103 protein-coding genes and 2 tRNA genes (2 of these 105 cut by a window edge) are annotated in these 115,343 nt (G+C 58.4%); 60 read left to right on the top strand and 45 right to left on the bottom strand.

Translation table 11 applies throughout. The features are described 5' to 3' along the window. A protein-coding gene (locus tag AAFX04_07090) for a fatty acid--CoA ligase (GenBank protein MEO1045186.1) crosses the window boundary here: on the top strand, window positions 1–1,570 show its 3' portion. 8 nt of this gene lie to the left of the window's left edge; the window shows 1,570 of its 1,578 coding nt (coding positions 9–1,578); its start codon lies off the left edge, out of view; the stop codon is at window positions 1,568–1,570. Here AAFX04_07090 and AAFX04_07085 read toward each other — a convergent pair. Then, window positions 1,567–2,526 (bottom strand): DMT family transporter, encoded by a 960-nt coding sequence (locus tag AAFX04_07085; GenBank protein MEO1045185.1) that lies wholly within the window; start codon window positions 2,524–2,526, stop codon window positions 1,567–1,569. The two genes, AAFX04_07090 and AAFX04_07085, sit on opposite strands and share 4 nt — an antisense overlap. A gap of 168 nt (window positions 2,527–2,694) precedes the next feature. On the opposite strand from AAFX04_07085, the gene AAFX04_07080 reads away from it, so the two are divergent. The 13 genes from AAFX04_07080 to AAFX04_07020 all read left to right on the top strand — a co-directional run bounded on the left by AAFX04_07080 (window position 2,695) and on the right by AAFX04_07020 (window position 15,027). Further along, complete coding sequence (locus tag AAFX04_07080; GenBank protein ID MEO1045184.1) at window positions 2,695–4,194, top strand: CoA-acylating methylmalonate-semialdehyde dehydrogenase; 1,500 nt, start codon at window positions 2,695–2,697, stop codon at window positions 4,192–4,194. Continuing rightward, a complete protein-coding gene (locus AAFX04_07075) occupies window positions 4,195–4,737 on the top strand; it encodes a hypothetical protein (GenBank protein ID MEO1045183.1) in 543 nt (180 codons plus the stop codon). Beyond that, window positions 4,734–5,153 (top strand): RidA family protein, encoded by a 420-nt coding sequence (locus AAFX04_07070; GenBank protein ID MEO1045182.1) that lies wholly within the window; start codon window positions 4,734–4,736, stop codon window positions 5,151–5,153. Before AAFX04_07075 ends, AAFX04_07070 begins: the two co-directional genes overlap by 4 nt. Further along, window positions 5,150–6,295 carry an acyl-CoA dehydrogenase family protein gene (locus tag AAFX04_07065; GenBank protein MEO1045181.1) on the top strand — a complete coding sequence of 382 codons (1,146 nt, stop codon included), beginning with the start codon at window positions 5,150–5,152 and terminating at the stop codon, window positions 6,293–6,295. The genes AAFX04_07070 and AAFX04_07065 overlap by 4 nt, the downstream gene beginning before the upstream one ends. A gap of 2 nt (window positions 6,296–6,297) precedes the next feature. After that, window positions 6,298–6,678, top strand: coding sequence for a VOC family protein (locus AAFX04_07060; GenBank protein ID MEO1045180.1), 381 nt, complete (start codon window positions 6,298–6,300; stop codon window positions 6,676–6,678). Beyond that, on the top strand, window positions 6,675–7,724 hold the full coding sequence (locus AAFX04_07055; protein MEO1045179.1) for an enoyl-CoA hydratase/isomerase family protein: 1,050 nt from the start codon (window positions 6,675–6,677) through the stop codon (window positions 7,722–7,724). Before AAFX04_07060 ends, AAFX04_07055 begins: the two co-directional genes overlap by 4 nt. Before the next feature lie 106 nt (window positions 7,725–7,830). Next, window positions 7,831–8,616 carry an enoyl-CoA hydratase-related protein gene (locus AAFX04_07050; protein MEO1045178.1) on the top strand — a complete coding sequence of 262 codons (786 nt, stop codon included), beginning with the start codon at window positions 7,831–7,833 and terminating at the stop codon, window positions 8,614–8,616. Between the two features lie 142 nt (window positions 8,617–8,758). Continuing rightward, complete coding sequence (locus AAFX04_07045; GenBank protein ID MEO1045177.1) at window positions 8,759–10,249, top strand: wax ester/triacylglycerol synthase family O-acyltransferase; 1,491 nt, start codon at window positions 8,759–8,761, stop codon at window positions 10,247–10,249. 57 nt (window positions 10,250–10,306) lie between these two features. Beyond that, the gene (locus AAFX04_07040) at window positions 10,307–11,074 is read left to right on the top strand and encodes an alpha/beta hydrolase (GenBank protein MEO1045176.1); all 768 of its coding nucleotides are present in this window, start codon (window positions 10,307–10,309) and stop codon (window positions 11,072–11,074) included. 125 nt (window positions 11,075–11,199) lie between these two features. After that, window positions 11,200–12,090 (top strand): 3-hydroxyisobutyrate dehydrogenase, encoded by an 891-nt coding sequence (gene mmsB / locus AAFX04_07035; protein ID MEO1045175.1) that lies wholly within the window; start codon window positions 11,200–11,202, stop codon window positions 12,088–12,090. 10 nt (window positions 12,091–12,100) lie between these two features. Continuing rightward, complete coding sequence (locus AAFX04_07030) at window positions 12,101–12,301, top strand: hypothetical protein (protein MEO1045174.1); 201 nt, start codon at window positions 12,101–12,103, stop codon at window positions 12,299–12,301. Between the two features lie 96 nt (window positions 12,302–12,397). Beyond that, entirely contained in the window at window positions 12,398–13,855 is a 1,458-nt protein-coding gene (locus tag AAFX04_07025; protein ID MEO1045173.1) for a DUF1800 domain-containing protein, read from the top strand. A gap of 2 nt (window positions 13,856–13,857) precedes the next feature. Next, window positions 13,858–15,027, top strand: coding sequence for a DUF1501 domain-containing protein (locus tag AAFX04_07020; protein MEO1045172.1), 1,170 nt, complete (start codon window positions 13,858–13,860; stop codon window positions 15,025–15,027). A gap of 12 nt (window positions 15,028–15,039) precedes the next feature. Here the strand turns inward: AAFX04_07020 and AAFX04_07015 are convergent, their stop codons facing one another. Next, complete coding sequence (locus AAFX04_07015) at window positions 15,040–16,545, bottom strand: CpaF family protein (protein ID MEO1045171.1); 1,506 nt, start codon at window positions 16,543–16,545, stop codon at window positions 15,040–15,042. Window positions 16,546–16,682: 137 nt separating this feature from the next. Between AAFX04_07015 and AAFX04_07010 the strand changes: the two genes are divergently transcribed. Together AAFX04_07010 and AAFX04_07005 are read left to right on the top strand one after the other, a co-directional pair. Further along, window positions 16,683–17,705, top strand: a complete 1,023-nt coding sequence (locus AAFX04_07010; GenBank protein ID MEO1045170.1) for a DMT family transporter — start codon at window positions 16,683–16,685, stop codon at window positions 17,703–17,705. Window positions 17,706–17,911: 206 nt separating this feature from the next. Further along, window positions 17,912–19,570: a hypothetical protein gene (locus AAFX04_07005; GenBank protein ID MEO1045169.1), complete on the top strand. Its 1,659-nt coding sequence runs from the start codon at window positions 17,912–17,914 to the stop codon at window positions 19,568–19,570. Here the strand turns inward: AAFX04_07005 and AAFX04_07000 are convergent. From AAFX04_07000 to AAFX04_06975, 6 genes are all read right to left on the bottom strand, one after another. Then, window positions 19,560–19,817, bottom strand: coding sequence for an ATP synthase F1 subunit epsilon (locus tag AAFX04_07000; protein MEO1045168.1), 258 nt, complete (start codon window positions 19,815–19,817; stop codon window positions 19,560–19,562). The genes AAFX04_07005 and AAFX04_07000 overlap by 11 nt on opposite strands. Window positions 19,818–19,820: 3 nt before the next feature. Further along, window positions 19,821–20,300, bottom strand: coding sequence for a hypothetical protein (locus AAFX04_06995; protein ID MEO1045167.1), 480 nt, complete (start codon window positions 20,298–20,300; stop codon window positions 19,821–19,823). 14 nt (window positions 20,301–20,314) lie between these two features. Beyond that, window positions 20,315–21,760 carry a F0F1 ATP synthase subunit beta gene (gene atpD, locus AAFX04_06990; protein MEO1045166.1) on the bottom strand — a complete coding sequence of 482 codons (1,446 nt, stop codon included), beginning with the start codon at window positions 21,758–21,760 and terminating at the stop codon, window positions 20,315–20,317. A 22-nt stretch (window positions 21,761–21,782) separates the two neighbouring features. After that, complete coding sequence (locus tag AAFX04_06985) at window positions 21,783–22,652, bottom strand: F0F1 ATP synthase subunit gamma (protein MEO1045165.1); 870 nt, start codon at window positions 22,650–22,652, stop codon at window positions 21,783–21,785. Window positions 22,653–22,762: 110 nt separating this feature from the next. Further along, window positions 22,763–24,292 (bottom strand): F0F1 ATP synthase subunit alpha, encoded by a 1,530-nt coding sequence (gene atpA, locus AAFX04_06980; GenBank protein ID MEO1045164.1) that lies wholly within the window; start codon window positions 24,290–24,292, stop codon window positions 22,763–22,765. A gap of 6 nt (window positions 24,293–24,298) precedes the next feature. Continuing rightward, entirely contained in the window at window positions 24,299–24,868 is a 570-nt protein-coding gene (locus tag AAFX04_06975; protein MEO1045163.1) for a F0F1 ATP synthase subunit delta, read from the bottom strand. A gap of 296 nt (window positions 24,869–25,164) precedes the next feature. Here AAFX04_06975 and AAFX04_06970 point away from each other — a divergent pair, with 296 nt between their 5' ends. Together AAFX04_06970 and ada are read left to right on the top strand one after the other, a co-directional pair. Then, window positions 25,165–26,907, top strand: coding sequence for a methyl-accepting chemotaxis protein (locus AAFX04_06970; protein ID MEO1045162.1), 1,743 nt, complete (start codon window positions 25,165–25,167; stop codon window positions 26,905–26,907). A gap of 90 nt (window positions 26,908–26,997) precedes the next feature. Beyond that, window positions 26,998–28,050, top strand: coding sequence for a bifunctional DNA-binding transcriptional regulator/O6-methylguanine-DNA methyltransferase Ada (gene ada, locus AAFX04_06965; protein MEO1045161.1), 1,053 nt, complete (start codon window positions 26,998–27,000; stop codon window positions 28,048–28,050). On the opposite strand, the gene AAFX04_06960 is transcribed toward ada, so the two are convergent. Further along, window positions 28,047–29,639, bottom strand: coding sequence for a trypsin-like peptidase domain-containing protein (locus AAFX04_06960; GenBank protein ID MEO1045160.1), 1,593 nt, complete (start codon window positions 29,637–29,639; stop codon window positions 28,047–28,049). The genes ada and AAFX04_06960 overlap by 4 nt on opposite strands. 36 nt (window positions 29,640–29,675) lie before the next feature. Beyond that, on the bottom strand, window positions 29,676–31,892 hold the full coding sequence (locus tag AAFX04_06955; GenBank protein MEO1045159.1) for a primosomal protein N': 2,217 nt from the start codon (window positions 31,890–31,892) through the stop codon (window positions 29,676–29,678). 85 nt (window positions 31,893–31,977) lie between these two features. Here AAFX04_06955 and fsa point away from each other — a divergent pair, with 85 nt between their 5' ends. Beyond that, complete coding sequence (gene fsa / locus AAFX04_06950; protein MEO1045158.1) at window positions 31,978–32,631, top strand: fructose-6-phosphate aldolase; 654 nt, start codon at window positions 31,978–31,980, stop codon at window positions 32,629–32,631. A gap of 22 nt (window positions 32,632–32,653) precedes the next feature. Here fsa and AAFX04_06945 read toward each other — a convergent pair whose 3' ends face one another. After that, window positions 32,654–33,847, bottom strand: coding sequence for a penicillin-binding protein activator (locus AAFX04_06945; GenBank protein MEO1045157.1), 1,194 nt, complete (start codon window positions 33,845–33,847; stop codon window positions 32,654–32,656). A 40-nt stretch (window positions 33,848–33,887) separates the two neighbouring features. Here AAFX04_06945 and rsmI point away from each other — a divergent pair, with 40 nt between their 5' ends. The 4 genes from rsmI (at window position 33,888) to AAFX04_06925 (ending at window position 37,124) form a co-directional block, all read left to right on the top strand. After that, a complete protein-coding gene (gene rsmI, locus AAFX04_06940) occupies window positions 33,888–34,730 on the top strand; it encodes a 16S rRNA (cytidine(1402)-2'-O)-methyltransferase (GenBank protein ID MEO1045156.1) in 843 nt (280 codons plus the stop codon). Then, window positions 34,723–35,097, top strand: a complete 375-nt coding sequence (locus AAFX04_06935; GenBank protein ID MEO1045155.1) for a YraN family protein — start codon at window positions 34,723–34,725, stop codon at window positions 35,095–35,097. The genes rsmI and AAFX04_06935 overlap by 8 nt, the downstream gene beginning before the upstream one ends. Window positions 35,098–35,128: 31 nt before the next feature. Further along, a complete protein-coding gene (gshB, locus tag AAFX04_06930) occupies window positions 35,129–36,097 on the top strand; it encodes a glutathione synthase (protein MEO1045154.1) in 969 nt (322 codons plus the stop codon). Between the two features lie 406 nt (window positions 36,098–36,503). Continuing rightward, window positions 36,504–37,124, top strand: coding sequence for a DUF4760 domain-containing protein (locus AAFX04_06925; protein MEO1045153.1), 621 nt, complete (start codon window positions 36,504–36,506; stop codon window positions 37,122–37,124). Between the two features lie 18 nt (window positions 37,125–37,142). On the opposite strand, the gene AAFX04_06920 is transcribed toward AAFX04_06925, so the two are convergent. Beyond that, complete coding sequence (locus tag AAFX04_06920) at window positions 37,143–38,033, bottom strand: tyrosine recombinase XerC (protein ID MEO1045152.1); 891 nt, start codon at window positions 38,031–38,033, stop codon at window positions 37,143–37,145. Between the two features lie 134 nt (window positions 38,034–38,167). Then, complete coding sequence (gene hemW, locus AAFX04_06915) at window positions 38,168–39,364, bottom strand: radical SAM family heme chaperone HemW (protein ID MEO1045151.1); 1,197 nt, start codon at window positions 39,362–39,364, stop codon at window positions 38,168–38,170. On the opposite strand from hemW, the gene AAFX04_06910 reads away from it, so the two are divergent. Next, entirely contained in the window at window positions 39,365–39,946 is a 582-nt protein-coding gene (locus AAFX04_06910) for a CAP domain-containing protein (GenBank protein ID MEO1045150.1), read from the top strand. It begins immediately after the preceding gene. Here AAFX04_06910 and rdgB read toward each other — a convergent pair. Together rdgB and rph are read right to left on the bottom strand one after the other, a co-directional pair. After that, window positions 39,943–40,581 carry an RdgB/HAM1 family non-canonical purine NTP pyrophosphatase gene (gene rdgB, locus AAFX04_06905; GenBank protein ID MEO1045149.1) on the bottom strand — a complete coding sequence of 213 codons (639 nt, stop codon included), beginning with the start codon at window positions 40,579–40,581 and terminating at the stop codon, window positions 39,943–39,945. The genes AAFX04_06910 and rdgB overlap by 4 nt on opposite strands. Window positions 40,582–40,678: 97 nt before the next feature. After that, the gene (gene rph / locus AAFX04_06900) at window positions 40,679–41,398 is read right to left on the bottom strand and encodes a ribonuclease PH (GenBank protein ID MEO1045148.1); all 720 of its coding nucleotides are present in this window, start codon (window positions 41,396–41,398) and stop codon (window positions 40,679–40,681) included. Between the two features lie 100 nt (window positions 41,399–41,498). Between rph and AAFX04_06895 the strand changes: the two genes are divergently transcribed. The 3 genes from AAFX04_06895 to grpE are packed head-to-tail and all read left to right on the top strand — an operon-like array spanning window position 41,499 to window position 44,002. Beyond that, window positions 41,499–42,320: an alpha/beta hydrolase gene (locus AAFX04_06895; protein MEO1045147.1), complete on the top strand. Its 822-nt coding sequence runs from the start codon at window positions 41,499–41,501 to the stop codon at window positions 42,318–42,320. A gap of 9 nt (window positions 42,321–42,329) precedes the next feature. Continuing rightward, on the top strand, window positions 42,330–43,373 hold the full coding sequence (gene hrcA, locus AAFX04_06890; protein ID MEO1045146.1) for a heat-inducible transcriptional repressor HrcA: 1,044 nt from the start codon (window positions 42,330–42,332) through the stop codon (window positions 43,371–43,373). 44 nt (window positions 43,374–43,417) lie between these two features. Continuing rightward, a complete protein-coding gene (gene grpE / locus AAFX04_06885; protein MEO1045145.1) occupies window positions 43,418–44,002 on the top strand; it encodes a nucleotide exchange factor GrpE in 585 nt (194 codons plus the stop codon). A 112-nt stretch (window positions 44,003–44,114) separates the two neighbouring features. On the opposite strand, the gene AAFX04_06880 is transcribed toward grpE, so the two are convergent. Continuing rightward, the gene (locus AAFX04_06880) at window positions 44,115–45,521 is read right to left on the bottom strand and encodes an MATE family efflux transporter (protein MEO1045144.1); all 1,407 of its coding nucleotides are present in this window, start codon (window positions 45,519–45,521) and stop codon (window positions 44,115–44,117) included. 191 nt (window positions 45,522–45,712) lie between these two features. Between AAFX04_06880 and AAFX04_06875 the strand changes: the two genes are divergently transcribed. Then, complete coding sequence (locus AAFX04_06875) at window positions 45,713–46,003, top strand: hypothetical protein (protein ID MEO1045143.1); 291 nt, start codon at window positions 45,713–45,715, stop codon at window positions 46,001–46,003. 26 nt (window positions 46,004–46,029) lie between these two features. Here the strand turns inward: AAFX04_06875 and AAFX04_06870 are convergent, their stop codons facing one another. From AAFX04_06870 to AAFX04_06860, 3 genes are read right to left on the bottom strand one after another with little or no spacing between them, the layout of a single operon-like run. Then, window positions 46,030–47,385 carry a GntP family permease gene (locus AAFX04_06870; GenBank protein MEO1045142.1) on the bottom strand — a complete coding sequence of 452 codons (1,356 nt, stop codon included), beginning with the start codon at window positions 47,383–47,385 and terminating at the stop codon, window positions 46,030–46,032. 17 nt (window positions 47,386–47,402) lie between these two features. Beyond that, window positions 47,403–47,882 (bottom strand): vgr related protein, encoded by a 480-nt coding sequence (locus AAFX04_06865; GenBank protein ID MEO1045141.1) that lies wholly within the window; start codon window positions 47,880–47,882, stop codon window positions 47,403–47,405. Window positions 47,883–47,890: 8 nt separating this feature from the next. Then, complete coding sequence (locus AAFX04_06860) at window positions 47,891–48,310, bottom strand: copper chaperone PCu(A)C (GenBank protein ID MEO1045140.1); 420 nt, start codon at window positions 48,308–48,310, stop codon at window positions 47,891–47,893. 214 nt (window positions 48,311–48,524) lie between these two features. Here AAFX04_06860 and dnaK point away from each other — a divergent pair, with 214 nt between their 5' ends. Next, a complete protein-coding gene (gene dnaK, locus AAFX04_06855) occupies window positions 48,525–50,465 on the top strand; it encodes a molecular chaperone DnaK (protein MEO1045139.1) in 1,941 nt (646 codons plus the stop codon). 102 nt (window positions 50,466–50,567) lie between these two features. Next, on the top strand, window positions 50,568–51,686 hold the full coding sequence (gene dnaJ / locus AAFX04_06850) for a molecular chaperone DnaJ (GenBank protein MEO1045138.1): 1,119 nt from the start codon (window positions 50,568–50,570) through the stop codon (window positions 51,684–51,686). Here dnaJ and AAFX04_06845 read toward each other — a convergent pair whose 3' ends face one another. Next, window positions 51,687–54,050, bottom strand: coding sequence for a patatin-like protein (locus AAFX04_06845; protein MEO1045137.1), 2,364 nt, complete (start codon window positions 54,048–54,050; stop codon window positions 51,687–51,689). It abuts the gene before it with no gap. A gap of 127 nt (window positions 54,051–54,177) precedes the next feature. Here AAFX04_06845 and radA point away from each other — a divergent pair, with 127 nt between their 5' ends. The 4 genes from radA to AAFX04_06825 are packed head-to-tail and all read left to right on the top strand — an operon-like array spanning window position 54,178 to window position 58,339. Beyond that, complete coding sequence (gene radA, locus AAFX04_06840) at window positions 54,178–55,542, top strand: DNA repair protein RadA (GenBank protein ID MEO1045136.1); 1,365 nt, start codon at window positions 54,178–54,180, stop codon at window positions 55,540–55,542. A gap of 10 nt (window positions 55,543–55,552) precedes the next feature. Beyond that, on the top strand, window positions 55,553–56,053 hold the full coding sequence (locus AAFX04_06835) for a CvpA family protein (protein ID MEO1045135.1): 501 nt from the start codon (window positions 55,553–55,555) through the stop codon (window positions 56,051–56,053). 2 nt (window positions 56,054–56,055) lie between these two features. Next, on the top strand, window positions 56,056–56,505 hold the full coding sequence (locus AAFX04_06830; protein MEO1045134.1) for an iron-sulfur cluster assembly scaffold protein: 450 nt from the start codon (window positions 56,056–56,058) through the stop codon (window positions 56,503–56,505). Next, on the top strand, window positions 56,471–58,339 hold the full coding sequence (locus tag AAFX04_06825) for a cation:proton antiporter (GenBank protein MEO1045133.1): 1,869 nt from the start codon (window positions 56,471–56,473) through the stop codon (window positions 58,337–58,339). The genes AAFX04_06830 and AAFX04_06825 overlap by 35 nt, the downstream gene beginning before the upstream one ends. Window positions 58,340–58,362: 23 nt before the next feature. Here the strand turns inward: AAFX04_06825 and AAFX04_06820 are convergent, their stop codons facing one another. From AAFX04_06820 to AAFX04_06810, 3 genes are read right to left on the bottom strand one after another with little or no spacing between them, the layout of a single operon-like run. Next, window positions 58,363–58,506: a DUF2256 domain-containing protein gene (locus AAFX04_06820; GenBank protein ID MEO1045132.1), complete on the bottom strand. Its 144-nt coding sequence runs from the start codon at window positions 58,504–58,506 to the stop codon at window positions 58,363–58,365. Further along, window positions 58,499–59,623 carry a 3-dehydroquinate synthase gene (gene aroB, locus AAFX04_06815; protein MEO1045131.1) on the bottom strand — a complete coding sequence of 375 codons (1,125 nt, stop codon included), beginning with the start codon at window positions 59,621–59,623 and terminating at the stop codon, window positions 58,499–58,501. Before aroB ends, AAFX04_06820 begins: the two co-directional genes overlap by 8 nt. Then, complete coding sequence (locus AAFX04_06810; protein MEO1045130.1) at window positions 59,611–60,096, bottom strand: shikimate kinase; 486 nt, start codon at window positions 60,094–60,096, stop codon at window positions 59,611–59,613. Before AAFX04_06810 ends, aroB begins: the two co-directional genes overlap by 13 nt. A gap of 236 nt (window positions 60,097–60,332) precedes the next feature. On the opposite strand from AAFX04_06810, the gene AAFX04_06805 reads away from it, so the two are divergent. From AAFX04_06805 to AAFX04_06790, 4 genes are read left to right on the top strand one after another with little or no spacing between them, the layout of a single operon-like run. Then, window positions 60,333–60,491 carry a hypothetical protein gene (locus AAFX04_06805; GenBank protein MEO1045129.1) on the top strand — a complete coding sequence of 53 codons (159 nt, stop codon included), beginning with the start codon at window positions 60,333–60,335 and terminating at the stop codon, window positions 60,489–60,491. Next, entirely contained in the window at window positions 60,491–62,398 is a 1,908-nt protein-coding gene (locus tag AAFX04_06800) for a hypothetical protein (GenBank protein ID MEO1045128.1), read from the top strand. The genes AAFX04_06805 and AAFX04_06800 overlap by 1 nt, the downstream gene beginning before the upstream one ends. Before the next feature lie 9 nt (window positions 62,399–62,407). After that, window positions 62,408–63,349, top strand: coding sequence for a tyrosine recombinase (locus AAFX04_06795; protein ID MEO1045127.1), 942 nt, complete (start codon window positions 62,408–62,410; stop codon window positions 63,347–63,349). Window positions 63,350–63,376: 27 nt separating this feature from the next. Beyond that, on the top strand, window positions 63,377–64,327 hold the full coding sequence (locus AAFX04_06790) for an acetyl-CoA carboxylase carboxyltransferase subunit alpha (protein ID MEO1045126.1): 951 nt from the start codon (window positions 63,377–63,379) through the stop codon (window positions 64,325–64,327). Window positions 64,328–64,524: 197 nt separating this feature from the next. Here the strand turns inward: AAFX04_06790 and AAFX04_06785 are convergent, their stop codons facing one another. Together AAFX04_06785 and AAFX04_06780 are read right to left on the bottom strand one after the other, a co-directional pair. Next, the gene (locus AAFX04_06785; protein ID MEO1045125.1) at window positions 64,525–64,698 is read right to left on the bottom strand and encodes a Flp family type IVb pilin; all 174 of its coding nucleotides are present in this window, start codon (window positions 64,696–64,698) and stop codon (window positions 64,525–64,527) included. Window positions 64,699–64,827: 129 nt separating this feature from the next. Next, window positions 64,828–65,007 (bottom strand): Flp family type IVb pilin, encoded by a 180-nt coding sequence (locus AAFX04_06780; GenBank protein MEO1045124.1) that lies wholly within the window; start codon window positions 65,005–65,007, stop codon window positions 64,828–64,830. Window positions 65,008–65,107: 100 nt separating this feature from the next. Between AAFX04_06780 and AAFX04_06775 the strand changes: the two genes are divergently transcribed. Next, a complete protein-coding gene (locus AAFX04_06775; GenBank protein MEO1045123.1) occupies window positions 65,108–65,521 on the top strand; it encodes a (deoxy)nucleoside triphosphate pyrophosphohydrolase in 414 nt (137 codons plus the stop codon). Between the two features lie 47 nt (window positions 65,522–65,568). Next, window positions 65,569–65,645: transfer RNA gene (locus AAFX04_06770), tRNA-Arg, on the top strand. 77 nt (window positions 65,646–65,722) lie between these two features. On the opposite strand, the gene AAFX04_06765 is transcribed toward AAFX04_06770, so the two are convergent. The 3 genes from AAFX04_06765 to AAFX04_06755 form a co-directional block, all read right to left on the bottom strand. After that, entirely contained in the window at window positions 65,723–66,127 is a 405-nt protein-coding gene (locus AAFX04_06765) for a host attachment family protein (protein ID MEO1045122.1), read from the bottom strand. Window positions 66,128–66,231: 104 nt separating this feature from the next. Further along, window positions 66,232–67,575, bottom strand: coding sequence for a dicarboxylate/amino acid:cation symporter (locus AAFX04_06760; GenBank protein ID MEO1045121.1), 1,344 nt, complete (start codon window positions 67,573–67,575; stop codon window positions 66,232–66,234). A 95-nt stretch (window positions 67,576–67,670) separates the two neighbouring features. Beyond that, window positions 67,671–68,894, bottom strand: coding sequence for a bifunctional alpha/beta hydrolase/OsmC family protein (locus AAFX04_06755; protein MEO1045120.1), 1,224 nt, complete (start codon window positions 68,892–68,894; stop codon window positions 67,671–67,673). A 222-nt stretch (window positions 68,895–69,116) separates the two neighbouring features. Here AAFX04_06755 and folE point away from each other — a divergent pair, with 222 nt between their 5' ends. Continuing rightward, on the top strand, window positions 69,117–69,737 hold the full coding sequence (gene folE / locus AAFX04_06750) for a GTP cyclohydrolase I FolE (GenBank protein MEO1045119.1): 621 nt from the start codon (window positions 69,117–69,119) through the stop codon (window positions 69,735–69,737). 77 nt (window positions 69,738–69,814) lie between these two features. Here folE and AAFX04_06745 read toward each other — a convergent pair whose 3' ends face one another. Beyond that, window positions 69,815–70,291, bottom strand: coding sequence for a peroxiredoxin (locus tag AAFX04_06745; GenBank protein ID MEO1045118.1), 477 nt, complete (start codon window positions 70,289–70,291; stop codon window positions 69,815–69,817). A 238-nt stretch (window positions 70,292–70,529) separates the two neighbouring features. Between AAFX04_06745 and ahcY the strand changes: the two genes are divergently transcribed. The 8 genes from ahcY to trxA all read left to right on the top strand — a co-directional run bounded on the left by ahcY (window position 70,530) and on the right by trxA (window position 83,551). Next, window positions 70,530–71,933, top strand: coding sequence for an adenosylhomocysteinase (gene ahcY / locus AAFX04_06740; GenBank protein ID MEO1045117.1), 1,404 nt, complete (start codon window positions 70,530–70,532; stop codon window positions 71,931–71,933). A 220-nt stretch (window positions 71,934–72,153) separates the two neighbouring features. Then, window positions 72,154–74,514, top strand: coding sequence for a PAS-domain containing protein (locus AAFX04_06735; GenBank protein MEO1045116.1), 2,361 nt, complete (start codon window positions 72,154–72,156; stop codon window positions 74,512–74,514). Then, a complete protein-coding gene (gene tsaE, locus AAFX04_06730; protein MEO1045115.1) occupies window positions 74,511–74,951 on the top strand; it encodes a tRNA (adenosine(37)-N6)-threonylcarbamoyltransferase complex ATPase subunit type 1 TsaE in 441 nt (146 codons plus the stop codon). Before AAFX04_06735 ends, tsaE begins: the two co-directional genes overlap by 4 nt. Beyond that, the gene (locus AAFX04_06725) at window positions 74,948–75,979 is read left to right on the top strand and encodes a phosphotransferase (protein ID MEO1045114.1); all 1,032 of its coding nucleotides are present in this window, start codon (window positions 74,948–74,950) and stop codon (window positions 75,977–75,979) included. The genes tsaE and AAFX04_06725 overlap by 4 nt, the downstream gene beginning before the upstream one ends. After that, a complete protein-coding gene (locus tag AAFX04_06720) occupies window positions 75,966–76,682 on the top strand; it encodes a nucleotidyltransferase family protein (GenBank protein ID MEO1045113.1) in 717 nt (238 codons plus the stop codon). The genes AAFX04_06725 and AAFX04_06720 overlap by 14 nt, the downstream gene beginning before the upstream one ends. Next, window positions 76,675–79,713 (top strand): double-strand break repair protein AddB, encoded by a 3,039-nt coding sequence (gene addB / locus AAFX04_06715; protein ID MEO1045112.1) that lies wholly within the window; start codon window positions 76,675–76,677, stop codon window positions 79,711–79,713. Before AAFX04_06720 ends, addB begins: the two co-directional genes overlap by 8 nt. Next, complete coding sequence (gene addA, locus AAFX04_06710) at window positions 79,710–83,141, top strand: double-strand break repair helicase AddA (GenBank protein MEO1045111.1); 3,432 nt, start codon at window positions 79,710–79,712, stop codon at window positions 83,139–83,141. Before addB ends, addA begins: the two co-directional genes overlap by 4 nt. Window positions 83,142–83,224: 83 nt before the next feature. Then, on the top strand, window positions 83,225–83,551 hold the full coding sequence (trxA, locus tag AAFX04_06705; GenBank protein ID MEO1045110.1) for a thioredoxin: 327 nt from the start codon (window positions 83,225–83,227) through the stop codon (window positions 83,549–83,551). A gap of 19 nt (window positions 83,552–83,570) precedes the next feature. Here trxA and AAFX04_06700 read toward each other — a convergent pair whose 3' ends face one another. Then, on the bottom strand, window positions 83,571–84,371 hold the full coding sequence (locus AAFX04_06700; protein ID MEO1045109.1) for an inositol monophosphatase family protein: 801 nt from the start codon (window positions 84,369–84,371) through the stop codon (window positions 83,571–83,573). A gap of 26 nt (window positions 84,372–84,397) precedes the next feature. Then, window positions 84,398–85,621, bottom strand: a complete 1,224-nt coding sequence (gene argJ, locus AAFX04_06695) for a bifunctional glutamate N-acetyltransferase/amino-acid acetyltransferase ArgJ (protein MEO1045108.1) — start codon at window positions 85,619–85,621, stop codon at window positions 84,398–84,400. Window positions 85,622–85,719: 98 nt separating this feature from the next. Between argJ and AAFX04_06690 the strand changes: the two genes are divergently transcribed. From AAFX04_06690 to AAFX04_06680, 3 genes are all read left to right on the top strand, one after another. Next, window positions 85,720–86,010 (top strand): hypothetical protein, encoded by a 291-nt coding sequence (locus AAFX04_06690; protein ID MEO1045107.1) that lies wholly within the window; start codon window positions 85,720–85,722, stop codon window positions 86,008–86,010. Window positions 86,011–86,104: 94 nt separating this feature from the next. Further along, window positions 86,105–88,876 carry a preprotein translocase subunit SecA gene (secA, locus tag AAFX04_06685; protein ID MEO1045106.1) on the top strand — a complete coding sequence of 924 codons (2,772 nt, stop codon included), beginning with the start codon at window positions 86,105–86,107 and terminating at the stop codon, window positions 88,874–88,876. A gap of 284 nt (window positions 88,877–89,160) precedes the next feature. Then, a complete protein-coding gene (locus tag AAFX04_06680; protein MEO1045105.1) occupies window positions 89,161–90,342 on the top strand; it encodes an amidohydrolase family protein in 1,182 nt (393 codons plus the stop codon). 47 nt (window positions 90,343–90,389) lie between these two features. Here AAFX04_06680 and AAFX04_06675 read toward each other — a convergent pair. Next, a tRNA-Asn gene (locus AAFX04_06675) sits at window positions 90,390–90,464 on the bottom strand. A gap of 65 nt (window positions 90,465–90,529) precedes the next feature. Further along, complete coding sequence (locus AAFX04_06670) at window positions 90,530–91,330, bottom strand: NAD kinase (GenBank protein ID MEO1045104.1); 801 nt, start codon at window positions 91,328–91,330, stop codon at window positions 90,530–90,532. Window positions 91,331–91,430: 100 nt separating this feature from the next. Here AAFX04_06670 and AAFX04_06665 point away from each other — a divergent pair, with 100 nt between their 5' ends. Then, a complete protein-coding gene (locus AAFX04_06665) occupies window positions 91,431–93,080 on the top strand; it encodes an EAL domain-containing protein (GenBank protein ID MEO1045103.1) in 1,650 nt (549 codons plus the stop codon). On the opposite strand, the gene mfd is transcribed toward AAFX04_06665, so the two are convergent. Both mfd and AAFX04_06655 read right to left on the bottom strand, forming a co-directional pair. Further along, window positions 93,077–96,553, bottom strand: coding sequence for a transcription-repair coupling factor (gene mfd, locus AAFX04_06660; protein MEO1045102.1), 3,477 nt, complete (start codon window positions 96,551–96,553; stop codon window positions 93,077–93,079). The two genes, AAFX04_06665 and mfd, sit on opposite strands and share 4 nt — an antisense overlap. A 4-nt stretch (window positions 96,554–96,557) precedes the next feature. Beyond that, on the bottom strand, window positions 96,558–96,833 hold the full coding sequence (locus tag AAFX04_06655; protein MEO1045101.1) for a succinate dehydrogenase assembly factor 2: 276 nt from the start codon (window positions 96,831–96,833) through the stop codon (window positions 96,558–96,560). 112 nt (window positions 96,834–96,945) lie between these two features. Here AAFX04_06655 and recG point away from each other — a divergent pair, with 112 nt between their 5' ends. Then, complete coding sequence (gene recG / locus AAFX04_06650) at window positions 96,946–98,997, top strand: ATP-dependent DNA helicase RecG (protein ID MEO1045100.1); 2,052 nt, start codon at window positions 96,946–96,948, stop codon at window positions 98,995–98,997. Here the strand turns inward: recG and AAFX04_06645 are convergent. Together AAFX04_06645 and tyrS are read right to left on the bottom strand one after the other, a co-directional pair. Beyond that, the gene (locus AAFX04_06645; protein ID MEO1045099.1) at window positions 98,994–99,332 is read right to left on the bottom strand and encodes a PilZ domain-containing protein; all 339 of its coding nucleotides are present in this window, start codon (window positions 99,330–99,332) and stop codon (window positions 98,994–98,996) included. The two genes, recG and AAFX04_06645, sit on opposite strands and share 4 nt — an antisense overlap. An 88-nt stretch (window positions 99,333–99,420) precedes the next feature. Continuing rightward, window positions 99,421–100,647 carry a tyrosine--tRNA ligase gene (gene tyrS / locus AAFX04_06640; GenBank protein MEO1045098.1) on the bottom strand — a complete coding sequence of 409 codons (1,227 nt, stop codon included), beginning with the start codon at window positions 100,645–100,647 and terminating at the stop codon, window positions 99,421–99,423. A gap of 29 nt (window positions 100,648–100,676) precedes the next feature. Between tyrS and AAFX04_06635 the strand changes: the two genes are divergently transcribed. From AAFX04_06635 to AAFX04_06625, 3 genes are all read left to right on the top strand, one after another. Continuing rightward, window positions 100,677–101,231 (top strand): DOMON-like domain-containing protein, encoded by a 555-nt coding sequence (locus AAFX04_06635; GenBank protein MEO1045097.1) that lies wholly within the window; start codon window positions 100,677–100,679, stop codon window positions 101,229–101,231. Further along, the gene (locus AAFX04_06630; GenBank protein ID MEO1045096.1) at window positions 101,228–102,436 is read left to right on the top strand and encodes a DUF1343 domain-containing protein; all 1,209 of its coding nucleotides are present in this window, start codon (window positions 101,228–101,230) and stop codon (window positions 102,434–102,436) included. Before AAFX04_06635 ends, AAFX04_06630 begins: the two co-directional genes overlap by 4 nt. A 79-nt stretch (window positions 102,437–102,515) precedes the next feature. Then, on the top strand, window positions 102,516–103,766 hold the full coding sequence (locus AAFX04_06625) for a Xaa-Pro peptidase family protein (protein ID MEO1045095.1): 1,251 nt from the start codon (window positions 102,516–102,518) through the stop codon (window positions 103,764–103,766). Window positions 103,767–103,777: 11 nt separating this feature from the next. Here AAFX04_06625 and AAFX04_06620 read toward each other — a convergent pair whose 3' ends face one another. After that, a complete protein-coding gene (locus AAFX04_06620; protein MEO1045094.1) occupies window positions 103,778–104,959 on the bottom strand; it encodes a VWA domain-containing protein in 1,182 nt (393 codons plus the stop codon). A 136-nt stretch (window positions 104,960–105,095) separates the two neighbouring features. Between AAFX04_06620 and AAFX04_06615 the strand changes: the two genes are divergently transcribed. Then, entirely contained in the window at window positions 105,096–106,496 is a 1,401-nt protein-coding gene (locus tag AAFX04_06615; protein ID MEO1045093.1) for a methyl-accepting chemotaxis protein, read from the top strand. Between the two features lie 15 nt (window positions 106,497–106,511). Here AAFX04_06615 and AAFX04_06610 read toward each other — a convergent pair whose 3' ends face one another. From AAFX04_06610 to AAFX04_06585, 6 genes are all read right to left on the bottom strand, one after another. After that, window positions 106,512–107,357: a MoxR family ATPase gene (locus AAFX04_06610; GenBank protein ID MEO1045092.1), complete on the bottom strand. Its 846-nt coding sequence runs from the start codon at window positions 107,355–107,357 to the stop codon at window positions 106,512–106,514. Window positions 107,358–107,454: 97 nt separating this feature from the next. Next, window positions 107,455–108,183 carry a hypothetical protein gene (locus tag AAFX04_06605; GenBank protein ID MEO1045091.1) on the bottom strand — a complete coding sequence of 243 codons (729 nt, stop codon included), beginning with the start codon at window positions 108,181–108,183 and terminating at the stop codon, window positions 107,455–107,457. A 96-nt stretch (window positions 108,184–108,279) separates the two neighbouring features. Beyond that, complete coding sequence (gene rpoD, locus AAFX04_06600; GenBank protein ID MEO1045090.1) at window positions 108,280–110,286, bottom strand: RNA polymerase sigma factor RpoD; 2,007 nt, start codon at window positions 110,284–110,286, stop codon at window positions 108,280–108,282. Between the two features lie 62 nt (window positions 110,287–110,348). Then, complete coding sequence (dnaG, locus tag AAFX04_06595) at window positions 110,349–112,196, bottom strand: DNA primase (protein ID MEO1045089.1); 1,848 nt, start codon at window positions 112,194–112,196, stop codon at window positions 110,349–110,351. Continuing rightward, window positions 112,193–112,618, bottom strand: a complete 426-nt coding sequence (locus tag AAFX04_06590; protein MEO1045088.1) for a DUF559 domain-containing protein — start codon at window positions 112,616–112,618, stop codon at window positions 112,193–112,195. The genes dnaG and AAFX04_06590 overlap by 4 nt, the downstream gene beginning before the upstream one ends. Window positions 112,619–112,659: 41 nt before the next feature. Then, entirely contained in the window at window positions 112,660–113,124 is a 465-nt protein-coding gene (locus AAFX04_06585) for a GatB/YqeY domain-containing protein (protein ID MEO1045087.1), read from the bottom strand. A 176-nt stretch (window positions 113,125–113,300) separates the two neighbouring features. On the opposite strand from AAFX04_06585, the gene carA reads away from it, so the two are divergent. Continuing rightward, on the top strand, window positions 113,301–114,551 hold the full coding sequence (gene carA / locus AAFX04_06580; protein MEO1045086.1) for a glutamine-hydrolyzing carbamoyl-phosphate synthase small subunit: 1,251 nt from the start codon (window positions 113,301–113,303) through the stop codon (window positions 114,549–114,551). A 187-nt stretch (window positions 114,552–114,738) separates the two neighbouring features. On the opposite strand, the gene AAFX04_06575 is transcribed toward carA, so the two are convergent. Beyond that, window positions 114,739–115,092 (bottom strand): DUF559 domain-containing protein, encoded by a 354-nt coding sequence (locus AAFX04_06575; GenBank protein ID MEO1045085.1) that lies wholly within the window; start codon window positions 115,090–115,092, stop codon window positions 114,739–114,741. 154 nt (window positions 115,093–115,246) lie between these two features. Here AAFX04_06575 and carB point away from each other — a divergent pair, with 154 nt between their 5' ends. Further along, window positions 115,247–115,343, top strand: partial view of a carbamoyl-phosphate synthase large subunit gene (carB, locus tag AAFX04_06570; protein ID MEO1045084.1) — the start only. It continues 3,245 nt past the right edge of the window; 97 of the gene's 3,342 nt are visible here — the first part of the coding sequence; it begins with the start codon at window positions 115,247–115,249; the stop codon falls past the right edge of the window.

The following is a 115,343-nucleotide window of genomic DNA, read 5'->3' as shown; positions in this document are numbered from 1 at the left end:
GGCAACAGACCCGCGCAGGTCGTTTCATGACAGTATCGATTATTGGGCCGAGAAGCGGCCCGATCATATCGCGTTGATTGATCCGGATGGCGCGCAAAGCTATGCGGCCCTTGCGGAGAATAGTAATGTGCTTGCAAAAGCGCTGCTGGGCTCTGGCCTGGAACCGGGAGACCGCATCGCTTGGCTGGGCAAGAACCGCGCCGTTTATGCGGTGCTGATGATTGCGGCGAGCCGAGCCGGACTGACCGTTGCGCCTATAGGATGGCGTCTGGCCCTTCCCGAAATCTGTTATATCCTGCAAGACACAGGTGCCAAATGGTTGCTGTGCGAGCCGGATTTTGCCGACATCGCCAATCAGGCGAAGGAACAATGCGCCGCGCTGGAAGCCATTGTCTGTACCCATGGCTGTCAGCATGCCGGCAGCCTCTCTGAATGGATTGCAGCACAACCACAAGCCGATAGCCTGCCAGAGACGGACCCGGAAACGGCAGTTTTGCAGCTCTATACTTCCGGCACCACGGGCAAGCCCAAGGGCGCGATCCTGTGCAACCGCAACATGTTTGGCTTGCGAGAGGGTATCGAAGACCATGGCTTTGACTGGGCCAGGCTGGATGCCAGCGACAAGGGGCTGGTCGTCATGCCCGTAGCGCATATTGCTGGGTCGGGCTATATTGCCAACTGCGTTCATGGCGGCATGACCGCTTACTTCCTCGCGGAATTTGAACCGGCAGCCGTGCTGGACAGCATCCAGGACGGTGTAACCAATCTGTTTTTGGTGCCGACTGCTATCCAGATGCTGATCAATCACCCCAAGGCAGCGGAAACCGATTTCTCGCGTCTGCGTTACGCCCATTATGGTGCATCGCCAATGCCATTGGCGCTGCTGCGTCAGGCAATGCAGGTCATGGGATGTGGCTTTGTCCAGCATTATGGCATGACCGAAACCGCAGGCACCTTTACCTGCCTGCAGCCGGATGACCATGACCCGGAAGGCAATGCGCGCATGCGTTCCGCCGGTACGCCGGTGCCCGGCGTGGAAGTGCGCATAGTGGATATGGATAATCAGCCGGTGGCCACTGGCGAGGTCGGCGAGATTGTTACCCGCAGCGATGCCAATATGGTTGGCTATTGGCAGCAACCGGAAAAGACCGCCGAGACGATCGATAGCGAAGGCTGGCTGCACACTGGAGACGCCGGCTATATGGACGAGGATGGCTATGTCTATATGCATGACCGGGTGAAAGATATGATCATATCCGGTGGTGAAAATGTGTATCCTGCCGAGGTGGAGAATGTTCTCTACAGCCACCCCGCGGTTCTCGAAGCGTCGGTGATCGGCGTGCCCGATGAGAAATGGGGAGAAGCGGTAAAGGCGGTGATTGTCCCCCGGCCTGGCGAGGAAGTGGATACCGACGCGATTATTGCTTTTGCCCGCAATGAACTGGCCGGTTTCAAGGTGCCCAAATCGATCGATATCATCGCCGAGATGCCGCGCAATGCTACGGGCAAGATCCTGCGCCGTGCGCTGCGCGAGCCTTATTGGGAAGGCATGGAGCGACAGGTCAACTAGGCTGCGGCCCGATTTCCGCTGGTTTTCCGGATTTCAGCCTGTGCCACACGGTGTTCGCGCCAGGCGATATAGAGCCCTGAACCGATAATGAGGGGCGCCCCGATCCAGGTCCAGGGAGAAGGCCAGTTCTGCCAGATCAGCCAGCCAAAAATAGTCGCCCAGATCAGGCTGGTATAGTCGGCCGAGAGCACGATCGACACTGGCGCCATGCGCAGCGAGCTGGTCAGTGCCAGCTGTCCGATACCGCCGCAAAAGCCGATCCCGGCGATGATCGCCCAGGTCAGTGCATCATGCCACGCGCCGAACCAGAGCATGGCCAGTCCCAGCGGTGGAAGCGACAGCAGGGTAAACCAGAACACCACCGTCACTGGCTTCTCGGTGCGGCCCAATGTGCGGATGATGATGCTGACCAATGCTGTCAGCAACGCTCCGGTCAGCGCCACCACCGCGCCCTGCCAGGCAATGCTGCCACCGCCGGGCTGAACGATGATCAACACTCCGGCAAAGCCCGCCAGCATCGCGCCCCAGCGATGCCAGCCAACGCTTTCCGACAATAACAGGATCGCCAGCAATGTCGCAAAGATTGGCACGGTAAAGCTTATCGATGTCGCCTCGGCCAGCGGCAGCAGCGATACTGCCCAGAAATTGAAGATCATGCCCGACAGACCGACGATCAGTCGCTGACCATGCACGACCATGCGCTGGGTCTTGACCGTGACGAAACCGCCCCGGCTGAGGATGATCGGGATCAGGAACAGCAGGGCAAAGGCCTGACGATAAAACACGCTCTCGATGATATGCACACCGCGATCCGCCGCAAGCTTCACCAGCGCCATCATGGTGGCCAGCGCCAATATGGCGAGCAGCCGCATGGCCAGGCCCTGGACCGGGCGGTTTTGCGCCAGGCTATCTGATGCGGCAACGGTCATGGCCGTGGCCTTGGCCGAATTGGCCATTTTTCACAAGGCCGTGAAGGCCTTATCCGTGTCGGCGTAACAGAATTACCAGCTGTGCGTTAAGCGCGGTATTTTGTTATAATCACGACGCCAATAACCGTCTTGAGAATCCACTCGGTCAAGCCCATAAGCCAGCCGATAAAGACAAATCATCCCCAGGAGAACATTATGCGGTTAGTCGATCATGTGCTTGCCGGTGGCCATAACAGCAGCGGACGGACCTCTCCGATCTATGACCCCAATAGCGGCGATGTGCAGGCCGAAGTGGCGCTCGGAGATGCAGCAGTGCTCGACAAGGCGGTTGAGGCGGCGCTGGCGGTACAGCCGGGCTGGGCCGCGACCAACCCGCAAAAGCGGGCACGCATACTCTATCGTTTCAAGCAACTGGTCGAAGCGCATATCGACGAGCTGGCGGCGCTGCTGTCTTCGGAACATGGCAAGGTGCTCGCCGATGCCCGGGGCGATGTGCAGCGCGGTCTGGATGTGATCGAATTTTGCTGCGGCATTCCGCATGCGGTCAAGGGCGAATATACCCATGGCGCTGGGCCGGGCATTGACGTGTATTCGATGCGTCTGCCACTGGGCATTGGCGCAGGGATAACCCCGTTCAATTTCCCTGCCATGATCCCGATGTGGATGTTCGGCCCCGCCATCGCGACGGGTAATGCGTTCATTCTCAAACCCTCCGAGCGTGATCCCAGCGTGCCGGTGCGCTTGACCGAGCTGATGATTGAAGCCGGCGCGCCCGAAGGTATTCTCCAATGTGTCCATGGCGATAAGGAAATGGTCGATGCGATCATCGACCATCCGGCAATTGGCGGAATCAGCTTTGTCGGTTCTTCCGATGTTGCGCATTATATCTATTCGCGTGGCACCGCGAATAACAAGCGGGTGCAGGCGATGGGCGGTGCCAAGAACCATGGCATTGTTATGCCCGATGCCGATCTCGACCAGGTGGTCAATGATCTGTCGGGCGCCGCTTTCGGCTCGGCGGGCGAGCGTTGCATGGCATTGCCGGTGGTAGTGCCGGTGGGTGAGGACACTGCCGACCGCCTGCGCGAGAAGCTGTTACCCGCGATCGATGCGCTACGCATCGGCATCTCGACCGACCCTGACGCGCATTATGGCCCCGTCGTCACCCAGGCGCACAAGGATAAGGTGGAAGGCTGGATCCAGAAGGGTGTAGATGAAGGTGCCGAACTGGTCGTCGATGGCCGTGGCTTCACGCTGCAGGGGCATGAAAAGGGCTTCTTTATCGGACCCAGCCTGTTCGACCATGTTACCCCCGATATGGAGAGCTACAAGGAAGAGATTTTCGGCCCCGTTTTGCAGATGGTACGCGCCGCGAACTTCGAAGAAGCGCTCGCGCTGCCCAGCCAGCACCAATATGGCAATGGCGTCGCGATCTTCACCCGCAACGGCCACGCCGCGCGCGAATTTGCCGCGCGGGTCAATGTCGGCATGGTCGGCATCAATGTGCCGATCCCCGTGCCAGTGGCCTATCACACCTTTGGTGGCTGGAAGCGCTCCGCCTTTGGCGACACCAACCAGCACGGCATGGAAGGCGTCAAATTCTGGACCAAGATCAAGACGGTCACCCAGCGCTGGCCCGACGGCACCGCCGATGGCAGCAATGAGAATGCCTTTGTCATTCCAACCATGGGGTAATTGCTGATGCCTTTCGTCATAAAGGCAGGATATTGCGGGCTGTTGCCTCTGTTATTCGCGGTGGGTGCTTGCAGCGCTTCCGGTGGTCGTGCAGCAGGGTCGAATGCAGTAGAAGCCTCTAGCGAAGCTGAAGAAGAGACGAAAAGACCATATCCGCGCGTAACCAAGATACCGGAAGTCTTTCATGGTTGCTGGGAACTGGATGACAGTTTTTTCGATGACGAGCTTGCACAACGCTCTGGCGCAACAAAAGCGAATACGCGTTCGCGCCTCACGATAACGGCAAAGCAGTTGCGGCAGGACGCCAGTTGGATGGATACTGTTTGGGTTGCTGATCTGGACTATGGCGAAATGTATGCGGAAAACAGGATACAGCTCTTTTTCAAATATGGCGGGATGATACAGGGCGCAGGAGATATTGTAGCTCTGATTCTGGGCCCTGACGATCTGTATGACATAAAAGCAGGCATGCTCGATGCGGGCGGAGATGCTGCAGAGACAGCTGGCCCTTACCGGCGCTGCGCTGAGGCTGGCGATTCATGATTGAAACACAGAGAATCAGCTCAGGGTCACCTTTTGAGGACCAGTTTGGCTTCTGTCGCGCCATAAGGGTCGGGCCGCATATTCATGTTGCTGGCACCGGGCCGATCGAAGACGATGGCCAATCGACACAGGGTGATATATCGGCGCAGGCGCGTCGGTGCTTTACCCTGATTGAACATTCTCTTGGCGAACTCGGTGGTGGATTGAAGGATGTTGTGCGCACCCGTATGTATCTGACCGACATATCAGAGCAGGAACTTGCAGGCGCGGTACATGCCGAGTTTTTCGGCGATATTCGACCGGTGGCAACCATGGTCGGTGTCGCCAGCCTGTGCCGCCCCGAATGGCGCATCGAAGTAGAGGCCGAAGCCATTTTGACCAATGATTTGGCCAATAATATGGAAAGTAATTCATGACTGGACAATTCTGCCTAACCGAAGACCAGCTCGCCATTCAGGATATGGCGCAGAAGTTTACTGCCGACGAGATCACGCCGCATGCCGCGAAATGGGATGAGGACCATATCTTTCCGCGTGACACCATCAAGAAAGCCGCCGATCTCGGCTTTGGCGCGATCTATGTCTCTGAGGAAAGCGGCGGTATTGGTCTCGGGCGGCTCGAGGCGGCGCTCATCATGGAGGCCATGGCCTATGGCTGCCCCTCGACCAGCGCGTTTATCTCGATCCACAATATGGCGAGCTGGATGATAGACCGTTTCGGCGACCAGCAGCTCAAGGACCGCTATCTCCCCGACCTGGTGTGCATGGACAAGATTGCCAGCTATTGCCTGACAGAGCCGGGCTCCGGTTCCGATGCGGCGGCGATGAAGACTACCGCGCGGCTTGAGGACGATCATTATATTCTCAACGGCGCCAAGCAGTTTATTTCAGGTGCCGGTGAGAATGAGGTCTATGTCCTGATGGCGCGCACCGGCGATGCCGGGCCGAAGGGCATTAGCTGTTTCGTGCTGGAGAAGGGCATGGAGGGTCTGAACTTTGGCGCCAATGAGAAGAAGCTGGGCTGGCATTCGCAGCCGACGCGGCAAGTGATCCTCGATGATGTCCGGGTGCCGGCAACCAATCGTGTCGGTGCCGAGGGCGATGGCTTTCGCTTTGCGATGATGGGTCTCGATGGCGGCCGACTCAATATCGGCGCCTGTTCGCTCGGCGGCGCGCAGCGCTGTCTCGACGAGGCGCTGGCCTATACCGGCGACCGCGAGCAGTTCGGCCAGCGGATCATCGACTTTCAGAACACCCAGTTCACTTTGGCCGATATGGCCACCGATCTCGAGGCGGCGCGTGCGCTGCTCTATCTCGCTGCAGCTAAAGTTACCGACGGTGAGCCCGATAAGACCAAATTCGCCGCCATGGCCAAGCGCCTTGCCACCGACAATGGTTCGCAGATTGTCGACAAGGCGCTGCAACTCTTTGGCGGTTATGGCTATTTGCAGGATTATCCGATCGAACGCTTCTGGCGCGATCTCAGGGTGCATTCTATTCTTGAGGGCACCAATCAGGTGATGCGGATGATCATTTCGCGCGAAATGATGCGGCAATAGTCATGCGGCTCGGCCTCGTTACGCTTGTCGTCCGGGATTATGATGAGGCGATCGGCTTCTACGTCGACAGCCTGGGGTTTTCGCTGCGCGAAGACGATGATCTCGGCAATGGCAAGCGCTGGGTGGTGGTTTCGCCGGACGGCGGCGCCGGCCTTTTGCTGGCCAAGGCCAAAAATGATGCCGAAGCCGATACAATCGGCAATCAGTGCGGAGGCCGTGTCGGCTTCTTTCTGACAACCGAAGACTTTGATGTGACCGCGGAGCGTTTTCACCGGAACGGGGTAGTCTTCTGCGAGAAAGCCCGACAAGAGTCCTATGGAAAAGTTGCCGTATTTGTTGATCTTTATGGAAATCGCTGGGATTTGATAGAGCCGAAAGCATGACCCAAGACCTGATTATCACCACCGAGAACCGTATCGGCCGCATCAGCCTCAATCGTCCAAAGGCTATCCATGCGCTCAATCTTCCCATGTGCGAGGGCATGATCGAGGCGCTGCAGGGCTGGGCCGGAGACGATGCCATCGAGGCGGTTATTATCGATCATAGCGAGGGCAGGGGCTTTTGCGCCGGTGGCGATATCCGCATGCTCGCCGAGAGTGGCGCCAGGGACGGAGCTGAGGCACGGCAGTTTTTTCACACTGAATATCGCCTCAATCATCTGTTGTTCACCTATGCCAAGCCGGTGGTCGCTTTCATGGATGGTATCACCATGGGCGGTGGCGTCGGCATATCGCAGCCAGCCAAATACCGGATAGCGACCGAGAACACCCGCTTTGCCATGCCCGAGACTGGCATTGGCCTGTTCCCCGATGTCGGCGGTGGCTGGTATTTGCCGCGGCTCGAAGGCCGGGTCGGGCAGTTTCTGGCGCTGACCGGTGCACGACTCGATGGCGCGGAATGCCTCGCTATGGGGTTGGCTACACATTATCTGCCGTCCGAAGCGCTGGATGAGGCCAAGGCACGCATCTCGGAGAACCCGGATCGCATCAGCGGGATTTTGGGTGATCTTTCCGTCACTGCACCCGAAGCGCGCATCATGGGCAATATCGACAAGATCAATCGCTTCTTTGCATCCGATATCTATGAAGACATATTGGCCGCACTCGATGCCAGTGACGATCTCTGGGCGATGAAAGAGCGCGATACGCTGGGCACCAAGTCACCCCAGACCTGCAAGGTGGCGCTGCGCCAGCTCAAAGAGGGTGCTGCCATGCCCGATTTCGCCTCCGAGATGAAACAGGAATATGCCATCGGCGCGCGGGTTGTGCAGCGGCACGACTTTATCGAGGGTGTGCGGGCGCTGATCATCGACAAGGACAATAGACCGAAATGGGATCCGGCCACGCCCGAAGGGGTGACAGAGGAATTGCTCGACAGCATTTTCGCACCGCTGCCGGAAAATGAGGAATGGACGCCATTGGTTTCTTAGGGTCGTCACCCTGAACTTGTCTCAGGGTCTCCTTAGGCGAGGTGATGAGCGTTAAACAAAGAGATGCTGAAACAAGTTCAGCATGACGAGATTTAGGAAAAGAATGATGCCTGAGTTTGAAACCATCCTGACCGAACAGCGCGATGCGGTGACTTTGATCACGCTCAACCGGCCCAAGGCGTTAAATGCATTGAGCAGCGTGGTGCTCGAAGAGCTGATTGCCGCTTTTGCCGCCTTCGAAGCCGACAACAGCCAGCGTTGCGCGGTGTTGACGGGAGCAGGGGACAAGGCCTTTGCCGCCGGCGCTGATATCAAGGAAATGTATGAGAAAGCGGCTGCTGACTTTTATCTCGAAGACTTTTTCGCCCGCTGGACCAGCCATCTGGTAAAAGCCGTACGCAAGCCGTGGATTGCCGCGGTCAACGGCTTTGCCTTGGGTGGCGGCTGTGAGCTGGCGATGATGGCTGATTTCATCATCGCATCGGATAACGCCAAATTCGGCCAGCCTGAAATCAAATTGGGCGTTGCTCCCGGCATGGGTGGCTCGCAGCGCCTGACTCGCGCCATCGGTAAATCCAAGGCGATGGAAATGTGCCTGACCGGGCGGATGATGGACGCTGAGGAAGCCGAGCGTTCCGGACTGGTGGCGAGGATCGTCGCGCATGACGATCTGGTGGCAGAAACATTGAAGACCGCCAGCCAGATCGCCGCCATGCCGCCCATGGCCGCCAAGGTGAACAAGGAAATGGTCAACGCGGCCTATGAGATGACTCTCGACCAGGGTCTGTTGCATGAACGTCGGCTGTTTCAGATCCTGACTGCCAGTGAGGACAAGGCCGAGGGCATGGCAGCGTTTATCGAGAAGCGTGAAGGCCAGTGGAAGGGACGATAACAGTCCAGGGTCTTGCGCGGACTGATCGGTAATAGCCCTTATCTTGCGCATTCACGCCATTCTGATAGTCTCTGCTTAAGAGACCCGGAAGATAATCGGGCCTGGAGAGCAGGAAAGGGCCGTTTTGCGCCAATTACAGGGTATGGATGCGTCTTTTGTGGCGCTGGAGCAACCAAATGCCCCGATGCATATCGGGTCCATCCTTATCTATGATCCTGGCACCGCCCCCGGTGGTTTTGTCCGCTTCAAGGACATTTTGGAGTTTTTCCGCTCGCGCATGGCACTGTCCAAAACCATGCGCCAGCGTCTGGTCAAGGTCCCGCTCAACTTCGATTATCCCTATTGGATGAACGATCCGGACTTCGATCTGGAGTATCATGTGCGGCATGTCGCGCTGCCCAAACCCGGCGACTGGCGGCAATTGTGCATCCAGGCATCACGCTTTTTCGCTCGCCCGCTCGATCTCACCCGACCGCCATGGGAGTTCTGCGTGGTTGAGGGTCTCGATAATATCGAGGGCATACCCAAGGGCAGCTATGCGATGATCACCAAGGTGCATCACAGCGCCATTGACGGGATGTCGGGCATCGACCTGATGGATGCGATGCACACGCTGACGCCGGATACCGCTCCGCCTGATGTTCCCGATAAATGGAAAGCCGACAGGCAACCCGATCCTTTTGGCCTGATGCTCAAGGGCTATGTTCGGGCCTGGACCAATCCGTTACGGCAGACCGGGCTGCTGGCCAAGGCCGCGCCGGGACTTTATCGCGCAGTCAAAGGCCTTGTGAAGGATGAGTTTGCGCTGGAACCGGCATTGTCCGCACCGCGAACCCGCTTCAACGTGCCGGTGTCACCACATCGTGTCGTCGAGGGGCAAAGCTTCAGCCTTGCCGAGATAAAGGCGCTGCGCGATCTGGCGCCGGGTTGCAAGATCAACGATGTGTTTCTCGCAATTATCGGCGGCGCGCTGCGCGCCTATCTCGAAGCCAAAGGTGATCTGGCCGACAAGAGCCTGACCGCTATGGCACCGATTTCGGTCCGCACGGCCGATGAGAAAGGCGATATGGGCAATCAGGTTTCGGCGATGATTGTCCCGCTGGGCACGCATATTGCCGATCCATCCGAGCGAATTGACTATGTCTTTGGCGAGACCCAGCGTTCCAAGGCGATGACCGACGCCATTGGTGCCCGCCAGATGACCGAGATGAGCAAGGTTTCGCCAGCGCTGTTCATGGCGCTCGGCGCACAGGCCTATTCGCAACTTGGCCTCGCAAACTATGTCAAGCCGCCCTACACCACGGTGGTAACCAATGTTCCCGGTCCGCCGGTACCGATTTATTCGGCAGGGGCTCAGCTGGTGAGTATGCACGGCCTGTTGTGCCTGACCGATGGTCTGGCGCTAGGCCATGTTGTCCAAAGCTATTGCGATCAGGCGACCATTGCCTTCACCGCCTGTCGCAAGGTGGTTCCCGATCCTGAATTCTATTCGCAATGCCTGCGGGATTCCTTTGACGAAATGCAGTCGGCGCTGACCAAAGCGGCGAAGCCGAAAAAACCTGTAACCAAAAATACACCTGCACGAAAGTCTGCAGGACAACGCAAAAAGCGCAAGAAACCGGCATCGACATGATGTTTCTGCCGAGCCACTCAACCGGAAAGACTGAATAATATGGCAACATCACCATTGATGAGCGAACCTGGTGCGAAGCCGCCAAGCCTGTTCTGGACACTGGCCGAGGGTCGGGCCGTGGTGGAACTGGGCTGGTTCTATGCGCTGCGCATGGCGATGACCCAATTGCCGCGTGGTGATGGCCATTCGGTTATCGTGTTTCCCGGCTTTATGGCGAGTGACCGTTCGACCCGGCCGATGCGTGGCCTGCTCGAGGAACTGGGCTATGACAGTCATGGGTGGGATCTCGGTCGCAATGTCCGTATCGACAGTATCCGCGAGCGCCAGATGAATGACCTGCTTGACAGGGTGCACCAGCTTGATGGCCGCAAGGTGTCGCTGATTGGCTGGAGTCTGGGTGGCGTTTTCGCCCGCGAAATTGCCAAGGCGGCGCCGGAGAAAGTGCGTCAGGTGATTACCCTTGGCAGTCCGATTTCCAATGATCGGGGGCACAGCAATGCGCGCCACCTGTTCGAGGCGCTTAACGGGGAGGAGCCGGAACCGTTGCGCGAAGGCCGTTATCGCCAGCTCGATGAAGCGCCGCCGGTGCCGACAACATCGATCCTCACCAAGACCGATGGCGTTGTAAGCTGGCGTGGATCGGTGCAAAAGCCGGCGCCGCAAACCGACAATGTCGTGGTCCATGCCAGCCATTGTGGTCTCGGCGTCAATCCGATGGTGATGTATGTCATTGCCGACAGGCTGGCACAGGCTGAAAGCGCCTGGGAGCCATTTGACCGCTCGGGTTTTCGCAGAATGGCTTTCGGTTCGATCGATGATGCCTGACAGGCAATCGCCGATAAGTTGAAATCGGCGATTGAAGCAGCGAACGGCAATCGTCTAAATCCTTCATCAATCACAGTATGACATGCGCGTCCGCAGGCGGACAGCGCCACCGGGAGTGCATGACAATGAGCAAAATCGGATTTATCGGTCTCGGCAATATGGGCGGAGGCATGGCTGCCAATCTGGTCAAGGCCGGGCATGAAGTGACAGCTTTCGATCTGTCGGGCGAGGCACTGGCCAAGGCAGGGGCCGCCGGATGTGAGCCGGTATCCGAAGCCGACCAGGCGGTGCTCGGCATGGACGCGGTGATCACCATGCTGCCAGCGGGCAAACATGTGCGCAGCGTTTATGCCAACACCGTTATCATGTCGGGATCGCCCGGAGCCATCGTGCTCGACTGCTCGACCATCGACGTCGATACCGCGCGAGATATCTCCGATATGGCGCATGCCAAGAAGATGTTTCCTGTCGATGCTCCGGTCTCAGGCGGTATTGCCGCAGCCAATGGCGGCACGCTGACCTTCATGGTGGGCGGCAGTGCGGAAGCCTTTGCCAAGGCGGAACCGATTCTTGCCGATATGGGCAAGGCGGTGATCCATGCCGGGAGCAATGGCGCCGGGCAGGCTGCCAAAATCTGCAATAATATGCTCCTCGGATCGACCATGGCGGCGACCTGTGAGACTTTCAAGCTGGCAGAAAATCTGGGTCTCGATTTGCAAACCTTCTATGATATTTCCAGCCAGGCATCGGGCCAGAGCTGGTCGATGACAAGCTATTGCCCGGTGCCAGGCGTCGGTCCGCAAAGCCCGGCCGATAATGGCTATGAGGGTGGTTTTGCTGCGGCGCTGATGCTCAAGGACATGCGTCTGGCGCTGGAAGCGGCACGCTCGGCAAAAGCGTCAGTTCCTATGGGTGAGCGTGCAGAGGCGCTTTACGCTGCTTTTGTCGAAGCAGACAGCCAGGGCCTGGACTTTTCCGGGATCATCACCGCGTTGGACAGCATCAGCCAGGCATAAGCCACACGCAATGGACGAATGGGCCAATCATCCCTGGGCCATTGCCGCTGTTGCGGCCGTGTCTATCGCCATTATCTGCGCGATCATGGAAAAGCGGCGCAATGATCGTGATGATCTTGATCGTGTCGGCTTCATGCCATGGAACCTGATCATGGTTCTGGCGCTGATCTTTGCCGCTTTCGCTGCCGGTTTGGGTCTGCGAGGCCTCTAACAGGCGCGGCAGACTGAGACAATTTGCGACACAATGCCTCATTGGCAGTTCATCTGCCGCAATATAGCATGCACTCATGACTGCAGGAGTTTTCTCATGCTGATGTCGGAACATGCCGAACGTCGCTTTGGCCTTGGACCCAGAGCCGGGCAGCCACCTGCTGGTGCTCCCGCCGATGATCCTGCCGTCTCTCTGCTGCGCCAGCTCGACCGGTTCAACCCGCGCCCGGCCATGATCGCCGCTGCGCCGTCGCGCCAGACCATTGCCAGGGCCACTGCCGATTATCTCGACACGCTGCGTGCCAATGGGGTGATCGGTAATGACGGCAATGTGAGCCGTCCCAATAGCATGAGTCAGCAGAATGGCGCTGCTCTAAACCGTGAGATCCGCAAGTTTATCGGTCGCTCCGCGCTCGATTTCTATGCTGGATCGGTAAACGCACGTATCGATAGTGCAACGCAGAGCGATACCGGTTTTGCCGAAAGACTGGTGCATTTCTGGGCCAACCATTTTGCGGTATCGGTTGAAAAGCCGTTGGTGCTAGGCTTTGCCGGGCTACATGAGTTCGAGGCTATCCGCCCCAATATCATGGGCCGTTTTGCCGATCTGCTGAAGGCGGCATCGCTGCACCCGGCGATGCTGATCTATCTCGATCAGATACAATCGATCGGCCCTGACAGCGTTGCGGCGCGCTTTGTCAACCGGCGGCGCAATAATCGGCAACGTGGACTCAACGAGAATCTGGCACGTGAGATCCTCGAGCTACACAGCCTTGGTGTGCGTGGTGGTTATGACCAAAATGACGTGGTGCAGCTGGCACATGCTCTGACCGGATGGACGGTGAGTGGCCTGTCACGCGGGCGATTGGCACAGCGGCTCAATCTCGACGGGAATTACGGCGCGGCCGCGTTCGCCGAACCGTTGCACCAGCCGGGTACGGCGCAGGTAATGGGTCGGCGTTACAGCCAGTCGGGCGCAGGTCAGTCGCTGGCCATCCTTGACGATCTGGCAGTGCATCCGTCGACGGCGCGGCATATTGCCACCAAGCTGGCACGGCATTTTGCCGCCGATGATCCGCCGTCATCGCTGGTGAACCAGCTTGAAGAGGACTTCCTGAAAACCGGCGGCGACCTTGCCAGCCTCTACCGTAGGCTGGTGAATGCACCCGAAGTGTGGCAGGCCAAAGGCAAATACACCACGCCCTGGGAATGGGCGGTTGCCGCCAGCCGGATTCATCGTGGCACTGCATTACCGGCGAAGCATCTGCTCAACATGATGCGGCGCATGGGGCAGCAACCCTGGCGGCCCGGATCGCCTGCAGGCTTTGGTGACCAGCAGAGTGACTGGCTCGGCCCCGATACGCTGTTCAAGCGGGTCGAAGTCAGTCGTCTGATTGCGGGCCGCACGCCCGCCGATCTCGATGTCCCGACATTGGCGCGTCAGATTTTCCCGCAAAGTCTCAGTGCTTCCACCGCGCTTGAGCTTAGTCGTGCAGAAAGTTCCAGACAGGCCTACGCGATGCTGCTGATGAGTCCGGAGTTTCTGAGGAGATGAGCATGTTGCACCGCCGGACAATATTGGCCGCAGGCATCGCCTTTACCGCGTTGGCCGGCAGCCGGACCATTGCTCCGGCGCTGGCGCAGCAGGTTAGGGGACGCAAATTGCTTTTCGTCATCCAGCGTGGTGCCGCGGATGGCCTTGCCGAACTGGCGCCGGTGGGCGACCGTCACTTTGCCGATTTGCGCCGTGCTTATGTAAAGGAAGCCGAAAGCGGCCACGCGCTCGATGACCTGTTCCGGTTGCACCCTTCGCTGCCAAATATGGCGAAACTCTATGATGGCGGACAGGCCGCATTCGTTCATGCCACCGCCTCGGTCTATCGTGATCGGTCGCATTTTGACGGGCAAAATGTTTTGGAATCGGGCGGCGATGCCCCTTACAAGGTCAAGACAGGCTGGCTCAACCGTTTGATAACATTGCTGGAAACCGACAGCGCTGACAAGGCGCCATCGGCAATTGCCCTTTCGAGCGACATTCCGCTGGCGCTGCGCGGCCCGGGCCGGGCGTCCAGCTATACGCCGAGTTCGCTGCCCAGCCCGGATGGCGATTTCCTCGATCGTCTCAATCGGCTTTATGGTGACAGCCCCGATCTTGCTGCCGCGCTGCAAAGCGCTAATGAGACGCGTGACATGGCAGGTAATTCAGGACCTGTGGGGCGACGTGATGGACGCGCTGCCGGGGCATTGATGGCACGGCTGATGGGTGGCAGGAGCGGTGCCAGTGTCGCGATGGTGGAAACCGAAGGCTGGGACCTGCACGCCAATGGCCAGTTCCGCATGCGCGTAAACCTGAAATATCTTGATGACATGCTCGACGGCTTTCGATCGGGCATGGCCGGCGAATGGGACAACACGCTGGTGGTCATTGCGACGGAGTTCGGTCGTTCTGCCGCTATCAACGGAACCAATGGCACCGATCACGGGACAGGCGGGGTAATGATGTTGCTCGGCGGCACGGTCAATGGTGGCAAAGTGCATGCCGACTGGCCGGGGCTCGGTAAATCGCAACTGCTTGATGGCCGTGACCTGCGCCCGACCATTTCACAGGAAAGCGCGATCAGCGGCGCGGTGGCAGCGCATTTTGCTCTTGATCCTGCAAGGGTACAGCAGATGCTCTTTACCCATATGCGTGGCCAGCCAGTCTATCCGGGGCTGGTCAGGGGCTGAACTGATCTGCAATCAGAGACAGGCTTCGAGGAACGGCTGATCGAAGCCGAACTGGCGCGCTTTTTCCAGCGTATAGGGGCGCAGGCCCGTCGAGCGATATTCGCCCATGATCTTGCCGTCGGCGCTTTCGTCGAGATATTCGAATTTGAACAACTCCTGAGTGACGATGACATCGCCTTCCATGCCGATCACTTCGGTAATGTTGGTGGTGCGACGCGAACCGTCGCGCAGTCGCTTGACCTGAACAATCAGGTCCACCGATTCGGCAATCTGGCGGCTGATGGCCTCTTTCGGGATCTTGATGTCGCCCATCATGATCATATTCTCCATACGGCCCAGACACTCTCGCGGGTTGTTGGCGTGGAGTGTACACATGGAGCCGTCATGGCCGGTGTTCATCGCGGCCAGCAGGTCGAAACACTCGGCACCACGAATCTCACCCAGGATGATGCGGTCGGGGCGCATACGCAGGGCGTTTTTCACAAGGTCTCCGATGGTAATCGCGCCTTTGCCTTCAAGGTTGGGCGGACGCGTTTCCAGAGGCAGCCAGTGCGGTTGCTGCAGACGAAGCTCGGCAGCATCCTCGATGGTCAGGACACGCTCACCCGGATCGATCATTTTCGACAGCGCGTTGAGCATGGTGGTTTTACCCGAACCCGTACCGCCCGAGATTACCACATTCATCCGACATGCCCCGGCAATCTTCAGCGCGGTGCACATCTTGTCCGACATCGAACCGAATTCCTTCATCATGTCGAGGGTAATCGGCTTGTCGGAGAATTTACGAATCGAGATGGCGGTACCGCGCAGCGAGAGCGGCGGGATGATGACGTTGACACGGCTGCCATCCTTGAGACGGGCATCGGCAAGCGGTGTGGTCTGGTCGACACGGCGGCCGACCTGGTTGACGATACGCTGGGCGATCTGCAGCAGATGCTCCTCATCGCGGAACTGGATCGGCGCGATGGCCAGCTTGCCCTTTTTTTCGATATAGGTCTGTTCGGGACCATTGACCATGATGTCTGATACATCCGGGTCAGAGAGCAGCTCTTCCAACGGACCGAAGCCGAGCAACTCGTCGATCAACACCTTCTCAAGCGCAAACTGTTCGCGCCGGTTGAGCGTCAGCTTGAGTTCGGCCAGCACTTCGAGAATGATCGGGCGGAATTCCTCGGACAGCTCTTCCTTGGTCAGCGTCGCCGCCGCCTCGGGGTCGACGCGCTCAAGCAGACGCGGCAGCACCTGTTCCTTGATCTTGTGTACCGAGGCTTCGAAACCTTCAGGTTTCGGCGCTTCCTCGGCGAGCGCGTTGGCGCGGTCGGTGAGCCGCGACATGGCATCATTTTCTTCCGGAGATTCCGCTGACGATGCTCCGGGAAGCTTGGCTTCATCAATAGGCGGGAACTGTTCAGACTTGTCATCCGCTGCCGGTTCAGCAGGTCCGCCACCCTTCATCGGACGGGCAACGCCAAATTGTGGGCGATTGCCCATGCCGTTTTTCCGTCCAAATGCACTCATATTCGACGTCCCATGATGTTTCTGATGGACTGATCAGGCCCAATTATTGGTGGTTGGATAAGGTAAATAGGCCGGAAACTTTTACATTTTCCTAACGCAGGTGCGGTGATTCCGAACTGGCCATTGCTCTGGTTTGGATGACCGTTCACAACGGGTTGGCGCTATCGGTTTTTTCTGTCATGGGCAGCGACATGAACCGGCCTTCTTCCAACTTGCCACCAATGACCGAGAGCCGTCCGGGTGCGGCCCAGGCGGCGCATTCTGGTACCAGCAATGCCCATGGCCATGACAGTGTCGGTGCGGCAATGCTGCTCACCCTGGCCGGCTTTGCCAGCCTTTCGCTCGGGGATGCGATCATCAAGTCTGCCGCCGGCATGTGGCCGAGCACGGCAGTGGCGGCGCTGCGTTTCACCCTGGGCGCGCTGTTGCTCGGTGGTCTGCTGCTTGCACGGTCGGGAATCTCCGGCTTTGCCGTGCCGATGGCCGGCTATCAGCTGGCGCGCGGCTTCATGCTGTCTCTGGCGACACTGGCTTTTTTCACCAGCATCTTCCTGATGCCGTTAGCCGATGCCACCGCCATATTATTCATTAACCCGGCGCTGACTGCACTGTTGTCGGCATGGCTGCTCAAGGAGCGGGTGGCACCCTATATCTGGGTGGCCAGCATCATCGCTTTTGCTGGCGTCATCATGATTTTGCGCCCCAATGTTGCCAGCCTTGGCTGGACTGCGGCTCTGCCTCTTGTGGCCGCGCTGGCCATGTCCGGCGTGATGATGCTCAACCGCAAGGTTGCGGGCAGCGGCAGTGTGCTGCTGATGCAATTCCTGCTGGCTGCCTTTTGTGCACCGTTTCTGATATTGGCATCGCTGGTTGCGCATTATGCCGAACTAGAAGGTTTTACCCTGTCATTACCGCCGACATGGGTGTTGATCGTCTGTACGGTTGTCGCCTGTACCGCTTCGTTCAGCCATATGCTGATCTATCTTGGTACCATGCGTGCCAGCGCCGCTGTCGTGGCGCCGATGGTCTATGTCCAGCTGCTGGTGGCGCTTGCCCTGGGCATCAGCGTTTATGGCAATTATCCCGATCTCCAGGCGATGGTCGGGGCAGCGCTGATCATTGTTAGCGGACTGTATCTGTGGTGGCGCAGCAAAAATTGATGCTTCCGGTGCAGCAGGCGAGACCATGGGCAGGGGGTGACTATACCCTAAATTAACCATGATGGCCTAGACCTGCGCGATCTGTAACCAAGAGCAGTGGCACCGTGCTTCCAGGCTTTTCATCTGCACAAATCGGTAAAAGACAGCGTAGCGACGGTGTTGCGGAAAACACATCTGCCCGCGCAACGCCCGATCTGTGGAGCCAGATGCTCATCACCAGTGCCTATATTCTGGTTGCGTTGCTGCTGCTCGGCTCATTTTCCTATAGCGAGATCATGGTGCGCCAGTTCCTGCAAGGACAGGATCTGTTCATTGCCTGCGCCCTGATCCTGCTATGGTTTGCCATGGCCCGCCGTCCGGCGACTGGCGTCGATTTTTCTTCCCTCCGCTTGAGCAACACCGGTTTCTGGCTGTCATGCAGTGCCTTGTTGCTGTTGGGATGGGTAGGGCACTGGCTGGTGCTGCATGGCTATCATTTCTCGCGCGACGAACAGATGGCGGTGATGGACGCACGGATCTTTTCAAATGGTGACCTGATTGCGCGGTTACCTGATTTTTGGCGCGAAACCCATGACAGCCTGAATGTCATCTTCACCGTGGAATCGTTGCGCGGCTATGCCTGGTTATCCAGTTACCGACCGGTCAATGCACTCTTCCAGATGCTGTTCGGGAGTTGGAGCAGCCCGTTCTTTTCCGCTCTCGGGCTGTGGGCGACATGGCGCATTGCTATCCGGCTATGGCCCGAAAATCGCGAGGCGCATTGGGTTGCTGTCCTTCTCTATGCGATGAGCGCGCAGATATTTTTGCTGTCGATGACCAGCTATGCCATGGCCGGGCATCTTGGGCTCAACATGCTTTGGCTGTGGTTGTTCCTGCATGACCGCTGGTACAGCCATGTCGCGGCGATCACGGTTGGCCTTGCCGCTACCGGTCTGCATCAACTGGTCTATCATCCGCTATTCGCCGGTCCGATACTGGCACTGATCCTGTGGCAACGCCGCTGGTGGCTCGCGGCCTTCTATGCCGGTGCCTATGCGCTGATCATCATGCTCTGGGCGCTCTGGCTGAAATTGCCGCTGGCCATGGTCGACGAACCACTGGCCATTGTGACGCGTGATACGGACAGTTTCTTCCTGACCCGCTTAAGCTGGGCGCTGGAAGAGCTGAGTTGGGAGAATATCGCGGTTCAGAGCGCCAACATGGTACGGTTCTTCACATGGCAACATGCTCTCATGCTACCATTGCTGCTGGTCGGGGTAAGGGCAGCGCTGACCTCACGCAAACCGTTATATTGGGCCTTTATCGGCGTCCTGATCACCACCATCATGGTGAAATTGCTGCTGCGACCCTATCAGGGGCATGGCTGGGGCTATCGCTATATGCATGGGCTCATGGGCGTAGCGGTTCTGCTCGCGACACTGGGCTGGGTTGAGTTGCGCGCGCGCAACCTGTTGTCACAGACCCAGTGGCGTATCGCTACGGCCTTTACTGCGCTGGCCATTATCCCCTGGTATCTCTGGCAGGCCTCTTCGCTATCCGGTGTGTTTGCCGATCTCAGTGAACGGCTCGATCGTCAGAATGTCGATCTGTTGATTATCGATGATGATGCCGGTCCATTCGCCGTGGATCTGGTCACCAACGACCCATATCTGGCAAACCGTCCGCTGCGGCTGCGTGGTTCAACGCTGGAGCCTGACGATATTGACCGGCTTTGTCAGCGCTATACCGTCAGCTTCATGACGGTGGCCGAATATGGCGCACTGATGCGCAAATTCAACTGGGGCAACCGGGAAGCGAGCAGCTATATGGCGCCGCTTATCGCCCGTGCAGATGCGCTGAGCTGTACGGTGTCGCTCAGGCAGTAACGCGCTCGGCCAAGATGGTCAGGCCCTTGTCATTGACCTCGGCAAAGCCGCCTTCAATGGCAATCATTTCCGGCTCGCCATTCTCGCTGCGGAAGATGGCGACTTCGCCATTGCGGATTGTCGACATGAACGGGGCATGGCCTTCGAGGACACCGAAATCGCCTTCACTGCCCGGCACCTGCACCATGTGCACATCTTCAGAGCGGATCAGCTTTTCCGGGGTTACGAGTTCAAAATGCAGTGCCATGACTTATTCCTGTGTCTCTCTGTTGGCCGGAGCCATAAGCGCTTGCGAAGCGCTATCCAAGCGAAAAAATACGATTGCGAAAATCATGCCGCCAATGCCATAGCCCAGCAGAGTAAGGGTATCTGGCCAGACGCTGCGGTAGATAGCGGTCTGCCATCCGACAAAGGGCATTACCGCCATCACAATCGCCGAAATAGCATACGGCCAGTGCAGATTGCGCCGTCCCATGAGCATCAGCACCATGCAGGCGAAATTGGTCGCAACAAAGGGAAACGCCACTGCATAGAGCCACCAGCCGTCAAAACTCTGTCCGAACTGGCTGGCGGCGAGTGTCTCGAAATCAGCGCGGAAATTCTGCCAATGCTCGACACGATAATGGTGAATATCAAAGGCTGAGATCACCAGAAAAACCACAATGCCGCATTGCAAAAGGCGCCGCAACAGGGTGTCGATACGTCCCTGTTGCAGCGCCTTTGCGTTCATGAAATGCGCGGCGATCAGGCAGCTTCGGCAGCGAGCTGCTTGCCTTTCTCGACCGCCTCGTCAATGCCGCCGACCATGTAGAAAGCGGCTTCGGGCAGATGGTCATATTCGCCTTCGACCACCGCTTTGAACGACTTGATCGTGTCTTCCAGATCGACAAACTTGCCCGGCAGGCCGGTAAAGACTTCGGCGACATGGAAAGGCTGTGACAGGAAGCGCTGGATCTTGCGGGCGCGGGCGACGGTGAGCTTGTCCTCTTCGGAAAGCTCATCCATGCCAAGAATGGCGATAATGTCCTGCAGCGACTTGTACTTTTGCAGCGTCGACTGCACCGCGCGCGCGGTTTCATAATGCTCTTCGCCGACAACACGCGGTTCGAGAACTCGCGAGGTCGAGTCGAGCGGGTCAACCGCCGGGTAGATACCGAGCTCGGAGATCGCACGGTTAAGCACGGTGGTCGCATCGAGGTGAGCAAAGGAGGTGGCGGGTGCAGGGTCGGTCAAGTCATCGGCAGGGACGTAAATCGCCTGTACCGAGGTGATCGAGCCCTTGTTGGTCGAGGTAATCCGCTCCTGCAGCGCGCCCATATCGGTCGACAGGGTCGGCTGATAACCCACAGCCGAAGGAATACGGCCGAGCAGCGCCGACACTTCCGAACCCGCCTGGGTGAAGCGGAAGATATTGTCGACGAAGAACAGCACGTCCTGGCCTTCCTGGTCGCGGAAATATTCGGCGATGGTCAGACCCGACAGGGCCACACGCGCACGTGCGCCCGGAGGCTCGTTCATCTGGCCGTAAACCAGCGCCACCTTGGATCCTTCGGAGATGGCGTTGCCATCCTCATCCTTGGCGATAACGCCGGCATCGAGGAATTCGTGATAGAGGTCGTTGCCCTCACGGGTACGCTCACCCACACCGGCGAAGACCGAGGTGCCGCCATGACCCTTGGCGATGTTGTTGATCAGTTCCTGAATCAGAACGGTCTTGCCCACACCGGCACCGCCGAACAGGCCGATCTTGCCGCCCTTGGCATAGGGTGCCAGCAGGTCGATGACCTTGATGCCGGTGACAAGAATTTCGGCATCGGTCGACTGGTCGACAAATTCGGGTGCATCGGCATGGATCGGTGCGGTTTCGCTGGCGCCGATATCGCCGCGTTCGTCGATCGGTTCGCCGACAACATTCATGATGCGGCCCAGCGTCTTGGGACCGACCGGCATAGCAATCTGGCTGCCGGTGTCCTTGACTTCCTGGCCGCGAACCAGACCATCTGTGCCGTCCATGGCGATGGTGCGCACGGTGTTCTCGCCCAGATGCTGCGCCACTTCGAGCACCAGGCGCTTACCGTTATTGTCGGTTTCCAGCGCGTTGAGAATTGCCGGCAGCTCGCCGTCAAAGGTCACGTCGACAACGGCGCCGATAACCTGGCTGATGCGGCCTACTGTGTTGGTGTTTGCCATGGTGTTGGTCCTTAGTGGTTATTTAAAGCGCTTCCGCGCCCGAAATGATTTCGACAAGTTCAGTGGTAATCGCGGCCTGGCGGCTGCGGTTATATTCGATGGTGAGGCGGTTGATCAGGTCGCCGGCATTGCGTGTCGCATTGTCCATCGCGGTCATCGACGCCCCCTGTTCCGAGGCTTCGCGCTCGAGCAGCGCGCCGAACAGCTGGGTCTTGACATAGCGCGGCAGCAATTCCTCGAGAATTTCCTCTTCACCCGGCTCATATTCGACCACGGCGCCGCTCTGCTCGTCGTTATCGGGGGCAGGGACGGGAATAAGCTGCTGTGCCGTCGGGTCCTGCACCAGCGCCGATTTGAACACCGGATAGATCAGATGGGCAATGTCATATTTGCCTTCGCCAAACATCGTGACCAGCTCGTCGGCAATCTCGGTCGCCTCGTCAAAGCCCGGGTTGCGGACTTTGGACGTATCATAATGGGTGCTGATCTTGCTGTCATAGACGCGCTTGATCGGTGCGCGGCCCTTTTTGCCGACGAGGTAGAAGCTGACGTCTTTACCGTCTTGCTCAAGCTCGCGGGCCTTGGCGATGGCGGCGCGGACAATATTGGAATTAAGGCCACCGCACAGACCCTTATCGGTGTTGACCACCACCAGCAGGTGACGCTGGTCGGCGCCAGTGCCGGCAAGCAGCTTCGGTGCGCTGTCGCCCGAAACTTTGCCGGCGAGCGACGCCATGACGTCAGCCAGACGCTCGGAATAGGGGCGTGCAGCCTCGGCTGCCGCCTGGGCACGGCGCAGCTTGGCTGCGGCGACCATCTGCTTGGCCTTGGTGATCTTCTGGGTCGATTTAACTGACCCGATCCGGTTTTTCAGTTCTTTAAGACTGGCCATTATTCTCTCAAATTTCCGTTCGGGCTGAGCCTGTCGAAGCCCCGTTCTTTACTTCTGCAGAAGAAGTGCGGCCCTTCGACAAGCTCAGGGCGAACGGGGAATAAATAGTCCTATGCAAACTGTTTGCCGAACTTGTCGAGTGCAGCCACCAGCTTCTCCTTGACGTCATCCTCGAACTTCTGAGTCGAACGGATGGCATCGAGAATATCCTCATGCTCGGAGCGGATGAAGTGCAGCATCTCGGTCTCATATTCGGTAACCCGATCGGTCTCGACATCATCGAGATAGCCATTGGTGCCGGCGAAGATGGACACGGTCTGCTCTTCAAATGGAAGCGGGCTGAATTGCGGCTGTTTGAGCAGCTCGGTGAGGCGTGCACCACGGTTGAGTAGCTTCTGGGTCGACGCGTCCAGATCAGAACCGAATTGCGCAAAGGCCGCCATTTCGCGATATTGCGCCAGCTCGAGCTTGATTGAGCCGGAGACCTTTTTCATCGCTTTGGTCTGTGCGGCAGAACCCACACGGCTGACCGAAAGGCCGACGTTAATCGCCGGGCGGATACCCTGATAGAACAGGTCGGTTTCGAGGAAGATCTGACCGTCGGTGATCGAGATCACATTGGTCGGGATATAAGCCGACACGTCACCCGCTTGGGTTTCGATGATCGGCAGTGCGGTCATCGAACCGGCGCCATTATCTTCGTTCATCTTCGCCGCACGCTCGAGCAGGCGAGAGTGCAGGAAGAAAACATCACCCGGATAGGCTTCGCGGCCCGGAGGACGGCGCAGCAGCAGCGACATCTGACGATAGGACACCGCCTGTTTCGACAGATCGTCATACACGATCAGCGAATGCATGCCGTTGTCGCGGAAATATTCGCCCATGGTGCAGCCGGTATACGGCGCAAGGAACTGCAGCGGAGCAGGCTCGGAAGCGGTTGCGGCGATGACGATGGAATATTCCATCGCGCCATTTTCTTCGAGCTGTTTGACGATCTGCGCTACGGTCGAGCGCTTCTGGCCGACGGCGACATAGATGCAGTAGAGCTTCTTGCTCTCATCATCGCTGCTGTTGACATTCTTCTGGTTGATGAAGGTGTCGATAGCGACAGCGGTCTTGCCAGTTTGACGGTCACCAATGATCAGCTCACGCTGGCCACGGCCAACCGGAACCAGTGCATCAATCGCTTTAAGCCCGGTCTGAACCGGTTCATGCACCGATTTACGCGGGATAATGCCCGGCGCTTTTACCTCAACGCGCTTGCGCTCGGTGGCTTCAATCGGGCCCTTGCCATCGATCGGGTTACCCAGACCATCGACAACGCGGCCCAACAGACCTTTGCCGACCGGAACGTCCACAATGGTGCCGGTCCGTTTCACCGTGTCGCCCTCGGCGATGTCGGCGTCGGAACCGAAGATCACGATGCCGACATTATCGGCTTCGAGGTTCAGCGCCATGCCCTTCACGCCATTTTCGAACTCGACCATTTCACCGGCCTGGACATTGGCGAGGCCATGGGCACGGGCAATACCGTCACCCACCGAGAGCACGGTACCGACCTCGGAGACCGTTGCTTCGGTGCCGAAATTGGCGATCTGGTCCTTGATGACTTTTGAGATTTCTGCGGCACGAATGTCCATGGGGTATTAGCCTTTCATCGCCTGGGACAGCGTATTGAGACGCGTTTTGATGCTACCGTCGATCATCTGGCTTCCCATACGGACAATCAGTCCGCCGAGGATATCGGGATCGACATGTTCGGAAATAATGACTTCTCGGCCAGCGCGGCTTTTGAGATTTTTGGCAATCGCATCGCGCTGCGTCTGGGTCAGCGGATAGGCGCTGGTAACTTCGGCCGTGACTTCACCGCGATGATCTGCGGCGAGGCCGTGAAAAGCGCGAATCATTGCTGACAGTTCGGCCAACCTGCCATTTTCAGCAAGAACGCCGAGGAAATTGGCGGTCAGGGCATTGAGTTTCATCGATTCGGCAAGTCCGGCCATCGCCGCCTTGGCGGCGCTGCGGCCAATCACCTGTGAGGTCAGCAGACTGTCCAGCGTTTCACTATAATTATCAGAATTTTCTGAGACGAGACTGGCAAGTGCTGAGAGGTCTTTCTCGACCACCGGAATCTTTTTTTCCTCGTGTGCCAGCGCGAACAGCGCGCTTGCATAGCGTCCTGAAAGACTGGCCTGAATGCCGCTGGAATGCTCCACGGTGTTGCTTTCCCTGAAAACTGGCCGATAACGACCGTAAATACATGCTGCGCACTTTCGCAAAAGCGCCGCATCTGCGTGATCTGGCGCGGCTGCTAGCATCCCTCTTTGCCCTTTGCAAGACAGGTGACCGGCATGTTGGCGATTCTGCTCTTTTCCGCCCAATGATCCATATTCGTCGATGACTGTTTTTGCAGCTTTTCTAATATGTATTAACCATATTTTTGCGATCCTGATTTAGCCACAACCAAGCGAAGGGGATAGTTCCGTTCGCTCTGTCCAAAGGCTGTTTTGCGGTGCTCAAGAAACGCGTTTTCGATCTGGCGGAACGGCTTGCCCAGTCGCCAATCAGAACCAAGGTGCAATTTGGCCTGTCGGTGATGATCGGCTTGATTGGGCTGTTGGCATTCTTGGCCGCGATGACGGTCGCGATATCGCAATATTATAACCAGATACTGGCTGCTGAACGACTGGTTCTTGCCCATGTGATGCAGGATCTTGTCGAGGACTATCGTGAAATCCTGACGGTAGAAAGCAAGGTGGAGAGCAATGTGATGCCACCATCCAGCGGTGTCAGCGCACTGAACATGTTGCAGCGGCGCGCCGATAATCACTGGGCTCTGCTGGAACAGATAGAGGTGCCATACTCGGCCGGGCGCCATTACAACGAGTTGCAGACTGCGCGCATCAAGGCAGATGCGCTGCGCAACAAGCTGCGCGCCACGCTGCAGCAAAACGATGTCGAAAGCATAGAGTTTCTCAAGACCAGTGGATTGCACCAGGATTTTGAACCTCTCTGGTCTGCGGTGAACCGGTTCAATGCTGCGATGCGGCAGGCGACTGCTGCTGACATGCGGATTTTGTCATTTGCCTATATCTTCATTTACAGCCTGACCGGTATCGTCATCGTCGCTGCCATCGCATTTGCCTGGTGGTGCATCTGGGTCAGCAAACATCATCTGACCCTGCCATTGCAGCAAATGGCCAAATTTGCGCTTTCCGAAGAAGCCGGGGTGGATGGTGTTTCCATGCTGGGGCTGCGCAGAAAGGACGAGATCGGCACCATCTCGCGTTCCATCCTGAAGTCACACCGGCAGGCTCGCAAGGCCTTGCAGGCGGAAAAGGAACGCAACCGCCTGGACCGCAAGCTGGTCGAGGAGCAGCAGGAACGTCAGGTCGAGCGCGCGCAAAGGGCGGAGAGAATGCACGCCATCATGGCCGCCTATGAGGTTGAGCTGGTGGAGATGACCGAGAAAATGGCGGCAACTGCCAATACCATGCGCGCTGTTGTCACAGACATGACTGGCTCGGCTGAAACGGTGCGGGATGAATGCGCCTTTGTCGCCAGTCATGCGGTGCAGACCAGCGAATCTATCCAGCGCATCGACCAGCGCGGCATGACCTTGCAGTCTGGCATGTCAGTTGTCCGGTCCAATGCAGAAAACAGCTATCGCACTATTGAGACCGTGCGCAAAGAAAGCCGCGAGTGCATGATATTCTCGCAGGAGCTTTCCGAAGCGGCGAAGGAGATATCACAGATCCTGGCACTGATTGGCGATATTGCCAAAAAGACCAACTTGCTGGCGCTCAATGCCACCATAGAAGCGGCACGCGCCGGAGAAGCCGGGCGCGGCTTTGCGGTGGTGGCGCAGGAAGTGAAGTCGCTGGCGACACAGACTCAACAGTCTGCGGCTTCAGTCGAAGGCCAGCTATCCGATATCGATCAGCTTGCAGCCAGGCTGAGCGCCATGGTCTCCGGGGTTGATGCACAGATAGAAACAGTCCAGTCCAATGCGAAAAATATCGAGTATTCGGTGGCTGAACAGGCGGAGGCATCAAATGACATATTTCATGCCGTCAACGACGTGCTGGTCAGCTCACGCCAGGTTGTGACCAATATGGAGGCACTGAAATCGGGTTCGGACCAGAGCTTTGCAAATGCAGAATTGCTGGCCAGGACCTCCGACGCGCTGGCGGTCCAATCGGCTGGTCTGCGCGAGCAGATGGCGGCGCTTACCCAACAGCTGCAAGCGCTGTAGTCCCGGCATAATCATAGCGGCGATTGCCCGATTTGCTTTGAACGCAAGAAACGGGATGCGTCCTGCAGCGCCGGGGGGTAGATATAGGGCATGACATATGCGCCATCCGACAAAACCATATCCGATAATGACGCATGGGCTGCGGTGCTGCGGCGTGACAGAGCTTATGACGGGCGCTTCGTTACCGGTGTATTGAGCACCGGGATATATTGCCGCCCATCCTGTGCCGCGCGTCACCCATTGCGTGAGAATGTACGCTTCTTTGCTACGGGGGAAGAGGCGGAGGCAGCCGGACTGCGTGCCTGTAAACGCTGCCGTCCCAATGATGTCTCGCGCGACGAAGCGGCGGTGAAAACGGTTATCGACGCTATCCGTCAAAGCGAGTCGGTGCCGACGCTGAAGGCATTATCTGTGATGACCGGCTATTCCCCGACGCATCTGCAAAAGCTGTTCAAGCGCGAGACTGGCCTGTCGCCGGCAGGCTATGCCCGGGCGTTGCGCGCCGAGCGCGCACAAGAGGCTCTGGGCGATGCAACAAAGGTCAGCGATGCCATTTATGATGCGGGCTATTCGGGACCATCACGATTTTATGCAGAACAGGACAAGAGGCTGGGTATGACCGCAAGTGCATGGAAAAATGGCGGAGCCGGGGTGACTATCCACTGGACCATAGTCGACAGCTATCTGGGGCCGATGCTGGTCGCGGCAACCGAAAAGGGTGTATGCCGCCTGTCGTTCAATGAAGGTGAGGAAGAATTGAGGCAACGCTTCCCCAATGCCGAACTTGATCGTGGCGGCGTGGATTTTGCGGCACTGGTGCGCAATGTCGTAGCGGCCGTTGAACGTCCGGCGGAGCGCCAGAATATTCCGCTCGATGTTCAGGGCACCGCCTTTCAGGAAGCGGTGTGGCGCGAATTGCAGCGTATTCCGCCAGGCGAAACTCGCAGCTATGCCGAGCTCGCTGCAGCTGTCGGCAAGCCCAAAGCCTATCGCGCCGCCGGTTCTGCCAATGGCGCCAATAATGTTGCGGTGCTGATTCCGTGCCACCGGGTAATTGCCAGTGATGGTTCACTAGGCGGTTATGCCTATGGACTGGAAATCAAGCAAAAGCTGCTCGAGGCTGAAGCGAAATCCGGCGGCTAATTTGCAACAGCCTCGATGCGATCCGGCTGATTGCCGACGCGGGAAGCGCATTGATAGACCAGCCGCTCATTCGGCCTTTGCGGGATAATCGCCAGTAGCGCGTCCTGCATGCCTTCCAGCGCGTCGCGCATTGCTTTGTCATTGCTGCACTGCTCGCCGCCAAAGCGCGATCTTATGTTGCGCGCCTGCTGCATTGCTTCGAGGCCCAGCAGATAGCGTGACAGCGCCAGTTCGCCGCTATCCGGGTTGAAGCGATAGACAGAGACGGTCTGTTCTTCATTTGGCACCAATATGCGCACCCATTCATCGCCGTCCCGGCCATATTGTGTACGGCCGTTGACGCAGCCGCTATCCGACCAGGAAAAGCCGATATCGTTCGCCTGACTGATGGTGATGCGGCTGCGTTCGCTCTGGATGGTACAGATATTGTCACCGACATAGCTTTGCGCCATGATCTGCTGTGGCTGGTCATCTTCTGGCTGTGTTCTCTGCTCTATGGCTATCGCCAGTCTGTCGGTGAATTCGTCATAGGAGGGGCGCAGCAGGAACAGGGCAACAGCCCCAACACCCATTATCGCCGCGACACCACCGGCTATGCGCGTTTTTCCGGCATCGGGCCGGCCAGCAAATGTCAGTGCCGCAGTGCCGGAAAATCCGGCCAGCACCACCAGCAGCAGTGCCGCCGCCATATAGTTTTCGCGCTCGCTGCGAATTTCCTGATCGACGCTGCGCTCAAGCGCGGCCTGACGGCGCTGTTCCTCGCGCGCGCGCGCCATGGCTTCGTCACCCTGCTGTGCAATCTCCGCCAGGGCACGACGGGTTTCGGCCTGGCTGATCTGTGCCGAAGAGCGGCAGGGTGTTGTCGCGATGCGTGGGCTAATGCCCGAATTTCGAAGAAAGCTTAGCAACTCCTGGTTGGAAATGGCGAAGCCGAATTCAGCATCGCTGCCATCGGAGACCGAGATGAAGCTGTTTACCCCAACAACACGGCCGCATTCATCAACGATCGGGCCACCACTATTGCCGCGGGCGACTGCTGCAGTGTGGGTGAAAGTTGCAAATTCACGGTTCGAACGACCGCCTGAAATGGTACCAGTGGTCTTGATCGGTGTCCCCGGTTCCACCTTGTCGCCATCGGTCAGGCCGAGCGCACGATCGACCGCGCCGGGATAGCCTATGGCGACAATATCGCTGCCATCGCCGACCTGCTGTCCGAAAATCGATATCGGTTCGAGGCTGCCCTGCTCGATACGGATCAGTGCCAGATCCTGTTGCGGGGAATAGGCAACAATCCGGCTGCGATAAATCTCGCTGCCTTCTGATGGCACTACACCGACAATGATCGAACGATCATTGGTACTGGGCTGCACAACATGGGCATTGGTAATGATCGTGTCTGGTGTCACCGCAAAACCGCTGCCATGGCCGAGGAAGAATACTTCTTCGCCCTGCATGGCGATCAGTGCCACGCGCACTACCGAGCGGGCGCTGGCCTGGATATCCTCCGGATCGGCATGCGCCATCTGCACCGGCAGCATGGTGAGGAGCAGCACGGCACAAAGCGCGGCAAATCGTCTGATGCTGTTCATAAACGCGCTATACCAGCCTCACGACTTCTGGGAAGCTCAAACAAAGCTATAGGGATCGACATCGAGTGCCACCCGTACCCCGCGTGGCAAGGTGATCGGGGCCAGCCAGTCGCGTATTGCCTGCTGCATAGGCACGGTGCGGCGGGCATGTACCAACAGCCGAAAGCGATAGCGCCCGCGCAGCATCGACAGCGGAGCGGGGGCGGGGCCATAGACAGTAAAACCATTAAAATCAGGTGCGGCGTGACCGATCATCCGCGCCGCCTCATTGGCTTCGGACTGATCCTCGGAGGAAATAATCAGCGCTCCCAGACGACCAAAGGGCGGCATCATCGCCGCTTCGCGCGCTGCCAGTTCGGCAGCATAAAAGGCATCGCGGTCGCCGGCGATCAGCGCCGCGATCACCGGCGCTTCGGGGTTGCGTGTCTGCACCAGCACCCGGCCCGGCTTTTCAGCCCGCCCGGCACGGCCTGCTACCTGTGATATCTGCTGGAAGCTGCGTTCGGCGGCGCGCAGATCACCGCCCTCGAGCCCGATATCGGCATCGACCACACCCACCAGCGTCAGATTGGGGAAGTGATAGCCCTTGGTCACCAATTGTGTGCCGATGATGATGTCTACTGCATTATTGGCGACCTGCTGGACAAATGCCTCGGCCTTGGCAGGAGACCAGATGGTATCCGATGTCACCACGATGCTGCGCGCTTCGGGTAGTCGCAGTTTCACCTCATCGGCAATACGCTCGACACCCGGGCCACAGGCGACAAGGCTGTCCTCTGCGCCGCATTCGGGGCAGCTATCAAGCATCGGCATGACATGACCGCAATGATGACAGGCAAGGCGATGGGTGAGCCTGTGCTCGACCATCCATGCGCTGCAATTGGGACATTCGATGCGATGCCCGCAATTGCGACACAATGTCAGCGGCGCATAACCACGTCGGTTGAGAAACAGCAGCGACTGTTCGCCGCGTTCCAGCGTTTCCTCCAGTGCCTGTACCAGTGGCGGTGCGAGCCAATGGCCGCGCTCGGGCGAGGTTTCGGTCAGGTCCACCGGCACTATGTCGGGCATGGTCGCACCGCCAAAACGCGAGGGCAGCGACAGCCGCTGATATTGCCCGATCTCGGCCATATGATGGCTCTCTATCGCTGGTGTGGCGCTGGCAAGGATCACCGCAAAGCTCTCCATATGCGCGCGCATCACCGCGACATCGCGGGCATTGTAGCGCACCCCGTCTTCCTGCTTGAAGCTGGTCTCATGCGCCTCATCGACGATAATCAGACCGAGATTGTCATAGGGCAGGAACAGGGAAGACCGCGCGCCAACAATAACATGCGCATCGCCACGGGCTATGGCCTGCCAGGCACGGCGGCGTTCGGACTGGCGCAGCCCCGAATGCCAGGCTACGGGGCGGGTGCCGAAGCGCTCCGCAAAGCGCTGAAGAAAGGGCTGGGTGAGCGCAATTTCGGGCAGCAGCACCAGGCATTGTTTGCCGAGGCGGATCGCTTCGGCCACTGCCTCGAAATAGACTTCGGTCTTGCCCGAACCGGTAACGCCATCGAGCAATATCGGGGCGAATTGGCGTTGCTGCACTGCCTCGACCAGTTGCGTTGCGACATCACGCTGCGACTCGGAGAGGGCGACCTGGCCTGCATCGGGATCGGGAGGATCGAAAGGGGCATCGGTTGGTACCAGATGGGTTTCGGCAAAACCGCTATTGATCAGGCCGCGAATGACACCTTCCGATACCTCGGCCGCGGCCGCCAGTTCGCGTACCGTGCCCTGCCTTGCTGCGAGCCGATCATAAGCCTGTTTGCGCGCATCGGTCATCCGGTCGGGGCGTTTGTCGCTCAGGCTGTATTCGGTGATGTCGCGTGCTTCTTTCAACGCCGCCGATCCCGGTATCGCCATGCGCAATACGCTCGCAAGTGGTGCGAGATAATAGTCGCTGGCCCATTCGGCCAGCCGACGCATGGGTTGCGAAAGCGGCGGCAAATCGGCCTTTGCGATTACCGGGCGCAGCTTCTTTTCGGAGACATCATCATTTTGGGTCTTGTCTGCTTCCCAGACAATGCCGGTGAGTTGGCGTGGCCCTAGCGGCACGGTAACGATATCGCCCGGTGTCAGTTCCATGCCCGGTGGCATGGCGTAATCGAGCGGGCCGATGACCGTGGTCAGCAGAACCACGCGCACACGCTGTTTCGAAGCGGTTGTTGCGCCCGTTTTTCGGCTGGAAGGAGCGGTGGATGCCATTGCTGCATCTATAGCCGCATGCGGCTGGCCGGGCTATACCGCTGACACGAATCAATTCCGCTCAATCCACGGAGAAGATGACGCCATGAAATTCTTTGTCGATACCGCAGAAATTGCAGAAATCGCCGATCTGGCCGAAACCGGCCTGCTTGACGGCGTCACCACCAACCCGTCGCTGATCCACAAGTCGGGGCGCGATTTTCTGCCGGTGGTGAAGGAGATCTGCGGCCTGGTCGATGGCCCGGTTTCGGCTGAAGTCGTGGCGCTCGACCATGAGACGATGATGCGCGAAGCCGATGTGCTGCGCCAGCTTGCCGACAATGTTGCTATCAAGGTACCGCTGACCATCGATGGTCTGAAAACCTGCAAGAAACTCGCCGATGATGGCTGCATGGTCAATGTGACCCTGTGCTTCTCCGCCAATCAGGCACTGCTTGCGGCCAAGGCCGGAGCGACCTTTATCTCGCCTTTCGTCGGGCGGCATGACGATAATGGCCTCGACGGCATGCAGCTAATCGAGGATATCCGTCTGGTCTATGACAATTACGCCTTTGAGACCGAGATTCTCGTCGCCTCTATCCGCAATCCGATCCATGTTCTCGAATCAGCGAAAATCGGTGCCGATGTCGCGACCATGCCACCCAATGTCATTCGCGGCCTTTTCAAGCATGTGCTGACCGACAAGGGCATAGACGGCTTCCTCGCCGACTGGGAAAAGACCGGTCAGTCGATTCTGTAAGTTTTCACTATCAGCAGAAACATCAATCCTCGAAGGAGCGCGGGGCCGAGGAAATAATCGCATTGCCGCTCTGGCGAATTTCCTGCACTTCCAGCGCGCGTTCGGCGATGCCGGAACGATCGAAGCGGAAAGCACCATCAAGGCCGACAAAGCCCTCCTCACTGCGCAGCCGATCGACCGGGAAGGCGCTGCCTATAGGCCATTCACGCGCGATGCGGAAAGTCAGCAGCACGCTGTCATAACCGAGGCTCGAGAGACGGAAGGGATCATTGCCGAAGCGCTGGCGGTATTTCCCGGCATATTGCCGGTAAAGCTCATCGCTGACACTCGCGAACCAGGCGCCGCGCATTGAGGGTGCGCCGCTCAGCGTATTGTCGGTGTTCCACAATTCGGTACCGAGAATACGGGCATTTGCCGAACCGTTCTCGCGCACCATGGGCACGGCGCGGATAGCCGTCTGGCCATTATCCGCGACCAGCAGCGCGTCATAGTCGCCGACTTCGGCGAGCCGGTTGACCGCGCTTTCGAGCGAGGCACTGCTGCGGCTATAGGTTTCCAGCCTGACCACGCTGCCGCCGGCATTGCGCACCGCGCGCAGCATCGATGCCGAGGCTCGCTGGCCATAGACACCGCCGGGGACCAGCCCGGCAAAGCGGTTCAATCCCTGCGAACGGGCATAGCGCACCACACGGTCGATTGACTGGTCGGGGACGAAGCCCATGATAAACACCATGTCATTGGCGACGCTACTATCGTTGGAGTAGCTGATAATCGGGACATTGGCGGGGGTCGCGACACCGGCAGCAGCGGCGACATTCTTGCCGAGCAAGGGACCAAGGATCAGCCGGTTGCCATCGCTGATCGCCTGGCGTGCTGCGGCTGCGGCGCCATTGGCTGTATCATAGCGGGTGATGCGGATATTTTCCGCACCGGTATCGAGCAATGCCTGCATCGTGGCATTGGCTATGGATTGGCCAATCGGGGCGTTGCTGCCCGACAATGGCAGAAGCAGCGCGACCTTGTGGCGCTGTTCATCGCCGGCGACGACATCGCCAATAGGCGTTTCCGGGCCGGTGTCCGGGGCCTCGACCTCGGGAGCAGGACCGGTCGATGTATCGGCCCCTTTCGGTATCAGCGACTCGCAGCCTGTCAGCACCAGCAACAATGTCGCGGCGATCGCCAGCTGAACTTTTTTCGGCCAAATCCCGGTCTTCACTTGTCGCTCCCTCACCCCATGGTCCATGACGATAACCATCATGACCAGCACAGTTGAACCCGGCCTGTATATCGTTGCTACGCCAATCGGCAACCTTGGCGATATAACTTTACGTGCCACAGAGATATTGCGCGGAGTCGCCTGCATTGCCTGTGAAGACAGTCGGGTTACCGCCAAATTGCTGCGGCACATCGGTGCCGATGCGCCGATGCTGCGCTATCATGACCATAGCACAGCAAAGGATCGCGAACAGCTTGTAACCCGGGCGCAGCGCGAGGCGGTGGCGCTGGTCAGCGATGCTGGTACGCCGATGATATCCGATCCCGGCTACAAACTGGTGCGTGATGCGCGAGCGGCAGGGGTAAACATTACCACATTGCCCGGTGCCAGCGCCGCGATCGCCGCGCTGACATTGGCGGGATTGCCGACCGATCGTTTTCTGTTCGGCGGCTTCCTGCCGCCCAAGGCGCAGGCGAGACTGCGCGCGCTCGAAGAATTGGGTACGGTGCGGGCGACGCTGGTCTTCTATGAGAGCGGTCCACGTCTTGTCGCTGCCCTTGAGGCGATTCATGCGCTATGGCCTTTGCGTGAACTGTCTGTGGTACGTGAGATCTCCAAGCGCTTCGAGGAGGCGCGCAATGGTCGTGCTGCGGAATTGGCGACGCATTATCGCGATCATGCTGCCAAGGGAGAAATTGTTCTGGTAATTGCACCGCCCGTCGCCGAACAGGCTGGCATTGACGATACCGAGGTGACCAATGCCTTGGTGGATGCACTGGCGGCCATGCCGGTGAGCAAAGCGGCAAGCAGTATTGCCAGGCGCTTCGGTGTCGACCGTAAGGCGCTTTACCAGAAAGCCCTGGATATCAAGGCCGGTGGCTAGGGCAGGGCGATCGCGTGCCGAGGCGGAGAAACAGGGTCGCCGCGCGGAAACCATGGCAGCCTGGTATTTGCGATTGAAAGGCTGGCGGATATTGGCCACCCGTCTGAAAACGCCACGTGGAGAGATTGATCTGATTGCCCGGCGTGGCAGGACGGTAGCTTTTGTAGAGGTTAAACACCGCAAGACCGCTGTCGATCTCGATCTAGCGCTCGATAAACGCCGCCTGCAACGCGTCGTCGCTGCGGCGGAAAGCGTGGCGCATATCTATGCTTCTGACAGCGATAGTATTTCCATAGACGCCATATTGGTTGCGCCCGGGCACTGGCCGCGCCATTTAGCCAATATCTGGCATGACCAGATGGGATGACGGGCGACGCCCTGCAGACAAAGGATGATTTATGAGCCTCTCGGTTGCCGTCCAGATGGACCCTATGGAAAGCGTCAATATTGCCGGTGATTCCAGCTTTGCGCTGATGCTCGCGGCTCAGAAGCGCGGACACAGCCTCTACCATTATGATGTGACGACGCTGACTTGGGAGGCCGGGCCGAATGATGCAGAGCGGCTGATCTGCAAGGCGCATCCGGTGACAGTCCAGCCGGTTCAGAGCGACCATCATCGCTTTGGTGATCCAGTGACGCTCGATCTGGCTCGCGACGTGGATGTCATATTGATGCGGCAGGATCCACCCTTTGATCTGGGCTATATCACCGCGACGCATCTGCTCGAGCGGCTCGGAGGGCAGACTTTGGTGGTCAATGACCCGATATCGGTGCGTAACGCGCCGGAAAAGGTCTTTGTCCTCGATTATGCGCGCTATATGCCACCAACGATGATCACCCGTTCGCTCGATGATGTGCGCGATTTCCAGAAGCGCCATGGTGCGCTGGTCATCAAGCCGCTGCACGGCAATGGCGGCAAGGCGATCTTCAAAATCCCCGAAAATGGCGAAAATCTCTCAGCGCTGATGGAAGTGTTCAACCAGACCTGGCCTGAGCCGCATATGGTGCAACCGTTCCTTCCCGAAGTGGCCAGGGGCGACAAACGCATTGTGCTCGTCGATGGCGAGGTGGTCGGCGCGATCAACCGCAAGCCGGGCGAGGGTGAATTCCGCTCCAACCTCGCCCAGGGCGGCTATGCCGAGGCGACCGAACTGACAGCGCGCGAACAGGAAATCTGCGATGCCATGGGCCCGGAACTGAAGAGACGCGGCCTGACCTTTGTCGGTATCGATGTGATTGGCGGCGAATGGCTGACCGAGATCAATGTCACTTCACCGACCGGGATTGTTGCCATCGATGCCTTCAACAACAGCGATGTTGCCGGGAAGATCTGGGATGCGATTGAGGGGCGGCTGAATAATCAGTAGACAGCCTTAAGCTCTTGGAGTGTAAACACTAGGCTATTTCAGTTATCTGACTGTGGATAAAGCTGTGGAAAAAATAGGTCTGTAGCGCTTTAATTGTAGGGTTATTAAAGTTACTTTAAACTTGCAATGTTAGCAAGCTTCCTTATGTTGAAAGTGACGCTACGGAAAGCTGGGGGTATACGCTTTCCGCATTGCCAGGCTTGATCTAATTCTCTTAGATTTTCTTGACCATGCGATCCTATCCCCCTAAGCCGCAGTGGCTAGATAATTGACAGGAGATTTCATATGGCAAAGCGATATTTTTTCATGGAGGGATATGGCGGCGATTAAAATCAATATCTCCTAAACTTGCAAAAAGCGCTTTCAGGCATCTATTGTTTGAAGGCGCTTTTTATTAGAGGGGCATATGAAGGAATTTTTCGGCAAAGTTATTGCGGCTTCGCCATTCATTGAGGTGATATTAATCTTTGCAGCAGTCGTTGTTGCGTTTTTCACATATACGCATACAAAAAAAGTTGCCCGCAAGCGCGCCACTATGGATTTCATTTTGGATACGTTTTTGGATGAAGTAGGGTCCGACAAATATAATCGGTTTAAAGCCATTCTGAGAAGATATGACTCTGATCCCGATCTTGACATTAAAGATTTAGCGGAGCCGAGCGACAATCCTGAAACTGAGGAAGACAGGAACGCAGTATTTTTTCAACTTAACAATTATGAATTAGTGGCATTGGGAATCCATAAAAACCTGTTTGACGAACAGTTTTATAAGAGGTGGTTTCACCGTCAATTAACGCGCGACTATCGTATGACAAAGGAGTTAATTGAGAAAATTCAAAATGACTCTGGACCGAGCAAGAAGTTGGTTTATAAAGAATATTCGAAGTTATCCAAAAATTGGATAAATAATAGATTACCCGGAACTAATGTCCCTTGGTATAAAAAGATATGGTGGTCTATTTGGTACAATGATGAAGATATGCTCGTGCTTTTAAGTCAGAGTAAGAATTCAGATGATATTAGCTGATGCGTTTCGTTCTGGTAATCACGCCCGCGGATGCGCCTTGTCGTAAATATCCATCAGCTGAGCCGCATCGACGGCGGTGTAGATTTGCGTCGAACTGAGGCTCGCATGGCCGAGCAGTTCCTGCAGCGAGCGCAAATCGGCACCGCCACCGAGCAGATGTGTCGCAAAGCTGTGACGCAGCGCATGGGGTGTCGCGCTGTCGGGCAGGCCCAGTGCAGCACGGGCGCGCTGCACCGCGCGGCGGACCATGGCGGGATCGAGCCGCCCGCCGCGCACGCCGCGGAACAGTGGTTCCTCTGTGCTTTTTCCCCATGGTGACAGCGCGCCGTAATCATTCACCGCCTTGGCCACTTGCGGCAGGATCGGCACGATACGCTGCTTGTTGCCCTTGCCGGTGATGCGCAGCGTTCGTTCCAGCGGCAGCACACCGGCATTGAGGCCAAGCGCCTCGCCGATGCGCAGTCCGGCGCCATAGAGCAGCAACAGCACCGCCCAGTCGCGCGCCGCGACCCATGGTTCGCTGGCTTCTTCGGATACGGCTTCGGCCAGGGCAATCGCGGCATCGGCGGCAATGGCGCGCGGCAGGCTGCGCTTTAGTCGTGGTCCGCGCGGCAGCGGCGCGATGTCGCTGCGGCCTGTCTGTTTGGCGGCAAAACGGATGAGTTGGCGGATCACCGACAATTCGCGCGCAATACTGCGATTACCCAGGCCCTCCACGCGGCGTGCTGCCAGATGGCTGCGGATATCACGCGAATCCAGTTCGGCAATCGCGGCCCAGCTGGTGCAGCCTGGGATTGCCTCAAGCAGCCGTTCGGCAGTGCTGCCATAGGCGCGCACGGTGTTGGGCGAATAACGCTTGCCCTGTTCCAGATGCTGCCGCCATGCGGCAAGGATCGCCTGCCTGTCCATGAAGCAAGTGTAGAGCAACTTTGCGCAACAGAGAAGTGACGTCATTGCGAGGAGTCGAAGGCGACGCGGCAATCCAGAGCAGCGCGAGACGCCCTGGATTGCTTCGCTGCGCTCGCAATGACGGAACTTGTCTTTCAGGAAGCGACTTCGACTTCCTCAAACACCGCCAGTTCGGCGATAATCGTGTCGAGCAGGATATGTGCTTTGCGGACGACACGGATATGGTCATTTTTTGCTTCGCACAGTCCCATATCGTTCAGCATCGCCAGTTTCTGCCGATCGATGATGTCGCTTTTTGACAGACCGAAACGCGCGGCCAACATCGCCAGATCAACCCCCTCGGTCAGCCGCAACCCCATCATCAGCGCCTCACTCGCAGCTTCGCGGGGCGCGAGATGGCGGCTTGTCTTGATCCCACGGCCATTGCGCGCCACTGCGGAGAGATAGTTTTCCGGCTTTTTATGCCGCTCGGTCGCTTCCTGCAGGCGGCGGCCATGGGCGCCAGGGCCGATGCCGATATAATCGCCATAGCGCCAATAGGTGAGGTTGTGCCGACTCTCCTCTCCGGGTCGCGCATGGTTGCTGATCTCATAGGCGGGCAGACCGGCGGCGTGGGTCATTTCCTCGGTCAGGGCATAGAAATCGGCGGCGCGGTCGCCATCCATCGGATCGAACAGGCCGCGACGCACATCGCTGGCGAAGCGGGTATTGGGCTCGATGGTGAGCTGGTAGAGGGAGAGATGGCCGGTGTCCTGATCCAGCGCCCGCTGCAGCATGGCGCGCCATTGGTCGAGTGTCTGATCGGGCAGGGCATAGATCAGATCGAACGAAACGCGTTCGAAATTTTGCTGCGCGACCCCGAGTGCAGCCAGTCCCTCCTCAGCGCCATGCGCCCGTCCAAGAAAGCGCAGCGCCGCATCATCGAAGCTCTGCAAACCGAGCGATACACGGTTGACGCCTGCTGCCGCCAGATCGCCAAAGCGCGCCGCCTCGACCGAGGACGGGTTGGCTTCCAATGTGATCTCGACATCATCGGTAAAGCCCCAATGCTGTCCGGCTGCATCGATCAGTCGTGCCACCAGGGCCGGGGGCATCAGCGACGGTGTACCACCACCGAAAAAAATCGAATGCACCAGGCCATCAGGCGTCAGTCCAGCCTCATAGGCCATATCGGCGAGCAGCGCTTTGGCCCATGCCTGGTCATCAATATCGGCGCGGACATGGCTGTTGAAATCGCAATAGGGACATTTGGAGATGCAAAACGGCCAATGCACATAGAGTGCCAGCCCCGTTTGCCTGTCATTCATCATTGTTGCGCTATTGCCGGTCATATGAAAAAGGCCCTTATCCTGTTGACGGCGCTTTCGCCAGTGCTGCTCGGGTGCATCCCGGCGAGCGAAGGCGAAGCTGCAGCCCCGCCCAAAATCCGTTCAGTCTATGATGGCACACCAGCGCCGCGTGGCGATACGATGCTGCGCCGGACGATGATGCAGACGCATAATGCGGCACGTCGCGATGTCGGAGCGGCGGCGCTAAGCTGGGATAATACCCTGGCCCGCTCGGCGCAGATCTATGCCGATAAGCTGGCGCGTACTGGTAGGTTCGAGCATGATCCCGACAATACAGGCCCTGCTGCTCAGGGCGAGAATCTGTGGATGGGGACGCGCAATGCCTTTGGTTATGCCGAAATGGCCGGAGGCTGGGTCGATGAGCGCAAGATGTTCAAGCCCGGTATTTTCCCGGATAACAGCACCACGGGCCGCTGGAGCGATGTCGGCCATTACACCCAGATTATCTGGCCGACCAACACCCATATGGGCTGTGCGCTCGCCAGCAGCCGCAGCAATGACTATCTGGTCTGCCGCTACAGCCCAGGTGGCAATATTGTCGGCCGTGACCCGCTTAAAGGCTAGAAAACCGAGGCTACCAGCTTGGCGAACGCATCGGCGCGGTGGTCATGCTCCATTTTGTGTTCCGGTCCCAGCTGGGCATAGCTTTGCGTCTCGCCATTGGGGACGAAAACCGGGTCATAGCCAAAGCCCAGTGTGCCGCGTGGCGGCCATGTCAGCGAACCATAAGCGCGGCCCTCGAATATTTCATAATGGCCATCGGGCCAGACCAGCGCCAGCGTCGAGATAAAATAGGCACTGCGATCGGTATCAGGGCCCAGCTCGGCCAGCTTGCCCTCGACCTTGCCCATGGCGAGATACCAGTCGCGTCCTTCTCCGCCCAGGGCCTGGGCCTCAAACCACTGCTTTTCAGCCCAATCGGCGGTGTAAACACCCGGCGCGCCGCCAAGTGCGGCGACGCATAGCCCACTATCATCGGCGAGTGCGACGCAACCCGTAGCCTCACAGGCCGATCGCGCCTTGATCAACGCGTTTTCGGCAAATGTTGTACCGGTTTCCTCGGGTTCGGGCAAACCGAGATCACCCGCTGCCTCGGTCTGCAAGCCATGGGGCGCCAGCAGCGCATCGATTTCCGCCAGCTTGCCCCTGTTATGGGTGGCGATGATCAGCCGGCCCGGCTCGAGTTTGCGGTGGGTCATACTATCTCTCTATTCGTCATGCTGCACGTGTTTCAGCATCTGCTATCATTTCGCCAGAGTGCTTGAGATACTGAAACACGTTCAGGATGACGAATGGTTAGGCTACCGCCTTGTCCTGTGCCGCAAAGATGCCGTCACAACCCATCCGTGCCAGCCGCAGCAGCCGCAGCAGCGCTTCTTCATCATAGGTTGCGCCTTCGGCGGTGGCCTGCACCTCGGCGATATTGCCATCGCCGATCAGCACGAAATTGGCGTCGGCATCGGCGTTGCTGTCTTCGTCATAATCGAGATCGAGCACCGGCGTGCCCTGATAGACACCGCAGCTGATGGCAGCGACTTTCTGGGTGATCGGGTCATGCTCGATCAGCTTTTGCTCGAGCAGAGTGTTGACCGCCAGCCGCAAAGCGACCCATGCGCCGCTGATGCTGGCGGTGCGGGTGCCGCCATCGGCCTGAATCACATCACAATCGAGCGTAATCTGGCGCTCGCCCAGCTTCTTCAAGTCCACCACAGCGCGCAAGGATCGCCCGATTAGCCGCTGAATTTCTTGTGTCCGGCCCGATTGTTTGCCGCGCGCAGCTTCACGGCTGCCGCGGCTATGGGTGGCCCGGGGCAGCATCGAATATTCGCCGGTGACCCAGCCTTCGCCCTTGCCGCGCAGCCAGGGCGGCACCCGCTCCTCGATGCTGGCGGTGCACAGCACCCGGGTATCGCCAAAGCTGATCAGGCACGAACCTTCAGCATGTTTGGTGAAACCGGTTTCAATCATAATGGCGCGCATTTCATCCGGCGTGCGGCCCGAAGGGCGTGAAGACATAGGTGATTCTCCATGGCTGGGTGTCTTGTCGGCAAGCGTTAGAAGAATGGTCAGCGTGTTACCAGATGGATTTAGCCGGATAGCTTGGTAAGAGGGCTATATGAGTGAGAAGCGGCAAATCGTTTACTTTCATGGCCTTCCCGGGACAGCGGAAGAGTTGCAGCTGTTCATTGAGGCGGAGCATTTCGAAAATATGGATATATTCGTGCCGGGGCGGCGCAATACAAAGGACCGCCAGGCAACGGACACATATTTTCAGTCCTTGGCGAGGCAGGTCGACAAGCACTTTCCGGCAGGTAAAATCGAAATTATCGGCTTCTCTCTTGGAACCTTTGCCGCATTGCAAACCGTGCCGCATATTGAAAGACACATTGACCGGATTGACCTGATCGCCATTGCCGCTCCGCTGCATTGGGGCGCATATCTTGACGCAATGGCTGGCAAAGCGGTGTTCTCCACAGCACAAAAAAGCGCCATGGGTTTTCGCACCATGGTAGCGGTTCAAGGGCTTTTCTCGCGGCTAATGCCAGACTGGATGTTTGCACAAATATTCAACAGCGCAACCGGTAAAGATGCTGATCTTGCGCAGACAGAGGATTTTCGCGCCGTTATTGCCGATATGATTAGCCAAAGCCTCAATCAAAATCGTTCTGCGTATATGGCTGAGATAATGCGCTATGTTCGCGACTGGCAGCTTGCCGATGTCGTGCGCTCAATACCTGTGAAACTGTGGCACGGAGAAGCGGACAACTGGACGCCTTTGGCAATGGCGCATGACATGCAGAGCTATTTGGGTGCATATGCGGAATTGGAAACTTTCGCGGGTCTGTCGCATTATTCCACGTTACAAACTGCGCTTCCGCAAATCCTTACTGGCGCAAAGGCAAGTGTTGATCTTGAGCGATCTTCCACAAAACCCTAGATACTGATTATGGTCACCACACCCATCTCCGATATGGACGACCGCACCCGCGATGTGTTTCGCATCGTTGTCGAGAGCTATCTCGATAGCGGCGTGCCGGTGGGTTCGCGGACCATCTCAAAGACTTCCGATCTCAACCTTTCGCCCGCCTCTATCCGCAATGTGATGCAGGATCTGGAGGAGATAGGTCTGCTCGCTGCGCCGCATACCAGCGCCGGCCGGATGCCGACAGAGCAGGGGTTGCGGCTGTTTGTCGATGGCATGATGCAGGTGGCTGAACCGACGCCCGAGGAGCGCGCTGCGATCGAGACCCAGCTCAACGGCAATGGCCCGATCGAGGATGCGCTGGCGGCGGCGACCACTGCGCTTTCGGGTCTTTCCGCATGTGCCGGGGTGGTGATGGTGCCCAATCGCGAGCCCAAGCTGAAACAATGTAACTTCGTCCGTCTGTCGGAGCAGCAGATATTGGCGGTCCTGGTCGGCGAGGATGGGAGCGTCGAGAACCGGCTGATCGAAACCGATTCACCGCTGCCGACATCGGCTCTGGAAGAGGCGGCCAATTTCATCACCAGCCGCTTTTCCGGGCGCAATCTCAGTGAAGCCTTTGCAGCAATGGGTGAAGAAATTGCCAGAGAACGTGCCGCCATCGACAAGGCCAGCGCTGATCTGGTGGCGCGCGGCATTGCAACCTGGTCGAAGGATAGCGCTGCGCGTCCGGTGCTGATCGTACGCGGTCAGGCCAATCTGCTCGACAATGAGGCGGTGGCGGATCTGGAGCGGGTGCGGCAATTGCTGGGCGAATTGGAGGAGATGCAGGAGATTGCCTCACTGCTCGACAGCGCGCGCGAAGCCCGATCGACACGGATTTTTATCGGCGCGGAGAATAATTTATTCTCGCTTTCCGGCTCATCTGTGATAGCGGCCCCCTATCGTGACGGGCAGGGCCGGGTCGTCGGCGTCATCGGCGTGATCGGACCCACCCGCTTGAACTATGGCCGTGTGGTTCCCATGGTGGACTTTACGGCGCGCAGCCTGACCCGGCTATTGGGCTGAGGCTGCCGGGACAAATTGAGAATTGCTAGACTGTTATGAGTGACATGAACAACGACAACAAAATCGATGATACAGCTACAGAAGCCGAATTGAAAGGTGTTCCTGAAGATCTGCGCGAAGGCGGCGATAATGCAGGCGAACAGGGCGATGATGCTAACACCGCGAATATTGCCGAGCTCGAAGCCGCAATGAATGAAGCGAAACAGCAGCTGCTCTACGCCCAGGCTGAGACACAGAATGTCCGCCGCCGGATGGAAAAGGAAGTGCAGGATGCGCGTGCTTATGCGGCAACCGGTTTTGCCCGCGATATCCTCTCGGTCTCGGACAATCTGGCCCGTGCACTGGAAGCAATTCCCGATGACTTGCGCGACGATGAGAAATGGAAAGGTCTGATTGCAGGTATCGAGGCAACCGGGCGGGAACTTGAAAAGGTATTCGGCCAGCATGGCATCAACCGCATCCCTGCGATGGGTCTGCTGCTCGACCCCAACCAGCACCAGGCGATGGTCGAGATACCCACTGACGAGCATGAACCTGGCATAATCGTGCAGGAAATGCAGACTGGATATATGATCAAGGACCGCTTGCTCCGGGCGGCCTATGTCGGTGTGGCGAAGAAACCGGATTAGCAAAATAACCGTTCGGACTGAGCTTGTCGAAGCCCTGTTCTTGTTTTGCAAGTAAAGTGTGGCCGTTGGTTCTGCGCACCGTCTAGGATTCCGACCGGCTCCCGGTGAGGGGTTACTGGTTGGGTTTGGGCACCAACCCCAGCCGGTCGCGCATCATCCAGCGGATCAGCATAAGTACCGCTACCACCGCCAGCCCTGACGCAAGCCCGGTCCAGATGCCGACGCCATCCCAGCCGGCCCAGAAGGCCAATCCGGCGCCGACACCGATGCCGACAACCCAATAACCCAAGGCCGCAAACAGCATCGGTATCCGGGTATCCTGCAATCCGCGCAGCATGCCGGCGCCGACTACCTGCGCGCCATCGGCGATCTGGAAGATCGCCGCCAGCATCAGGAACTCGACCGCCAGTGCCATCACCGCTTCGGCATCGGGGTTGCTGTAATCAATAAACAGGCTGGCCAGCTGTTCCGGGAATATCCACAGACTGAGCGCCATCAGTGTCATGAAGCCGGTACCCAATACAAAGGCAGTCCAGCCGGCACGGTGAATCATCGCCGCATCGCCCCGGCCATGACCCAGACCGACACGCACTGTCGCCGCCTGGGCCAGGCCCATCGGCACCATGAAGCTGATCGAGGCGATCTGCAGCGCAATGGCATGCGCTGCAACCGAGAGTGTATCGATCCACCCCATCAGGATCACCGCAATGCTGAATACGCCGCCCTCCAGCCCGAAGGAAATCGCAATCGGCAGTCCGAGATTCCAGATACCACGATAGCGCGTCCAGTCGGTACGCCAGAAATTGCCGAACAGCCGGTAGCGGCGAAACTGCCGGTCACCGGTGAGCACCAGCGCCATGCCCGCGACCATCAGTGCATTGGTAAGCACGCTGGCGATACCTGCGCCCAATACGCCAAGGGCAGGGAAGCCGAAATTGCCGAAGATCAGCGCATAGTTGACCAGAATATTGCCGAGCACACCGATAATACCGATGATCAGCGACCATAGTGGCCGCTCGAGCGCCGAGATAAAGTTGCGCATCACCATCAGCATCATGAATGGCAGGATTGAGAACATATAGGCGCGGACATAGATTTGCGCCTTGGCTGCAAGGTCAGGCAACTGCCCCATGGCCAGCAACAGCGCTTCGGCATTCCACAACACCAGCCAGATCGGCAGGATGACGGTGAAGGCCACCCAAAAGCTCTGGCGGAAGGTGCGGCGGACATCGCGCACGCTATTATGCATCCGGCCCAGTTCGCTGGCGATCATCGGCGCGCTCGCGGTCATCAGCCCCATGCAGAAAATCGCTGCCAGCATGCACAGGTTGAAGCCGAGCGTGGCTGCAGCCAGATCATTCGCCCCGAGCCAGCCGATCATCAGCACATCTGTGGCACCGATCAGCGACATGGTAAGATTGGTCAGGATCAATGGCCATGACAGGTTGACCATGGCGCGCAGCTCCACCCGCCAGGGCGATGACAGCGAAATGACAGGAGAGGGCGCGGTGATCGGCATGCCCGGCCTTTAGTCCCGCGACTGTCAAAACGCCATAGTTTGTGCACAGGCCAAGAGCGGATTTCTGCCCGCCAGCTAGCTATAGATTTCGTCTATTGCACTGCTCGTCGCAATATATCGCAGAGGCTGATTTCGTTCAGCCAGCATCTAGGAAACTGCGTTATTTTACATCCCGAAACAAAGGGAGAAGCATGATGCGTAAGACAATGTTGGTTGCCCCCGTAGCGATAGCGCTGACCGTATCGGCCTGTGCCGGAAACTATGCCGGTGAAGGCGCAGGTGTTGGCGCGATTGGCGGCGCGATCATCAGCGGCGTCACCGGCGGTGATGTTATCGAAGGCGCCGCTATTGGCGCGGCTGCCGGTGCCGCAGTCGGCTATTTTGTCGACAAGGATGACCGCTGCGATGGTTATGATGACGATGGCCGTCTCGATGATGACTGCTATGGCCAACGCGGTTATCCGGCCCGTCGACCTGACTGACCCTTGTCACCGATAATCCGGACCGGTCAGAAGAGGCCGAAAGCGGCCAGAGCAACGCCAAGGCCAATAATCGGCACAATCACGGTGAGCGCGCCGACCGCTGGATAGGCGGCGGCGTGGGTCTCGCCACATACGGCACGGATGGTAGTCACGACATAACCATTATGCGGCAGGCTATCGAGTGCGCCCGAGGCGATGGCAACGGTGCGGTGCAGCTGGTCCGGATTGGCGCCGGCATCGATATAATGCGGCGCGATCAGCGGCAGGGCGATGCTCTGTCCGCCCGAGGCAGATCCGGTGAGGCCAGCGATCACAGTCACGGCTATCGCCGCACCGATCAGCGGATCGCCGGGCAGGGCCTGCACAGCGGTCAGTGCTTCCTGAAAAGCGGGAGTGAGTTTGGCTACGGCACCAAAGCCTACGACCGCACAGGTATTGACGATAGCGATAACCGCGCTCACCGCACCGCGTGAAAACGCATCGGGCATGGAATGTCGTGATGCCCAGCCAACCGCCATGGCCACAGCCGCACCGCTTCCAAGTGCAACCACCAAGGCCCATTTGCCAAGCGATTCTGCGGGCAGGATAGCAGATAAAGCCCCTACAGATTGCGGGTATTGGAAGATCAGAAATACCACCAGCACCGCCACTAACGGCAAGATACACAGCAGAGGCGGCGGCAGGTTGCGCAGCTTGTCATGCGCATCATCACTGTCGCGTTCGACGAAATGCTCGCCGCGTGCGACCGCGCGACGGACCATGAACTGCAGCCAGATATAACCCAGTCCGGCCATCAGCAACGCTACCAGCAGGCTGACCTCCCATGCGGCATAGGCGGTGGTGTTCAGATATTGCATCGGGATGAGATTCTGGATTTCGGGTGACCCGGCACTGGTCATGGTGAAGGTCACCGACCCGAAGGCCAGCGCCGCCGGAATGAAGCGGCGCGGCAGATCGGCTTCACGGAAGAGATGCACCGCCAGCGAATAGACCGAGAAACTGACGATAAACACGCTGACCCCGCCATAGGTGAGCACTGCACAGGCAAGAACCACAGCAAGAACCGCATAGCGGATGCCGATGCGCTCGACAATCCAGTGGGCAACGCTGGCCGCGGCCCCGCTCGCGCCCATAATCTCGCCGAAAATCGCGCCGAGCAGAAACATAAAGAACCAGTCAGCGAAAAAGCCGGTAAAGCCGGCCATATAGGCGCTGGCAAAATCCGGAGCTTCATTGATAGCCATGGGTGGCAGCAGGGCCAGACCCGATGTCAGTGCAACCAGCAATGCGGCGATCGGTGCAGCCAGCAGGATATTGATCCCGCGCACCGTCATCCAGATCAGCAGGACAAGGCTGCCGACAAGGCCAATCGCACTCAGCATGTGTTATCTCGCGTCATTCAGGCAATCTGACTGGCAACGGGGGTGAAAGGCAATATGCCGTTATAATGCTCGAGTGGCGGTGCACCGGGCAGATCGGCGCCCTCACGCAGCAGATAGACATGACGGACAATCTCCGCCTGCTGCTCAATGCCATAGCGCTCCAGTGTCCATCCTGGCTTGAGACTGTAGTCATAACGGCAGAAAGCATGACGCCGGATCGGCAGGAATATACCTTGCTGATGCTGCCAGACATGCACCATTTCATGGACAAACAGACCGCGCAGACCAAGCCGTGCAGTGCTGAAATCGTCGCGCCACAATTCGCTCTTGGGGTGGAAATGGATATGCCCCATCGGTGCCATTACCGTTTTGCGCGGCTGGAACCAGAACCATTTGTGCCGACACACGCGCACCGTTGCGGTATCGACGGCATTGCCGAAGACCGACTGCACCATGGCAATCTCGCCAAATGTCAGTGGGCGGCCTTTATGCGGCATGGAGCGATTTATTCGCTGTCGCTGCCGATGGTGCTGGCTGTTGCTTCCACTGCCAGTGTTTCGCCATCGGCAAAGTTCAGCGTCATCGCGACGGTTTCACCTTCGGCAGGCGCGTCCAGACCGAAAATCATCACATGCTTGCCGCCGCGTTCAAAGGTTACCTTTTCGCCTGCCGGGATGGTGATCGCTTCAATTTCCTGCATCGATGCCACGCCATCATTTTCAACCGTTTCATGCAGCATGACATTGTCTGCGCCGACAATATCGACGCTGGTCAGGCTGCGTTCGCTTGCACCGCCATTCAGGGTAAAATAGGCCGCTGCCGGGCGCCCCGGGACCGGCGAAAGCGCCACCTCTGCATCCGTTACCGTGAATTCGATTGCCTCTTCCGTCGGAGCATCGGTCTGCTCCTGCGGGCTGCATGCCATGACAGAAAGAGAAAAAAGGACAGGAAAAATAAAGGTATAGCGCATATTTTGTCTCACATTCGACATTGAATAACAGCTTTGAAGGCTGGTTTGTTCTCCCTAGTTGCCTCTACGTCTTGTGCCAAGGAAAACTGCTCCTATATCGCATCCGGGAAGGGTGACTCCGTGCCGCGGTACGGGGTCAAAATCTGTTTTATGCAAGATTGAGGATCTTATGGCTAAAGTAATTGGTATCGACCTTGGCACCACCAACAGCTGTGTCGCTGTAATGGAGGGGGACAAACCCAAGGTAATCGAGAATTCCGAAGGCGCGCGCACCACGCCGTCGATCGTTGCATTTACAAAGGATGGCGAACGCCTGATCGGCCAGCCTGCCAAGCGTCAGGCGGTGACTAACCCGGACAATACCATTTTCGCAGTGAAGCGCCTTATTGGTCGCCGCTTCGATGATCCGATGACCAAGAAGGACATGGAACTGGTCCCTTACGAGATCGTCAAGGGCGGCAATGGCGATGCCTGGGTGAAAGCCGGGGGCGAGGATTACAGCCCGTCGCAGATTTCTGCTTTCACGCTGCAGAAGATGAAGGAAACCGCCGAAAGCTATCTTGGCGAGACTGTTACCCAAGCGGTGATTACCGTTCCGGCCTATTTTAACGATGCCCAGCGTCAGGCAACCAAGGATGCAGGCAAGATTGCCGGGCTGGAAGTGCTGCGCATCATCAACGAGCCGACCGCCGCTGCTTTGGCCTATGGCCTCGACAAGAATGACGGCAAGACCATCGCGGTTTATGACCTTGGCGGCGGAACGTTCGATATCTCCATCCTCGAAATCGGTGATGGCGTGTTCGAGGTAAAGGCCACCAATGGTGACACCTTTCTCGGCGGCGAAGACTTTGACTCCAAGGTTGTCGAATTCCTTGCCGGTGAGTTTGAAAAGGCCGAGGGCATTGACCTGACCAAGGACAAGCTGGCCCTTCAACGCCTCAAAGAAGCAGCGGAAAAGGCGAAGATTGAGCTGTCTTCGGCCCAGACCACAGAGGTCAATCTGCCGTTCATCACCGCTGACCAAAATGGTCCGAAGCATCTGGTGAAAACCATCAGCCGTTCAGATCTGGAAAAGATGGTTGCGGACCTCATCAAGCGCACGCTGGAGCCTTGCAAAAAGGCGCTGGCCGATGCGGGCATGAAGGCTGCTGAAATTGATGATGTTGTTATGGTCGGCGGCATGACACGCATGCCCAAGGTGCGCGAAGTCGTGAAAGACTTTTTCGGCAAGGAACCGCATACCGGCGTGAACCCCGATGAAGTTGTCGCCATGGGCGCCGCCATTCAGGCCGGTGTGCTGCAGGGCGATGTCAAGGACGTATTGCTGCTCGACGTGACCCCGCTGTCGCTGGGTATTGAGACGCTCGGTGGTGTGTTCACCCGCATGATCGACCGCAACACCACCATCCCGTCGAAAAAGTCGCAAACCTATTCGACTGCGGATGACAATCAGCAGGCGGTGACCATCCGCGTGTTCCAGGGTGAACGCGAAATGGCGGCAGACAATAAACTGCTCGGCCAGTTCGATCTGGTCGGCATTCCGCCTGCGCCGCGCGGTGTTCCGCAGATTGAAGTGACCTTTGATATTGACGCCAACGGCATTGTGAATGTCAGTGCCAAGGACAAGGGCACCGGCAAGGAACAGCAGATCCGCATTCAGGCCTCTGGTGGCCTCTCCGATAATGATATCGAGCAGATGGTGCAGGATGCCGAAAAGTTTGCCGAAGAAGACAAGCAGCGGCGCGAAGCTGCGGAAGCCAAGAACAATGCCGAAAGCCTGGTCCACCAGACCGAGAAGCAGCTGGAAGAGCATGGCGACAAGATCGATGCCGGGCTGAAGTCGGAAATCGAAGCCGCGATTGCCGAAACCAGGACGGCTATTGAAGGTGAAGACGCCGAGGCGATGAAGGCCAAGTCCGAGGCATTGGCACAGGTGGCCATGAAGCTTGGTCAGGCGATTTACGAGCAGGAACAGGCCACAGGCGGCACCGATGCACCACAGGGTGACGGTGGCGAAGCCAGCAGCGACGACGATGTTGTCGATGCCGAGTTCTCGGAAGTCGATGATAACGACAATGACGAGAGCGACGACAAGAAAGCAGCGGAATAATCCGCTCGCGCAATTTAAGGGCGACAGGCAGGCATGGCGCCGGCCAGTCGCCCGATTGCCATTTGAGCCGACAAGGCCCGAACAGCGCTAAGGCACATCGACATGGCTGCAGATACTGAATTTTATGACCTGTTGGGCGTCGGCCCCGGTGCCAGCGATCAGGAACTCAAATCCGCCTATCGCAAAAAGGCGATGCAGTATCACCCTGATCGCAACCCCGGAGATGCCGAGGCCGAGGCCAAGTTCAAGGCACTTGGTGAAGCCTATGAGTGCCTGAAAGACCCGCAGAAGCGCGCCGCTTATGACCGTTATGGCAAAGCCGCATTTGATGGTGGTGGTTTTGGTGGCGGTGCCGGGCCGGGTGATGCCGGTTTTTCCGACATTGGCGACATTTTCGATACCATCTTCGGTGGTGGTTTTGGCGGTCAGCAAAGGCGCGGCCCGGCGCGCGGCGCCGATCTGCGCTACGACATGGAAATCACGCTGGAAGAGGCGTTTCACGGCAAGACCACAGAGATTCAGGTCGACGTGTCGGTGGTCTGTGACGATTGCGGTGGCACCGGAGCCGCACCCGGTACAACCAGCCGCAAATGCCACCTTTGTGGCGGCACCGGCAAGATGCGGGCGCAGCAGGGCTTTTTTGTGGTCGAACGCACCTGTCCCAATTGCCACGGCAGCGGCGTGGTGATTGAAGACCCGTGCCGCACATGCGGTGGCGAGGGCCGGGTTGACAAGACGCAATCGCTCAAGGTCGATATCCCGCCCGGTGTCGACAATGGCACCCGTATCCGCCTGTCGGGCAAGGGGGAGGCCGGCCCGCATGGCGCGGCGGCGGGTGATCTTTACATCTTCATCCATATTGCCAAGCACCGGATATTCGAGCGTGAAGGTACAGCGCTGTTCACTCGGGTGCCGATCAGCATCACCACCGCGTCACTGGGTGGCGAAATCCGCATTCCCGGCCTTGATGGTGAGCAAAGCGTGATCAGGATTCCGGCGGGTATCCAGTCGGGCAAGCAATTACGTCAGCGTGGCGCCGGTATGCCGGTGCTGCAGGGCCGGGGGCGCGGCGATCTGGTGGTGCAGATCGATGTCGAAACACCGACCCGGCTGTCATCGCGGCAGAAGGAATTGTTGCGCGAGTTTCAGGAAACCGAAACCGGCGAGGAAAGCCCGCAAAGCAAAGGCTTTTTCGACCGGGTAAAGGACTTTCTCGGTTGATTAGGACTGCAAGTCTGCAGGGTCGGGCATCTTGGCTTCGACCTCGCGGCGGATTTTAGGTACCAGATTGGGGTCGGTGCGTAGCCGTGACTCCTCCTCGTCGAGTACGGCGTGGAAGGTTTTGCGTTTGAATTCCTGTACCACCGCATGGTCCAGCACATTGGCATCATCCAGGGTCGAGACGATGAGGTCGATCATCCGTTCCGCCCCGTGCAGCCTTCCCCAGAGATAGTCATTTTCGCGATAGGCGCGGCTGAAAAACGCGCCAAAGCTGTTGAACTCGATGCCCTTGAGTGTCGCATCGGCACCACCACTGCGAATGGTCGGGGCGTCATCGGGTGAAATACGGTCGACCTTTATCGGATCGAACTCGTCCAGCCCTTCGCCCTGAAGGATCGGCAGTGTGGCAATGTCATAAAATGGGAAGCCGAGATAGGAGAGCAGCATTTCACGGCGCGCTTCCTTGGGCAGCATTGTCAGCGCCGTGCTGATCTTTTCGTCGGCCAGTGTGTCGACGGCGCGCAGGTCCCGGCCTTCGGCCAGGATTTCGAGCGCCTTGCCCGGTTGCTGGATGGCGATATGGGCAATTTCGGAAAAGTCCTGACCGTGCATGTCCCTGGTTTCACGCTGCAGATAGAGTGACAGACAGTCATAAATAGTGTCGTTCATCGCCATCACCGCTTCGGGCGGAGCATTGTCGGCATCAGCTATACCTTCACGCAACCGCCGTGCCATGAACCGCAACCGCCGGACCCGGAAGCCCAGATCCTGTGAGCGGAAGAAGTCGATTGCCTGTTCGGTGGCGCCGCCTGAGCTGTTGGCGAGGTTGGAAAAACCATGCGCCTGAAGATATTTCCACAATGTTTCGCGCAGCTCAAAGGGATAGACCGATGTTGCTTCAGGATGTGCGCGGCGCAGGGTGAAGACGATATCCTCGACAATGCCATTCAGCTTGAGTTGACCATAGGGACCATAGGTGAAGCCGGCCATGCGCGCGGCCTTGTTCTGCGCCTTGTTGCGCCATTGGGCAAGCCGCTTGGCCGTGGGTCGGTCGAGAAACAGTGTACGGCCGAACAGTCTGGCCACGGTCGCCTCGACATCGCTGCGCAGGTTGTCGGTGACCTGCAGCATGCGCTGCACTCGCGAGCTGCGGCCTTCGATCATCTCCAGATTGTCGCGGATCGGTTGTTCGCGCGGAATGTCGGAAATGGCGCCGAAGATGGTCGCAAAAAAGCCGGGCAGGGGGCTTTTTCGGCCTTTTGCCTTGCGCTCCCTGGCTTTCTCTGCCGTGGCACCGCCAAAATCGGGCTTGGGGTCAATATAGACGAAGCGCCGGTCGACCTCACGATGCGCAGGACGGTTCTTCAGCGCCTCCATCGCCTGACCGAAGGGCGCATTGGTCAGCACTGCGCCATCGACCAGCACCGTATCTTCAATAACATCGCGGGCATATTGCTGCGGCAATGTACGGCGCAGAAAGTCCTCGCGCGTCGGCCATGGCCTGTCCTTCTGCTCGAGCAGGTGATCAATCTCGTTGACGGTGAAGGGCGGGAAGGCACCAGGAAAACTGGCAGTTGCACGCGCGGCGAAGACCAGTTCCGCCGGGTCGGCCAGCGGCGTGCCCTCACCGCGTGTGGCAGAGAAACGGATGGTCAGCCGGTGTTCGGTCTCGACCACCTCGGGCGGGCTGTGCAGGCGCATACGCTCGAGATGACCGTGGAAATCGGTAACCGTGACGAACAGGTCGAGCGGTTGTCCATGCGGGATCAGTTTTGGTCCCTTTTCCGAAGCCTGCATGGCATCCATCGCATTATACAGCAGTCGCGAAAAGCCGATGCCGCTGAACGGCGGCGCAAACCAGCGCGCCCGGATCAGCCGCGACAATTTGGTCTTGACCTCATTGCGCGCGCTTTTGCTGACGGTGCGTTCGACAGTGCCGCCGGGCCGCGACAGGGCAAACCACACCAGCGGTTGTGCCCAGAATTTGGTGAAGCGCGAGAATGGGCGTGCATCGGGATCAAGCAGCACATCGATATCGGCGCAGTCGAGCCATAAATCGGTCAGTGGCTCAAGCGATTCGCCACTCATAAGTGCCTTGGCAAGGAACACGCCGTTAATGCCGCCGGCGCTGGTCCCGGCGATGATATCGGGCAATATTCTGAGCTTCAGATTGCGCTGTTCGGCGATCAGTTCGAGCAGCGCGCGGTAAATGCCCTGGCTACCGTCAACCGCCTCGTCATTGGCATGAAAATTCCGACTGGCGCGGGCCAGCCGCCAGATTTCTTTGGTGATGCCATGCATATAGACGGCAAGGCTGATGCCGCCATAGCAGACAAGGGCAAGGCGGAGTTCCTTTTGGCGCATGGCTTATGTTTTGCAGGGCAGGACCATGTTGTCGAGAGATATTCGTGCTAGGTGGCGTAAACAGATTTGTACTGACAAAGCATGTTTTGTTCTTTATTTGTTTCGTATTGGCTGACAGGAGTCACAGGTGCCCAAAACAAAGAAGAAATATGTCTGTCAGGAATGCGGCGCAGTCTCGCCGCGCTGGCGGGGGCAATGTGCCGATTGCGGTGCATGGAACTCGCTGATCGAGGAAGCCGGCGAGACGGTGTTTTCCGCCAGGCATGACCTGAGCAGCGGTGGGCGGCCGATTGTGTTGTCCAATCTCGATAGCGAGGTAGCACCGCCGCCGCGGCTGCATACCGGTATAACCGAGCTTGACCGGGTGCTGGGCGGCGGGCTGGTACCGGGTTCGGCAATATTGCTCGGCGGTGACCCGGGAATCGGCAAATCGACACTGCTGCTTCAGGCGGCGGCACATATGGCGCGCGATGGCCGTGATATTGTCTATATCAGCGGCGAGGAGGCGGCGGATCAAGTGCGGTTGCGCGCCAGGCGTCTGGGGCTGGGCGAGGCCCCGATCCGACTGGCAGCGGCGACATCGGTACGCGACATATTGGCGACGCTGCAGCAGCGCGAGAATACCGCAATGGTAGTAATCGATTCGATCCAGACCATGCACAGCGATCGGATTGAGGGGGCACCGGGGACAGTGAGCCAGGTACGCGCCTCCGCGCATGAGCTGATCCGCTATGCCAAGGACAGTGGTACCGCGATGGTGTTGGTAGGCCATGTTACCAAGGATGGTGCCATAGCCGGGCCACGGGTACTCGAGCATATGGTCGATACCGTTGCCAGCTTTGAAGGCGAGCGTAGCCACCAATACCGCATATTGCGTGCAATCAAGAACCGCTTCGGTGCCACCGATGAGATTGGCGTGTTCGCCATGGAAGGTTCGGGCCTGACCGAAGTGGCCAATCCGTCATCGCTGTTCCTTTCCGAGCGCGATGCCAATGTGCCCGGTGCGGTCGTGTTCCCGGCACTGGAAGGCACCCGACCGGTATTGGTCGAGATTCAGGCACTCACGGTCAAACTGGCCAGCGGCGCGACGCCGCGCCGCGCGGTGGTGGGTTGGGACAGTGGTCGTCTGGCGATGATCCTGGCCGTACTGGAAGCGCGTTGCGGCCTCAATTTCGCGTCTTCCGAGGTCTATCTAAACATTGCCGGTGGCTATCGCATCTCCGACCCCGCCGCCGATATCGCGGTGGCGGCAGCACTGATCTCGGCGCTTGCCGACAGGCCGGTGCCTGAAGCATCGGTGTTTTTCGGCGAGGTGGCTCTGTCCGGTGAAGTGCGGCCTGTAGCACATGGCGCCATCCGTCTGCGCGAGGCGGCCAAGCTGGGCTTTGTCAGGGCGATCGCGCCGTCACAAGCCGAGAGCCCAAAAGATATTTCGCTGCAAAGCCTGACCAGCCTTGCAAATCTCGTTGACCATATCCTGACGAATAACTAGCTGCACCTGCGTGACGGTTTTCGATATCATCATCCTCGCGATCATCGCGGCAGCGGCGATTGGCGGCCTGTTTCGCGGCTTGGTTGAGCAGCTGCTGTCATTGGCGGCGCTTTCTGCAGCCGTGATGCTGGTCGGTCTGCTGCATGAACCCGCGACGCAATATCTCGCGACACTGACCACGACCGAGACCGGAGCATCACTGCTGGCCTATATTGGATTGTTCGGCATCGGCTATTTCGTGTTGCGCTGGATTGCCAGCGCTGTTGGGCAACGTTCGCGTGAGTCCGCTCTCGGACCGATCGACAGGGTGCTGGGTTTTGGTTTTGGCGTGATCAAGGGTGTCCTGCTGTGCACTACGGTCTTCTTGCTGATCATATTGGTGCATGAATATGCCTATGCCACCCGTGAAAGGCCGCAATGGCTGACCGAAGGGCGCACCTATCCCTTGCTTAACGCTTGTGGAGACCTCATTGTCGAATATCTTGAGGAAAGACGGGCAGGGACCGGATAGTCATGGCACAATCGCCGCTTTATGACCGCGACATATTGCGCCTGGCGGCTTCGCTGCATCGCTGGCCGCTCGATGACAGCCATCCCATCCAGGTGGAAAAACGCGCGCCGGTTTGTGGCAGCAATATTGTCATAAGCGCTGCGCTCGACACAGATAGTGACAATATCCGTGCAATCGGCATGCACGTCTCCGCCTGTGCGCTGGGCCAGGCGTCGGCGGCTATCCTGGCAACCCATGCTGAAGGCCTCGACCGGAAAACCTTCGAACGGCAATATGGCTATTGCTGCGATCTTCTGAACGGCGTCGCGGCCGATAGGCACAATGGCTGGCCCGAAATGGTGTTACTTGCCCGCGCAGCACCCTATCCGGCGCGGCACGGTGCCATATTGCTGCCCTATCAGGCACTGGCGGCGGTTTTTGCCGGACAATCGGCATTGGACATCGCATCATGACCGGACCCTGTTGATGGATCATGGCGGCATCCATCTGGAAGATATCTTCCTCTCCGGCTTTACCCTGCTTGCAGCGTCACTGGCTTTTGTGCTGCTGTTCCGCAAGCTCGGGCTGGGCGCGGTACTGGGCTATCTGCTTGCCGGTGTTGTTATCGGTCCCGAACTGCTTGGACTGGTCAGCGATCCCGAGGTCATACTGGTCTTTGCCGAGGTCGGCATTGTGCTATTGCTGTTCCTTGTCGGTCTTGAGCTGGCACCGGCGCGGCTATGGTCATTGAAGCGCGACATATTCGGGCTCGGCCTGGCGCAGGTGGTTTTGTGCGGACTGGCAATGACTGCGATCATATACTGGTTGCGCTCGCCCAGCTGGGCGGCCGCAATTGCCATCGGGTTGCCGCTGGGTCTGTCTTCAACAGCGCAGGTGCTGCCATTGCTGCAGTCGGAAGGACGGCTGAACACACCAACGGGTGAACGGGCCTTTTCGATCCTGCTATTCCAGGACCTGTCGATCATCCCGTTGATCACTATTATCGCTGCGCTGTCGCGTGCGCCACAGGCCGATGACGCGACAGCGGGCTGGCTGGTGGCAGTCTATGCTGTAGCCGCAATCATTGGCCTGATCGCTATCGGCCATTTCCTGCTGGTCCCGCTGCTCAAATATATCGGTCGTGTTGCCGAACGCGAACTGTTCATTGTAACCGGCCTTTTTGCGGTTTTCGGTAGTGCGCTTCTGATGGCTGCCCTTGGGCTGTCGCCGGCATTGGGAGCGTTTATTGCCGGGGTCATGCTGGCGGACTCACCGTTCCGTCATGAGCTGGAAAGCGATATCGACCCGTTCCGCTCGATCCTGCTCGGCCTGTTCTTCATGGGCGTTGGCATGATGCTCGATCTGGGCGTGATTGCCGCCAATCCATTGCTGGTCATTGGTCTGGCGATAGTGCTGATCATGACCAAGATCGCACTGATTTTTGGCCTTGGGAAGCTGTTTGGCATGACCAACCAGGCGGCACTCGTGCTCGGCCTGCTGCTCAGCCAGGGCGGTGAATTCGGTTTTGTTCTGTTCAACCAGGGCCAGCAGGCGCTGCTTATCGAACCGGCAGCGGCGAGCCTGTACAGCGCCGTGGTGACGCTCTCAATGGTTGCCACGCCGTTCCTTATGCTGCTTTCGCGACGTCTTGGGGGGGTCAAACAGGTGGATGATCATGACCTTGAGGATCCATCAAAGTCGGGGGAATCAAACGCTATCATCATCGGTCATGGTCGTTTTGGACAGGCGGTGAGCCAGATCTTCGCCGGAGCCAATCTTTCGGTGACGATCATCGATCTCAAGCCCGATCAGATCGCGGTCAGCGGCAGTTTCGGCCGCAAGGTGTTCTACGGTGATGGTACCCGTGTCGATCTGCTGCGCAGCGCCGGTGCAGAGAATGTCGACCTGCTGATGTTCTGCATGGATGAACCGAATTTCTCCACCGACCAGCTTGAGGGTATTGCCATGGCATTCCCGAATGCGCGAATCTTTGTCCGGGTTTATGACCGTGTGCACGAAATGCGGTTAAGCGACGGTCCTGCTGAGAAATTGACACGCGAGGTGATGGAATCAGCGATTGTCATGGCGCGCGAAGGCCTTGTCTCCAAGGGCCTGTCTGCACGCTCGGTTGAGGAAATCATCGATGAATATCGCAAGCGCGATCACCAACGGTTGATAGCGCAAAAGGAAAGCGGCGACATGTATGCCGGCATGGAAATGAGTTTTGGTGCATCGGAATCGAAGGCGTTCGATATCGATGTGACCTTTGCCGAGGACACCCCCGGGCCCGACGCTAGGGTTCAATAGGCGGGAGGGTTCAATAGGCGGGCTTATTTGCTGCTGCTGCGACAGCGCTTCGAGCAGTAGACCACATTGTTCCAGTCCCGCGCCCATTTTTTGCGCCAACTGAACGGGCGATTGCATGCAGGGCAGATCTTTTGCGGCAGATCGCGCTTGGCGACACCATTAGGCATCGCAAAGAGCCTTTTTGCCGCGCTGGCGGTCGAGAAAATCACTGACAATGGCAAGCGATGTATCACTGCTGACAAAGGCCTTGCCGATGCCGTGGCTGAGAATGAAGGGCAGCTGCCCTGCGGTCATCTTCTTGTCGTGCGCCATATGTGTCACCAACGCCTCACCGCCGGAATCGATCCCGGCATCGGCCAGCACCGTTGGCAGGCCAGTGGTGGCAAAGTGTTGGCGCAGCGTCTCGGCATCTTCTGCCGGGCACAGCCCCTGTTCGACCGAAAAATCATGTGCCAGTACCATGCCCAAAGCCACCGCTTCCCCGTGGAGCAGGCTGTCGGAAAAACCGGTCTCCGCCTCCAGCGCATGGCCGAATGTATGCCCCAGATTGAGCAGCGCGCGCACATTTCGGGTTTCGCGTTCATCTGCGGCAACGATATCCGCCTTGGCCTTGAGGCTGATATGGATGGCCTGTTCGGCGCGGTCATGGTCGCCAGCGAGCAGTGCTGTACCATTGTCACGGCACCAGTCGAAAAAGTCACGGTCGCCGATCAGGCCATATTTCACTACCTCGGCATAGCCGGCACGCATTTCGCGCGGCGGCAGGGTGTTGAGCATTTTAGGGTCGATGAACACCGCCTTTGGCTGGTGGAACACGCCGATCAAATTCTTGCCGGCACGGCTGTTGATTGCGGTTTTGCCGCCGACCGAACTGTCAACCTGGGCCAGCAGGCTGGTTGGAATCTGGATAAAGCCGCAGCCGCGCTTGACCAGCGCGCTGGCCAACCCGACAAGATCGCCGATCACACCGCCGCCAAGGGCGATGATTGTCTCGCTCCGGTCTACACCCTGATCGATCAGCCAGTCGGTGATCTCCTCCAGCCGGGCCCAGCTTTTGCTGTCCTCGCCAGCGGGCAGCGTCAGCATGGATGCGGCGATGCCAGCCCGTTCCAGGCTGGTGACAAAATGTTCGCCATAGAGCATTCCGACATTGGCGTCGGTGATGATCAGCAGCCGGTTCTTGCTGGCATGCGGCTGCAAAACCTCCGCCGGCTCATCGAGCAGTCCCGGTTTTATGGTGATGGCATAGGAACGCTCACCGAGATCGAGATTCAGGACTGCCATGCGGCCAAAGCCTCCAATATGCGCTCCACGGTTGCCATATGCGGGCCCGATGCGCTGGTGACCCGCATATCAGCCTCGCCATAGATGGGATTGCGCTCGGCTGCGAGCTTTTCCAGCACGGTGCGCGGCGATTTGCCCTGCAGCAGTGGCCGTGTGTTCTTGCGCGACACGCGTTCGGTCAAAGTGTCGAGATCGGCATCGAGCCAGATTGACAGCGCGTCGCGTTTGATCAGTGCTCGGGTTTCGTTATTGATAAACGCACCACCGCCGGTGGCCAGTATAATCGGTTCTTCACCGATGAGCCGGGCAATCACCCGCCTTTCGCCATCGCGAAACTGGGCTTCGCCATAATCCTCGAAAATCTCGCTGATGCTGCGGTTCGCGGCTTTCTCAATCTCTTCATCGGCATCGACAAAGGGCAGGGCAAGGACATTGGCCAGCCGTCGACCGATGGTGCTTTTGCCACACCCCATCAGTCCCACTAGGACAATCGGCCGATCAATATCGTCCGGTCTTGCTGCGGTTTTCCCCGAATATGGCCGCTTACTCCGATTTCGTCCTTGTTGCATTATGCTGATGGCTATAATTGGGTTGCACGAAGAGGCAAGGGCGGTGCGTGATTTGGCGTGCCCAGCGGACAGAAAATGATGGGCACGGTCTGCGGCCGTTACAGCGCTTGTCAGGGCCGGTTTAGAGGGATGTAAATGCGATGAGTAAAGCTCAGACATTGGCAGTATTGGCTGTATTGCTGCTGATAGCAGGCGGTGTTGTCGGCTATGTCAACGGTGGCGAGCAAAGCCTGTCGCGCGTCGAGATTGCCGTTGAGCCCAAGGCTGCCGAGCCGGTGGTCGAGGATTATAGCGAATAATGACTGACTATCGACGATCATCTACCATCATCCGGCGGAGCGCGGCATCGCTGCTGGCGATAGCTGTGCTGGGTGTCGCCATGGCCCCGATCTATGGTCAGGACCAGGATGCGCCGGAATCGCTGCTACCACCGGGATTTGGCGACCCTGCACCAGCACCAACCCCGGCGCCTGCAGAACCGACGCCGCCCGCTGCCAACCCCACACCGGCACCCGGACCCGTCCCGACACAAGCGCCGCCTGTGGAAGCGCAACCGGCTCTCACCGCTCCTGCCGAAACGCCTGAAACCATCCAGCCGCTGCCGTCGGACGCGCCGGTTAGCGCCGATGCCGGGGATGTCGGTGACGATGCGCTGCTGGAAGATGTGCTGGTGGAGCAGGAACTGGCCCCTTCGGCACTGCCTGTACGCGCTCGCCGCACACTGGGCCAGGTCGGCCTGATCGGGACATCGCAAGGCGGGTTTGACAGCGGTGCTCTGGTGGCGGTCAACGGCCCCTATGTCACTTCGATACTGGCCAATATCGACAAGCCCATCGTGTCGCGCTGGGGCCATATCCTGCTGCGCCGGGTGCTGGTCAGCGACCTGCAAAGTCCTGCAGGTGCCGATGACACCGCATGGATTGCCGCGCGTACCCGGCTACTGATCAATATGGGTGAAAGTTCGCTGGCGCGGCATCTGTCGCAACAGGTCGATGCGGCGCGCTATGCCGGTCCGCTTTATGACGCCGGGCGCGATGCTGCACTCGCCAGCGCGGACCTGACCGGTTTCTGTCCGATTTCCACCGGCGGCGCCGCGCAGAGCGATGATGCGCGCTGGCAGCTGGTTTTGGCCATTTGCGCCGCCATGTCTGGCAATTCTTCATCGGCTTCAGCCCAGATCGACCGGGCATCGAACAACCAGCTCGCAGCCGAGATCGACCTTCAGCTGACAGAGAAAGTTGTGGGCGCCGGGGTGAATGGCCGGCGCGCCGTCAGGGTCGACTGGGATGGCGTCGACCGGCTGACGCTGTGGCGTTTCGGCCTGGCTACGGCAACCGGGGCACAACCGCCCGAAGCGCTGTATGAACAGGCTGACCGGCGGTTCCAGGCCTGGCGCGCGGAGAATCCTGCGGCCAGCCTTGATGCGCGGTTGCAATCCGCAGAAATCGCCGCTGCCATGGGGGTTTTGTCCAGCCGCGCCATCATTGATCTCTATGCCATGGCGTTTGACGAAGGCTCGACCCCAGCAGGACTGCGCCAGCGCACTGTACTGCTGCGTGAGGCCTATCGCCAGCGTGACCCGGGCGACCGCCTGGCTGCGCTGGAACAGCTCTGGAACCGCTCGGAAAACCCGCTGGTGCGCTATGGCAACCATGTGTTGACTGCGCGTGCGGCGGCGCGTTTCCCGGTTATGAGCGATTATGCCTATGGTGCCGACAATCTGGTTGCGGCGATGTTTTCTGCCGGTCTCGATCGTAATGCGGTGCGCTGGGATTCGCTGGTGTCAGAAGGGTCGCTGGCTTGGGGCCTGATTACTCTGGGCCAACCATCGACCGGCGAGCAGACGGCGGAATCGCTGTTGCGCAACTTTGCCGATAATGACCCCAGCGACAATTATCGCAAAACCGCGTTTCTGATTGCCGGTATGGCGGCGCTGGATCGTACCAGCAATGCCATTGCCGAGGAATTGGCGGCGGAATATGGTTTTGCCCTGCGCGCAGAGAGCCGCTGGCAGCAGGCACTCGCCCAAGCCGCAGAGGCGAATAATGCGCCATTAACAGCGATTGTCGCCGCCGCGGGTATGCAGGCGCAGGACTGGTCCGGCATGGCTCCGGCGCATCTTTACCACATCGTGCAGGCGCTGAACCGGGTCGGGCTGGAAGCCGAGGCCCGGATGATCGCCGTTGAGGCGGTCAGCCGCGCATAAGGGCGTGTCATGCCGGACGGTCCCCAAAATACCGATGACCAGCATATTGCCGCCTTTCTGGCGATGATGGCCGTGGAGAAGGGTGCGGCATCCAACAGTCTGGTCGCTTATGAACGCGATCTGCAGCAGGCTTCAGACTATTTGCGCGGTCGTCTTGCGCAGGCGGATGCGGCGGCACTGCAGGCCTTGCCACAGCACTGGAAAGAATTTGCGCCATCTACCGTATCGCGCAAGATATCGGCGTTGCGCCAGTTTTTCCGTTTTCTCGTCGATGAAAAGATTTGCCGCACCGATCCGTCGGCGGCGCTGGAACGCCCCAAGGCGCGGCGTGCCTTGCCGAAAACGCTGGACGTGGATGCTGTCGAGCGGTTGTTTGCGTTGCTCGAGGCTGAAGCAGTTGCGCAGGCCGAGACAGGCTCAACCGCCGCATTGCGGCTGCTGGTGATGGTCGAACTGCTTTATGGCTCGGGATTGCGGGTGAGCGAGTTGGTGGCACTGCCGCTACGGGCCTATGCACCGGACCAGCGGATGCTGCTGATTACCGGCAAGGGTGGCACCCAGCGCATGGTGCCACTGTCACATCGCGCGCGCGCGGTGCTGGCGCAGTGGCGCATGACGCTGGCTGATGATACACAATGGCTGTTCCCGTCGCGCAAAAGCCATATTAGCCGGGTCCGCCTGTTCCAGATGCTGAAGGCGGCGGCAGAGCGGGCCGGGCTCGATCCGGCGACGATCAGCCCTCATGTGCTGCGTCATGCCTTTGCTACCCATTTGCTGCAGGGCGGGGCGGATTTGCGTACGCTGCAGGCGATGCTCGGCCATGCCGATATTTCGACGACACAGATCTATACCCATGTCGATGCCGAACGCCTGGTAGCGCTGGTTAATGAGCGCCATCCGCTGGCGCATAATATCGGCAGCAAGATTGACGCTGACACGGCCAGCGGATAATCGCAACTAGCGAATAAAGGGTCATTGATGACAAGTTTTCTGGAATTTGAAAAACCGATTGCCGCCTTGCATGCCCGCATCGGCGAGCTGCGCGATACCGCGAAGCAGGACGGCATCGATCTCGATGCCGACATCAGCAAGCTGCAGGTCAAGGCCGACAAGATGCTGGCGCTGACCTATGCCAATTTGACACCGTGGCAGAAATGCCGTGTTGCGCGTCATCCCGAACGCCCGCATTTTCGCGATTTCATCGAGCAGATGTTCAGCGATTTCGTACCGCTATGCGGCGACCGGCTATTCGGTGAGGATGCGGCGATTGTCGGCGGCTTTGCCCGGCTTGGTGATCGCCGGGTGATGGTCATCGGTCATGAAAAGGGTTCGGATACCGAGAGCCGGCTCAAGCATAATTTCGGCATGGGTCGCCCCGAAGGTTATCGCAAAGCGGTGCGGCTTATGGACATGGCCGAGCGTTTTGGCCTGCCGGTGGTAACGCTGGTCGATACTTCGGGTGCCTTTCCCGGCGTTGATGCCGAGGAGCGCGGCCAGGCTGAGGCGATTGCCCGTGCGACTGAGCGCTGCCTGTCACTGCGTGTACCAATGGTTGCGGCGATTGTCGGTGAAGGCGGGTCAGGTGGCGCGGTGGCGCTGGCCTCTGCCGAGCGTGTACTGATGCTTGAGCATGCGGTTTATTCCGTGATTTCACCCGAAGGCTGTGCGTCAATCCTCTGGCGCACTGCGGACAAGGCTGATGAGGCAGCAGAAGCCATGCGGATCACCGCACAGCAGCTCAGGACTCTCGGGGTTGTAGATCATATCGTCGACGAACCAGTTGGTGGTGCCCATCGCGATCCTGCAAGTGCCATTGCCGGGCTGGCGCTGGCGATTGAAGAAGAACTTGATGACCTGGCCAGCAAATCGGCAGTTGAGCGACGTCAGATGCGTCACGAGAAATACCTCGCTATCGGAGAAATGGGCTAAAGCCTCTGGTACCGCTACAGCCGAGTTTCAAAGGGTTCCGCGTCGATTTGCGATGCGCCGCAGGCAGTCTTGTCGAAAGCATCGGCAGGGATATCGCCATACATTCCAGCCAGTGCCGGTCGCGATAATGCCAGGCACAACAAAAAAGGGGCGACCAAATGGCCGCCCCTTTCTTTTACGGTGACTAATCCGGTGGATTAGTTGCTGCCGCTCTCGAGCTGGGTCGATACCTGGTTGAAGGTACCCGACAGGTTGTTGCCGAGGCCCTGCATGGCGGTGATGGCTGCAACTGCGATCAGAGCGGCGATCAGGCCGTATTCGATGGCGGTAGCGCCCTTCTTGTCAGCGAAAACTTTACGTACCATTTTCATTTTAGGTCTCCTAGGTTACACTTATTACCCGACTAGCCCTTACCCCTGTTCAACGGTTAAGAACGAGCGTTGCTTGGGATAAAACAAACTTCTTTCGAAAAGCTTAAGAGTTGCGAATGTTTTCGAAGGTCAGTTGTTCGTGTTGGCAGTTATATTCTCTTCAACATAATCCCACATGGCATCGGTTCTGTTGCCGAAGTTCTGCATCGCGGCGAGTGCGCTCAGCGCTATGAGGCTGACGATCAGACCATATTCAATGGCGGTCGCTCCCTTTTTCGAAAGCAGCATGCCCAAAACAGCCTGTAACATCCCGTACTCCCGTCTATACAGTTCCCCGACACCCGCTATTTCGCCCAATTGTCTTAACAAAGAGTTGAAAGAGAGCCGCAGATTGGAAAAAATACTGACAATGCGTTTTGTCGTGGCGCTGGCAATGCGTCGCGATGATGGCTGCTTCCTTCTGCAAAAACGTCCCCGGGGTAAGTCGATGGCGGGACTGTGGGAGTTCCCCGGCGGCAAGGTCGAACCCGGAGAGAGCCCGGAACAGGCACTGGTGCGAGAGATCAGTGAGGAGCTCGGTGTTATGGTCAGGGCGAAGGACTGCACGCCGCTGATCTTTGCCAGCGAACCGCTGGATGGGCGACATCTGTTGCTGTTGCTCTATCAGACTGACTATTGGCAGGGTCAGCCCGAAGCGCTGCATGCCGAAGAGCTATGCTGGGCAACGCCGGAAGAGATGCGCAGCCTGCCCATGCCACCGGCGGATGAGCCGTTTATTGCCAGGCTTGAACAAAAAAGCGGTTGCCAAGCGCAACGTGCCTGACTATGTGCCGAGGCCCGCGCCAAGCGGCGATTGCAAAATCGAAAAACGCACCCGTAGCTCAGCTGGATAGAGTACCTGACTACGAATCAGGGGGTCGGAGGTTCGAATCCTTCCGGGTGCGCCATTTTTTCAATCCTCGTGCCATTCCCTACGCTCCGCTCCGGGGCTGCTGCCGGGCGCGCCATTTTCCTGCATTGACCTTCAGTTGCTCTGGATCGAGCGCTCGATCTCCTGGATCGAGGAATTGGTCAGCGTCTTGGCCATTTCCAGCACGATCCTGTCGGTCACTTCCTTGTGCAGCTGTGGCCGTATCTCACCCAGGCTGGCCGGATCTGCGGCGAGAACCAGGCTGTCAAACTTGCCTTGTTGCGCCAATGCGTAGAGGTGATGCGCGAGCTGCTTCGAAAAAGTGGCTTCATCTGTCTCGCGCGGGGAGGAGCTGGGCACATGCCCGCCCGAGGGACCGCTGGAGAGCAGGTCCTTGGGGGTCAATGCTCCTTCAGCACGCAGTTTAATCCTGTCATCACCGATATTGCGGTAGAGTTTGGCCTCTGCGCCTGTGGCAACCACGACGAGGCAGTTTGTCGGAATAGTCGAATGGGGCATGTTGTTTCTTTCTTCTGGTTTTTCGGGGAATGAAAATCGTAACGCAGGAAGAATAGTGTCCGGTGTGCATCACGTCCATATGCGAGTTGGCGTGTTACAACTGCCTAACCGGTTTGCGCAGCCTGTTCTTCGGTATCGGGAATGGCAACATTGCGCAGCAGGGCGCACGCAGTCAGGTCACCGGCGACATTGACGCTGGTGCGGCTCATATCGAGCAGCCTGTCCACACCCATGACGATAACCATGCCGTCCGCCGGAATGCCAAAGCCCCCGGCGACGCTGACCAGTATCGCAATGCTGACACCCGGTGTGCCGGGCGCGCCGATGGAAGAGGCCACCAGCGTTATCGTCATCAGCATGATCTGGCTGGTGGATAATTCTATTCCTGACATTTGCGCCAGAAAAAGAATAGCAACGCTCTGATACAGTGCAGTGCCGGCCATATTCATCGTAGCGCCCAGCGGTGCCACCAGATTGGCCACTTCGCGCGAAACGCCCATCTTCTTTGCCGCCTCGACGGTGCTGGGCATGACTGCAGTGGAACTGGAGGTTGAAAAGGCAAGCAGCAGGGTCTCCCCGGCATGACGGAAAAACGCACCAGGGGCAATGCGACCGAAAATTGTGAGAATCGCAAGATAGAGGCAAAGCAGCAGGAACAGGCCAAGCAGAACCGTTCCGACATAGGCGGAAACGCCGAGCAGCGTATCCAGACCGATGCGCATGACCAGTTGTGCCATCATGCCGAACACCGCCCATGGAGCCAGATACATCGCCCATTTGACGATGGTCATGCAGATCGACAACAGGGCATCGAGCACCGAGAGGAACGGCGCAATCTTGTCGCGCGCCACCTGTGTCGCGGCAATGCCGATCATCAGGGCGAACACGACCACTGCCATCAGATCGCCCTGGACCACCGATGCTGTCGGGTTGGTTGGCAGGATATTGGAAATGATTTCCGGCGCACTGCCAAGGTCGATCCCGGTCTCCGCCGCTTCGGGTATGGGCATGGCGGTGCTGATGGCGATTGAACCAGCCAGACCTGCGCCCGGTGCCAGTGTTGTCGCCAGCATGATCCCGATACCCGCAGCGGCAAAGGTGGTGGCAATCACGAATATGGCGAAACGCAACCCGATTTGTTGCAGGGCATCGCCCGACCCGCTTCCGGTCAGGCCGCCGATTATCGAGGCGAAGACCAGCGGGATCAGAATCATCGCGATCAACCCGAGGAACAGCTGCCCCGGCAAGGCGAGCCAGTTCCCCAGCGATTGTGCAGTATCGGCAGACACAAGCCCTGCTTCGGGCCCGCAAATCAGGCCGGCGATAATGCCCAGCACCAGCGCCACCATCACCTGGGCCCAAAGCCGGGTGCTGACCCAGCTCTGTATCTTGGAATATTGCTGGCCCAGACGTATTGGCGGCAGTTCAGAAAATGCGGCTATCGGCATATGGCCTCGAAATCATCATGTGCGAGACAAGGCTGCATTATCGGTAAGACAGCCTTGTTACCGCAACGTGTCTTATCCGAAGAATCAACGGCGTCTCAATCCACCAGTTTCGTCCGGATGATCGGATCGGCCTCCAATGTCCTGTGGACCGGGCATTTATCGGCGATCTCCAAGAGTCTTGCCCGCTGGGCTTCATCCAGCGCGCCAGTGAAATGCAGATCGCGCTCGATAATCTCTATGCGCGGACGGCCTCTGCCGGCTTCTTGACAATCCTCGCTGTGACAGCGTTTGTGGCGCACGGTAACGTTGACATGGTCGAGTGGGATTTTTTCGCGCTTCGCCACCATCTGGATTGTCATGGTTGTGCAACTCCCCAGTCCAGCGAGCAGCAGATCATAGGGTGTCGGACCCAAATTGCTGCCGCCAAAGCTGAGCGGCTCATCGGCGATGAAGCTATGCGCTCCGGCAGTGACACGCTGGCTGAACTTGCCGCCTGCGCTTTCGACCAGCACTTCGCCTTCCGCTGTCGCGTCTCCGGCTTGCTGGTCCTGTGCCTCGGTCGCGATGTGCGGCACAGCCCATGCGGCTATAATCGCGGCGACATAGCGCGCCTGGTCCGCATCGGTGAGCAGATGATCGGCATCAGGGAGCGAAACAAAGCTCTTGGGGTGCTTTGCCGCCTCATATATCTGTCGCGCTTCATCAATACCGACAATGGTGTCGGTAGGTGAATGCAGCACCAGCAAGGCGCGGCGCAGCTTGCCGAGGCGCGCCGCCTGGTCCTGGCCATGGGCGTTGTCGATAAAGTCACGATTGACGTAGAAGGGACGGCCGCCAATGGTGACCTCGCCTTCGCCATCCTGTGTGATCCGCTCAACAGCATCGCCAAGTTGGCCAAGGACATGGTCGACGGCAAAAGGCGCACCCAATGTAATCACCGCGCGCGCCGATGGTACATGTTCAGCCGCCGCAATCACGGCGGCACCGCCAAGGCTGTGACCAATCAACAAGGCCGGGCCTTGATATGTCCCGGTCAGATATTCCGCTGCGGCAATGATATCGGAAACATTGGATGAGAAATGGCTATCCGCAAAGTCACCCTCGCTGCGGCCCAGACCGGTAAAATCGAAGCGCAAAGTGGCAATCCCCATGCCGCCCAGCGCTTCGGAGATACGCCGTGCTCCATGGCTGGCCTGGGTACAGGTAAAGCAATGGGCAAACAGCGCATAGCCGCGAACCGGCCCGGCGGCAGGAAGCTCCAAAGTGCCTGATAATTTTATGTCTTTTGCGTTGGTGAAATCAATTTTCTGACTGGTCATGCCTTCTGTTTAGTGCAGTCAGCGACAGACACAAGGTGGATCTAGCCTGGGGTTGAAAATGGCGCTCGGGATGCTGATATTAACCAAGCAAGCTACTCGAAACGACGCGCTTGTATATTATCAGCTACGAGGAACCATATTTCTCCATAGCCGTTATATTCATCCAGGTACGATTCCCCGCACCACTTCGGCCTGTCATTTCCATGGACCAAGGAATTATTAATGAACTATATCAATACGTCTGAGCTAGAGACGGACAAGAGCCTCGAGCCCGGTAAGCCCGATGTCCCCGAACATGTACAGGAAGCGGTTCGCACCCTGATTCGGTGGGTCGGGGATGACCCAACGCGTGAAGGCTTGGTCGATACACCCAAGCGTGTAGGACGCGCCTGGCTTGAATTTTGCCGTGGCAATCAGGAAGATCCATCAGTTCATCTCGACCGTCAGTTCGAGGAAGTGGGGGGATATAACGACATTGTTCTTTTGAAGGATATTGCGTTCAATTCACATTGCGAACACCATATGGTCCCGATCGTAGGCACAGCGCATATCGCCTATTTGCCGGACAAGAGGATTGTTGGCGTATCGAAGCTTGCGCGCGTATTACACGGTTATGCGAACCGCCTGCAAGTGCAGGAACGCCTCACAGCCGAAGTGGCAGAATGCATCTGGGATCATCTCGAGCCACGCGGTGTCGCTGTGGTGATCGAAGCGGCCCATGGCTGCATGACCGGACGCGGCGTAAAAGTGCCGGATGTGAAGATGGTAACCAGCCGTATGATGGGCTGTTACCAGGATGATCCTCGTAGCCGCGATGAAGTGATGAAGCTTATGGGCTATTGATAACGATCTGATTACATAAAAGAAAAGGCCCGGAGCATGGCTGTTCCGGGCCTTTTCTTGTTAGGGCAGCTATTCCCTTATAGCGCTTCGAGCAGATGCTCGGCTGAGCTGACCCGGAAGTCGCCCGGTGCCTCGACAAACAGCTTCTCGACCACGCCGTCATTGACCAGCATCGAGAAGCGCTGGCCGCGCTTGCCCATGCCGAAACCGCTGCCGTCCATGGTCAGGTCCATCGCGGTGACGAAATCGCCATTGCCGTCGGCCAGCATGGTGATGTCGGCGGAGCCGGCGGCCTTGTTCCATGCACTCATGACAAAGGCGTCATTAACGGCGGTGCAGGCAATTTCATCCACGCCCTTGGCGCGCAACTCGTTGGCTTTCTGGACAAAGCCGGGCAGGTGCTGCGCCGAGCAGGTCGGGGTAAAAGCGCCCGGAACCGAGAACAGCGCCACTTTCTTGCCGGCAAAATAGTCGCTGGACGACACCTGTTCGGGGCCGTTTTCTGTGGCTTTGACGAGATTGGTTTCGGGGAGCTTCTGACCTTCTTCTATCATCTTCTGATCTCCTGGATAGTGCGTAGGAACAATCGCATCTGAACGCATTGCTATGTCGTATAGCCTGGGGGTCAGTGCAAGCCCTGATTGACTATTGCCCTCTTGTCTCTCCAATCGCTGGCGAAAACATATAAAGGAATCTTTATATTTGCTTAGAGGCGCAAGGATCGCTAAGGGCAAGCGCAACCGGAGCGATCGGCTCCGACCCTCAAAATGTGGAGAATTTGTCGTGACCAAACTGGATCATGGTGCAGACTTTATCATCAAGGATCTTTCCGAGGCCGATTTCGGTCGCAAGGAGATCGCCATTGCCGAAACCGAAATGCCGGGACTGATGGCACTGCGCGAGGAATTCGGTGCGGAACAGCCGCTAAAGGGTGCGAAGATCACCGGTTCGCTGCACATGACCATCCAGACTGCGGTGCTGATCGAGACTCTGGTGGCGCTCGGTGCAGAGGTTCGCTGGGCTTCGTGCAACATCTATTCGACCCAGGACCATGCCGCCGCGGCGATTGCGGCGCAGGGTATTCCGGTGTTCGCGGTCAAGGGTGAGACGCTGGAAGAATATTGGGATTATGTTGATCGCATCTTCGACTGGGGTGCCGAAAATGGCGAGACCTGCAACATGATCCTCGACGATGGCGGCGATGCCACCATGTATGCGCTGTGGGGCGCACGTGTCGAGGCAGGTGAGGAACTCTTCACTCCTTCGAACGAGGAAGAAGAGGCTTTTGTCGCCACGCTGAAGCGCCGTCTGGAAAAGTCACCTGGCTATCTCACCAAGACGGTAGAAGCGATCAAAGGTGTATCGGAAGAAACCACCACCGGCGTCCACCGCCTCTATGACCTCGCCAAGAAGGGCAAGCTGCCATTCCCGGCAATCAATGTGAACGACAGTGTCACCAAGTCGAAATTCGACAACAAATATGGCTGCAAGGAGTCGCTGGTAGACGGCATCCGCCGTGGCACCGATGTGATGATGGCCGGCAAGGTCGCGGTGGTTTGCGGCTATGGTGATGTCGGCAAGGGTTCTGCAGCATCACTGCGTGGCGCTGGTGCCCGCGTCGTCGTCACCGAAATCGACCCGATCTGCGCCTTGCAGGCGGCGATGGACGGCTTTTCGGTCACCACGCTGGAAGAAGTTGCACCGACCGCCGATATCTTCGTCACCACCACGGGTAACAAGGATGTCATCACCATCGATCACATGCGGGCGATGAAGGACATGGCGATTGTCGGCAATATCGGCCATTTCGACAATGAAATTCAGGTCGGTGCGCTGAGCAACCTGAAATGGACCGAGATCAAGCCGCAGGTCGATATGGTCGAATTTCCCGATGGCAAGCGGATGATCCTGCTTTCGCAGGGCCGCCTGCTGAACCTGGGCAACGCCACCGGCCACCCCAGCTTCGTCATGTCTGCCAGCTTCACCAATCAGGTGCTGGCCCAGATCGAGCTGTGGAAACGCCATGACCAGTATGACAATCAGGTCTATGTCCTGCCCAAGCACCTTGATGAAAAGGTAGCCCGCCTGCATCTCGACAAGCTGGGCGTGAAACTCACTGAGCTTAGCGAAGAACAGGCCGACTATATCGGTGTCGATCAGCAGGGCCCGTTCAAGACCGACGAATATCGCTATTGATCTCACCGCGATATCGCACAGCATCAAAGGCTCGCTCCGCCGGGAGCGGGCCTTTTTTGTTGGCCTCGGGCAATGATGCGACTAGCCTGCTGAAATGTAACAGATTGAGGGGATCGCAATCATGGAATATTTGCGGGCATCAACCGTCATCGCCAAACTCCGCTTCCGGGATCGGTGACAGCCTGCTTGCCGTGATATGCGCTAAGAGTAAAAGACGCACATGACCTTCTCACCAGCAGCCCTGATCGGTATCGCTATGCTGTTCGCCCTGTGGTTTGTCGCTGCAGGATGGGCTGTTTTTACCGGACTGTCGATGCGCAACCGGTCGCAGGCACAGCAGCGGCGTTCGCGCCGCCTTTCGCGCCTCCTGGACGAGTCTCCGGCGCAACCGCTGCTGGTGCGCTCCGATGGTCGGCTTGAGGGCAACAACAAGCTTGGTCGCTGGTTCGGGCTTGATGCGCTGCCGGCCTATTTCTCCGAGCTGCTCGATGCCGAGGAAAGCGGGCAAGGCATGGTCGGGGAGGATCACAGCGCGCTCGATGAGGCGATCCGCGCGGTCCAGCGCAGTGGCAACGGATTTACCCTGGAGGTGCGTGTCGCCAGGTCATCGCGGCGCTTGCTGGTCAAGGGTCGGCTGTCCGATCCGGCGGCGATGCCGGCCAATGCGGCGCTGCTCTGGGTCTATGACGCCACCGAAAGCCAGAATGCCATAGAACAGCTGACAGATGATGCGGCGGAGGCAAGGCGCGCCTTTGCTGCGCTGTCGGGACTGATCGAAGCGGCACCGATGCCGATGTGGTATCGTGGTCAGGATTTGCGACTGGTGTTGGTCAACAGCGCCTATGTCCGGGCTGTCGGTCATGCCAGTGCCGACAATGTGGTGGAACAGGGCGTAGAACTGGTCGAGCCGGTCGAAGGCCGCAATGCCCGTGCCTTTGCTGCCGATGCCGCTGAAACCGGCCAGATTCAGCGGCGTACTGTATCAACAACTGTCGATGGCCGTCGGCGCATGCTGGAAATTGTCGATGTGCCCATCGGCAAGCGCGGCATCGCCGGCTATGCGCTCGATGTGCAGGATCTCCATGCGGCGCGCGATGGTTTGCGACGCTTCCGCCAGGCGCAGCGCGACATGCTCGACAAGCTTTCTGCTGGTGTGGTGCAATTCGATGCCGAGCGGACAATGATCTTCTGCAATCAGCCCTTCCAGCGGTTATTTGCCATCCGGCCGCAATGGATATCCGAAGATATTGAGTTTGACAGGCTGCTCGACCGTATGCGCGAGGGCGGTCGTCTGCCGGAAACTCGTGACTTCCCGGCCTGGCGCGTCGAGCGCAAGCAATGGTTCCAGCAGACTGCGGCAAGCGAGGAAAACTGGCTGCTCGGCGATGGTATCCATTTGCGCGTCGTTGCCCAGCCCACGCCCGATGGCGGGTTGGTGCTGTTTTTCGAGGATCGCACCGAACAGGTGCAACTGGCCTCGGCGCGGGACACGCTGCTGAGGGTGCGCACTGCGATGTTCGACAATCTGTTCGAGGCACTTGCGGTATTTGCCCCTGACGGCAAGTTACACCTGTGGAACCGTCGCTTCGGTGATTGTTGGCAGGTCGAGGAGGATATCCTCGCCGCTCATCCGCGTGTCGATGAACTGCTCAAGGTGCTGGCCAAAAGACTCAAGCGCCCTGCTTATATATCCGAGGTGCGTGAGGTCATTCGCTCCGCCAGTGTCGAGCGCAAGCAAAAAGCCGGGCGGTTGGTGTTGGCCAATAATACCCATTATCAATATGCCGCGATACCGTTGCCCGATGGCAATGCGTTGTTCACCATGCTCGATATCTCCGACAGCCAAAATGTCGAGAATGCGCTGCGTGAACGCAATGAGGCGCTGGTCAGCGCAGAGCGGATCAAGTCCGAATTCCTTGCCAACATGTCCTATGAATTCCGCACGCCGTTGACCTCGATTGGCGGTTTTGCCGAAATGCTGGCCAATGGGTTGGCCGGGCCGCTGACGCCTGAGGCCGAGGAATATGTCGCCGCGATACTCAATTCGGTGGAAAAGCTCGGTACTCAGATCAACACTGTGCTTGATCTCAGTCAGAGCGAGGCGGGGACGCTGCCGCTGTCGCGCCAGAAGGTTGCGGTCAGCGATCTGCTTTCTGCCCTTGCAGCCGAACGCCAACAGCGCATTGATACGCTCGGCCATGAGGTCGAAATCAATATCGCCGATGACGTCACCGAACTTTCAATCGATCGCGAACGCATGGCGCAGGCGCTGGGACACATCATCGATAACAGCATCGAGCATATCGGTGAGAAGGGGCGCATCGTGGTCGACGCACGTCCCAAGGGATCCTCGCTGCGGCTGATCCTGTCAGATGATGGTCCCGGCATGGATGCTTCGCTGGTGGCCTCGATCAATGATGGCATTGCGGTGTCGCGCAATGCCGGCGACAGCGAATCCTCCGGGCGAAAAGCGCTGGGGTTGGCGCTGGCGCGTGAAATCGTGCTGGCGCATGGCGGGCGTTTCGAATTGGCGTCGGAGCTCGGCGTTGGCACCATGGCTACAATCGTGCTGCCACAATGATCCGCTTTGCCGATGAGCAGGCGATGCTCGACTGGGCAGGGCGGTTGGCTGGCAAACTGCACACTGGCGATTCCATCGGTCTCAGCGGCCCGCTCGGCGCCGGCAAGACCAGCATGGCGCGCGCCATCATCCTTGGTCTCGGCTATCATGGCGAAGTCGCCAGCCCGTCCTTTGCCATTGTCCACCATTATGATCCGCCTGAAGTGCGTTTGCCGGTGTTGCATTGCGATTTTTACCGGTTGCAAGATCCTGACGAGGCGGAAGAACTGGGCCTGGACGAACAGCGTGATCAAGCGGTGATGATCGCCGAATGGCCGGAAATGGCAGGCGGCCTGTCAGGGGCGAGGCATCTGGGTATCACGATAGCGGTTGACGATCACGATTTGCGTTCGATAACGCTGAATATGGGTAGTGAGTGGAAAGAGCGGTTGGCATGACCGGGAAAGAATTGGCGCGGGATGATGACCGGCTGATACAGGATTTTCTGGCGGTAGCCGGCTGGAACGGGGCGGAAATCTTCCCGATTCCTGGCGACGCTTCATTTCGTCGCTATTATCGCGTCCGCCATGGCGACAGTGCCGATGGATTGGGCCGGGCGATATTGATGGTTGCTCCGCCGCCCGAAGAAAATGTCGCACCCTTTCTCGATATTGCTGCATATCTTTGTAACAACAAGCTGAAAGCACCAGAGATTTTCGCCGCTGACAGAGAGACGGGGTTAGTGTTGCTGGAGGATTTCGGCAATGACCGTATGCGCGAGGCAGCCGATGAGATGGCACCGGATGAGGAGCAGGCAGTATATCGCCGTGCGGTCAAGACACTGGCCTCGCTGCACCGCCAGACATTGCCCAACCTGCCATTCTATGATGAGAAAACCTATCGCCGTGAGGCGATGCTATTCTGCGAATGGTATTGCCCGGCGCAGGGACTGTCCGTCGATGAGTCGGGTTTTATTGCTGCGCTGGATGAGGCGTTGCAGCCGGTGATCGCGGCGCAGGAGCATCCTGTGGTGGTGTTGCGTGACTATCACGCAGAGAACATCATGCTGCTGGAAAATGGCAGGCAGGGGCTACTTGACTTCCAGGATGCGCTGCTTGGCCACCCCGCCTATGACCTGATGTCATTGCTGCAGGATGCACGCCGCGATGTGCCGCAAGCGATCGAGGATGAAATGCTGGCCTATTTCATCGCCCAGACCCGCGCATCCGAACAATTTGTGAGCGATTATGCGGTGCTGGGAACACAACGCAATCTCAAGATTATCGGCATCTTCACCCGGTTGATGCGGCGCGATGACAAACCACGCTATCTTGATTTCATCCCGAGGGTCTGGCGCTATCTCGAACGGGATCTGGCACATCCAGCTGCAGCACCGCTGGCGTCATGGTTCGCGACCAATATTCCGGCGGAATATCGCGAGGGCGGGGGTTTGGTCGAGAGGTTGGGTGATCATGCTGGTCACTGATACCGCGATGATCATGGCTGCCGGCTATGGCAAGCGCATGCGGCCGCTGACCACGACGCGGCCCAAGCCGCTGGTGATGGTGGCGGGTAAGCCGCTGATAGACCATGTCTTCGGGAAATTGTGGGATGCGGAAGTGATGCGCGCCGTGGTCAATGTGCATTATCTTGCCGATACGCTGGAAGCGCATATCCAGGCCATGGCCCTGCCGATGGAGGTGCACATATCCGATGAGCGTGACGCACTGCTTGAAACCGGTGGCGGCATGAAGAAGGCACTGCCGCTGATCGATCGCGATCCGTTTTTTTGCATCAACAGCGACAATGTCTGGCTTGATGGCCCGCATAATGTCTTTGCTGCGCTGAGCCAGCACTGGGATATCGACCGCATGGATGCACTGCTGCTCGTGGTGCCGCACAAAAGGGCGGTGCAGCATGCCGGCTTGGGTGATTTCCATATGGACGCTTCTGGCCGACTGACGCGCCGCCGTCCGCGTCGGATTGCGCCCTTTATTTATACCGGTATCCAGATCGTATCGCACCGGCTGCTCCGCGATGCCCCTGACGGGCCATTTTCGACAATGCTGCTGTGGGAACGCGCTATTGCCGAGAATCGGTTGTTCGGCACCGTGCATGAAGGGCTGTGGTGCGATGTCGGCACCCCGGCGGCAATAGCGCCGACCGAGAATCTGCTGCAATATGGCTGAGGCCAGACAGCCATCAATCTATACCATATTGCCGCATCGCGGCTTTGCCGATGCCCTCGCTACCGGGCTGGTGGCCCGCTATCGCAACCGTGCGGACGGGCTTGCCGCACTGACCTTGTTGCTACCCAATCAGCGCGCGCGGCGGGCGATGCTCGATGCCTTTGTGCGCCAGTCTGAAGGCGGACTATTGCTGCCGAAAATGGTAGTGATCGGCGACAGCGAACTGGCTGAATCGGTCGGTCCTGGGCTCGATCCGCTGGGTCAGGCCGATATCCTGGCGGAGATAGATCCGCTGCACCGTCAGTTTGTGCTGGCTTCATCGATCCGCGCCTATCAGACGACACGCAAACAACCGCTCAGCCTGGCCGAAAGTTTCCGACTGGCACGCGAATTTGCCACCATGCTCGATCAGCTGGCAGTGGAAGAACAGGACCATGGCGGGCTCGATACCCTGGTCACAGAGCATCAGGATGCCTTGGCAAAGCATTGGCAGGTAACACTCGATCTGGTGCACCATGTCGCCCGGCAGTGGCAGGATTATTGTGCCGGGCAGGACCGGCTTGATGCCGCCAGACGGCGCAACCTGTTATTTGGCTACGCGGCCAAAACCATCGCGGATCATCCGGGCGGTGACCTGATCGCCGCCGGTATCACCACTCCGGCACCTGCTGTGGCCAGGCTGCTGCGTGCCATCGCCTTTGCCGATGGCGGCAGCGTGATTCTGCCGGGTCTTGATCTCAACCTTGATGAGGATGTGTGGCAGGGCCTGATGCCGCGGCTGAGCAGGGACGATGATCCTGTCGCTGCCGATGACAATGACGACAGGGCAGGGCATCAGATCAACCATCCGCAATATCATTTGCGGTTGCTGCTCGACCGCATGAGCGTGCGTCGTGACGAGGTGCGGAACTGGCACCGTTCGGGGCCAGGTGCAGCGCCGCCCGCGACCAGCCGTACGATCAGCAATGTCTTTCTGCCAGCGCGGCATAGCGGGCGCTGGCGCGCGCTTGAGAGCGCTGAAAGGCGGTTACCCAATGTGCGGCTGATCGAGTGCGATACGCTGGGCGAGGAAGCGCAGATGGTCGCATTGCTGGTGCGCGAGGCACTGGAAACGCCAGAAAAACGCGTCGCGGTAGTCACGCCTGATCGCACATTGGCGCGCCGGGTGGCGCGACATCTGGCGCGCTGGAACATCACCGCCGATGACAGTGCGGGCCGACCGCTGGGCGAGACACCGCCGGGCAGCCTTCTGCTTTCGATTGTCGAGGCTCTGGCAAGCCGCTTTTCGCCGGTGGCATTGCTCGACATGCTGAAACACCCGCTGGTGACCGGGGACAGGCTGCGCGGCGAATGGCTGAGCCAGGTGCGTGCGCTCGATCTGGCGCTACGCGGTCCGCGCACCGGACTGGGCCCGGCGGCGATTACCCGCCAGATTACCCGCCATTTCGCGGATCGCAAGCAAAGCGACAGCGAGGCGGCGCAATCGGTGCAAGGGTTCTGGGACGAAGTGCAGGCGGATTATCTCGCACCGCTGGGAGAAGGCGCATCACTGACCGAAAAGCCGCTGGCGGACTGGTTGGCGGCGGTGCGCGATTGTGCTGACCGGTTGACGGCAGGCGCAATCTGGCAGGGTCAGGCAGGTCGTGCCCTGGCTGACAGCCTGTCGGCGCTGGAGGGCGAGGCACAAGCCGCTGGATTGATCGCACCGGCGGACGAACTTCCGGTGATGCTGCGCGGTTTTTTCGCCGATATCGCCATCCGCCCTGGTTATGGCCAACATCCGCGTGTGGCTATTTTCGGGCTGCTCGAAGCACGGTTGCAACGTGCCGATCTTATGATCTGCGCCGGTCTCAACACTGGGAAGTGGCCGCAACAGCCTGACCCCGATCCGTTCATTCCGCCAATGCTGCGCCGTAAGCTCGGCATGCCGACTGTGGAATATAGCAATGGCCTGAGCGCGCATGACCTTGCTGCCGCGCTCGGAGCGCCCGAATGTGTACTCACCCGGGCGGCACGCGACGCCGAGGGTATCACCATCGCCTCACCCTTTTTGCGGCGTTTGCAGGCGATGCTCGGCAACCGATTGCAGAGCGACCGGGCCAGCCTGATGCTGGCGCGCCAGCTTGATAGGCAGTTGCCACCACAGCGTATCGCCACTCCGGCACCGGCACCATCGGCAGACCGGCGCCAAGTCACATTGGCGGCAACCGATCTCGACCGTTTGCGCGGCGCACCTTTTGCCTTTTACGCCGGGAAAATCTTGCGATTGCGTTCTATCGACAGCCCTGACGCACCACCCAGCGCGGCGTGGCGCGGCACTGCGGTGCATGCGATATTGGAAGACTGGATCAAGCAGGATGGCAGTGACCCGGCATTACTCGCTATCCGGCTAGATCGTTTCTGGCAGGAGCAGGTGGATTTTCCGATATTGCGCGCCGTCTGGCGCCCGCGCATCGATGCGGCGATGCGCTGGATTGCCGAAGAGACAGAGAGGCTGCGCAGCGACGGACGCGAAATACTCGCCGCCGAGGTAACGGGGCGTATCGACTATCATGGTGTGACGCTCAAAGGGACGGCAGACCGGATCGACCGCAGCAGCGATGGCGGCCTGATCATCATCGATTACAAAATCGGCCAGCCACCCACCGCTCGCCAGCTCGAAACCGGTTATGCGATGCAGCTCGGCGTGCTGTCACTGATCGCCGAATGTGATGGCTTTGAGAGTATGAAGGGCACGGTAGAGACGGTCGAATATTGGTCGCTCGCACGCGACAGCAAGGTTGGGACTTTTGGCTATCGCAAGCAGCCCTTGCGTGTCGGTTCCGCCCGATCGGGCCTCCAGCCGGAGGAGTTCCTGCCCACTATGGTGGTGTTTCTCGACGATGCGCTCGACCGCTGGATATTTGGCAATGAACCATTCACCGCCGAACCTGACCCCGATTATCCTGGCTATAATGACTATGATGACCTGAGCCGGTTAGAGGAATGGTATGGCCGCGCGCGCGATATGGCGCCAGGAGGAGACGGATGAGCGACGGCGGCCATCTCCATCCGCTGGTTGAGGATCAGCGCGCCGCAGTGGTGCCCGACAGCACCATCTGGCTGAGCGCCTCCGCCGGCACCGGCAAGACCCAGGTGCTCACTGCACGGGTCTTCCGGCTGCTGCTGACACCGGGTGTGCGTCCCGAACATATATTGTGTCTGACTTTTACCAAGGCCGCTGCCGCTGAAATGGCCGACCGCATCAGCAGCCAGCTGGCGCGATGGGTGCGGGCGAGCGATACCGAGCTCGGCAAAGACCTTGCCGCGATAGGTGCCGATATCGGCCCGAAAGCAGTGAAGCAGGCGCGAACCCTGTTCGCTGCCGTGCTCGATGCGCCGGGTGGCGGTATTGCGATCCAGACGATCCACAGTTTTTGCCAGTCGCTGCTCGCGAGCTTCCCGATCGAGGCCGGGATTGCCCCCGGTTTTGCCGCACTCGATGAGCGCGAGGCGGGGCAGCTCACCGATGCGACGCTGGAGGCGTTGCTGGTAGAGGCCGAACAGGCCGCCGATGCTGAGCTATTCGCAACTGTGCAGGATCTGGCGCTGTCGCTGGGTGAGGCGGGCTTTATGGATTTTCTCCAGCGCTGCGCCGCGCGGCCCGATCTGTGGAAATATCCTGACCGTCCGCTCGCTCCATTATTGCGGCGCGGGCTGGGGCTGGAGACCGACGACAGTCTGGAGGCACTTGCCGAGCTTCTGGGGCAAGGTCTCGTCCCCGATGCGATGTTACCAGCCCTGGTAGCAGCGAACCGCCAATGGGGCACCAAGACAGGGCTTGGGCATTGCGATGTGATCGCGCGCTGGCAGGGTAGCGATGGTGCGGGGCGTCTGGCCATGCTCGACGAACTGGCGCTGTGTGTACTGACCGCCAAAGGTGAGCCACGCAAAGTCTCTCCGGGCCAGCTTAAAGCCGAACCCGATTATGATAATCTGGCACAGGGGCTGATCGAAGCGGTGCAGGCTGTGCAGCAGAAGCGGGCTTTGATCGAGCTTGTCGAACGCATGGTTCCGGCGCTTGAACTGGGGCGGCGTTTTGGCGCGCTGTTTGACCGTCGCAAGCGACGCGACGGCGTGCTCGATTTCGATGATCTGATCCGAAATGCTGCCGAGCTGCTGCTGGACAGCACCATGGCGGCATGGATCCGTTACAAGCTCGACCGGCGTTATGACCATATACTGGTCGATGAATCGCAGGATACCAATGCGCTGCAATGGCAGATTGTCGCCGGACTAACCTCGGATTTTTTTGCCGGTGAAGGTGCCACCGAACGGCAGCGGACATTGTTTACTGTGGGGGATTTCAAACAGGCGATCTACAGCTTCCAGGGTACCAACCCAATTTTCTACCAAGCTGCAAGAGACACATTCCAAAGAGTGATCAGCCAGTCGGAGCGGCGGATGAACGAGCTATCGCTGGCACGCAGCTTTCGCTCGGCCCAGACCATGCTCGATTTTGTCGATCTCTGCCTTGGTCATCTCGGACATCAGGCACTGCACCTGCCCGATCCCTCACCGCCGCATCATGGTCAGAAATTCCCCGGCAGCGTGACGCTGTGGTCAGCCGTGGGTGCTGACTATGCGGATGGCCACTGTCATAGCGACAGCGCTGGCGAGGGCGCCGAGGGCTGGATGTCGCAGCCTGACCGTGAGCTGGCCGACAATATCGCCGCGCAGGTGGATGACTGGCTCGAACGTGGCCTTCGGCTCAACAAGGGTGAGACGCCACGTCCTGCTACGCCGGGCGATATCATGATCCTGCTTAGGAAACGCGGCGATCTGGCCCGGCTGATCGTGGCGCGGCTCTATGCCCGCGGTATCGCAGTGGCGGGGATTGACCGGCTGCGTGTCGGCCAGCCCTTGGTGGTGCGTGACCTGTGTGCTGCCGGGCGCTTTACGCTACAGCCGCATGATGACCTCAACCTTGCCAATCTGCTGGTCTCGCCGCTGATTGGCTGGAGCCATGACCGGCTTGATGAAGCGGCGCATCGTCCCAATCATCTCGGTCTGTGGGAGCATTTGCGCCAGACGCTGGCCGATGATGACCCTGGTATCCAGAGGCTGCGTGCACTATTGGCCATGGCCGATTACGACACGCCCTATGGCTTTTTCGAGCAGCTGCTAAGCGGGCCTTTGCGGGGCAGGGCCCGATTGATCGCACGACTCGGTACCGAATGTCTCGATCCGCTCGACGAGTTTCTGTCCATCGCCCAGGGCTTTGAGCGTGACCATCATCCGACGATGCAGAACTTCCTGCACTGGTTCGAGGCATCGGACACCGATATCAAGCGCGACATCAAGGGTGCTGACGAAGTGCGGGTGATGACGGTGCATGGTGCCAAGGGGTTGCAGGCACCAATCGTTATCCTCGCCGACAGCGCCATCGATCCCCATGCCTCGCCAGTGCGTTCGGTCGATCTGATGCTGACTGATGATTTTGGTGAAACCGCGACTTTGCCATTATTGCCCGTGCCAAAAGCCGAGCGTTCCGGCGCAGTGGCAGAGGCCTATGCGCGCGAGGAGGACCTTGCCATGGCCGAACATTGGCGGCTTGCCTATGTCGCGATGACCCGTGCCGAGGAGCGACTTTATCTTGCCGGCACCGTCAATGGGCGCACCGGCATGGTGGCAGCCAATAGCTGGCATGCGTTGGCATCGCAGGTGATGCAGCAACAGGGCATTGGCGCAAAGGAGGATCCGATATGGGGCGATCAGCAGCACTATGGTGATATGCTGCATTTTCTGGCTACAGCGCCAGGCAATGCTGGTTCGGTAGCGGATCACGTCGACAGTTTGCCGCAATGGGCAATAACACCGGCTCCCGAGGAAGCGCGTCCACCGCGCCCCTTGGCGCCTTCGGCGCTGGGCGAAGATGGCTGGGCCTCGCCGCCAGTCAACAGTTCGGCGATGCGCAAGGCGGCCGAGCGAGGGGTATTGTTGCACGCATTGTTCGAGAGGCTACCCGATGTCGTCACTGAAGAGCGGTCCGAGAGGGCTGCTGCGTGGCTCGAACGCAGGGCACAGGGTTTTACTCATGCTGAGCGCGCGGATATGATCAGCTCGGTGCTGGCGATCATTGATGCAGCCGAATTTGCACCGCTATTTGGTCCGCAATCGCGGGCCGAAGTGCCACTGGCCGTCCCGGTCGACGATCAGGTCATCAGCGGCACTATCGACCGGCTGCTGATCGGCGAGACAGAGGTTACGGCGATTGATTTCAAGACCGGACGCAATCCACCCGACAACACAGATGCTGTTCCCGCCGCGCACCTGCGGCAAATGGCGGCCTATGGCTTGGCGCTGCGGCATATCTATCCGGACCACCGGGTCAGGCTTGGACTGCTCTATACCAGCAATGCCACAATGCTGTGGCCCGATGAAACCGCGCTCACCGATATCGCAAAAGAATGGGTATAGCCGGACAAAGCAAAGCTGAATCGCCTTGGTCTTGCGCTTTTACGGTGAAGCCTTAGGTCTATGGCAAATCAAGGAGATATATGATGGCAACAAAAGCAGTTACCGATGCCGATTTTCAATCCGATGTTCTGGGTGCGGAAGGCCCGGTTCTGGTCGATTTCTGGGCCGAATGGTGTGGCCCGTGCAAGATGATCGGTCCGGCTCTCGAAGAGCTGAGCGACGAGCTGGGCGACAAGGTGACCATCACCAAAGTCAACATCGATGAAAACCCCGATGCACCGGCCAAATATGGTGTCCGTTCGATCCCGACAATGATCCTGTTCAACAAGGGCGAGATTGTCGAGACCAAGCTCGGCGCGGCACCGAAAAACCAGCTCAAGGCTTGGCTCGAAAGCGCATTGCCTGCCTGAAATTATCGGGATGCTGCGATCAGGGGCCGCCGCTGAACAGCTTGGCGGCCTCTTCCCATAATTGCGGGCTTGATGTGCCCAGCATCCCCTTGCGTTCGTCACCGGGGCGATAGGCGCTGCCGTCCCAGCGCGCCGCTTTGCCGCCTGCCTCGTTGAGCAACAGCACTCCCGCGGCATGATCCCAGGGCAGAGTGCGCTCGAAAATGGTCAGATGGTGCTGCCCCTGCACCAGCAACGGATATTGTTCGGCCGAACAATTGGGAATGGGCACGATCTTGAAGCGTGGTGTGGCAATAGCCAGGGCGCGCTCACGCTGTTCAGTGGTCATATAACCAGTGGCAAGCGCAGCGCGTGGCCTGTCGGTGATGTTGGCGCTGATATAGACGCGTTTGCCATCAATATAGGCGCCGCCGCCGTGATGGGCATGACATAGACGTCGTCGGACCGGGTCATAAATCCAGCCAGCTATGGTTTCATTGTCCGCGGCAAGTGCGATCATCATGCCAAAAGGTGTGCGTCCGGCTGCATAATTGCCGGTGCCATCGATCGGATCGATGATCCAGGCTTGCCCCGATGCGATGCGCGTCAATAATGCCGGGTCCTCGGCAGCCGCTTCCTCGCCGACAATAGCCGCATCGGGCAGCAGCTTGGCCAGCCCGTCATGGAGCCTTTCTTCGCTTAGCCGGTCCGCTTTGGTGACAAGGTCGCCGGGCGCCTTTTCTGCAATGTCTTCATCGGCCAGATTGCGGAAATTGGGCATGACAATGTCATCCGCGACATTGCGTAACAGGTTCGAAACAGCGTTGTAGAGAGGGTGCATGCGGTCCGTCATCTCAGAGTCAGGTCCTAGCTGCGATAATCGGCGTTGATACTGATATAACCATGGGTGAGATCGCAGGTCCACACCGTCGCATGGCCATCGCCAAGACCGATATCGACGCCAAGCTGTACCTCGTCACCCTTCAAATGTTGTGCAACAGGGGCTTCGTCATAATCGGCAACGCCCTGACCCTCATGCGCAACCCAGTGGTCGCCGAAACGGATGGCCAGCCTGTCACGGTCCGCCGGCTGCCCCGCTTTGCCAACCGCCATGACCACCCGACCCCAATTGGCATCCTCTCCGGCAACAGCCGTCTTGACCAGAGGTGAGTTGGCAATGGCAAGACCGATTTTGCGAGCGCTGTCATCATCGACGGCACCGCTGACCTCAATTGTGATGAACTTCTGTGCACCTTCACCGTCGCGTACCAGCTGTTGCGCCAATCGCCGGCAGACCTGGTCAAGCGCTGCAGCAAAAGCATCTGCGCCGGGATCATCGAAGCAGGCGAGGGGCGTATTCCCCGCCTTGCCGGTGGCGAAGAGCAGCACCGTATCGCTGGTCGAGGTATCGCTGTCGACGGTGATGCAATTGAAACTGCACGCATTGGCCCGGCTCAGCAACTGCTGCAGAAATGCGGGGGCAATGGCAGCATCGGTGAAAATGTAACCGAGCATCGTCGCCATATCCGGCGCGATCATCCCCGAACCCTTGGCGATGGCAGACAAGGTGACATTGCGGCCATTGACAATGGCGCTGGCGGTGGCGCCTTTGGGGAAGGTATCGGTTGTGCCGATAGCCTCGGCGGCCTCGCGCCAGTTGCAGGGTGTTGCCATCAATGCGCTGTGTACGCCCGTTTCGGCCAGATCTTTAGGCAGCGGCACACCAATCACACCGGTTGACGATACAAACACGCTTTCGGGAGAACAATCGAGATGGCTAGCCACCTGTTCCATGATGGCTTCGACTGCGGCGCGCCCGCGCTGGCCGGTAAAGGCGTTGGAATTGCCGGCATTGACCACCAGCGCCCGCGCTGCTCCCTGTTTGACCTGTTCGCGGCCCATCTCGACCTCGGTCGAACAGCAGATATTGCGGGTAAATACCCCGGCGACGCTGGTGCCTTCATCCAGCTCGACATAGGTCAGGTCAGCGCGATCCCATTCCTTGTAATGCGCCCGGGCGACACGCAGCGTGACACCGTCAATGGCGGGCATTTCGGGAAAGGGCAGAGCAAGCGGCGATGTTTCCAGCATGCTGCCCTGATAACCACACAAGCCATTTCGGCAAGGGGCTTTGAAAACTTGTCGCTTTCGCATGGACCATTGCGGGCTTTGTGCCTATATGGGCAGCCATGCTGAGCAATGTTTCTCGCGCGCTGATCTGCCTGCTGGTGCTGCTGAATGGATTTTCCGCAGCCCATGCCACGCATCCGGATTCTGCGGTATCGCAAATGCTCAATGCCAGTGCAGAAACGCCACAGATGGTAACCGGCCATCTGCAATATCAGCAATTTGAGTCGCTTGGGGCCGACAGTTCGCACCGCACTGCAACGATGTTTGCCGTCTCGCCGCTGCCGGTTGTTGCCGGACCAGTCGGGTTTTTCGACACCCCGCTGCTGCGTCACGACGTCCTGCACGAATAGCTATTGGCGGCGGTTATCTGCCGCTCCTCCTGCTGCGACCGTCCGCCACAGATTGCGGATCACAACATATTTTCATATTCCAAGGAACATCCCCATGCTTGGTAGCATCGCCAAAAGTCTTTTCGGTTCGTCCAATGACCGTTACGTTAAATCGCTCGGCAAGATTGTCGACAGGATCAACGCGCTTGAGCCGCAGATGCAGGCGCTGTCAGATGAGGCGCTAAAGGCCAAAACCCAGGAATTTCGTGATCGCACCGCCAGTGGCGAGACGCTCGAAGACATATTGCCTGAAGCCTTTGCCTTGGTGCGCGAGGCTTCGGTACGGGTCACCGGCATGCGCCATTTCGACGTGCAGATGATCGGTGGCATCGTATTGCATCGCGGCGAGATTTCCGAGATGCGCACCGGTGAGGGCAAGACGCTGGTGGCGACGCTGGCCTGCTATCTCAATGCCATTGAAGGCAAGGGCGTGCATGTCGTCACCGTCAACGACTATCTGGCCCAGCGCGATGCCGAATGGATGGGACAAATATACGGTTTTCTCGGCCTGACCACCGGGGTGATCGTGCCCAATCTCAACGAGCAGCAACGTATTGACGCCTATGCTGCCGATATCACCTATGCCACCAATAACGAGCTCGGCTTCGATTATCTGCGCGACAATATGAAGCATGACCGCAGCCAGATGGTGCAGCGGCCGTTCAACTTTGCGATTGTCGATGAGGTCGACTCGATCCTGATCGACGAGGCGCGGACGCCGCTGATCATTTCCGGTCCGACCGATGACAAGTCGGAACTCTATGTCGCCGTCAACGAGATCGTCCAGCAGATCACCGAAGAGGATTATGAAAAGGACGAGAAAGCACGCAATATATCACTGACCGAGGATGGCACCGAGAAGGCGGAGCGACTGCTCGAAGCGGCAGGCCTGCTGGTCGGCAGCAACCTCTATGATTATGAGAATACGCAGGTGGTGCATCACCTCGATCAGGCGCTCAAGGCCAATGTGATGTTCAAGCGTGACACCGATTATATCGTCAAGGATGACAAGGTAGTCATCATCGACGAATTTACCGGGAGAATGATGGATGGCCGCCGCTGGTCCAATGGCTTGCATCAGGCGGTTGAAGCCAAGGAAGGTGTACCGATCAAGCCGGAAAACCAGACACTGGCCTCGATCACTTTCCAGAATTATTTCCGCATGTACCCCAAGCTGTCGGGCATGACCGGCACCGCCGCTACCGAGGCAGCGGAATTTTTCGACATCTACAAGATGAACGTCGTCACCATACCGACCAATGTGCCGGTGCAGCGGGTCGATGAGGAAGACGAATTCTACAAAAACACCCAGGACAAGTTCCAGGCCATTGCCAAGGCGATTGCCGAGAAGAACGCCAAGGGCCAGCCGATACTGGTTGGCACCGTGTCGATCGAGAAATCCGAATTGCTGTCGCAATATCTCAACCAGGAAGGTGTCAAGCACGAGGTGCTCAATGCGCGCCAGCATGAGCGTGAGGCGCATATCGTCGCCCAGGCCGGTCGTATCGGCGCGGTGACCATCGCCACCAATATGGCCGGCCGCGGCACCGATATTCAGCTCGGCGGCAATCTCGATTTCCGTATCACCGATGAGCTGGGCGATATGCCTGAGGGCAAGGAACGCGACACCGCCATCGACAGCCTGAAGGCCGAAGTGGCGGCGGAAAAGCAGCAGGTGCTCGACGCCGGTGGCCTGTTCGTGCTCGGCACCGAGCGGCATGAGAGCCGCCGCATCGACAATCAGTTGCGCGGCCGTTCCGGGCGTCAGGGTGATCCGGGCCTCAGCCGCTTCTATCTCTGCCTCGAAGACGATTTGCTGCGCATTTTCGGCCCCGATACGCTGTTTGCCAAGATGATGAACAAGAACCTTGCCGATGGCGAGGCGATCGGCTCGAAATGGCTGTCCAAGGCGATCGAGACGGCACAGAAAAAGGTCGAGGCACGCAATTACGACATGCGCAAGCAGGTAGTCGAATATGATGACGTAATGAACGACCAGCGTAAGGTCATCTATGAACAGCGCGCCGAGATCATGGACAGCGACGACGTCGCCGAGGACATAGAGAATATGCGCCTCGATACGGTCAACGCCATTGTCTATCGCAACTGCCCCGAAGGTTCCTATCCCGAGCAGTGGAATGTCGATGGCCTGAAGCAGGACATCGGGGAGATTTTCGCGCTTGAACCCGATATGGATGCGTGGATGGAAGAGGATGCGCTGGCGCAGGATGTCATCGAGGAGCGTCTGACCGAGCTCAGCGAAACTGCGCTGAAGGACAAGATCGCCAATCTCGACGGCGATTTATGGCGCGATATCCAGAAATCGATCATGCTCCAGGTGCTCGACCATAATTGGAAGGAGCATCTCTCCACGCTCGATGCACTGCGTCAGGTGGTGTTCCTGCGTGCCTATGCCCAAAAGACACCGCTCAATGAATATAAGCAGGAAGCTTTTGGCATGTTCGAGCGGATGCTGGAAGTGATCCGCGAGGAAGTGACCAGGACGGTGATGAACGCCGATTATCGCGTCGCCGAGCCGGAACCGCTGCCAGTGCCCGAGCTGCCCGATTTCCTGACCACGCATATCGATCCGCTGACCGGTGAGGATAACAGCAATGATATCGATGGCGGCACACGCGGCACCGTGGCGAGCACCTTGCCGCCACGACAAAGCCCGGTTGGCGTGATCCCAGGAGCCGGTGTGCTGGCCGCAGAGCCGGCCGAGGCAGGTGAGGGCAACCCCTATGCGCATATGAATATCAGCCGCAATGCCCCATGCCCCTGCGGTTCGGGCCGTAAGTACAAGCATTGCCACGGGGCGCTGTAACACATAGCTGAGCTTCATGGGTTACCATCCCAACCCGTTCTCGGTTGGGTGAAACCATCCGTGACACAATAAAATAATTATTGTTTTACGATAATTTATGTTATGACTGCACCCGCTCGCTGCTATGGAGGAGCGCAATGCGCATTGCCCGGCAAGACCTGATCTCTGCCTTGATCCGTCACTGGCTGAGAAATGGTTGGCTGTCGTTGTGGTTGCGTTTGTGGTTGATGACACCGCTGTTCCTGGTGGCCTGCACCACAGTTTCACAGCCTTCTTCTGCAGTGATGGCTGAATATCAGCTCGACAACGGCCTATGGTATGATGGCGAGCGTTTCGATGCCAGGACCGCCTATGTCGTCAATGGCGTTCTGCGCTTTTCTCCAGCGGGTAATATATCGGCACAACAGGTTATCGACCTTGCTGGAGGCCATGTCGTGCCGCCTTTCTGCGAAGCGCACAACCACAATATCGGTGGCAGCGTGGATGGCGTCGAAGAGGTGGCGCAAGGCTATCTCGATGACGGTGTCTTCTACGTGATGATGCCGGGATCCTTCGCCTTCTATCGTGAACAGATTGCGGGCAAGATCAATCGGCCTGACTCGGTCGATGTCGCTTTTGCCAATAACGGCTTGACAGGCTCGGGAGGGCACCCGCGCAAATTGCGTGAATTCCTGAAGCAACGCTTTGGCAGTTATCCCGAATTCACCAATGAGACGTTTCCCGACAAGGGCTATTTCGAGGCTGATACAGTGGAGGATCTCGACAGGAAATGGCCGCTGATTCTCGCCGAACGGCCCGATTTCATCAAGGTCATGCTACTCTATGCCGAGGAATATGAGCAGCGCAGGGATGACCCGGAATTTTATGGCAGTCGCGGTCTCGATCCTGCACTGTTCCCGGAAGTGGTGCGGCGCGCCCATCAACGGAATCTGCGTGTTGCGGTGCATGTCGAAACCGAATTCGATATGGCAACAGCGTTGCGCGCCGGAGCCGACATTATTGCCCATCTTCCTTCCTATGATGCGCCGGTGCGCATATCGGAAGAGACGATCAGGCTGGCAACAGAGACCGATGCGATACTCGTCACTACGCTCTCGCTCGCCAAACGCTTTGAGCAGCGCGATCCGGAAAAATATGCCGCAACGATAGCGGCCCAGCGCGACAATCTCGCCCGGCTCACCGCCGCAGGAGCGCGTCTGGTAGTCGGTAGCGACAATGTGAGGGACACATCGCGAAGTGAGGTGATGCATCTGCTTGGCTTGGGGGTATTGGATAACAGAAACCTGCTGGACATGTGGACTACGCGCTGCGCTGAAGCGGTGTTCCCTGATCGCAAGATCGGCCGTCTGCGGGATGACTATGAGGCGAGCTTCGTCGTGCTTGGCGGCAATCCACTAAGCGATTTCGCTGCGACTGGTGATATCCGCTTGCGCATGAAACAGGGCCTGCTGCTCGAGAGCCGCTAGGCTCTGTACTGCACTGCTCATCAGGGTATCGCTGCACTTTAAGGAAATGGCTCCCCGAGTTGGATTCGAACCAACGGCCGTTCGATTAACAGTCGAATGCTCTACCACTGAGCTATCGGGGAGTGGCTTCACGATTTCTCCGAAGCGAGCGGCCCTATAGCAACGCTCTTTCGGTTTTGGCAAGCCCTCAGACAACAAATTGTTCGGTGGCTATCCGGTCGTCGAGACTGTGCTCGGGATCGAACATCAATGTCAGGCTGCGGCGCGGGTCCTTGCGGATCTCGATCTCGCAGATGTCGCGGATTTCCTTCTGGTCGGCGACGACGCTCACCGGGCGTTTCGCCGGTTCGAGCACGCGGATGCTGATCTCGGAATTGTCCTCCAATATCGCCCCTTTCCAACGTCGCGGGCGGAATGGACTGATCGGCGTCAGCGCCAGTAATGGCGAACCCAGAGGCAGGATCGGGCCATTGGCCGAAAGATTATAGGCGGTAGAACCTGCCGGTGTCGCCACCAACACGCCATCGGCCACCAGTTCGGGGATTTTCACCCGGCGATTGACCGAAACCTCAAGTTTGGCGGTCTGGCGTGTTTCGCGCAGCAGCGATACTTCGTTAATTGCAGGATGCTGAACCGTTTCGCCGTCCATGGTTTTCGCGGTCATGATCAGCGGTACGACCTTGAGATGCTTCGCCTTGTCGAGGCGGCGCGGAAAGCGTTCGAGCGAATCCTTCCAGACATTCATCAGAAAACCGACCGTGCCGCGATTGAGCCCGAAAACCGGGATCATCCGATCGCTTGCGAGCATTGAGTGCAGCACCTGCAGCATGAAACCATCACCGCCAAGCGCAACGATACGTTCGGCCTCGTCAAGCGGGCACCATTCGAAGTTTTCGCGCAACATGTCGGCGGCTTCGGTGGCCTGTTCGGTCGAGGAAGCGACCAGCGCCGTCTTGCCAAGCATAATCAGGTCTCCGCCGCCATTCATGAAAAATCGAGAAATGCAGGCTATAGGGTAGTTCGATCATTTCGAACTGGCTAAGGCTATAGAAACATTGGACACATCTGTCGAGCATGGGCAAGGGGCTATGACCAGTGAGCGACAGCGTCCGGCAGGTGAGGACGGTAAACTGACTTCGGTATCTCTTCTGACCCTTGGTGACGCGCAGCCTGAACCGGAGGGTCTCTTGCAGTTGCAGGAACGTCTCGCCAAGGCCGGTTTTACCATCTGCGCGGACGGGGCGATGGCCGATATTACGCTGATAATAACCGGTGATCCACAAACTGCCGCGCAACATGTCGCTGCGTCATCCGTCATCGTACCGCTGCTGCTGTCAGGCACTGATGCTTCGGGTTCTGCGCCATGTCTGTTTATCGATGATGGTATGTCGCGGTTGCGCAAGGTCATTGAAGAGGCGCAGGTGAGAGCGGCGCGGCCGCATGGCGATAGGGCAGTGCCGCTGGCAGCGCACGACCGACGCGAAGCAGTGATCAAATGGCTGGACAATCATGGTGAGGAGAAGGCTCCTGCCGAAGCTTTTGCTCAAAGCTATGCCATGTCGATAGCGTTTCAGCGGCTGTCGCTGCTCAATGCGCAGACCGACCGGTCGAGTGTCGATGCACTGCTGTCGCGACTGCACGACCATATTCTGCGCTTTGCCCGTGACTGTTCCAGCCATGACATGGCGATTTTCCGCCATGACAGCGGCTTCTATCTGCTCGCCGAAACCCTGCGTGATCGGCGCAAATGGAACTGGATGGCGGAAGAAATCGTCACCATGCTGCACGATAACAGCCTCACTGCCGATTCAGGATTGTCGCTGGGGGCGCAGATTGCGCTGGCCTCGCGTCGGGCAGACGAGAACGCGGCGCCGTTTATTGCGCGCCTGGATGCTGGCATCGAAGAACTGAGCGATGATGTTTCGGCCCTGATCAAATGGGTTGATCGTGGCAGTGACCTGCCGCCGCCACATACCGCAAAACTGGAACACGACCTTGCCAATGCGCTGCAACAGGACGAAATTCTCGTCCGCTTCCAGCCACAATTTGCCATGAATAATGGCCATCTCACGGGTGCCGAGGCACTGGCGCGCTGGCAGCATCCGGTTCTGGGCGAATTGGGCGCGGCGACATTGTTCACCGTGGCCGAACGCGCCAATATGGTGCAGCCAGTATCGGCGCATATCCAGCGCAAGGCGCTTGAACAGGCGGCGACATGGCCGGCTGCACTGTCGGAGCTGCGGCTATCGGTGAATCTGACGGCACAGGATCTCGCCATTCCGGGCTTTGCCGAAGCGATGGAAAAGACCGTTGCTGCCAGCGGATTCGATGCAGCAAAGCTGACGCTGGAGATTACCGAAACGGCGTTGATCAGCGATCTGAAACGGGCATCGCGACTGTGCACGGAACTGCGTGATGGCGGCATGCGCGTTGCTATTGACGATTTCGGGACCGGCTTTTCCAGCCTGCTCTATCTGAAATCGTTGCCGGTGGATTATCTCAAGATAGACGGGGCGATCAGCCGCGATATCGAAGGATCGCCGCGTGACCAGACCATTGTGCGATCAATTATCGCACTCGGGCTGGCGCTTGACCTTGAAATCATCGCCGAGGGTGTCGAAAATGAGCCGCAGCGCGACCATCTCGCGGAAGAAGGTTGCCATTATTATCAGGGCTTTCTCGGCGGTGAAGCACTCGACAATATCACCTTTGTGAAGTTCGCGATGCGCGCGAATTAATCGGCCTTGCTGGCCACTCCTGCCAGACCGCGCGACAATTGCATCAGGCCGTTGAGCCGCGATTGCGGGTCGCGCCAGACACGGGCGATCATCAGTTTCTGGTCGGGCCGTATCTTGGCGACGCCTTTCAACCGTTCGACATAGCCCAACAGCCCCGGCACATTTGGGAAGGTGTCCTGGTGAAAGGTCACCACTGCACCGCGCGGGCCGACATCGATCTTTGAGATACGCGCTTTCAGGCAGTTCAGCTTGATACGGATAATCTTGAGCAGATTCTCGGTCGACGAAGGGATCGGCCCGAAACGGTCGATCAGCTCGGCAGCAAAGGCTTCGACCGCACCAGCATCTTCTAGTCGGTTGAGACGGCGATAAAGCGCCATGCGCAGACCAAGATCGGGGACATAATCCTCGGGGATCAGGATCGGTGCATCGACAGTGATCGAAGGCGAGAAGGCCTCTTCACGCATATCATCTGCGATATCGCCCGCCTTGGCTTCGATAATCGCGTCTTCGAGCATCGCCTGATAAAGTTCGAAGCCGACCTCGCGGACGTGGCCGGACTGCTCATCACCAACCAGATTGCCCGCGCCTCTGATGTCCATATCGTGGCTGGCAAGCTGAAAGCCCGCGCCCAGGCTGTCGAGATCGCTCAGCACCTTGAGGCGTTTTTCGGCAGTCTCGGTTAGCACCCGGTTTTCGGGCGTGGTGAAATAGGCATAGGCGCGGGTTTTCGAGCGTCCGACCCGCCCGCGCAGCTGGTATAGCTGACCCAGGCCGAAACGGTCGGCGCGGTGGATGATCAGCGTATTGGCGGTCGGAATATCCAGCCCGCTTTCGACGATAGTGGTCGACAGCAGCACGTCATATTTGCGCTCGTAAAAGGCCGACATCCGCTCTTCGACCACCGAGGGTGCCATTTGGCCATGAGCAGTGATCGGCTTGACCTCGGGCACCACCTCTTTGAGGAATTCCTCCATGTCACTCAGATCGCTGATACGCGGCACGACGAGGAAGCTCTGGCCACCGCGATAATGTTCGCGCAGCAGTGCCTCGCGCAGCACCACCGGGTCCCAAGGCATAACATAGGTACGCACCGCCAACCGGTCGACCGGCGGCGTCTGGATCACCGAAAGGTCGCGCAGCCCGGTCATCGCCATTTGCAATGTGCGCGGGATTGGCGTTGCAGTCAGTGTCAGGACATGCACCGTTTCCTTGAGCTGTTTCAGCCTTTCCTTATGGGTGACACCGAATTTCTGCTCTTCATCGATGATCACCAGCCCAAGGCGCTTGAAATCTAGCGACTTGGCCAGCAGGGCATGGGTGCCGATGGCGATATCGACAGTGCCATCGGCGATGCCCGCCTTGGTCGCCTTGGCTTCTTTGTCGGGCACCAGCCGCGACAGGCGTCCAACATTGACCGGAAACCCGCGAAAGCGTTCTGCAAATCCGGCATGATGCTGGCGCGCGAGCAGGGTGGTCGGGGCAATCACCGCAACCTGTAGCCCCGACATGGCGACGGCATAAGCGGCGCGCATCGCCACCTCGGTCTTGCCGAAGCCGACATCGCCGCAGACCAGCCGATCCATCGGCTTGCCCGATTCCAGGTCTTCGAGCACCTCGGCAATCACCCGCTCCTGATCCTCGGTCTCCTCATAGGGAAAGCGGTCGACAAAGCCGGCATAAGGCGTGGCATCGAGGCCGATACGCTCCGCGCTGCGCAGCGCACGGGCGGCGGCTGTTTTCATCAACTCGCCGGCAATGGCACGGATACGATCCTTCAGCTTTGATTTGCGCCGTTGCCATGCCTCACCGCCCAACCGGTCGAGCGCCGCTGCCTCGCCATCGCTGCCATAGCGGGTGAGAACATCGATATTCTCCACCGGTACATAGAGCCGGTCATCATTGGCGTAAGTCAGCGCGACGCAATCATGCGGGCTTTCGCCGACGGGAATGGAAACAAGCCCGTCATAGCGCCCAATGCCATGTTCGACATGCACCACCAGATCACCGGTGGACAGCGTCGCCAGTTCGCTGAGGAAAGTCTCGGCCTTTTTGCCCTTGCGGCTGCGGCGGACCAGCCTGTCGCCGAGCAGATCCTGTTCGGTCAGCAGTTCGAGCCGATCATTGGCAAAGCCGGTCTCCGCCGCCATGGTGAGTAGCGCCAGCTTGCCTTTCTGCGCGATGGCGAGTGCCCCGGGCCAATCGCTTGCGACCGCGATATCGACAACGCCATGTTCTTCCAGCAGGCCCTGTTTGCGGCTGCGCGAGCCGTCGCTGTAACTGGCAATGACCGTCGCCAACCCTTTTGCCCTGTTAGCGGCGATGTGGCTGGCAGCGGCGGAATAGATATTTCCCTGGGCTTTGCGGTCGGGGGCGAAATCGCGGCTTGGCGAGAAGCCCATATCGATGACGCTGTCACTTTCCGGCTCATGGAAAGGCGAGAACTGATGTGCCGGGGCCTCGGTGATCAGGGTGTCGAGTTCTTCCCTGCCGGTATAGAGCGTGTCGGGTGGCAGGGGACGATAGGTGTTGTTGTCGCGTTCCTGTGCGGCGATACGGCTGTCATAATAGTCGGTGATCGCCTCGAAACGTTGCTCCATGGCCATGGCGGTGCCATGGTCTCGCAGGATGATGTCCTCGTTGTCAAAATGCGCCAATAGCGGCTCGAGCCGCTCCTCGAACAGCGGTAGCCAATGGTCCATCCCTGCCATGGGGCGACCCTCGCTCACCGCCTGGTAGAGCGGATCACCGGTGGCTTCGGCGCCGAAGCGTTCGCGATAACGGCTGCGGAAACGGGTGATATTCTCCTGATCCAGCACCACTTCCGACGCCGGGAGCAACTGATAGGAATCAATGGTCTCGATGGTGCGCTGGGTCGCGGGATCGAACAGGCGGATGGTTTCGATCTCGTCTCCAAAGAAATCGAGCCTGAGACCATGGTCCGCACCCGAGGGATGAAGGTCAACAATCGAGCCACGTACGGCATATTCGCCAAAATCCGCCACGGTATCGGTGCGGCTATAGCCCAGACCCTGCAAATAGCGGATCAGTCCCTCGCGATCACACTCCTCGCCACTGCGTAGCGTTCGCGCCAGCGCACGGATCCGGAACGAGGTCAGTGCGCGCTGCATCAGCGCATTGGCGGTGGCGATAACCAGCTTAGGCCCTTTGTGTGGCCCTTGCTGAAGTGCATGCAGCGTCTGCAGTCGTGCCGCTGATACCGCTGCTGAAGGTGATGAGCGGTCATAGGGCAGACAGTCCCAGCCGGGCAGGGTGGCGATGGCAAGGCCGGGAGCTACCTGGCCGGCAATACGCGCGGTGGCTGCCATCGCTGCGTCATCTGCGGCGACAAAGAGAATGCGCGCGCTATGCTGGCGCGCCAGATCAGTGAGGATCAGTGGTATCGCGCCTGCGGGGCTGCCGCAAAAGGTCAGGGGCGCCGTTGCCGACGCTATTCGCGCATGCAATGTCATCGGCTCAGCTTCCGGGTATTTCGATATAGTCTAGGCGTTTCATCGCCACCATTTGCGGGCCGTCAAATTCAGCAGGTGTCGGCGCTGTGCCCATGGCCCAGGACATGATATCGACATCCTCGCAAGCGAGCAGCCGGTCGAACCACGCATGATCGGTCTCGTCCCAATCGGCGTGATAGCGATCGAAAAAGCCGCCAATCATGTAATCCGCCTCGCGCGTGCCGCGATGCCATGCGCGATAGCGCTGGCGCCGGACAGCTTCGGCGGTGATACGGGACATGGTCATGGCGCGGGCCTTCTCTGCTTGCATATCTTGCCGTCTTCAAGAGGCAATGCCATAGCGGCACTATGCACAAAGGTCATCCGCCGCGGCTTTATCGGGCTACATAGTCATGCGCCCGGCGATCCTCAATCCGCTATTTGTCGCTGTCGACAGCGTCAAAGGCATTGGCCCCCAGCTGATGAAGCCGCTCGAGCGGCTCAGTATCGCCACGCTGCGTGACCTGATCTTTCACCTGCCCAACGATTATCGCGCACGACATCATCTGGAAGCGCTCGATGAGGCGTATGTCGGCGACTATATTGTCATCGACCTGCTGGTAACCAGCGTGCGCGAATCTGCGGGTCGCGGGCCGACGCGCATTTTGGCCCAAGATGATACCGGTAATGTCATGGCGCTGGTGTTTTTCGGACGCAATGGCGGCTGGGCACGCAAGCAATTGCCGGCCAATGAAAAGCGTCGAGTATCCGGGCGGCTCGACCGCTATGGCGATATGCTGCAGATCGTACATCCCGATCATATTGGTCCGATCAACGAAGACGTGCGGGCAATTGAACCGATCTATCCGCTGGCCGAAGGGCTGACAGCCAAGAAAGTGCACGCGAGCATCGCGGAGGCGATGAAAGAAGTGCCCGAGCTACCCGAATGGATTGAGCCGGGCCTTTATGCACGCGAACAATGGCCAGGCTGGCGAGACGCGTTGCAGCTGGCGCATCAAGACCGGCATGAAAAGGCGCAGGCGCGGCTTGCTTATGACGAGATATTTGCCGGGCAATTGGCGTTTGCGTTGCTGCGCAAGAGTAATCGCCGCCAAAAGACGAGACCGCGTCCGGGCGACAAGCGGCTCACCGGGATGCTGCAACTACCCTATAGCCTGACCGGGGCGCAGCAGCGGTCGATTGCCGAAATTGCGGGCGATATGGCGAGCGAGACACCGATGCTGCGGCTGCTGCAGGGCGATGTCGGGTCGGGCAAGACGGTGGTGGCGGTGATGGCCATGCTGCAGGCTGTCGAAGCTGGTGGACAGGCGGTGCTGCTCGCCCCCACCGAGATACTGGCACGCCAGCATTATGACGGGATCAGTAGAATGCTGCACGGCCTGCCTGTGGAATTGGATATCCTCACCGGACGCGACAAGGGAAAGGCGCGTGAAGCCAAGCTGATGGGTGTTGCCGATGGTTCGATCCAGCTGATCATCGGCACCCATGCGGTGTTTCAGGATGCGGTGCTCTACCATGACCTTGCGCTGGCGGTCATCGACGAGCAGCACCGCTTCGGTGTCAATCAGCGGTTGTTGCTGGCGAAAAAGGGCAAGGCGCCACCGCATATGCTGACCATGACCGCAACGCCGATCCCGCGCACATTGACGCTCAGCCAGTTTGGCGAGATGGATGTGTCGCGGCTCGACGAAAAGCCTCCCGGCCGCCAGCCAATCGAGACGCTGGTGCTGGGAGAGAACCGGCTCGATGAACTCGCCAATGGTCTGGCCCGGCATCTCGAAGGCGGCGGCCAGGCCTATTGGGTATGCCCGCTGGTCAATGATAGCGACCAGGTCGATGCGGTGGCAGTGGAGACCCGTTATGCCATGTTGCAGACGCGTTTTGGCAACAAGGTCGGTCTGGTCCATGGTCAGATGCCGGCCGAGCGCAAGGATGTCGAAATGGAGCGCTTCGCCGCTGGCGACACAGGGATATTATGCGCCACCACGGTGATCGAGGTCGGCGTCGACGTGCCCAATGCGACACTGATGATTATCGAGAGTGCCGAGCGCTATGGCCTGGCCCAGTTGCACCAGTTACGCGGGCGGGTCGGGCGTGGTTCGGACAAATCGCGCTGTCTGTTGCTGCGCGGCGACAATCTCAGCGAGACGGCGCGAGAGAGGTTGGCGCTGATGCGGCGATCACAGGACGGCTTTTTGCTGGCCGAGGAGGATTTGCGGTTGCGCGGGGCAGGGGAGTTGCTCGGCACTCGACAATCGGGTGATGTCGGCTATCGCCTGGCCTCGCCTGAGCAGGTGCACGCACTGATCGGCACCGCGCATGATGATGCACGGCTGCTGACCGAGACCGATCCCGAGCTGACCTCAGCGCGTGGCGAGGCGGCACGTGTGGCGCTCTATCTGTTCGAAAGGGATTATGGCGTGCGCCTGCTGCGCGGCGGCTAGCGGTATTTTTTCGGCGACGAGCGCGGCTGCATTGCCTCGACCATTTCGGTGAATTCATTGAAGCGGATAATCCGCTCCAGCTGGAAACCCGAACGGCCGCCAAGCGACCAGATCATATGCGCTTCCATATTGCCGATCACCGGCAGGCGCAGTGAGATACGCTCACCCTTGCCCAGTGGCATTTCGCCCTCGGTCATGAAACCGTTGGCGGAGATATTTACGATATGGGTCTTGATGTCGCCCAATGTGCGATGTTCGGCAATCACCACATGATCGACACTGTGCCGCGCGCCCTGACGCTGATCAACGACGGAGAGGTTTGCGCCCTTGTTCATTTTTTCACCCTGCTGAATAACCGCACAGATTATCCGGCAAAGATGGAAATAAACGGTAAAGGCCGGTCAATAGCCTTTGGTAAACCGTTCAAGCTGTTATAATGGCGTGCTTTTTCTTGCCAACTGACAGTTTCCTATCAGAATCTTCCGGGGCCAGAATCAGCTTTTCGTCGGCGACTTTCTCGCTATCGATCTTTACGCCGCCACCCTTTATCAGCCGCTTCGCCTCCCCCTTGCTGGCGGCAAAACCGACCGCAACCAGCAGGTCAGTGATCGCCATGTCTTCGCCATTCATGGCGATTTTCGGCAAATCTTCACCGACACCACCAGCGGCAAAGGTCGCCTGTGCCGTCGCCGCGGCTTGCTTTGCCGCTTCTTCGCCGTGACACATCGCGGTTGCGGCATTGGCCAATGCCAGCTTGGCTGTGTTGATATCGGCGCCCTGAAGTGCCTCCAGTCGGACAATCTCGTCGAGCGGCAGATCGGTGAAAAGCCGCAAAAACCGACCGACATCGCGGTCATCGGTGTTGCGCCAGAACTGCCAGTAATCATAGCTTGAGAGGCTGGCCTCATTGAGCCATATCGCGCCATCGACCGATTTGCCCATCTTGCTGCCATCGGCCTTGGTGATCAGGGGTGTGGTGACGCCGAAAAGCTCGGTGCTGTCTATACGCCGCGCCAACTCTATCCCGTTGACGATATTGCCCCATTGATCCGATCCGCCGAGCTGCAATCGGCAGCCATGGCGGCGTGCAAGCTCGAGAAAGTCGTAAGCCTGCAATATCATATAGTTGAATTCGATAAATGTGAGCGGCTGCTCACGATCGAGTCGCAGCTTCACCGAATCGAAGGTCAACATCCGATTGATGGTGAAATGGCGCCCGACATCGCGCAGCAATTCGATATAGCCAAGCTGGCTCAACCAGTCGTCATTATTCACCAATATGGCGTCAGTTGGACCATCGCCAAAGCTCAGAAATCGTTCAAATGTCGACTGTATCGATTCGATATTGCTGGCAATATCGTCCTCGGTCAGCATTTTGCGGACATCATCCTTACCCGAGGGGTCACCAATCTTGGTGGTGCCACCACCCATTACGACAATCGGTTTGTGTCCGGCCTGCTGCACCCGGCGCAGCAGCATGATCGACACGAGATTGCCGACATGCAGCGACGGTGCGGTGGCATCGAAACCGATATAGGCAGGGATGCACTGCTGCGCGGCGAGGCGATCAAGCCCTTCCGCATCGGTAAGCTGGTGGATATAGCCGCGTTGATCGAGCAGGCGCAGGAGATCGGATTGGTATTCGGTCATAGGCCCGGCGGTTAGCAGGGAGAAGGCTCATGGACAATATGCTTCGGATGCAGCCACACCCGGATAATACAGGCCATGGCATCGAAGGGTTTAATGTCGGCTTTATTCTGGACCATAAAGGCAAATTGTGGTTGCGCTATCATGTCGATTGTGATCCTGGCCTGCTGGTTCTTCCCGATACGCATGGTTTAAAGGACAGGGCGGACAATCTCTGGAAGTCCACCTGTTTCGAAGCGTTTATGCGTGTTGCAGGAAGCGAAGCCTATGTTGAATTCAACTTTGCACCTTCAGGGCAATGGGCCGCTTATGCGTTTCGGAGTTATCGCGATGGCATAACCGACCAGCCGCTCTCGGTGCCGCCGGATATAGGTGTGGATGCCAGCGACAACCATATTGCAGTGGAGGTGGTTGTGCAGCTGCCGCATCACTTTATCGGCTCGGCTACAGATATGGCTTTGACCGCCATTCTCCATGAACAGCGCGGGGAAAAGTCGTTCTGGTCGCTGGTGCATCCCCAGGGAAAGCCAGATTTTCACCATCAGGCTTGCTTTGCGCTGAAACTCGCGCCACCGATAACATCATGACGTTGTTTGGAATTGATCGGCTGCTTGCCGAACCGGAACTGCGAGCGCCGCTCAGGGGCAAGCGGGTGGCGCTTCTGGCGCATCCGGCCTCAGTCACTGCAGAGCTGACGCACAGCATGGATGCGTTGATGGCCTGTGACGACATCAGCCTCACCGCCGCTTTTGGCCCACAGCATGGGCTGAAGGGTGACAAGCAGGACAATATGATCGAAACACGGGACGATACCGATCCGGTCCATGAAATCCCGGTGTTCAGCCTTTATGGCGAGGTGCGCCGTCCAACCGGCCAGTCCATGCACACATTTGATGTGATTCTCGTAGACCTTCAGGATCTTGGCTGCCGTATCTATACCTTTATCACAACATTGCTCTATATGCTCGAAGCGGCGGCGGAGCACGGCAAGTCGGTCTGGGTGCTCGACCGGCCCAATCCAGCAGGTCGCCCGGTTGAGGGGCTGACTTTGCGTGAAGGGCAGGAGAGTTTCGTCGGTGCCGCGCCGATGCCGATGCGCCATGGCCTGACCCTGGGTGAGATGGGGCACTGGTTTATCCGGCATTTCGGTCTCGACGTGGATTATCGCGTCATCGAGATGTCCGGTTGGCAGCCGGACGCCGCGCCGGGCTTTGGCTGGCCTGCGGATCGTGTCTGGGTCAACCCCAGCCCCAATGCGGCCAATGTCAACATGGCGCGGGCCTATGCCGGGACGGTCATGCTCGAAGGCACGACATTGAGTGAAGGCAGGGGCACGACCCGTCCGCTCGAGCTGTTCGGTGCGCCCGATATCAATGCGCGTGACGTCATGACGGCGATGGAGAACATGGCGCCTATATGGCTGTCAGGCTGTCATTTGCGCGAAATCTGGTTTGAACCGACGTTCCACAAACATGTCGGCACATTATGCCATGGCGTTCATATCCATGCCGAGCAGGGGTTTTACCAGCATCAGGCGTTCAGACCCTGGCGCTTGCAGGTGCTGGCATTCAAGGCGATTCGGCAGCTTTATCAAGATTATGCGTTGTGGCGCGATTTCCCCTATGAGTATGAGCTCGATCGATTGGCCATTGATGTCATCAACGGCGGCTCCGCTTTGCGCGAATGGGTGGACGATAGCGCGGCTGAGCCGGGTGATCTTGACGCCATAACATCACGCGATGAGCAGACATGGATCGAGACTATTGCGCAGCATCGGATTTATCCCGGGTAGAAGGATAAGACGTGGCGCATCACTTCGCTCCAACAGGACAGATGTAGCACGAGAAAAGCCAATGACACTGATCACAAATATGCGGCGCAGACATTTTCTTCAGCTTGGCGGAGTTGCAGCTCTCGGGACACTGTTGCCCGTTTCTCCCATATTGGCGCAGGACAGCTTGACGGAGCTGAGCAACATGGCCGCCAATGCAAAGCCGATAAGCGCGGCAGAAAGGCTGCAGCGCCTGGCAAAAGCGCAGCGGTTGATGCGCGAGCAGGGCATGTCGGCACTGCTGATCGAGCCGGGATCAAGTCTCGACTATTTCACCGGTGTGCAATGGTGGCGCAGCGAGCGGCTGACAGCGGCGGTGCTGGGTGCCGATGGCGCATTGGCGATAGTAACCCCGTTTTTCGAAGAGCCGAGCATTCAGGAAAGCCTCTCGGTTGAGGCTGAGATACTGACTTGGGACGAGCATGAGAATCCGCTGCGCAAGGTCGCCGACTGGCTGGCGCACACCGGCAATGCGTCAGGCAATATCGGCATTGAGGAAACGGTGCGTTTCTTCGCTGTTGACGGGCTTAGGCGTGTGATGCCCGATGCCGAGATTGTTTCCGGCTCACCTGTTATTCTTGGCTGTCGCATGTTCAAGTCAGCCGCCGAACTCGCTCTGATGCAGACGGCATCGAATATCACTCTGGCGGCCTATGCCTACACTCTGCCGCGGATTGAACGTGGCATGACACCCTCCGACATTTCTGCAATTATGAATGGTGCAACGCGTGCACTGGGCGGGCAACCGAAATTCGCTATCGCCTTGATTGGAGAGGCAGCAGCCTATCCGCATGGCTCTGATCAGCCGCAGGAAGTGAAGCCAGGCGAGGTTGTCCTGATGGATTGCGGTTGTGCGGTGCATGGCTATCGGTCCGATATTTCGCGCACCATTGTCTATGGCGAACCAAGTGCCAAGCAACGTCAGGTATGGCAGCATATGCGCAATGGACAGGATGTGGTGTTTGAGGCGGCGCAGATCGGTGTCCCGGCGGGCAGTGTCGATGATGCCGTACGCGCCTATTATGAGACGCTCGGCTATGGTCCGGACTACAAGCTGCCGGGCACCTCGCATCGCACCGGCCATGGCATCGGTATGGACGGGCATGAATCAATCAATCTCGTTCGCGGAGAAACGACCAAGCTGGCGCCGGGAATGTGCTTCTCCAACGAGCCCGGGATCTATCTGCCTGGCGAATTTGGCGTTCGCATCGAGGACTGTTTCTATATGACCGAGGATGGTCCGCGCTATTTCACCCAGCCATCAAGGGCGATCGATCAGCCCTTTGGCTGAGATAGCGATGGTTAACCGCTTTTACGGCTCAGCTCCCGCATCGCATCGTCGAGACCGCCCAGGGTCAGCGGATACATCCTGTCCTTGACCAGTTCCTGGATCATGCGGACACTTTGCGAATAGCTCCATTGCTTTTCCGGTACCGGATTGAGCCATGCGGTAGCGGGATAGGTGTTGACCATGCGCTGCAACCATACCGCGCCGGACTCGTCGTTGAAATGCTCGACCGAGCCGCCGGGATGGCTGATCTCATAGGGGCTCATCGAGGCATCGCCGACAAAGATCAGCTTATAGTCATGGCCATATTTGTGCAGAATGTCCCAGGTCGGAGTGCGTTCGGAGAAGCGTCGGCGATTGTCCTTCCATACGCCTTCGTAAACGCAATTGTGGAAATAGAAGAATTCGAGATTCTTGAATTCGGCGGTGGCGGCGGAAAACAGCCCCTCACATAGCTTGACAAACGGGTCCATCGAGCCGCCGACATCGAGGAACAGCAGGATCTTGACCGCATTGTGTCGTTCCGGGCGCATGCGGATATCAAGCCAGCCCTGCTTCGCCGTGCCTTCGATGGTGCCGTCAATATCGAGTTCGTCGGCCGCGCCTTCACGGGCAAAGCGCCGCAGGCGCCGCATCGCGATCTTGATGTTGCGGGTGCCAAGCTGTTTGGTGTTGTCGAGATTCTGGAATTCCCGCTTGTCCCATACCTTGATAGCGCGCTTGTGCTTGCTCTCGCCACCTATACGGACGCCCTCGGGATTATAGCCGGAATGGCCATAGGGCGAGGTACCACCGGTGCCGATCCACTTATTGCCACCTTCATGCCGCTTTTGCTGCTCTTCCAGACGCTTTTTCAGCGTTTCCATAATCTCATCCCAGGAACCGAGCGACTTGATCTGCTCCATTTCCTCTTCGGAGAGGTATTTTTCCGCGACCGCCTTCAGCCAGTCTTCGGGGATGGTTGCGGTCTCTTCCGCATAATTGGTTTCAAGGCCTTTGAATACCTTGGAAAACACTTGGTCAAAGCGGTCAAGCATGCCTTCGTCTTTCACCAGCGTGGCACGCGAGAGATAGTAAAACTCCTCAGGTGACTGGGTGATGACATCGGCATTGAGAGCTTCGAGCAGCAGCAAATGCTCTTTCAGCGAAGCCGGTATGCCGGCAGAGCGCAGCTCATCCATGAAGGAGAAAAACATCGCACAAAGGTTCCTTTATTTTGCCAGCATACCATGCCGTGCCATGGCTTAGGTGGCAAGCGCAACGCGCTAATGCCGGGCGTTTTACTGGCTGTTAACCATGTTGACGGTAAGCCGTTAACAGTAAGGAAGCACTATGGAATTTGATCGCGAACTGGCCCGGCAACCGAAGCTGCATGAAGAGATGGCGCGTACCTGTGGTGAAGCACTGGTGGAGTGCTCCTCTGTCGCTGCAACCGTGGCTCGGGTGCAGCGTAACGGCAAGGAAATCGAAGAACAGCGCACCATTGTCGAGGATATTGCCCGTACGCTGGAGCGCGAACAGGACGAGGTTGCCCGTGCCGTGGCCACGGCACGCGAACTGGCGGCGCAGTCGCAGAGCGAATTGCAGGATGGCGCCGCGACCATCAGCCAGTCCATGGGTGAGTTCAGTGATATTGTCGATCTGGTCATCCATATGGGCGACAAGATTACCGGCTTTGCCAGCGCCATGGACCAAGTGCTGGTAGCGAGCCAGACCATCGATACCATTGCCAAATCGACGAATATGCTGGCGCTCAACGCTGCTATCGAGGCTGAGCGGGCAGGGGCTGCAGGCGCGACCTTTGCCGTGGTGGCATCGGAGGTCAAGAAACTGGCCGAAGACACAAGGCGCGCAGCGGAAGAAATCACCATCACCATGCGCTCGCTGGGCGATCAGGCCAGCACCATTGCCGGTCAGGTGCAGAGCGGTGTGGCCAAGAGTCGCGAAGCCAAGACCGGGCTGGAGACCATCGACCGGACATTGCACAGCGTTGCCGAGATGGTGACCCGGGTCGACAGCCAGACCGATACCATCGCTGTGGGCAGCGACCATCTGCGCGAAAATACCGCGCATATGGCAAAAACACTGGTTGCCTTTACCGATTCCGTGGCACGAAATAGTGACGATCTCGACAATGCGCTGGCATCGATGACCCAGCTTGAGATGAAACAGAACAGCGTGTTCAACCAGCTATTGCACACCGGCATGTCCGAATATGACAATCGTTATCTCAAGCGCGCCTTTGACGGCAGGGCTCAGCTTCTGAACGTTGTCGAACAAGGCCTTGACGATGGCAGCCTTACGTTGGATGCGCTGTTCGACCGCGACTATCACCCGACCAATGATATCGGACCAGAACGCTTCGATAGCCGCCTCAATGCCTTTGCCGATCGCCATATCCGGCCGTTGCTCGACAGCATCACCGAGAGTGACAACAAGATCTATGCCGCGGTGTGCACCAATGAGGATGGCTATTTGCCGACGCATCTCAGTTCACGCTCGCGCCCGCCAAATGGCGATCCGGAGCATGATGGCCGCTATTGCCGCAACCGGCTGATCCTGCTCGACCATACCACCAAAGAGGCGATCCGCCGGCGCAACGACAAGTTCTTTGCCGCAGCCTATCGGTTTGAACCAACACCCGGCACCTATAAAGTGCTGAAAAACATCTTCGTGCCGCTATGGGTGAGGGGCGAATATTGGGGCAATTTCGAGCTCGCCTACACCAATTAGAGTCTTCCGCGCGGGTTACTGGTTGCGGCGTGCCATGAATGCCAGCCGCTCAAACAGCATCACATCCTGCTCATTCTTGAGCAGCGCGCCATGCAGCGGCGGGATTGCCTTGCTCGGGTCGCGTGACTGCAACACATCGAGCGGCATATCTTCGTGCAAAAGCAGTTTGAGCCAGTCGAGCAGCTCGGACGTCGAGGGTTTTTTCTTCAGTCCCGGTACTTCGCGGACTTCGTAGAAAATCTCCATCGCCTTGGTGACCAGGCTCTTCTGAATATCGGGAAAATGCACGTCGATAATGTCGCGCATGGTCTCCTGATCGGGAAATTTTATATAGTGGAAGAAACAGCGGCGCAGAAAGGCGTCAGGCAATTCCTTTTCGTTATTCGAAGTGATCACTACGATCGGGCGCTCCTTGGCCTTGATCGTTTGCTTGGTCTCGTAAACATGGAATTCCATGCGATCGAGTTCCTGCAACAGGTCATTGGGGAACTCAATATCGGCCTTGTCGATCTCGTCGATCAGCAGCACCGGCAGCTCGGGCGACGTAAATGCCTCCCACAGCTTGCCGCGCTTGATATAGTTACTGATGTCGTGCACCCGCTCTTCGCCAAGCTGGCCGTCGCGTAACCGCGCAACCGCATCATATTCATACAATCCCTGTTGTGCCTTGGTTGTCGATTTGACATTCCATTCGATCAGCGGCGCGCCTGTGGCCTTGGCAATCTCATAAGCGAGTACGGTCTTGCCGGTGCCCGGCTCACCCTTGACCAGCAATGGTCGGCGCAAGGTGACCGCAGCATTGACAGCAACCTTCAGGTCATCGGTTGCGACATAGTCCTTGGTGCCCTCAAAACGCTGCATTTATAGCTCCATAGTCCATTAATCGTGCGATTAAACGGATAGGGGCGGGCGCTGCGAAGCGCAAGCGGGGAATTGGCAATAACGGGGAGTAGACGGTTCAGCCGCCAATCTGTCTCAGCATCTCATTGCGTAATGAGCGCCGCCGCTCAAGCAATAGCCAGAACTGGTCATGCTGGTGAAACAGCTGGTCTATGCCGAACAGCACCGCGCGTGTCTGGCGCGGTTCGGTCATGCTTTCGACAATGGCGGCGAGTTGCATATAATCATCGGCAATGGCAAAGATCGGGCTTTCAAGACCGATCCGCGGCAGCATCATGTCCAGCGCCGGGCGGATGCTCAGCCAGTCGCACAGCACGGCCGCTGCTGCACCGAGAGTGCAGCCATCACGGTCGGAGCGGGCCAGCAGGTCAATCGCCTGACGCAGCTGTTCTATGGCGGTGAGCGCATTGTCCTCGCCGGCAAGGCTGGTTACCGGACCGGCGGCCACGGTCATATTGGTGAGCAGTGTGCGCTCTGTGGCAAATTTTCCGGCCAGTTTGGAGAATAATGCATGATGGTCACTGCCGATATGCCGATCAGCGAGATGGTCGACAACGCCGGGATAACGACCGTGCAGGAGGCACAGATAATGCGCGATATCCGCAACGTCGCTGCCGGAAAAATTATTGCTGTCCGCCAGCATGGCTGTGAGGAAATCGGCCTGTTGCGCTTGACGCGCGTAAAGGCGTTGCGCCGGCGTCGTATGGTTTGCCGGTGCCGATGTGCCCGAAAATCCTGTATCCGCGGGAGCTGGCTTCACTTCATCCTCGCTTGTTCGGCGGAGCATATCCGCGCGTTCAAGGAGTAAAATTATAGGATATTTCTAAAGACAGTCTTACCAAGCAGCTCACCAGGGCGGGAAAACTGCCCGGCAGGTCCCGCTTCACTGATCGAGGAAGCTGCGCATCTTGCGGCTGCGGCTTGGGTGCTTGAGTTTTCTCAGCGCCTTGGCCTCGATCTGACGGATACGTTCGCGAGTCACACTGAACTGCTGACCGACCTCTTCGAGCGTGTGATCGGTGTTCATGCCGATGCCGAAGCGCATACGCAGAACCCGTTCCTCACGCGGCGTCAGCGAAGCAAGGACACGGGTGACGGTTTCCTTGAGGTTCGACTGGATCGCGGCATCGACAGGGATGATCGCATTCTTGTCCTCGATGAAATCGCCGAGATGCGAATCCTCCTCGTCGCCAATCGGCGTTTCAAGGCTGATCGGCTCCTTGGCGATCTTCATCACCTTGCGCACTTTTTCCAGTGGCATGGACAGCCGCTCGGCCATTTCTTCCGGTGTTGGTTCGCGGCCTTGCTCGTGCAGGAACTGGCGGCTTGTGCGCACCAGCTTGTTGATCGTCTCGATCATATGCACCGGAATGCGGATGGTGCGCGCCTGGTCGGCAATCGACCGAGTGATCGCCTGGCGAATCCACCAAGTGGCATAAGTGGAGAATTTATAGCCACGGCGATATTCGAATTTGTCGACTGCCTTCATCAGGCCGATATTGCCTTCCTGGATCAGATCGAGGAATTGCAGCCCGCGATTGGTGTATTTCTTGGCGATGGAAATCACCAGGCGCAAATTGGCCTCGACCATTTCCTTCTTGGCGATCCGCGCTTCGCGCTCACCCTTTTGCACCATGTTAACGATGCGGCGGAATTCGGGGAGCGCCATGCCGGTAGCCGAAGCGATATCGGCAATTTCCGAGCGGATACGGTCAATGGCGGCGGCTTCCTTGGTGGCGAAGGCATTCCATTTCTTGTCAACCTTGGCGACATCGGCAACCCAATTGTCGTCAAGCTCGCGTCCGATATAGCGGTCGAGGAAATCCTTGCGCGGTACCTTGTGGCGTTCTGCAAGGCGCAGCATCTGGCCACCCAGCGCGGTCAGGCGCCGGTTGAAGGCATAGAGCTGGTCGACCAGATATTCGATCTTGGTCGCGTGGAACTGTACCGACTCGACTTCGGCAGTCAGGTCTTCGCGCAGCTTCTGATATTTCTTTTCCTTGGCTGCTGGATAATCGTCACCGATGCTCAGCACCTCGAGGCGCTCTTCCTGCAGCTTGGCAAATTTCTTGAACAAAGCGGTGATCGTCGCAAATTTTTCCAGCGCATCGGGTTTCAGCGCAGCTTCCATCTGTGCCAGCGACAGGGTGTTGTCGTCATCGTCATCATCATTCTGGCGCTGGGTCCGGCGTTCGGTCATCGAGGATTCGTCGTCGCCCTCGTCACCGTCTTCGTCTTCGACCTCATCGTCATCCTTATAGGACGGGCCGGCGTTTTTCTCGCTGATCTCGCCATCATCATCATCGGCATCGTCTTCGAGACTTTCAGGTGCGGGCTCTTTGGACAGCATGGCATCAAGGTCCATGATCTCGCGAAGCTGGATTTCTTCCTCGTTGAGCGCGGTCGACCATTCAATGATCGCATGAAAGGTGATCGGACTTTCGCACAGGCCCAGGATCATGGTGTCGCGACCCGCCTCGATGCGTTTGGCGATGGCAATCTCACCCTCACGGCTGAGCAGCTCGACTGCACCCATTTCGCGCAGATACATGCGCACCGGATCATCCGTGCGGTCAGCGGTTTCCTTCTTTTTTGGCGGTGCCTTGTTATCGGCTTTGGCGGCATCCTGCGCGCCAACTTCCTCGGGCGCGTCGTCGCTGACATCTTCCTCATTCTCGACGATGTTGACACCCATCTCGGAGATTGCGGACATCACATCCTCAATCTGCTCCGACGACATCTGGTCCTGGGGCAGTGCCTCGTTCAATTCGTCATAAGTGATATAGCCGCGCTTCTTGGCACGGCTGATCAGTTTCTTGATGGACGCTTCGTTAAGGTCGATCAGCGGTGCATCGCCATCGCTGCGATCGTCTTTTGCTTTGCTTGCCAAGGCTATGTATTCCTGTTTCTACCGCTCCGGCTTTCAGGGAGCCGCATATATTATAATTGTCGTTACCGGGCGCGCGCGCGTTCCGCAAGGTCGCTGATTCGCCGGTTGAAGCTGCGACGCTGATCCTGCAGCACGGCATAATCGGTAAATGCCGCATCGCTGGGGTCGGTGTCGAGCTCGCCCGCCAGTTTTGCCAGCCTTTGCTTCAGCCGGGGCTGGGCAATGGCAATCTGTAAAACCTCGCGCAAGTCTGCACGTGCACTGTCATGTTCGCCCGCCGCTTCCGGATTACCGGGAGCGGAACGGGTGAAGGAGAAGGGGAGGCAATTCAGCGCCCCTGACAGCGATGAACAAATTCCCCCAAATCCCCGTGTTTCCAATATGGTGTGCAGCCTTGCGGTATCAAGATCAGGATCAGCGATTGCTGCATCGAGCATGGCCTGTAGCAGAGCATCGAGTTCGGCATTGTGACAATCGAGCTCGCAAAGTGCCTCCTGATTGGAGGTGATTTCACCGGGAAAGCGCAGAAAGCCTGCCAGAAGCGCGCGTATAACGCCCTGTTGTCCTGATCCCGAAGCAAGCCGTCTGGTGCTGCTATGCGGAGCACCGCTGCGTATCGCTGTGGTACCACGATTACCTGGTGACGAGTTGTTTTTGCGCAGCATCGCGTAAAACCGGTCCATCAGCTCGCTGCGGTACAGACCGGCAACATCGCCATCGCTTATGCTTTGCGCATGCTCAAGCAGACGTGCCTTGAATGCGGCTTTGTCCTCGGGCGTTGTCAGTGAGGCCGTCGCCAGTTCGTGGTTCCAGATATGATCGAGCATCGGCTTCGCCGCGGCGATCAGCTGGTCCATTGCGGCAGCACCCGATTGCTGCAGCACATCATCCGGATCCATACCTCCAGGCATTATCGCAAAAGACAGGCTGTGCCCTGCGCGCAGCATTGGCAGCGCCCGCCCGGCAGCGCGCATCGCCGCTTTCTGTCCGGCATTGTCGCCATCGAGACAAAGGATGGGCCGCTCTGCCAGCTTCCAAGCCATGGCAATCTGTTCTTCGGTGAGCGCGGTGCCCAAGGGCGCGACGACATCCTCGAAGCCCGCCTGTGACAGCGCAATGGCGTCCATATAACCTTCGACCACCAGCAGCCGTCCGGTCTTGCGCGATGCGGCAGAGGCCCGGTCGAGATTATAGAGGGTGCGGCCCTTGTCGAATAACGGCGTGTCGGGCGAGTTGAGATATTTCGGTTCGCCATCGCCCAATATCCGCCCGCCAAAGGCGATCACCCGACCCCGCGCATCGCGGATCGGCAGCATCAGCCGCCCGCGGAAGCGGTCATAGGGCGCCTTATCCTCAACCTGGATCAGTAACCCCGCCTCAACCAGTTGCTCTTTGGAAAAACCATCGAGCGCCCTGGCGATATTGCCACGGCCATCGGGCGCAAAGCCAAAGCCGAATGTCCGCTGTGTTTCGAGGGAGATGCCTCGTTTCTCCAGATAGGCACGCGCCTGCGCTCCCTCGACGCTGTCGAGCCGCTGTACGAACCACTCCTGGGCGGCGGCACAGACATCAATCAGGCTGGTGCGCTTCTCGGCGCGCGCTGCGGCTTTGGGATCGGGGGCCGGGACCGACATGCCTGCTTCACTCGCAAGTTCCTTGACCGCATCCATAAAGCCGAGGCCGTTATGCTCGGTCATCCAGCTGATGGCGTCGCCATGGGCACCGCAGCCAAAGCAGTGATAGAAACCTTTCTGGTCGTTGATGGTGAAGCTGGGCGTGTTCTCGTTATGAAACGGGCAGCACGCCTTATATTCGCGCCCCGCGCGCTGAATCTTGATCGACCGCCCGATCAGCGACGACAGTGTTATTCGTGAGCGCAACTGGTCCAGCCATTGCGGTGAAAGGGTCATATACTCCCCTCCCGCCTGCGGGAAAGGCGCTGCCCGTTTCTCCCCTCCCGCTTGCGGGAGGGGCTGGTGGAGGGAATATCACCCAAAACCGTACCTATCCGTTCCACCACACCCTCAACATTTCCCATCACATCAGAATTTGAAAACCGGACCACCTGATAACCTTGTTTTTCCAGAAAACGGGTTCTGTCCGCGTCATAACTTACCTGCTGGACATGGCTATCACCATCAATCTCGATAACCAATCCCGCGCCTCTGGACGCCAAATCACAAATATAAGGCCCAATGCAGACCTGCCGATTAAAACGGACGCCAGCCAGTTTCCGTGCAGGCAGATAATGCCAAAGCTTCTTTTCGACAGGGTTAGGATTATTGCGAGGTTCGCGTGCCAGATCTGTTTTCCGATCAGCGAATTTTGGCATTCTCTCCCCCAGCCCCTCCCGCAAGCGGGAGGGGAGAATAGTTACCCCAAAACCGCCTTCACCAGTGCACTCGCCTTGCCCATATCGAGCTGGCTGCCATGGCGTTGTTTTAACAGGCCCATCACCTTGCCCATATCCTTCATGCCTTCCGCGCCGGTTTCCGCTTTGATCGCCTCGATCGCGGCGCGAGTCGCTTCTTCGTCCATCTGCGCCGGCAGGAATTCCTCGATCACTGTCAGCTCATTTTCTTCCGCATCGGCCAACTCATCGCGGCCGCCATGGCGGTACATCGCGATTGATTCGCGCCGTTGCTTCGCCATTTTGCGCAGCACATCGACGACCATTGCATCATCATCGCCCCCAGAATCTCCTTTGCCATCGCTGGTGCGCATGGCGATATCCTGATCCTTGATCTTGGCCATAATCTGGCGGATGGCGGTGGTGCGCGGCTTGTCGCCGCCTTTCATGGCGGCAATCTGCGCCGCCTTCAGGTCGTCACGTAGCATGGTTGTCCCGTCTTGGCCAAAATGCCGATTCTAAGGCAGATTTTGCAATAAAGGATCAGCATAGCCGGGGATGAAATTTTTTCCTAGATTGACCGGAAAATGCCCCACAGCTAGCACCCCGTCAATTTGGCGTCGTGCGCGGGCGATGCCGCCATCATGTCCAGCAGGAGAAAGCCATGCCCAGCAGCACAGCCCACAAAGGCGCAACCGGGCTGCTGGTATTGGCCGATGGCTCGCTGGTCTGGGGCAGGGGCTTTGGCGCGACGGGCAGCGCGGTGGGTGAGCTGTGCTTCAACACCGCGATGACCGGCTATCAGGAAGTGATGACCGACCCCAGCTATGCCGGGCAAGTGGTGACCTTCACCTTCCCGCATATCGGCAATGTCGGCGTGAATGACGAGGATGTCGAGGCGGACAGCCCGCATGCGCTGGGCTGTGTGGTGCGCGAGGATATTACCGCGCCCAGCAATTTCCGCAGCGGCGGCGGTTTTGCCGAATGGATGGCGGCGAATGGCCGCATCGGTCTGTCCGGTGTTGATACCCGCGCGCTGACCCGCCGCATCCGCGAGGCCGGTGCGCCGCATGTGGTGATTGCGCATGATCCGGACGGCCAGTTCGATATTGATGCGTTGCTGGCCGAGGCACGCGCCTGGCCGGGGCTGGAAGGCATGGACCTTGCCAAACAGGTGACCGGCGATCAGGCAAAGCTATGGGATGGTGGCGCGTGGCGTTTGGGCCATGGCTATGCGCCGATTACAAAAACCGTTAGCCCTGAGCTTGTCGAAGGGCGTCTCTCGGATACGGACAAACGGTCTTCGACAGGCTCAGACCTGACGGTTAGTGGGGAAAGGCCCCATGTCGTCGCCATCGACTATGGCGCCAAGCGCAATATCTTCCGCAATCTGGTCGAGGCAGGCGCCAAGGTCACCGTGGTCCCGGCGGAGACCGCGCTGGACGATATCCTCGCGCTCGAACCGGCGGGCGTGTTCCTCTCCAACGGCCCCGGCGATCCGGCGGCGACGGGGGAGTATGCGGTGCCGGTGATACAGCGCCTGCTCGAACGCGATATTCCGATTTTCGGTATCTGTCTCGGCCATCAGCTATTGGCGCTGGCGGCAGGTGCGAAGACGATAAAAATGCATCAGGGCCATCGCGGCGCCAACCATCCGGTGCAGCGTGTCGGCGGCGGTTGGGATGAGAGCGAGGGCCTGGTCGAGATCACCAGCATGAACCATGGCTTCGCCGTCGACGGCGCCACGCTGCCCGACAATGTCCGCGAGACGCATGTAAGCCTGTTCGACGGCACAAATTGCGGCATCGCCTTTACCGACAAAAACGCGTTCGGCGTACAATATCACCCCGAGGCTAGCCCGGGGCCGCAGGACAGTTTTTATCTGTTCGCCAAATTTGTGCGGGGGTTGGGGTGATTTTTCTAGCTTGGTGCAGTTTTTCTGTTGTGCGCAAAAACTCCCTCTCCCTTGAGGGAGAGGGTTGGGGTGAGGGTGTTCGGCTGTGATGGAGCGCGTAGCATTGGCGTCTGGATACCCTCATCCAACTTCGCCTAGGCAGCAAAGCTGCCAAGGCTTAGTATCCTTCTCCCTTGAGGGAGAAGGTTTAGGGTTTGTTTCTGGCATTGCGCAGTTCTTGAGCAATGGTCTCCAACACGCCTTCTATGTTCTCGATGACGTCATTATTCCAAAACCGAACCACCTGATAGCCATGCGCTTCAATCAGCTTTGTTCGCGCTTCATCCGCTTCATTCTCGCTATGCTGTCCGCCATCCAGTTCGATAACCAGTCTGACGCTTCGACAGGCAAAGTCAGCCACGGCATTTCCTATCGGGAATTGCCTTACAAATTTGGTATTATCGAGTTGGCGAGCGCGCAGCCTCGACCACAACAATTTCTCCGCTTCGGTCACATCGCGCCGCAATTTGCGGGCAGTTCCGGTCAGTCTTTTCTCAACCATAAATTCCCTCTCCCCGGCGGGGAGAGGGCTAGGGTGAGGGGGCTCGATGGTCAAGAAACGCACCTTCCCGACACCCTCATCCAACTTCGCCTAACCGCCTTCGGTGCCAAGGCTTCGTATCCTTCTCCCTCAAGGGAGAAGGCTGGGAGTATCAATGCCTAAACGTACAGATATAGACTCCATCCTGATCATCGGCGCCGGCCCGATCATTATCGGCCAGGCGTGCGAATTTGATTATTCGGGCACGCAGG

The sequence above is a fragment of the Pseudomonadota bacterium genome (assembly GCA_039818985.1).
Taxonomy (GTDB): domain Bacteria; phylum Pseudomonadota; class Alphaproteobacteria; order Sphingomonadales; family Sphingomonadaceae; genus Alterisphingorhabdus.
This window is presented reverse-complemented; position numbering and strand designations above follow the sequence as displayed.

Bases quoted from the DNA above. Each gene is read 5' to 3' on its own strand.
- AAFX04_07085 (MEO1045185.1), bottom strand. From the start codon at position 2,526: ATGGCCAATTCGGCCAAGGCCACGGCCATGACCGTTGCCGCATCAGAT.
- AAFX04_07080 (MEO1045184.1), top strand. From the start codon at position 2,695: ATGCGGTTAGTCGATCATGTGCTTGCCGGTGGCCATAACAGCAGCGGA.
- AAFX04_07070 (MEO1045182.1), top strand. From the start codon at position 4,734: ATGATTGAAACACAGAGAATCAGCTCAGGGTCACCTTTTGAGGACCAG.
- AAFX04_07065 (MEO1045181.1), top strand. From the start codon at position 5,150: ATGACTGGACAATTCTGCCTAACCGAAGACCAGCTCGCCATTCAGGAT.
- AAFX04_07060 (MEO1045180.1), top strand. From the start codon at position 6,298: ATGCGGCTCGGCCTCGTTACGCTTGTCGTCCGGGATTATGATGAGGCG.
- AAFX04_07055 (MEO1045179.1), top strand. From the start codon at position 6,675: ATGACCCAAGACCTGATTATCACCACCGAGAACCGTATCGGCCGCATC.
- AAFX04_07050 (MEO1045178.1), top strand. From the start codon at position 7,831: ATGCCTGAGTTTGAAACCATCCTGACCGAACAGCGCGATGCGGTGACT.
- AAFX04_07045 (MEO1045177.1), top strand. From the start codon at position 8,759: ATGGATGCGTCTTTTGTGGCGCTGGAGCAACCAAATGCCCCGATGCAT.
- AAFX04_07040 (MEO1045176.1), top strand. From the start codon at position 10,307: ATGAGCGAACCTGGTGCGAAGCCGCCAAGCCTGTTCTGGACACTGGCC.
- mmsB (MEO1045175.1), top strand. From the start codon at position 11,200: ATGAGCAAAATCGGATTTATCGGTCTCGGCAATATGGGCGGAGGCATG.
- AAFX04_07030 (MEO1045174.1), top strand. From the start codon at position 12,101: ATGGACGAATGGGCCAATCATCCCTGGGCCATTGCCGCTGTTGCGGCC.
- AAFX04_07025 (MEO1045173.1), top strand. From the start codon at position 12,398: ATGCTGATGTCGGAACATGCCGAACGTCGCTTTGGCCTTGGACCCAGA.
- AAFX04_07020 (MEO1045172.1), top strand. From the start codon at position 13,858: ATGTTGCACCGCCGGACAATATTGGCCGCAGGCATCGCCTTTACCGCG.
- AAFX04_07015 (MEO1045171.1), bottom strand. From the start codon at position 16,545: ATGAGTGCATTTGGACGGAAAAACGGCATGGGCAATCGCCCACAATTT.
- AAFX04_07010 (MEO1045170.1), top strand. From the start codon at position 16,683: ATGACCGTTCACAACGGGTTGGCGCTATCGGTTTTTTCTGTCATGGGC.
- AAFX04_07005 (MEO1045169.1), top strand. From the start codon at position 17,912: ATGCTCATCACCAGTGCCTATATTCTGGTTGCGTTGCTGCTGCTCGGC.
- AAFX04_07000 (MEO1045168.1), bottom strand. From the start codon at position 19,817: ATGGCACTGCATTTTGAACTCGTAACCCCGGAAAAGCTGATCCGCTCT.
- AAFX04_06995 (MEO1045167.1), bottom strand. From the start codon at position 20,300: ATGAACGCAAAGGCGCTGCAACAGGGACGTATCGACACCCTGTTGCGG.
- atpD (MEO1045166.1), bottom strand. From the start codon at position 21,760: ATGGCAAACACCAACACAGTAGGCCGCATCAGCCAGGTTATCGGCGCC.
- AAFX04_06985 (MEO1045165.1), bottom strand. From the start codon at position 22,652: ATGGCCAGTCTTAAAGAACTGAAAAACCGGATCGGGTCAGTTAAATCG.
- atpA (MEO1045164.1), bottom strand. From the start codon at position 24,292: ATGGACATTCGTGCCGCAGAAATCTCAAAAGTCATCAAGGACCAGATC.
- ada (MEO1045161.1), top strand. From the start codon at position 26,998: ATGACATATGCGCCATCCGACAAAACCATATCCGATAATGACGCATGG.
- AAFX04_06960 (MEO1045160.1), bottom strand. From the start codon at position 29,639: ATGAACAGCATCAGACGATTTGCCGCGCTTTGTGCCGTGCTGCTCCTC.
- AAFX04_06955 (MEO1045159.1), bottom strand. From the start codon at position 31,892: ATGGCATCCACCGCTCCTTCCAGCCGAAAAACGGGCGCAACAACCGCT.
- fsa (MEO1045158.1), top strand. From the start codon at position 31,978: ATGAAATTCTTTGTCGATACCGCAGAAATTGCAGAAATCGCCGATCTG.
- rsmI (MEO1045156.1), top strand. From the start codon at position 33,888: ATGACCAGCACAGTTGAACCCGGCCTGTATATCGTTGCTACGCCAATC.
- gshB (MEO1045154.1), top strand. From the start codon at position 35,129: ATGAGCCTCTCGGTTGCCGTCCAGATGGACCCTATGGAAAGCGTCAAT.
- AAFX04_06925 (MEO1045153.1), top strand. From the start codon at position 36,504: ATGAAGGAATTTTTCGGCAAAGTTATTGCGGCTTCGCCATTCATTGAG.
- AAFX04_06920 (MEO1045152.1), bottom strand. From the start codon at position 38,033: ATGGACAGGCAGGCGATCCTTGCCGCATGGCGGCAGCATCTGGAACAG.
- hemW (MEO1045151.1), bottom strand. From the start codon at position 39,364: ATGACCGGCAATAGCGCAACAATGATGAATGACAGGCAAACGGGGCTG.
- AAFX04_06910 (MEO1045150.1), top strand. From the start codon at position 39,365: ATGAAAAAGGCCCTTATCCTGTTGACGGCGCTTTCGCCAGTGCTGCTC.
- rdgB (MEO1045149.1), bottom strand. From the start codon at position 40,581: ATGACCCACCGCAAACTCGAGCCGGGCCGGCTGATCATCGCCACCCAT.
- rph (MEO1045148.1), bottom strand. From the start codon at position 41,398: ATGTCTTCACGCCCTTCGGGCCGCACGCCGGATGAAATGCGCGCCATT.
- AAFX04_06895 (MEO1045147.1), top strand. From the start codon at position 41,499: ATGAGTGAGAAGCGGCAAATCGTTTACTTTCATGGCCTTCCCGGGACA.
- hrcA (MEO1045146.1), top strand. From the start codon at position 42,330: ATGGTCACCACACCCATCTCCGATATGGACGACCGCACCCGCGATGTG.
- grpE (MEO1045145.1), top strand. From the start codon at position 43,418: ATGAACAACGACAACAAAATCGATGATACAGCTACAGAAGCCGAATTG.
- AAFX04_06880 (MEO1045144.1), bottom strand. From the start codon at position 45,521: ATGCCGATCACCGCGCCCTCTCCTGTCATTTCGCTGTCATCGCCCTGG.
- AAFX04_06875 (MEO1045143.1), top strand. From the start codon at position 45,713: ATGATGCGTAAGACAATGTTGGTTGCCCCCGTAGCGATAGCGCTGACC.
- AAFX04_06870 (MEO1045142.1), bottom strand. From the start codon at position 47,385: ATGCTGAGTGCGATTGGCCTTGTCGGCAGCCTTGTCCTGCTGATCTGG.
- AAFX04_06865 (MEO1045141.1), bottom strand. From the start codon at position 47,882: ATGCCGCATAAAGGCCGCCCACTGACATTTGGCGAGATTGCCATGGTG.
- AAFX04_06860 (MEO1045140.1), bottom strand. From the start codon at position 48,310: ATGGCATGCAGCCCGCAGGAGCAGACCGATGCTCCGACGGAAGAGGCA.
- dnaK (MEO1045139.1), top strand. From the start codon at position 48,525: ATGGCTAAAGTAATTGGTATCGACCTTGGCACCACCAACAGCTGTGTC.
- dnaJ (MEO1045138.1), top strand. From the start codon at position 50,568: ATGGCTGCAGATACTGAATTTTATGACCTGTTGGGCGTCGGCCCCGGT.
- AAFX04_06845 (MEO1045137.1), bottom strand. From the start codon at position 54,050: ATGCGCCAAAAGGAACTCCGCCTTGCCCTTGTCTGCTATGGCGGCATC.
- AAFX04_06830 (MEO1045134.1), top strand. From the start codon at position 56,056: ATGGCACAATCGCCGCTTTATGACCGCGACATATTGCGCCTGGCGGCT.
- AAFX04_06820 (MEO1045132.1), bottom strand. From the start codon at position 58,506: ATGCCTAATGGTGTCGCCAAGCGCGATCTGCCGCAAAAGATCTGCCCT.
- aroB (MEO1045131.1), bottom strand. From the start codon at position 59,623: ATGGCAGTCCTGAATCTCGATCTCGGTGAGCGTTCCTATGCCATCACC.
- AAFX04_06810 (MEO1045130.1), bottom strand. From the start codon at position 60,096: ATGGGGTGTGGCAAAAGCACCATCGGTCGACGGCTGGCCAATGTCCTT.
- AAFX04_06805 (MEO1045129.1), top strand. From the start codon at position 60,333: ATGAGTAAAGCTCAGACATTGGCAGTATTGGCTGTATTGCTGCTGATA.
- AAFX04_06800 (MEO1045128.1), top strand. From the start codon at position 60,491: ATGACTGACTATCGACGATCATCTACCATCATCCGGCGGAGCGCGGCA.
- AAFX04_06795 (MEO1045127.1), top strand. From the start codon at position 62,408: ATGCCGGACGGTCCCCAAAATACCGATGACCAGCATATTGCCGCCTTT.
- AAFX04_06790 (MEO1045126.1), top strand. From the start codon at position 63,377: ATGACAAGTTTTCTGGAATTTGAAAAACCGATTGCCGCCTTGCATGCC.
- AAFX04_06785 (MEO1045125.1), bottom strand. From the start codon at position 64,698: ATGAAAATGGTACGTAAAGTTTTCGCTGACAAGAAGGGCGCTACCGCC.
- AAFX04_06780 (MEO1045124.1), bottom strand. From the start codon at position 65,007: ATGTTACAGGCTGTTTTGGGCATGCTGCTTTCGAAAAAGGGAGCGACC.
- AAFX04_06775 (MEO1045123.1), top strand. From the start codon at position 65,108: ATGCGTTTTGTCGTGGCGCTGGCAATGCGTCGCGATGATGGCTGCTTC.
- AAFX04_06765 (MEO1045122.1), bottom strand. From the start codon at position 66,127: ATGCCCCATTCGACTATTCCGACAAACTGCCTCGTCGTGGTTGCCACA.
- AAFX04_06760 (MEO1045121.1), bottom strand. From the start codon at position 67,575: ATGCCGATAGCCGCATTTTCTGAACTGCCGCCAATACGTCTGGGCCAG.
- AAFX04_06755 (MEO1045120.1), bottom strand. From the start codon at position 68,894: ATGACCAGTCAGAAAATTGATTTCACCAACGCAAAAGACATAAAATTA.
- folE (MEO1045119.1), top strand. From the start codon at position 69,117: ATGAACTATATCAATACGTCTGAGCTAGAGACGGACAAGAGCCTCGAG.
- AAFX04_06745 (MEO1045118.1), bottom strand. From the start codon at position 70,291: ATGATAGAAGAAGGTCAGAAGCTCCCCGAAACCAATCTCGTCAAAGCC.
- AAFX04_06735 (MEO1045116.1), top strand. From the start codon at position 72,154: ATGACCTTCTCACCAGCAGCCCTGATCGGTATCGCTATGCTGTTCGCC.
- tsaE (MEO1045115.1), top strand. From the start codon at position 74,511: ATGATCCGCTTTGCCGATGAGCAGGCGATGCTCGACTGGGCAGGGCGG.
- AAFX04_06725 (MEO1045114.1), top strand. From the start codon at position 74,948: ATGACCGGGAAAGAATTGGCGCGGGATGATGACCGGCTGATACAGGAT.
- AAFX04_06720 (MEO1045113.1), top strand. From the start codon at position 75,966: ATGCTGGTCACTGATACCGCGATGATCATGGCTGCCGGCTATGGCAAG.
- addB (MEO1045112.1), top strand. From the start codon at position 76,675: ATGGCTGAGGCCAGACAGCCATCAATCTATACCATATTGCCGCATCGC.
- addA (MEO1045111.1), top strand. From the start codon at position 79,710: ATGAGCGACGGCGGCCATCTCCATCCGCTGGTTGAGGATCAGCGCGCC.
- trxA (MEO1045110.1), top strand. From the start codon at position 83,225: ATGGCAACAAAAGCAGTTACCGATGCCGATTTTCAATCCGATGTTCTG.
- AAFX04_06700 (MEO1045109.1), bottom strand. From the start codon at position 84,371: ATGCACCCTCTCTACAACGCTGTTTCGAACCTGTTACGCAATGTCGCG.
- argJ (MEO1045108.1), bottom strand. From the start codon at position 85,621: ATGCTGGAAACATCGCCGCTTGCTCTGCCCTTTCCCGAAATGCCCGCC.
- AAFX04_06690 (MEO1045107.1), top strand. From the start codon at position 85,720: ATGCTGAGCAATGTTTCTCGCGCGCTGATCTGCCTGCTGGTGCTGCTG.
- secA (MEO1045106.1), top strand. From the start codon at position 86,105: ATGCTTGGTAGCATCGCCAAAAGTCTTTTCGGTTCGTCCAATGACCGT.
- AAFX04_06680 (MEO1045105.1), top strand. From the start codon at position 89,161: ATGGCTGAATATCAGCTCGACAACGGCCTATGGTATGATGGCGAGCGT.
- AAFX04_06670 (MEO1045104.1), bottom strand. From the start codon at position 91,330: ATGAATGGCGGCGGAGACCTGATTATGCTTGGCAAGACGGCGCTGGTC.
- AAFX04_06665 (MEO1045103.1), top strand. From the start codon at position 91,431: ATGACCAGTGAGCGACAGCGTCCGGCAGGTGAGGACGGTAAACTGACT.
- mfd (MEO1045102.1), bottom strand. From the start codon at position 96,553: ATGACATTGCATGCGCGAATAGCGTCGGCAACGGCGCCCCTGACCTTT.
- AAFX04_06655 (MEO1045101.1), bottom strand. From the start codon at position 96,833: ATGTCCCGTATCACCGCCGAAGCTGTCCGGCGCCAGCGCTATCGCGCA.
- recG (MEO1045100.1), top strand. From the start codon at position 96,946: ATGCGCCCGGCGATCCTCAATCCGCTATTTGTCGCTGTCGACAGCGTC.
- AAFX04_06645 (MEO1045099.1), bottom strand. From the start codon at position 99,332: ATGAACAAGGGCGCAAACCTCTCCGTCGTTGATCAGCGTCAGGGCGCG.
- tyrS (MEO1045098.1), bottom strand. From the start codon at position 100,647: ATGACCGAATACCAATCCGATCTCCTGCGCCTGCTCGATCAACGCGGC.
- AAFX04_06635 (MEO1045097.1), top strand. From the start codon at position 100,677: ATGGACAATATGCTTCGGATGCAGCCACACCCGGATAATACAGGCCAT.
- AAFX04_06630 (MEO1045096.1), top strand. From the start codon at position 101,228: ATGACGTTGTTTGGAATTGATCGGCTGCTTGCCGAACCGGAACTGCGA.
- AAFX04_06625 (MEO1045095.1), top strand. From the start codon at position 102,516: ATGCGGCGCAGACATTTTCTTCAGCTTGGCGGAGTTGCAGCTCTCGGG.
- AAFX04_06620 (MEO1045094.1), bottom strand. From the start codon at position 104,959: ATGTTTTTCTCCTTCATGGATGAGCTGCGCTCTGCCGGCATACCGGCT.
- AAFX04_06615 (MEO1045093.1), top strand. From the start codon at position 105,096: ATGGAATTTGATCGCGAACTGGCCCGGCAACCGAAGCTGCATGAAGAG.
- AAFX04_06610 (MEO1045092.1), bottom strand. From the start codon at position 107,357: ATGCAGCGTTTTGAGGGCACCAAGGACTATGTCGCAACCGATGACCTG.
- AAFX04_06605 (MEO1045091.1), bottom strand. From the start codon at position 108,183: ATGCTCCGCCGAACAAGCGAGGATGAAGTGAAGCCAGCTCCCGCGGAT.
- dnaG (MEO1045089.1), bottom strand. From the start codon at position 112,196: ATGACCCTTTCACCGCAATGGCTGGACCAGTTGCGCTCACGAATAACA.
- AAFX04_06590 (MEO1045088.1), bottom strand. From the start codon at position 112,618: ATGCCAAAATTCGCTGATCGGAAAACAGATCTGGCACGCGAACCTCGC.
- AAFX04_06585 (MEO1045087.1), bottom strand. From the start codon at position 113,124: ATGCTACGTGACGACCTGAAGGCGGCGCAGATTGCCGCCATGAAAGGC.
- carA (MEO1045086.1), top strand. From the start codon at position 113,301: ATGCCCAGCAGCACAGCCCACAAAGGCGCAACCGGGCTGCTGGTATTG.
- AAFX04_06575 (MEO1045085.1), bottom strand. From the start codon at position 115,092: ATGGTTGAGAAAAGACTGACCGGAACTGCCCGCAAATTGCGGCGCGAT.